This window comes from Marinobacter sp. (assembly GCF_040904845.1).
Classification (GTDB): domain Bacteria; phylum Pseudomonadota; class Gammaproteobacteria; order Pseudomonadales; family Oleiphilaceae; genus Marinobacter.
Map to the genome: position 1 here is coordinate 114,839 of NZ_JBBDSR010000114.1, position 91,012 is coordinate 205,850.

Here is a 91,012-nt window from a genome sequence, read left to right on the forward strand (position 1 = left end):
TGGGTCAGTCCTGGCCGCATGGATTCCAGAAACCGCCGTGCCAGAGGCGTGGGGACCATCTGGTTGCCCTGACGGGTGAACAGTGGGTCGTCAAAATGCTCTCTTAGCCGGGATAGGGAATGGCTGACTGCGGGCTGGGTCAGGTGCAGCGCCTTGGCCGCACGGGTCAGGCTACCCTCCCGGTAGATGGTGTCGAAAACATGCAGAAGATTGAGATCCAGCCGGTTCAGCGCCATGGCAGGGGCCCCTCCGTAAATAAGTATGGTTAATGATAAACGATTAGAATAATTCAGTCGCGTAATAACGTGTTGAGCCATAGACTGGCGGAATAGTGCACAGTCAACATACAAATAACGAGTACAACTAACGCGTACAACCAACGAAGGTGCGGCGATGGATTTCAATATTTCCGAAAAGGGTCAGGACTATCTCAACCGCGTGAAGCAATTCATGAGGGACGAAATTTTCCCGATCGAAGAGCAGTATCATCGGGAACTTGCAGCCCTGGACAACCGCTGGGTTGTGCTTCCGATCATCAAGGAACTGAAGGAAAAGGCCAAAGCCCAGGGCCTGTGGAACCTGTTTTTCCCGGATGAGCAGTACGGTTGTGGCCTGCTCAATTCCGATTACGCCCTGATTGCGGAAGAAACCGGCCGGAGCTTCATCGCCCCGGAAATTTTTAACTGCAACGCGCCAGACACCGGCAACATGGAAGTGCTGATCCACTATGGCTCACAAGCGCAGAAAACCGAATGGCTGCCTCGCCTGCAAAGCGGCGAAATCCGTTCCGCGTTCTGCATGACCGAACCGGATGTGGCGTCCTCCGATGCGACCAATATGGAGGCTACGGCGGTTGTGGAAGGCGACGACGTGGTGCTCAATGGTCGCAAATGGTGGAGCACCGGTATTGGCCACCCCGATTGTAAAGTCGCGATTTTCATGGGCCTGACGGATACGGAGGCTCACAAGCATCGTCGTCACTCCATGGTTCTGGTGCCGCTGGATACGCCGGGTGTGAACATTGAGCGCATGCTGCCGGTATTCGGCGCTTACGATGAGCCTTACGGCCACGGTGTGGTGTCTTTTGACAATGTTCGGCTGCCCAAAAGTGCCTTCATCGCCGGCCCTGGCCGTGGTTTCGAGATTGCCCAGGGGCGATTGGGGCCAGGTCGGGTTCACCATTGCATGCGCGCCATCGGCGCGGCAGAGCGTACGCTGGAGTTGTTGATCAACCGCGCGACCACCCGGGAAGCCTTTGGCCGGCCACTTGCCAAACTGGGTGGCAACCCGGACATCATTGCCAACGCGCGCATGGCCATCGAGCAGGCCCGCCTGTTGACGCTGAAGTGCGCCTGGGCGCTGGACACCAAGGGTATTGCGGGAGCACTGCAGGAGGTGTCCATGATCAAGGCAGTGATTCCCAAGATGCTCCAGCAGATTGTGGACGATGCCATTCAGATTCACGGCGGTGGCGGCGTCAGTGATGACGACTTCCCGCTGACGCAGTTGTTCGCTTATGCTCGTGTATTGCGGTTGGCGGATGGCCCTGATGAAGTGCATCGGGCTATGGTGGCTCGTCTCGAACTTCGCAAGTATAAGTCGTGAACCTGTGGGGTTAGTTCTGGCCCGCAGGTTCTTAAGCTGGCTTGGGTGCGAGGGGCCGGCGGGGCGGTGGTTCTGAAAACCGCTCCTTCGGCACCAGCTCTTGCACCGAACCAAAAGAACGAACGGAGAACAAAATACATGACACAAAGAATATTCATCACCGGCGGGGCCAGCGGCCTGGGCCGGGCTATTGCGTTGCGGTACGCCAAAGAGGGTGCCAGGGTTTGCATCGGCGACATCAGTCCGGAGCAGGGCATCGCCGTTGAAGGCGAAATCAACGCAGCGGGTGGCGAAGGCTACTTCGTGGAATGTGACGTTCGCAGGCTGACCGATTTCGAAAAAGTGCGCGACGACCTGGTCAGGAAGTGGGGCGGGGTCGATGTGGTGGTGAACAACGCCGGCGTTGCGTCTGCAGGCTCCATCGAAGACACCACCATGGCGGATTGGGAATGGATTCTGGACATCAACGTGCTGGGTGTTGTTCGTGGTTGTAAGGCTTTTACGCCGCAGTTCAAGCAGCAGGGTTCTGGCGCATTTGTGAACATTGCGTCCATGGCCGGGCTTATGCTGGCTCCGCTGATGGACAGCTACAACGTTAGTAAAGCGGGCGTCATCGCCTTGTCCGAGACCCTGAGCCAGGAGCTGAGGGATGCCGGTATTCACGTTAGCTGCGTGTGCCCGGCGTTTTTCCAGACCAACCTGACCAACAGCATGCGTTCGAACATTCCCGGTATTCAGCAGAACGTGAACAAGCTGATGAAACGTTCCAATATCACGGCGGAGGATGTGGCCGAGGATATTTTCCGTTCCGTGAAAAACAAAAGTTTCTGGGTGTTGCCCCACGTTAAAGAGCGCCGCATGTGGATGGTTAAACGCCACGCCCCCAAAGCGTTTGACTGGTTGATGCACCAGGAAAGCAAGCGCTGGATGAACAAGATGGGCGGCAAAAAAGCGTAAGTGGCAACATGCCGGCACTGATGAAACAGGAGAGTCCCGAATGACCCAGATCGACCAGGCCGTAGACATTCGCCAAGGCGAAGAGCTGGATGCCAGCGCAGTGGATCGCTTTATGAAGCAGGCCCTCCCAGACCTGCTAGGTGAGCCGGAAATCCGCCAGTATCCCGGTGGGGCCTCCAACCTGACCTATCAGGTGGACTACGGTGACCGTTCCTACGTCTTGCGCCGTCCGCCGCTGGGCAAGATCGCCAAATCTGCCCACGACATGCTGCGGGAAGCGCGGGTGATGGATGCGCTCAAACCGGTGTACCCATACGTGCCGGACATGGTGGCGATCTGTGATGACCACGACCTTCTGGGCTGTGATTTCTACGTCATGGAACGGCTCAAAGGCATTATTCTGCGTCAGGATTTCCCGAAGGATTTTGAGCTCAGCGAGGCCGACACCCGCAAACTGTGCCTTAACGTGATCGACAAACTGGTTGACCTGCACCGGGTGGATGCCAAAGCAACGGGGCTGGACAGGCTGGGCAAGGGCACCGGTTATGTGCAGCGCCAGATTGGCGGCTGGAGCGACCGGTTCCGCAAGGCGCGCACCGAGGATGTGGGGGATTTCGAGCAGGTCATGACCTGGCTCAATGACAAGATGCCGGAGGATCTCGCTCAGGTGGTCATCCATAACGATTTCCGGTTCGATAACGTGGTGCTGAACCCGGATAACCCGTTTGAAGTGATCGGCGTGCTGGATTGGGAAATGGCCACCATCGGCGACCCGCTGATGGATCTGGGCAACAGCCTGGCTTACTGGATTGAGGCGGGCGACGACGGCCCGTTTCAGATGCTGCGCCGACAGCCTACCCACCGACCGGGCATGCTGACCCGCAAAGAAGTGGTGGAATACTACATGGAGAAGTCGGGCTTTAAAGTGGACAACTTTGATTTCTATGAGATTTACGGCCTGTTCCGTCTGGCGGTGATCCTCCAGCAGATTTACTACCGCTTTTACCACGGACAAACCAAGGACGAGCGGTTTGCCGCCTTCGGCCACGCAGCGAATTACCTGGAAAAGCGTTGTCAGCGACTGATCGCGGAGAGCTCCCTGTAATGGCGACGATTTATCTCATTCGCCACGGCCAGGCCAGCTTCGGCAAAGACAACTACGACCAGCTCTCGCCCCGCGGTTGGGAGCAGGGTAGGGTGCTGGGCCGCTGGCTGGCCGGCAAAGTGCAGCCCAATGCCGTGTTTGGCGGCAACATGGAGCGTCACCGGGAAACGGTGGAAGCCATCACCAGCGGTTTCGGTGATGCCTTGCCGGATATGCAGGCGGTGGAAGGGTTGAACGAGTTTGATCACATGCAGGTGGTTGAGCGGCTGCGACCGGAGTGGGCCGACCGACAGCGGATGGCGGCGGATCTGGCGTCTTTCCCGAAACCGACGCGGGCGTTTCAACAGGCATTTGAAAAAGCCATGGCGCGATGGGTCAGTGGCGATTTCAACCATGACTATGCGGAAACCTGGCCGGAGTTTCGTTCGCGGGTGATGACTGCCCTGGATGAGCTGATCAACTTTGCCGATGGCGGGGACACCCTGGTGTCTACCTCCGGCGGCCCGATTGCGGTCATCGCCCAGCACCTGTTAGAGCTGAGTGACCGAAAAGCACTGGAGATGAACAATGTCATCGCTAACACCAGTGTGTCCCGCATGCTGTATTCCGGGTCCCGACGCAGCCTGGCCGTCTTCAATAATTATAGCCACCTGGAAGCGGAAGACTCCGGCCTGGTGACGTTCCGATAACCAACAGAGGTGTATTCATGAGTAACAAAGACCTGTTCGACCTGAGCGGCAGAGTGGCCCTGATCACCGGTGCCAGCCGTGGCATCGGCGAAAGTATCGCCCGCACCCTGGCGGATTACGGGGCCCATGTGATCTGCAGCAGCCGCAAGATCGACGGTTGCGAGGCCGTCGCCAGCAGTATTCGTGACGCTGGCGGCAGCGCGGAAGCTTACGCCTGCCATATCGGTGACATGGAACAGATCGAAGGTATCTGGTCTCATATTGAAAAAACCCACGGCAAGCTGGATATTCTGGTTAACAACGCGGCGGCGAACCCGTATTTCGGTGCGGTGGAAGACACTGACCTGAACGCCTTCCAGAAAACCGTGGATGTAAACATCCGTGGCTACTTCTTCATGTGCGCCCGTGGTGCTCAGCTGATGAAGAAAAACGGCGGTGGTTCGATTGTCAACGTGGCGTCCGTCAATGGCGTGAACCCTGGCCACTTCCAGGGTATTTATTCTGTGACCAAGGCCGCGGTGATCTCCATGACCAAATCCTTCGCCATGGAGCTGGGCCAGCAGAACATTCGCGTCAACGCACTGTTGCCGGGGTTGACGGACACCAAGTTCGCCAGTGCCCTGACCACCAACGACGCCATCAAGAAACAGGCCATGGCTCATATCCCGATGAAGCGTGTGGCGGACCCGAGTGAAATGGCGGGTACGGTGCTGTATCTCGCATCCGATGCGTCCAGCTACACCACTGGCGCATGCATTAACGCTGATGGGGGCTACCTGACGGTTTAAATCGTCTCAGCTATTGGTGGCTTCGGAATCCGGCGCACAAGTCAGGGTTTCGAAGTCGCTGTCCAACTCTTCCGTGCGGCTCGTCTCTCCCCTTGAGTATGTTCAGTAACGCCCGCAGTCAGCAACTGCGGGCTTTTCTGTTCCCCGGAGATTTAATCCCGGGTTTCTATATCGCCATCTTCATCGGAAATGACGATCTCTACACGGCGGTTTTGCTGCCGGCCGGATGAGTCGTCGTTGCTCGCAACGGGATATTCTTCGCCGTAGCCGCGGGTTTCTACCCGGTTACGGCTGACGCCCATGTCGAGCAGGGCATTACGCACGGCATCGGCCCGGCGCTCGGACAACCTCTGGTTATAGGATGCTTCGCCGGTGCTGTCGGTGTAGCCCTCCACGCGAACCCGACGATTTTCATACTCAGACATGAAGTCCGCAAGGCGGGAGACGGTTTGCTCGCCGGCGGCCTTGAGTTCCGCCTGGTTAAGGTCGAACAGGACATCGCCCAGGGTCAATACCATGCCCCGATCCGTTTGCTCCGCTTGCATTTCCTCCATTCGAGCACGGAGGAGCTCGGCTTCACGACGCGCCTGCTCCGCCTGGCTAGAACTCATCTCCAGCTCGAGTTCCTTACGGCGGGCATCGGCAGAGTTGATTTCATCCTGTAGCTCGGCGCGACGCCCCTGCTCTCTGGCAATTTCGCCGTGGCGCTTGGCAAGGTAAGCCGCGTGATCCACCTCGGCAGTTTCCTCGCCTTCCTCAAGCAGGTTTTCAGCGCGGGCCAGTTGATCCCGGGCGTCTCTTAACTGCCGGTCACCGCTACGGGCGACATCGGGATCGTTGCGGATTTCTTCGTAAATCGTGCGGGCTTCGTTAACGTTCTGGTTTTCTGGTGGGGTGCTTGCGCAACCGGCCACGATGGCGGAAAAGCCCACAGCCAAACTCAGAGTCATGTTGCGTTTTTTCATAACAATCTCCTTCTAGGTGCCGGGGCTTTATTGGCGATCTTCGATGCGCTGACGAAGCGATTCGATGTTGCTGTTGATCTCATCAACAGCTTTCTCAGCTTTTGCAGTGTTTGAACGAGCACCAGCAAGTTGGGCGTCTACCGAAGCTTTTTCAAGAAGCCGCTTGGCCTCGAGGTACTCTTCGCGTTCAATCAGCTCTTCTGCATCGGCCACTCTGTTCTGCGCCTGGTTCAGCAATACTGGCTCAAAATTCCGGGCGTCGGATGATACTGCCTGCTGAATGGCTGATTCGGCGGAGCGCAGCTCACCGTCTGGCCGCTCGACCGAACTGGCACAACCCGCCAGGACAGCCACAGCACCGATGATGCCTGCAGCGCCTGTCATCGAAGTATGCTTTTTCATGCACTATCTCCTTCCAGTGAAGGATGGGGAGACAACCCCACCCGAACAATGGCCACCCGCCGGTGAAACGATGATTTGGCACAGCCTGGGAAGCCATTTTGCTTAATAACGAGAATGCGTTACGAGTAAGCCTAGCACCTGGATCTGATTACGACATGAAAGCCAGGCAATGATCGGGGAAGCTTGGGCGGCCCAGGTTGCCGTTTTTAGCGAACGTCGGTATCGCCTTTGGCTTTTGACAGAGTGGTGCCCACGGGCGGTTTGTGGTGCAGGGAATAAAGAATACGATCAAGCACCGCCTGCCCATTCCAGGCGGGGTCAGTATTGACCATGCCGACCACGGCCCAAGTCGTATTACTCTCGTCGCGGGTGAAACCGGCGATAGAACGGACATGTTCCAGATAGCCGGTTTTGATGCGTCCAAGGCCGTCCATGCCGACGTTACGCAGCCGTCGCGCCATGGTGCCATCCATGGCGATCAGCGGCATGGAAGCCATCAGATCCGATGAAAATGGGCTATTCCAGGCACGCTGCAATATTTGTGCGCCCTGCCGGGCAGTGATTCGGCCGTGCCGCGTCAGGCCGGCACCGTTATCGATGACCATACCAGCGGTGTTTATGCCTTTGTTTTCCAGCCAGTCATAGATGACACGAATGCCAGCGGCCCGATCGTCGCCTTCGTCATCCAGGTGGTTTTCCGCGCCTATGGTCAGCAACAATTGGCGGGCCATGACGTTGCTGCTCCATTTGTTGATATCCCGCACCATGGTGACCAGGTCGGGGGAACTCATTCGCACCATCAGCCGGGCCTCGTCCGGCGTATTGCCAGTTAGGCTCTCTCCGGAAATCGCGATACCCATGTCCACCAGCAACGAGCGGATCAAAGACGCCGAGTATTGTTCGTGGGGCAGCAGCGACAGGTAAGCGGTGGTGCGACATCCTTCGGGAAGCTCACCGGTTACCCTGACTGTAACCCGCTGATCGGCATGGAAAACCGGTTCCCAGGTGAAGCCGCGACGGGAAGGACAAGGGCCTTGGGCAATGGCGGTTACCCGGTTATCAATCACGACATCGTCAAGGGCGGGGGCGCTCCAGGCCTGCGTGCCGCGTTCATCGGCACGCACCTGAAAATGAAGCAGGTTCAGGTTGGTGAGGAAGGCAGAAGGTTGCACCAGGAATGGTGCGTAAGGGTTATCGCCGTTATCATCGAAACCGGGCAGGCCACCGGCAATGTCGAAAAAGCTGCCATCAAGAATGAGATCGCCCTGTATGGTGGTCACGCCCATGCCGCGCAGCTCACTCAGGGCGCTCCACAAGCGCTCGATCGTCAGCTTCGGATCACCTCCGAATTTGACGTAGAGGTTACCGTCAAGCGTGTTGCCCGACAGCGTCCCATCTGTGTAGAAATTCGTGTCCCAGTGGTAAGTCGGCCCGAGGATTTCCAGGGCGGCGTAGGTGGTGACCAGTTTCATGATGGAGCCGGGGCTCATTAGCACATCGGCGTTGATGTACTGGTCGATGCCGGGACCGTTCATGGGAATGGCGGCCATGCTCAGTGCGTTGTCATCGTGCAGAGACTGAGCGGCGTAATCCCGGACCTGATTGCTCCAGGTTTTGAGGCTGGCGGACTCTGGCCCACTCTCTTCGGCGGAAAGTGAGGCGCAGGCGAATGACAGCGCTAAGGCACCGGCCAGCGAAAAACGAGAGACTGATTTCCGGAGCAAAAATTTGGCCGAAGGTCGCATGACAGTACCCTGATGAGTTCTCAATTAACCATAGCCCAAATTGGCGACACGTACTATGTGGAAAAGCTCTACATGACGTTAAAAAATGCCAGTAGTGTCATTGTTTATACGATAGTTTTGTCGTCAGTTGTAAGGCCTCTTTGGAATCAGTGAGTTAAGTGAATAAATTGTAACCAGTTGGGCGCAGATGGTGCTGTGTTCATGGGGCGTAGCCGCTCGTAAGCCAATGGAAAAATGTGGATTTGCGTGATAATGGTCGCTTTCATTCACCCTCAGTAAGGTTTTTCCATGCCCAACCCGTTGGTTCACAATCTAAACGTCTTTGGTTCCGTGGCGACGTCTTCGTTATCAGCATGGCGTGGGTGCCTTGTCGTCAGACAGGCCGCCCAGCCGGCCAAGCCGCTGGTGCTCTATGACATGGAAGCCTGCCCTTATTGCCGGCGTGTCCGTGAGGCGCTGACAGCCCTGAACCTGGACGCGGAGATTCGCCCCTGCCCGAAGGGCGGGCGACGTTTCCGGCTTGAGGCGGCGGCTGTCGGTGGCAAACAGCAATTCCCCCTGTTGGTGGACAAGAACTCAGGCACGGTGCTGTACGAGTCCGAAGCAATTGTGGAATACCTGTTCCGGGAATACGGTGGCCGGTCGGTGCCGAAATTCTATCGAGCCAAAGGCTACCAGCCAGCGCTTGGTTCGGTGGCCTCCGCCGTCAGTGGGTTGCGAGGGCTGAGAGCGGTCTCGGCGAAAACGCCGGAGCAACCCCTGCACTTGTGGAGCTTTGAAGGTAGCCCCTTCTCACGGTTGGTCAGGGAGCGGCTGTGTGAGCTGGAGATTTCCTACACACTGCATAACCTGGGTAAAGAGCACTGGACGGAAATCGGCCCTGCAAAGCAGCGGATCAAGCCGGGCCCCTACAAGCCTGTTCCCGGTGGCAAGCGGGACGCGTTCTTCCAGGCTTACCACCGGGTTCAGGTGCCGTATCTGGAAGACCCGAATACCGGTAAGGGGCTTTTTGAATCGTCGCGTATTCTGCGGTATCTGCACGCCACTTACGCGGGCTGAGCCCTTCAGTCCCACTGAGGCGCGAACCCGGGGTTGGCGATGCGCTCCCCCCGGTCGAGCGCATCGATGGCGGCGATTTCCTCATTACTGAGTCTGATTTCCAGAGCATCGAGATTGGCCTTCTGGTGGTTCGGCCGAGTCGATGAAGGAGTGGGAACAACACCTCTGGCGACCACCCAGGCGATGGCAATCTGTGCCGGTGACGCGTTGTGCTGTTTGCTGATGCGATTCAGGGTGTCATCCCCCATTACCTTGCCCACCGCCAGTGGCATATAACCGGTAACCTTGATGCCGAGTGCCTGTGCGTACTCCACCACCGTGCGGTTGTTCAGGAACGGGTGCACCTCAACCTGATTGGTAAAGATGGTGGCATCTCCGAGAATGTCCCTGGCCTGATCCATTTGCGCGCAGGTGAAGTTGGAAATGCCGATGTGGTCGGCCAGCCCTTCACGCTGGGCATCCCTGAGCGCACCAAGGTATTCTGCCATGGGCACGTCGTCTCCCGGAGATGGCCAGTGGATCAAAGCAAGATCCACATGGTCGGTTTTCAGGCGGGCCAGGCTGTCATGGAGACTGTTGATCAGGTCACTGGCGTGCAGTTGATCGTGCCAGATCTTGGTGGTCAGGAATATTTCGCGGCGAGGGATACCGCTGGACACGATACCATCGCCCACTTCCGCCTCGTTGTCGTACATCTGGGCGGTGTCGATATGGCGGTACCCAAGAGATAGGGCGCTCTTGACGGCCTCTCTGGCGTCATCGCCTTTCAGTCGAAAGGTGCCCATACCGATTCTGGGAAGTACGCTGAATGACATGGTGTCCTCCTATGCGAATTCGATGTTTTTAATGTGGAGGCCGCAGGCTGGTTCTTCAAGTGGCCCGGCGGTATCATGGCGGCCTTGTAACCACTGCAGAGCGATAGCCAGGGGCTCATTATGCTGACAGGCGAGTGCCTATGCGGCGACATCACGTTTGAATACGAAGGCCCTCTGGGGCCGGTAGCCCTGTGCCATTGCAGCCAGTGCCGTCGGGCTCATGGCAGTGCTTTTTCTGCCAGTGCGCCGGTTCAGAAACTTCGCTTGCGCTTCCTCAGTGGCGAAGATCAGGTGCGGGAATTCGAATCCCGCCCGGGCAAATATCGGGCATTCTGTGGCCGTTGCGGCAGCCATTTATACAGCCGCCTGGATGCCATCCCCGGCATTCTCCGTTTGCGCGTTGGGGTCATCAACGAGCCCCTGGGCAAGGGGCCGGCACAACATGTTTTCGTGGGCTCGAAGTCGGACTGGTTTCAAATCACCGATGATATTCCCCAGTTCGACAAGACCGACCGGACCAACGACCCCCACTGACCCATGCGGGCCGGCCGCTACACCGCAATCAGGTTACTGGGCCGGTACCAATCGATAGACCTTTCCGTCAGACGAGTCGTCGGTCAGCAGCCACAGTGCGCCATCGGGTCCCATGCGCAGATCGCGGATACGCTCACCGAGATCCTCCAGCAGGTCTTCCTCTTCCACCACTTTCTCATCCTCAATGCTCAGGCGCACCAGTTTCTGCATTTTGAGTGCTCCGACAAACAGATCGCCCTGCCAGTCCGGAAACGCCTCGCCGGTGTAGAACGCCATGCCGGACGGCGCGATCGACGGGTCCCAGTAGTGCAGGGGGGCGGTGATGCCATCCAGGGTGGTTTTGTCAGAAATGGTGGCCCCCGAGTAATCGATGCCGTACGTCACCTTCGGCCAGCCATAATTATTGCCTGCGCGAATGATGTTGATCTCGTCGCCGCCCCGGGGGCCGTGTTCGTGGCTCCAGATTTCACCGGTTTCGGGGTGAGTGGTCATGCCCTGAATGTTGCGATTGCCATAAGTGAAGAACGTATTGTTGACTGCGGAATCGTCCAGGAACGGATTGCCGGGCGCAGGCTCACCCTTGGTGGTGATGCGGTGAACGCCGCCAGCATCGTCATCGGTTTGCTGCGCCCGGTCCATTTCTCCGCGATCACCGACGGCGACGTAGAGGTGGCCATCTCCGTCAAATGCCATGCGACCAGCGAAGTGTCGCCCGGTGTCTCCGCGGGGCATGGCCTCAAAGATAACGTCAACCTCCTCGAGCTGATCACCGTTCAGGGTGGCCCTGGCGACGCGGGTGGTCAGCCCTTCGCGGCTGATCTTATGGGCATAGCTTAGAAAGAGGGTCTGGTTCTGCTCGAAATCAGGATGAAGGATGATGTCCAGCAGGCCGCCCTGGCCGGACACCACCAGTTCAGGCAGGCCCTTAATGGGGTCTTCCTGTAGCTGTCCATTGCGGATTCTGCGCAGTGAGCCATTTCGCTCGGTCACCAACTGGGAGCCATCTGGCATGAAGGCGAGCGCCCAGGGATGCGCCAGGCCCTCCGCCACCATTTTCAGGCGGAAAGTGGCTTTGTCCGTGTCGAACGTTTCTGTGGCGCTGTGGCTGAAGGTGGTAACGCCAGTCAGGAGCAGTGCGGTTGCGATTTGGCCAGTGCGGTTCATCAATCAGTCTCCCTTCGCATGGGCTTGCCGGAGCATCCATTATGAATGCAGTCTAGCACCCGATACGAAGGGCGGGACTGAAGGTATCAGAATTTGTAATTGACCGAGCCGGTCACGGTGCGTTTGGTGCCCACGAAACAGTCACCCCGGGCAAGGCAGGTGCTGAAGTAGGTCTCGTCTTCAATGTTATTGACGTTCAGGCTCAGGTCCCAGTTGCCACGGCCGTAGCCAACCATCGCATCGAACAGGGTGACCGCCGGAGTCTTGAGTTCGTCTGCGCCGTCCCAGCTACTGCCAACGTACCTTACGCCAGCGCCCGCCCGGAAGCCGGGGATGCCGGCGATGCTGAAGTCATGCTGGCTCCAGGCCGAGGCGGTGTGTTTGGGAATGCTGGGCAGATGCGCGCCTTCGTTGGTGCCCTCTTTCACTTCCGTGTCGGTGTAGGCATAGCTGGCAATAAGGTCCCAGCCCGGGTTCACATCAATGTACGCCTCGAGTTCGGCCCCGCGGGCTTCGGTTTTGCCGTTCTGAATCTGGTTGTTGGGGTTCAGTGGGTCAGGAGCCCGGCGGTTCTTTTCCGTCAGGTCATACACCGTTGCGGTGAAGAAACTGCCTGACCCGGGGAGCTCGTACTTGGCCCCCAGTTCGACCTGCTCGCCTTCGAGCGGCTTGAAGGGCTGATTGGAGGCATTGAGCGCATTGATCGGCTGGAACGATTCCGCGTAGCTGATGTAGGGAGACAATCCAAAGCTGGTTTTGTACATCAGGCCCGCACGGGTGGTGATTTCATGATCTTCAAAACTTTCACCGCCCTCGGTTTTGTTGCGAGCGTTGTCATATCGCAGACCGAGAACGGCGATCCAGCGGTCGTTGATGGTCATCTGGTCCTGCAGGTAGACCCCGGTCTGACGCACGACGTTCTCGGGAATGTCGCTGTAATCCGCGTCAGTAATGCGGGTGTAGTTGCCGTACACCGGGTTGTAGACATTCAGGTCACCGATATCCGTTAGAAATGCGGTACGGCCGTCGCTTTCCGCGCGCTGATAGTCAACGCCGGCAATCACCGTGTGGGTAAAGTCATTCGTGCCGAACACCGCCTCCGCCTGGTTGTCCACGGTCAGCGATGTCAGGTTCGGCTCGTTCGCATAGGCTACCCGGGGAACGGTGCCGTCGTTCTGAAGCGTGGGCGGGAATGCCGTATAGATCGACTGATAAGTCACCTCGCTCTCGGAATACCGCAGGTTCTGGCGAAGGGTCCAGACATCGTTAATACGGTGACTGAACAGCGACGTCACTGCGTTCTCTTCGGTATCGTAGGCGTCGAAATCGGGCTCGCTCATGAAGACATCAATAGGGATGTCAGGTAAGCCGTTGGGCGCGGGTTTGATGGTGCCTGCGTGCGGCAGGAATTGGGTCGTGGAGCCGCCACGATCTTTCTGGTGCAGGGCCATGACGGTCCAGTCGGTGCGGTCACTCGGACGCCAGGTGATAGATGGCGCAATGACCACGCGATTATCTTCCACCTGCTTGACCTGTGTATCGCTGTCGCGACCGACCGCTACCAGTCGGTAGAGCAGGGTGCCGTCGGCATTGAGCGGGCCGGTGGTGTCAATGGCGGCCTGTTTTCGAGCATGGCTGCCAACCTGCAGGTTCAGCTCGGTTTGTTGTTCTTCGAGCGGTCGCTTTGACGCCAGGTTGATAACGCCACCCACGTTGCCCTGGCCGTACATGACCGAAGACGGGCCTCGAACAATTTCGATCCGTTCAAGTGTGTAAGGCTCGGTGCGGGGTCGGTTATAAAACCCAAATCCTTTCTGCAGACCGTCCAGAAAAATCACCGGGTCACCACCGCGAATGGATTGCCAGTCACCCCGGCTGTCGACACCATACTGCTCCGCACCCACGCCTGCGGAATACCGAAGCGCTTCCTGAACGTTGGTTACACCCTGGTCTTCCATCTGGTCTCTGGTGACCACGGAGATGGCTTGCGGGGTTTCGGCAATGGGTGTGGAGGTTTTGGTGGCGCTCAGAGCAGAGTTTGCGCGATATCCATCCACCGGGGCCCGCGGGTTTTCGACCCGGTCGCCGGTGACTTCAATGGCGTCGAGAGTTGAGGTCTCGGCGTGTACCAAAGGAGAAAAAAGCGGCGTTAACAGTAGGCCCGAGGCGAGCCAGGCAGAGGTGGTGAATGAGCGTAACTGGCGTGATGGGCGAGGTATGGCTGACGGCATGGACTGCTTACCTTTTGTCTGATTTTCGGCCTTTCTGGCACGTTAGGAAGCGAGCCGGCCGGTCTGAAAGTTGCGGGTCATTAATCGCTAGGCAATATTAATGATAACAATTAACATTTGCAATTTTGTCGTGTAAGTTAGTACTGAGATACCCGCAGGGAATGGTTGAAAATAAGGAGGGGCATCTGATGACACCTGAAAAAGAGGCAATAGAGGGATTGAAGCTGGCAGCCGGTTCCGGGCTGGTCATTCTGGTGCTGGTCAGCCTTCTTGTTGTGGGGGCTGTATCTGGTGGACAGTGACCGCTGCCATACGTTCTTTGCGATAAATACCGCAGGTCCCGCAGTAGTCACCGTTTGGTAAAAGGTACTTCAGGCAGCAGCCTTTGCGCTGGGGAACGGCGCAGGACTGGCCACCGAACTGCCCGTTGAACTCCGCCGGTATCCAGTCGATGAACCGGTTGGCATCGCATTCAAACTGTTTCAGCCACGCTTGCGCCAACTGACAGGTCGCCATCGGCTCCCCTCGGTCCCAGATCACTGAAAAAGGTGCTCCAAGACCCAGGCCGATACTGCTCCAGTAAGCCCCAGGGCTGACTCCGAGAGCGCGCCTGAACACCGTGTACCAATGATTCGCCAGCTTTGCCACGCCATCGACGAACTCGGCTACGGCTACGGGCTCCGCCGTTGTTGCGAAAAACCAGCGTGACAGGTTGTCGCTTCCCGGGGGTACGTGTCCAAGAAATATTCGGTTGGGGTCTGGCAGGCTGGCCCTACCATTCAGGAAAAGCCGGAGCGTCAAAGGCGCAATAACACTCAGCGCGAGATCCTGTTGGAGCACTGAAAGCCGCGCAGTTACGGCCTGGGCGGTCGTTGCCTGAGGGTAATCGGCTTGAACCTGCTCACGGAACAGGTCAGGGTTCTCCAGGCCTTGAGCCAGGGAGAACAGGGCGGTTCGGTTGGTGTCCTGAGGCTGCAGGGCACCGGTCAGTTCTGTGCTCTGGTCGAGGCCGGATGCCGCCAGCAATCGGCGATATTGCTCTGGCCAGGACGGGGTGCTTGAATCAGGCCCGGCCATGACGGCTCAACCCCCACAGGAAATAGACACCGCCAACCAGCGCCGCGAGAAGCCCGGCGGGCAGTTGCCCCGGGAAGACCACAATACGAGACAGGTAATCTGCCACCGCAAGCAGCAGGCCGCCGACCAGGGCGGCCACGATCATCTGCCGACCGACCGTTTGCTGTCCCAGCACCCGGGCCAGGTGTGGCGCGATCAGCCCGACAAAGCTCAACGGCCCGATAACCACCGTTGCCGCCGCAGTCAGCACCGCCGCGACCAGCAACAGCAACAAGCGTGCTTTGGCAACCGGCAGGCCCAGGGATGACGCCGACGTGTCGCCCAGGGGGAGCAGGGTCAGTGGGCGCACCACCAGGCACAGTATGCTGCAAACCAGCGTGATAAAGGCCATCAGGCCCAGGGCTTCGTTTTCTGAAATCAGCCAGGTGGAGCCGTACATCCAGTTCAGTAATTGCGATGCCACTGTGCCACCGGATGCCATCACCAGGCGCAGGCCCGCGTCCATGAACACATAGAGGGCGAGGCCGCCCAGCAGTAACTGATTGCCGGCAAAGCTGTGCTTTCGTGCCAGCAGGATCAGCAGGCCAAGTGCGGCAGCGGCGCCCGCGGTTGCCGCGCCAATCTGGCCGACACGCCCGACTTCAACACCCGTTAACACCATCAACACCATCACCAGCGCAGCGCCGCCGCTGATTCCCAGCATTTCCGGGCTGCCCATGGGATTGCCCGTCATGCGTTGAATCAGTGTGCCGGCCAGACCCAGGGCAATCCCGGCAAGTGTTGCGGCAAGTAACCTTGGGCCGCGCCAGACCCAGGCTTCATGCCACTGGCTGATGGCGGTCCAGTTCCAGCCGTCCAGCCCCGGAGACCAGCCCATGGAGATCACGATGGTGAGCAGTAACAGGGCCAGAACAACGCCACTGACCATAACAGGCGAGCGCCGTTTTGGGAGAAAACCGGCCGGGGTGGATTCCTGGCCGGGCATGTGGTGAGTATTTCTGAAGCCCTGCAGCGCCAGCAGAATCACCGGCCCACCAATCAGTGCCGTGGTGGTACCGGTTGGTACCAGCGAGCCGTCGCCCCAAGTGGAGGCCCAGTGTGCCAGGGTATCCGCCAGCAACAATAGACCACCGCCCATCAGCGTGCTCCAAAGCAGCCGGCTGCCCAGGGTGCGAGCGCCCAGGAGTCGGGCCAGCACGGGCGCTGCCAGCCCGATGAACGCGACCACGCCAACCCGGGCAACCACCATGGTGCTCATCAACACCACCAGAAACAGCGCCAACATGCGAATCAGGCCCACCCGCGCACCCAGTGCGCCGGCAGAGGCCTGCCCCAGTTGCAGCAGTTGCAGGGGGCGCATCAGCAACAGCATCAGCACTGACAGCACCAACACCCGTGGCCAGAGATCCATGAACGGGCCCCAGTTGCTCTGGACCAGTGAGCCGGCCCCCCAGATAAACAGATTGCCAAGCCATTCACCTTTCAGAAGCAGGAACGCCATGTTCATGGCACCGAGGAAAAAGGTAATGACCAGGCCAGCAAGTATGACCGTCACCGGTGAAAAACCCAGCCGCCAGGTCAGCGCGATCACCAGCCCGATGGCGAGCAACCCACCTCCGATTGCCGCCAGGTCCGGGCTGAATGCCAGCAGGCCGGGGGCGAACAGGGTGGCTAGTGTGACCCCGAACTGACCGCCAGCCTCGACGCCCAGCGTTGTCGGGGACGCCAGCGGATTACCAAGCACCTGTTGGGTAACGGCACCTGCCAGGCCCAGCCCGCAACCAATCAGGACCGCAATAGACACCCGGGGGGCCCAGCTGTAATGCGCCAGTACCGAGGCGTATTGGTCAGGATCGAAGGTCCAGAATGCCCAGAGCAGGGCCGCCGGGTCCAATTGGTCCAGCCAGGGTGAGGCACTGGCGATCAGCGCGCCCAGCCAGAGGACAATCGCTGCAATTGGCAGGGAAATGGGAAGGGGCGGGCGTGCCGCCGGCAGGGGGGATGTGTCAGCGTACATTGGCTGCTCCGCCTTCCAGCAGGCTGTCAGTTAACTGGATGGCCAGTCGCTTGATCTGAAACAGGCCGCCAAATGGCCAGGTGGTGTCTACCTGGTAAATCCGTTCCTGTTCCACAGGCGGCAGATAGGTCCAGAACGGGCTGCTGGCGAGGTTGTCTTTGAGCCCGGGCGGAAGCGGTGAAATCACCACAACCCGGCTGTCCTCTTTGGGTGCAATTGCCTCAAGCCCGACCACGGAAAAGCCCCAGAAATTACCAGAACGGGACCAGGCGTTGGTGAGCCCCAGGCGGTCAAGGACCGTTTGGTAAAGGCCATTGGGCGCGTATATCCGCACATGTCGGTCGTCCAGGAAGTTCACCAGCGCGATGGGCCTGTCGGTCATGCCCGCTTGCTCCAGCCGTCGGCGCTGGGTCTTGAGGGTGCCTTCTATGTCGGCTATAACGTCGTTCGCCCGATCTTCCTGGTCGAGCATTTCCCCCAGGGTCAGTAGCATTTCCTGCGATTTTTTCTGCGGCTGGCTGCCTTCCCGGTAAATACTGATCACGTAAGTGGGGGCGATTCGCTCCAGCAGCCGGCCCGCCGGTGCCATTTCGGAACTGGTGACGATCAGGTCCGGTTTTAATTCGGCAATGGCCTCCAGGCTGGGTGCCACCCGGGTACCGACATCGTGCACGCCCTCCGGCAGTTCTGGCTCCTTGACCCAGACCGAATAGCCATCCCGGTCAGCCACGCCCACGGGCGTCACGCCAAGAAGTAACAGGGCCTCGGTCGCGGCCCAGTTCAGCGTGACCACCCGTTTCGGCGTGTCGTCGAGCGTGAGGGTGCCGTATTCGTGCTGCCAGCTGGCGGCGCTGGCGAGTACGGGTGAGAGGCTCAGAAGCACCGTGGCCATCAGCACCGCCAGTTTTTGGTCAGTGAACATAGGAGACCCACTGCCCGGGTGCCCGTTCCATAACCCCCATGGGGACCCCATAAATGGATTCCAGAATGCCGGAGTCCATGATCTCCCGGGGGCTGCCGTCGGCCACCAGTGCGCCGGTTTTCAGGGCGACCAGGCGATCGCAGAAACGGGCCGCGAGGTCCACGTCGTGCAATACCACGACGACCGTCAATTCCCGCTCTTCGGCCAGGCGATGGACCAGTCGCAGGGTTTCGACCTGATGTTTTACATCCAGTGCAGAGATGGGTTCGTCGAGTAACAGGCAGCGGGTTTGCTGAGCCAGCAGCATGGCAATCCAGGCGCGCTGACGCTCACCGCCCGACAGCGTATCCACGGACCGGTGCTGGAAGGCGTTGAGCCCGGTATCGGCGATGGCCTGATCGATCAGGCGGTAGTCTTCCTCATTATAGCGCCCCAACGGCCCGCGCCAGGGATAACGGCCGAGCGCCACGAGTTCCCTTACCGTCAGCCCGTCGGTTCCCGGGGGGTGCTGGGGCAAGTAGCCCACCGTGCGCGCAAATTCGCGGGCACCGGTACTCGCGAAGGACGAATCCAGAACGCTGACCTCCCCGTGCGACGGCGACATCTGGCGGGCGAGAATCTTCAGCAAAGTCGACTTGCCGGAGCCGTTGTGTCCGAGCAGGGCGGTCACCTCGCCTTCGCGAAATTCGAGATCAATGTCGCGAAGAATGGCGGCGTCAGCGATGGTTACGCCCAGATTGGATACTTTGAAGAACGCAGACATACAGGCTCCCCTGATGAAGTGGGACAGGTTCTGAGGAACCGGTTACGACGGCCTGCAGAATAATCTAAATGCGAATTACTATCAATACATACTGACTGCAAGTTCTTGCGTCTGGCCCGTCTGTACTCGCCACTGGGCAGCATAGGCTCCGCTCTTTTCAATGAGCTCCCGGTGCGTGCCACGTTCAGTGACCTGGCCATCTTCCACAACGGCGATGGTGTCCGCGTCAACAATGGTCGACAGGCGGTGGGCAATCATGATCACCGTGCGGTTATGGCCAATGCGCTTGAGGGAGCGCTGGATGGCGGCTTCGGTCTCGTTGTCCACCGCACTGGTGGCCTCGTCCAGAATCAGGATTGGCGGGTCTTTCAGCAGTGCGCGGGCCAGGGACAGGCGCTGGCGCTGGCCCCCGGAAAGGCGGACGCCCCTCTCACCCACAGCGGTATCCAGGCCTTCAGGCAGGGCGGCGATGAAGGACCAGGCTTCGGCGGTTTTCGCGGCGTCTGTAATTTCTGCATCGGTCGCATCGGGTTTGCCGTACGCGAGATTTTCGCGAATGCTGCCCTCAAACAGGTAGACATCCTGGCTCACCAGGCCGATAGCGCTGCGCAGGGACTGCAGGCTGATGCCCTGAACCGGCTGGCCATCGATGCGAATCTCACCATTCGCCGGATCATAAAAACGCAACAGCAGCTTGATCAACGTGGACTTGCCAGAGCCAGTCGCGCCGACCAGAGCAAGCGTGTTGCCCGCTGGCACATGCAGGCTTATATCGCGGATTCCCGCGCCGCTGGATGCATAGTGAAAGCTCACGTTGTCCAGTTCCACGGACCCTTTTACTGGCTGCTCCAGAGCTTTGTCGGCTTCATCCCGCACATGCACGGGCTCCGCCAGCAGGTCAAGAATCCGCCGCGTGCTGGCCATGGCGCGCTCAAACAGGTCAATTACCTCGGCAAGACCGGTCAACGGCCATAGCAGCCGTTGAGTCAGGAACACCAGTACTCCATAGGCACCGACGTTCAGGGTGCCATTCAGGGCCATCATGCCGCCGACCGTAAAGGTGGCGAGGAAACCGGCCAGAATGGCCATGCGAATCACCGGTATAAACGCCGAGCTGATGCGAATAGCCTTGCGGTTCGCTTCCACATAGGCTTCGCTGGTCTCTTTCAGGCGCTGGGCTTCGCGCTGCTCCGCGGTAAAGCTCTTGATGGTGGCGATGCCGCCCAGATTATTGGCCAGGCGGCTGGACAGGTCACCGACTTTTTCGCGCACATCGGCGTAAAGCGGGCCGGCTTTGCGTTGAAAGTAAAAAGCGCCCCAGATAATCAGCGGAATCGGCGTGAACGCCAGCAGGGCAATCAGCGGTGACAGCACAAAGAAGACCGCGCCCACCGCGATGACCGTCACCACTACCTGGATCATGGCGTTGGCCCCGCCGTCCAGGAAGCGCTCCAGTTGGTTCACATCGTCGTTCATAGTGGCCACCAACTGACCGGAGCTGCGAGCCTCAAAGAAGCTCATGTCCAGCCGCTGGGCGTGTTCGTAAGCATCCTGGCGCAGGTCGGACTGCAGCCTTTGGGCCAGGTTGCGCCAGAGGATCTGGAACAGGTACTCGAACAGAGATTCCCCCGCCCAGATAAAGAAGGTGAGGATGGCGAGAATCGTAATCTGCTCCTGAGCCGTCTCAAAGCCGAGACCAGCCACAAAGCTTTCTTCCTTGTTGACGACCACATCAATCGCCACACCGATCAGGATCTCCGGCGCGATATCAAACAGCTTATTGATGATGGAGCAGGTGGTTGCCGCGATAATCTGACGGCGATAGCCCCGCGCGTATTTCAGCAGACGACCCAGGGCGGCAAAGCTACTGGTGGTTTTGTGGCTCTGTGAAGACATGCTCCGCTTCTCTCCGTTGCAACGTGCAGGTATGACAAGCGGGTATAAAAAGGGCCCCGCAAGTACAAAGGCGGCAAGGGTAGCGGATTTGCAGCTGTTTTAAAACAGAATCATTATCAACTGCGGGTGTGGCGTTGCAGCCAGCGGTCCAGCTTGTTGGCGAATTCCTTGCGGTCGGTCTGGCTGAACGGGGCCGGGCCGCCGGTCACCTGGCCGGCATCGCGCATTTCTTCCATAAAATTGCGCATGGCCAGGCGCTGGCGAATGTTTTCGCGAGTGAATGCCTGCCCCCGGGGGTTGAAGACATCCGCCCCTTTTTCAATGGCCTCTGCAGCCAGCGGGATGTCCTGGGTGATCACCAGATCGCCAGCGGTCATTTGCTCCATAATGTCATTGTCAGCAACGTCAAAGCCTTGGGGCACCTGCCGGCGTTTGATATACGGGCTTGGTGGCAGGCTGATGGCATGATTGGCGATGAAGGTGGTGTCTACCTGCCAGCGGGTGGCGGCACGGCAGAGGATTTCCCGGATGGGTACGGGGCAGGCGTCGGCGTCGACCCAGATCGGCATGGCTTGGCGTCCTGAAATATAAGGTGAGTATGGTGATAGGTGTAAGACTGAGAGTTTAAATCATGACGGGTTCTTGCGTCGCCGCCGTTGTCAGAGAATCCGACCGTGCTGGCACGGGTTTCATCTGATTAATGCCGGCCTCGAGTGGAAGCGTTGGCAAAACCCTGACAGAATCGTCCAGACTTCAAATCACAAAACCGCGAGATAGCATGAACCGAGTCAATCTCTTTGCCGCCAGTGTCGTGCTGGCGTGTACTGCCCTTGTATCCGCCCCGACCGTGGCACAGGATCACGCACACGATACGGCTCACAATAAAGTCAGTATCGAGCATCCCTGGAGTCGACCTACGCCTCCCGGTACGCCGATGGGCGTCGGCTATATGGCGATCACCAACAGCAGTGACCGTGATATTACGCTGATCAGCGTCACCACTCCGCGAGCCGGAAAGGTGACGATTCACGAAAGTCTTATGACCGATGGGATAATGAGAATGAAGCCCCTGACGGCTGGCCTGCCGATTCCTGCAGGCGAAACCGTGGAGTTGAAGCCACACGGCTACCACATGATGCTGGAAAAATTGACCGCACCGCTGGAAGAGGGCGAACGCGTGCCCCTGACATTGGACTTTGACGGCGCTGACGATCTGGATGTCGAGCTCAATGTCGAGCCGTTGGACGGCACCGCCGGGCATTCAGCGAATCATGAAGAGGAAGCAGAAAGCCACAGCCACTGATGGGCCTGCTGGATGCTGCTCGCCGAGGGCTGGGTCAATTCTCCCGGTCCTCGGCGCTTTCTTCGGCTTCCAGTTCCGCTTTGCGTTCCTGGATCTTTTTCATCTTCTCGTCAGAGATATGAAACTTGCTGGCGCTATCTCGCAACATAAACAGGCTGCCAAGCACCAGGCCAACCGCCAATAGTATGAATATCCATCCGATGAGCGGCATACAGGAGCCTCCCCGGGCTGTTGGGTTTCTTTAATAATAGTGGACCACACTCGCCGATAACCACAAATCAGAAGTGTAAAAGCCGGCATTCTGGCATTACCGGCTCGCCCGGGATTCCACTTGGGTGATTCTGCCATTGCGGAGTGTCACCACCTGCCGGAACTGAGTGTTTGAAAAGCCGTAAAGCCACTCCTGGACCAGCACAGGCTGGCTGGATTGCCAGTGGCGGGTACGCTGCCCAGGCGGGAACTGCCATTCCACGTTTTTCGACATGGGCTCGCCGCAACGGGCAATCAGCTCATACTCACTGTCAGCCTGTCGCAACGTGCGTGAACTGCAATCGCCGTTCTGCGGGGTGTGAAAGCCGTAGCCCTGAGTTTCTGCGCTCGTCAGCTTGCCATTGCGGAATATCAGCCGCTGTATAAACCGTTGCGGCCCACGGTTGTAGTACCAGTGCTCTTCCGTCTGAACCACGCCGAGCCCGGGGATGGTGGCCGTGGGGTATTCCGCGACATAGTCCGGTTCGCCGCAGCTTTCTGCTACTTCGATCGGCCAGGCACCCTCGTTCACCAGTGAAGAGCCGCAGCGCATCGCTCCGTGAGAATGTTGGGCGATCATGCCCAGCACGAGCAGTAAGCCTCCGAGCCGGTATCTGGTCATAGTGCTGCTCCGATCGACGTTTGCCTTATGATAACTGTACCCCCCACTCAGGCGGCGGTCGTCTGTTTACACGATTTTTACGATGGTGTCCGGGGTCGGAGCGTTGTCCAGTTGCAGCGGATCGAGGCGATAAAAGCTGTAAAGGGCCTTGTAGACTTCCGGTTGTTCGTCCTTCAGATGGCGCGGCTGCTGGTAGAAGGCTTCGGTCAGTACCGCGAAGAATTCGGCGGGCTCGCTTGCACCGTACGGGTCCAACCAGGAAGCGTGGTGATGCCGCAGAGAATGTCGCAGGTGCTCATAGGCTTCCGTCATGGTGTGTTGCCAGTGCTTTGCCTCGTCACCGCTAAGTGGTGGGGCACCGTCGGCGCTGCCGTCGAGGTAGTCCAGCTGGTGGGCAAACTCATGGAGGATAACGTTATGTTTGCCGTGCGGGTTGACTGCGCCTTCCTCGCATTCCGCCCAGGCCAACACCACCTGGCCATACCCCGAAGCCTCGCCCGCGCGGATCTCGCGGCTTACGCTGACCACCGTGCCGTCGTCCTCGACCTGTTCCGCCTGGTAATGGTCTGGATACACCAGAATACTGCGCACTTCGTCATAGTCGGAATAAGGGCGGCCCAGAATCAGCAGGCAGGCGTGACCGGCCACCGTCAGCCGTACGGTGTCATCCACGTTAAAGCCGTCGCAGCCATAAAACAGTTTCTCAGCGAGGAACAGCTGAACCTGTTGTTCCAGCTGTTTACGGTCGTTCAGCGGCAAACGGGCGTACAGAGGCACCTGGGCTTTAAGAAGCGCCCGCCATTGATCTGGAAAGGCATTGCTCAGTAGGCGGTTACGCCGCCACTGACGGTAGAAAAACAGGCGGAAAACGGTCAGCCCTATGAGGATCAGGGCGAAAAGGGTAAACAGCAGCGCGGTGGACATGGGTGGGCTCAATCGAGTAGTGACGACTGCACCAGTGTACCCAAAACGGACGGGTAAGGAGTGCGGACAAGGTGGCGGGCCGATGACAGCATGGTAATTGGTTGCCTGTGGTGAGTGTTGTTAACCTGAGCTTGTAGTCAAACATTGGATTGATCACGCAACCAAGGAGGTCGTCATGAAAGATTCAAATCATGACAAAGCGGAAGGTACACTGGATAAGGCGAAGGGTAAGGTCAAGGAAGGCTTCGGTAAGTTGACCGGAGATGAAGAGGCCGAAGCCGAAGGCAAAAACCAGAACACCAAGGGACACCTGAAGGAAACGAAAGGCAAGGTCAAGGACACGGTCAAGTCCGGTACCAAGTAATCGTTTGTCCCGAAGCAGCAATAAAGCAGCCCGGCGGGCTGCTTTATTGCGTTATTAAATGGCGTTTTTGAGTACCTCGATCAACTGTTCTGCACTCCAGGACAGAGGCTCATGTTCGCGTTGATGAACCAGCTCCACCAGTTTGCGATTAATCGGTGCCGTTGAGCCCAGTCGCGCTGCCAGCGCCACCACCTCTCCATTTATCCAGTCGATTTCGGTCGGCCGTCCGGCTTGCAGGTCTTCCCACATGGACGATCTCGCCACTGGGTCGATGGTCAGCATCTTCTGCGCCAGCCGTTTAAACAGCCAGTCCGGCGCTGTCATCAATGGTGGAATCAGTGCCATTGGTACGCCGGTCAGGTTGACGGTGGGTATGCTGGCCGCCTTGAGCAGTTGCAGGGTTTCCCGTTGGGCCATGGCAAGGCAGCGACGATAGTTCCGCTGCGACAATTCTTCGAGTAATGGTACCCCTGAAAGCGCATTAATCGGGTTGTTCAGATTCAGCAACAATTTTGACCACATCACCGATTCCATGTCGGGCCTCGGTTCAAGTGGCAGGCCCGCTTTATCAAACCAGGGCAGGGCGTTTTCAAGTGCCGGATGCTGTTCCGCCATCAGGTGGCCTTCGGTGCCCTGATGGAAATGCCCGGGCTGCTGCTGCAATACGTTGAAGGGCACCATGCCGGCCAGCACGGTAGCATTCGGCAGGGCGCGCTTGAGCGTCAGCGCGTTGGAAAGGCCATTTTGCAGGCTGACCACGGGGGTGCCCGCCGATACCCAGGGTGCGAGTTGAGTGCCAGCTTCACCGGTGGCAGCGGATTTCACGGTGACCAGAATCAGGTCAGCCCCTGCAACTGCTTTCGCAGAGTCGGCATACTGGGTCTTATCAAGCTGGGAATGGAACCGGTAGCCCTCGTAGTCAGTCACTACCAGGGGATTCGCCTCGAGCACCGCCTGCATCCGCGGCCGACCGACCATGACGACGTCTGCACCGGCTGATAACAACCGGCCACCCAGGTAACAGCCGACACTGCCGGCACCAAAGATGACAATTCGGAAAGTGGTTTTCGACACAGGGTTTGCCTTATTCTGGTGGCTTCTATTGTTTTGCGATCAGAGGGGCCATTTTGGCCTGCTTATCACGTTGATGCCATAGGCCTGATCTCGCAGTTTCATGAACGCCTCTGAACTAACAGGATGACATTTTATATGGCCCGCTTTGAACTGTTGGGTACGGCAACCATTCCCGGTAAAGGCACGCAGTTACGATTGCTGCAACGCAACGATGAATTCTCCATCAAAATTGCCGGAACAACCGGGGAATTGATGAACAGCCGTCTGCATGGTTCCGAGGACGCACTTGCCACCCTGGCTTGCGAACGTCTCGCGGACCATCCGGCCCCCAAGGTGCTTATTGGAGGGCTCGGCATGGGGTTTACGCTGGCAGCAGCTCTGGGGGCCCTGGGTGAGAATGCAGAGGTGACGGTAGCGGAACTGGTTCCGGAAGTGGAGGCCTGGAACCGGGGCCCGCTGGGGGCTGCCGCCGGTTACCCCGTGCTGGATCCGAGAACCCGAGTGCAGGTGGGAGACGTGGTGCAACTGATCAAAGATTCTCCCAATAGTTATGACGCAATACTTCTGGATATTGATAACGGGCCCGAGGGGCTTACCCGCAAGGAAAACGACTGGCTTTACACCGCGCCGGGAATCGCCACGGCACAAGCCGCATTAAAGCAGGATGGGGTGCTTGCCTACTGGTCAGCTGGCCTGGACCCGGCCTTTACGGAGCGACTCAGGCGCGCGGGCTTTTCAGTCGATCCGATAACAGTGCGCGCCCATCGTCCGGGCAAGGGCGCACGGCACGTTATCTGGCTGGCCTGGTAGGCCGACCCTACGAATCTGTCCGGTCTAAGCTACTATTAAGTGGCGGGATGTAAGCAGTGGGATAAAATCAGGGAACTCATTCGACGACGGGCGCGACATAGGATCAATCCATGGACGAGGATAAAAACCACAAGTCATCCGCGCCAGAGCGGCGGACCATGAGGGAAGCGATCAATATCAAGGATGCCGCACTGGTCGTCCTTGGTGTCGTTGCTGCGGTGTATTTTATCGACTGGGCCCAAGCAATTCTGTTGCCTTTGGTGGTGGCTGTGCTCGTCTCCTACGCGCTTGACCCCTTGGTATCGGCCCTCGGGCGGCTGGGAATTCCCCGCGCGCTGGGCGCTGGGTTAGTCCTTTTGACACTCATGGCGATGACGGTGGCGGCCAGTATCCCTTTGCAGCGGGAAGCCATGGCGATGCTGGACAAAATCCCTCTCGCTGCCAAGGAACTCCAGGACATTCGTGCCCGCTCGCCGGTGGGCAGTGAAGAGGACATGCTTGAAAAAGCGGAGAAAGCTGTCAAGGAAATCGAATCCACCGCAAAAGAGGATGATGAGGAAGAGTCCAGGCCAGGGGTGACGCCGGTTCGTATCGTGGACGATTCGTTCAGTTTGCGGGATTACCTGATGCAGGGGTCATCAGCGGCGTTGCTGCTGGTTTCACAGCTGTTTTCAGTGTTGTTTCTGGTGTACTTCCTGCTCGCTATCGGCAAGCTTTATCGCCGCAAGATCATACGATTGTCAGGGCCGTCGTTTCAGAGTATGCGCAATGCAGCGCGGATGATGAATGACTTCCATCACCAGGTAAGGCAGTTTCTGTTTGTCATGTTGGTGGGTGCGCTGGGGGTCGGCCTAGTGACCTGGCTGGCTTTCCTTGCTCTGGGTGTCGAAGAGGCAGGCCTGTGGGGGGTAGCTGCGGGTGTAGCTAGCGCCATTCCTTATCTGGGTCCGTTTCTCGTGTTCATCGGCTGCGGTCTGGCCGCCTTTCTCCAATTCGGAACGCCGGACATGGCCATCATCGTGGCACTGATTTCACTGGGTATTACCAGCATTCAGGGGTATCTGATAACGCCCTGGATGACCAGCCAGGTCTCGAGCCTCAATACAGTCTCGATTTTTATCGGCCTGCTGTTCTGGGGCTGGATCTGGGGGCCCGTCGGGTTGATCATTGCCACCCCAATTCTGATGATCACCAAATCCCTGTGCGATCACGTCGTCAATTTAAGGCCGGTGGGGGAGTTGCTGGGCAAGTAGTTCTGAAAGGCTTCAGTTCAGAGTAGAGCGCCCACAAAAAAAGGCAGCCGAAGCTGCCTTTTTCATGCGTTGGCTGCTATTTACAGCGCAACTACATTTTCCGCCTGAGGACCTTTCTGGCCTTCAGTTACGGTGAAATCAACCTGTTGGCCTTCAGCCAGAGTCTTGAAGCCGCCGCCTTGGATGGCGCTGTAGTGAACAAAAACGTCCGGGCCGCCTTCACGAGTGATAAAACCAAAACCTTTGGACTCGTTGAAGAACTTAACAGTACCGGTAACAGTAGACATAGTTTAACTATCCTGAAATCAAATATTTTATGTGCCGCCCGACCATCGATGTGATGTCAGATCAGCGTTGTGCGGGAAACAAAAAACTGGCGTGGTCAAAAACAGGACGTTGCACTACGAATTAACTACAGAGAAGCGTCTTATTGATGAAATGCTTTGCTAAATCTTTCCAACGGCAGACACTCTACTCTTGCCGGCTCGAAATGCAAAGCAATTTTTTATAAGCATTACCCGGTAGGTTCCGACAGGTGATTCATAAAGGAGGGATTATGAAGTTTATTTTCGAGGTTGCTATTAAGGAAGGTCACACCGCAGAGGAGTATGCGCAAGCGTGGGTAAAGGCCAGTGAGTTGATACAGAGAGCTCCTGGTGCGAGGGGCACCGAATTACATCGAAAAATCGGCGACCCTGACACATTGATTGCCATTGCCTCTTGGGAAAGCAAAGAGGCACGGGACGCCATGGAATCTGACAAAGACCCGCGGATTGCCGAGATCATTCGCCGCGCGGCCCCATTTGTCGATATTCGCCCCCTCGGAGAGTTTGAGGACCCTGAATGGGTGGTTCCGCCGTCAGGGCCGTCATAGCCGGCTATGACGGTGACTTTCCAAGTGCTTGAATTTCCTCGGGCGGTCAAGGTGGGCGACGCCAGCGCGAACATGGTTTAATCTGCCACTGATCTGAATTCGATCCACGTAAACGAACTGAATGAAAAGGACCGCCGCGTGCCAGAACTTGCAACCTATCAGAGTTTTTCCGTTGAGGTTTCCAATCACATCGCCCATGTAACGTTTAACCGCCCTGAGGCGCTGAACACCATGAACAAGGCGTTCTGGCTGGAATTGCCTCGCTGCATGCAGGATATTGAAGCCAACACCGATGCCCGGGTCATTGTGATTTCCTCTACCGGGAAACATTTTTCGGCGGGTATGGATCTGGGGGTGTTCAGCGATCCCAAAGCCGTACCGATGAGTGGTGATCCTGGCCGTATGGCGGAGAATTTGCGCCGGGTGGTGTTGCAGCTTCAGGGCACACTGACCTCTTTGGAGCAGATTCGCCTGCCGGTGCTGGCAGCAATTCACGGCGGGTGTATTGGTGGTGCGCTGGATCTGGTCTGCGCCGCCGACAGCCGTTACTGTACCGACGACGCCTACTTCACCATCAAGGAAACCGAACTGGGCATGACCGCCGACGTGGGTACCCTGCAGCGCCTGCCCAAACTGATGCCGGAGGGCGTGGTTCGCGAACTGGCTTACACCGGTCGCAAGTTCTCGGCGGAAGAGGCGCGCGGGCTGGGTTTCGTCAATTCGGTGTATGCCGATCAGGAAACCATGCTGGCGGCGGTCATGGAGATTGCGGGTCAGATCGCGGCGAACTCACCGCTGGCGGTCACCGGCTGCAAGGAAATGCTCAACTACAGCCGTGATCACAGCGTGGATGACAGCCTGAAGTACATGGCCACGTGGCAGGCCGGTATGTTCCGCCCCACCGATATGATGAAAACCTTCCAGGCCAAGGCGCAAAAGCAGGCTCCGCAATACGATGCGCTGTTCCCGATAAAGCCACTGTTTGACCGGTAACCACCCTTGAGGAACCGGCGCACAACCGGAATCTCGCCTGTGGCGGCCCTGGCGTTCCAGGGTGCCATTGGTGTCCTCGGGTTGATGGTCATCCTGGTTTTCGATATTGCCGTGCCATGGTTCGGATCAGGCCTCTGGCACAGCGTGTTGTGCGGAATGATCGGTGCCTTCGCGACCTATGCCGCACTGCTGTTATTCACCCAGATTCCGGGATTGCTTCCGGATAATCTGGAACGGCAGATGCAGGGGCTGTATGACTTCGCGAAAAGCTATTCGTGGCCGGTTTTGCTTCTGCTGTCGATATTGGCGGGCATCGGCGAGGAACTGCTGTTTCGCGGTGCCGTGCAAGGTTGGCTGCTGGAACACAGCGGCGCTCCCATTGCGGTGCTGGTGGCGTCGGTTATCTTCGGGTTGGTGCACTATGTGTCGTTCACCTATTTTCTGGTGGCGAGTGCCCTGGGGCTGATCCTTGGGACGGCCTATGTTCTTTCCGAGAGTTTGGTGCTGGTGATGGTATGGCACGCCGTTTACGACGTGATTGCCCTGTTCTGTCTGCTTCGCTTCCCCCACTGGTTCGGTGTCAGGAAAACGACCTCCGGTCCTGCAGGGCATCAGGAATAATCGATGTCCTCTTTCCCCGTGCTTTTCCTGGCTTCAAAGCTGGCAAGTTCAACATTGATGGCGTTGGTGGAAATCTGTATCTCGTACAAGGAATACAGCAGCGACAACGACAGCAACACCAGACTGATACCAAACGCCACTACGCCGGCTAACTCCGCGCCCAGGAAAAGCAGAAACATGGAGACCGTGCACAGGAAGAAACTGAGCACACCATAAGCCTGCATTCGCTTGGTCAGTACAATCCGTTTGCGCAGCATGCCAATCTGGCGGGCGATCAGCGCGTGGTCTTCTTCCGTATCCATCTGTCGGAGCTGACGGATCAACTGCGCCAGCACCAGAAATCGGTTGGTGTACGCAAGCAAGAGCAGTGAGATAGCGGGGAACAGTAAAGCGGGTGTTGTCAGATCCAATTCGTTGTCCTTTTAGTCATCAGTTCGCTGGTCGGTAACGCCAAGCCAAACTCATCTTCAGTATAAAGGCAAACCGGTAGCCTTGCGTCTCCGAGGTGTAACAACGAGCCTGCAGGGGTGTCACTTGGCCGCGTCGGTATCCTCTGTAGGAATGAGTCCGAGGTGCCGGGCTTCCTCCCGGCGGCGAAGTGTCAGATCGCGGATGACGGCCCACAGCAGCACCATGAAGCCGGCCAGCTCCACGACCCCCCAGTAGGATATGAACAGGGAGAAAAATACCAGGCAAGCGCCCGCCACAGCGATCACGGTGGGCATGCTCTGGTGGTGGCGTCGTTTCCCCGCCGCAACTGCGAACACGGTCAGCGCCGTAAAGGTCCCGATGGCACCCGCCCAGAGTTGCAGATCCAGTGTCAGCTGAATCCCCATGAGTGCCAGCAGGAGGGTTGCAGCAAGCAGGCCATAACACGTCAGCAGTGCCAGCATCAGAGCGCTCACGCCGAGAAATCCTCGCTGCTTTATGAAGCTCAGCCATCGCCTGGGGTCGCTCCTACGCAGCCATTGTCGCAGTAACCCGGGCGCTTGATCGCCTCTGCGGGCCGCGATTTCTACCGAGCAGGCGCCAAAACTTCTCGCTACCTCGCGGGTCTGGATGCTCGGGCTGTGCGCAAAGTAATCGATGTGACGGATGACTCTGATACTCTCGAAACCGGCGTCTCCCAGCATGGCCAGAAGATTCTCCTCGACTGTGGCACCGACCACACATTCCACCCACAGCCTGGGGTCAGAATCGCAGTCCACCGTAACCGGCTGGCTGATCACCACGTCGGCTAGCTGCACGCGGCCGCCGGGTTTGAGAACCCGAAACATCTCCGCAATAGCCCTGCGTTTGTCGGGCACCAGATTGAGAGCCCCATTGCTGGTAATGCTGTCGATACTATTACTGGTAAAGGGGAGACGTTCGGCCGTTGCCTGAATGACATCAATACAGGCCCCCTGTGCGTCAGCACGCTGCTTCAGTTTGCGGGTCATGGCCGAGGTCAGGTCCAGCGACAGGACGTGTCCATCAGGGCCTGTAAGATCCAGTGCAAGAATGCTGTCGGTGCCCGCTCCTGCTCCCAGATCCAGGGTTGTATCCCCGGCCCGGATGGCGTTGCCGTTAAACGGATACCCGACCCCCGCAAACGAGTCCGCGATCTCCGTCGGCAGTAGACTGATCCGTTGCGGTGGGTAATCAAGTGCGCGGAGGGCCTGGTACCCCACAGGAAAGTGAAATGAAGAATGCGGCATTTCCGCTACCCGGGTGTACATATCCTGAACGGCTGAGGTTATCTGGTGCTTTGAGTACCCGAGTATCGCGACCATGATTCATCCTCCTTTGAAGCGGCTTCAGCGTGGAGCCAGCAGCGCCTCCACTCGTCGCCTCAAATGGTCCGGTGCTTTTTCGGTGCTACTAGCCATCACTTTTTCTCGCAGACGTGTTTCGAATTCCTTGCGGCTAAAACAATCATGGCAACGATGAAGGTGACGATCGATTTCTGCCCGGGTGGATTCATCCAGCTCGCGGTCGAGGTAAGCGAAGAGCCGCTCAATGACAACCTCACAGGGGATAAGGTTCTCGCTCATTTTGCACCTCCATTTAGGGGGCCGGTATGTTCAGGCACGGTTGACGTGAGGCCGGCGTCCAGCCCCTGCGTCCACAAAGTTTGCTGGAGCAAGGCGCGGGCCCGGCTGAGTCGGGAACGTACGGTGCCCATAGGAATGTCGAGAAGCTCAGCTGCCTCGTGATAGCTATTACCCTCGATTTCCACCAGAACCATGACCACCCGAAAATCATCGGGCAACTGGTCCATTGCCTGCTGGATGTCCTCCTTCAGAAGCTGATTCAGGAACGCTTGCTCAGGTGCACCCCACCACAGCAGGAATGGTTGGTGCAGTTTTTCGAACAGTGAAAAAGCGGGCTCATTCTCATCAGTCTGCAAGGCCACTTCTTTGTCCTGACGGCACTGGCGGCGTCGCCACTGATCGATGAAGGTACGGTTGAGGATTCGGAACAGCCATCCCTCAATGTGGGCGACATCCGTCAATTGCTCAAGCTTGCTCCAGGCGGTAGCCACCGTTTCGGCAACGATATCCTCAGCATCATCCGGATTTCGTGACAGACGCAATGCCGTGCCGTACAGCCGGTCCATCAGCCGGTGGGTTTCCTGTTCGAATACTTTCCGGCGGACCGCCCCTGTGCGGTTTCGTGTCTGTGTTGACGTTACCATAACGTTCTCCCTCCGGAGCGGTTACAGGGACGCGCGGAGGGTCTGTAAAGTTCCCTTCCGCAACTGACGGCGACCAGGGAACAAACAGGCGTGCCGGTGCGTCCTTGTGACCAGCCGGGAGTTTTCCCGGTTGGTAACCCTTACATGGAGGATAGATGCGATGACTGTCAATACAATGATCACTGCAACCTCCCTTGCTCTGTGCATGGGAATAAGTTCCGCCGTGTTGGCGGAAACACCCTACCTGGGGGAGGGGCATACCATGATGACACCGGATGAACTCGAGTGGGGACCAGTGGGGTCCATGGCACCGGGTGCCCAGATTGCAGTACTCGAAGGCGACCTGGCAACAGGGGAACCCTTCACCATGCGGTTGAAACTGCCCGCCGACTATGTGATTGCGCCCCACATCCATCCGGCTTATGAGCGAGTCACGGTCTTGTCCGGGACTTTCTACTTTGCTCACGGTGAGGAGTTTGATCGCGATAGCGCCATGGCGTTGCCTGAGGGTAGTCTGGCCATTATGGCCCCGGGCGATCCGATGTACGGCTATACCGAGGGAGACGTGGTTATCCAGTTGCACGGTACCGGCCCCTGGGGCATTGAGTACCTGAACCCCGAAGACGATCCTCGTCAATGAGCAGTAGCAGCAATAACGCGGGGAGGGGCGCAGCGGCTATCGGCTGAGCGGGCTGGCGGACTGGATGGCGGTGGTCAGGCGGTCGATGACGCCGCCGCCATGGCACCAGAAATGCCAGTAGAGCGGTACTTCCAGAGATTGGCCAGGGGCGATGTTGACCAGCTCTCCTGTTGTCAGTTCGTGTGATACCTGGGCCCGGGGGATCATGCCGTACCCCATTCCCGCGAGCGCCAGCTTCACAAAGCCCTCCGAGGACGGGCACAGATGATGGGGAGCCGGGCCAGCGTAGCCGCATTGGGCAAGGAACCGGTGCTGTAACTGATCGTTGGGACCGAACACAATGGCCGGGGCGGATTCAAGATTGGCGGCGGTGAAGCCGCTGGCAAAATACCGCTGAACGTACGCCGGCGTTGCCAGTGGCAGGTAGGTCATCGTGCCGACTGGCACGCAACGGGCACCGGCGACGGGTTGTGGGCTGCTGCACAGGCAGGCGGCGACATCGCCTTCGCGCATACGGCGCAGGCCAATGTCCTGGTCTTCAATCACCATATCGAGCAACAGGGCCTCCTCCGCGCAGAAAATCCCGACGGCGGATGCCCACCAGGTTGCGAGGCTGTCCGCGTTCAGGGCAATGCGGAGCCTGGCCGTAGGCTCGGACAGGGCCGGAATGGACCCGGCCAGATCCCGTTCCAGCAGTTGTACTTGCTGGACATGGTTCAGCAACCTCTGACCCGCCGGTGTGGCCTTGATCACCGGGCTGCGAACCAGAACCGGCTGGCCCAGCCGGATTTCCAGTGTACGCAGGCGCTGGGAGACCGCCGACTGGCTGAGTCCCAAGGCTGCTCCGGCACGTTCAAAACCACCGCATTCGACCACAGTTGCGAGGGCTTCCAGCAGTTTGTAATCAATCATAAGAAAAACTGATGCAGCATTATTAATATGAATTTCCAGTATAGCGTTAGCCCGGTACTCTTGCGCCATTGAATGAGGAGGTTTAAACGTGCTGGAAAGTTATCTGACTGGTTTGCTCGTGTGTGGCGGAATCATTGTTGCGATCGGTGCCCAGAATGCTTATGTCTTGGGCCAGGCGATCCGCCGCGAGCATCACTGGTGGTCCGCTGGGCTGTGCATGGTTGCGGATGTCACCCTGTTTACGCTGGGTATGTTCGGGGTCAGTGCGGCACTGATGGCCATGCCGCAAGCGCTGGAAATTCTGCGTTGGCTGGGGGTGGTGTTCCTGGGCTGGCTGGCACTGCAGGCATTTGTTCGTGCCGCTCGGGGCAGGGCGGCGCTGGCAACCGGAGAAGTCACCCGGCGCAGCCTGAAAGGGGTGCTGTTCACCACGTTGGCCGTTACCCTGCTGAATCCACAGGTCTATCTCGATACCCTGCTGCTGATTCCGGCGGTGGGTGCTCAGCAGGATAACGCCCCCACCTTTGTGGCGGGTGCCAGCAGTGCCTCCGTTCTCTGGTTCGGCCTGCTGGCGTGGGGCGGGTCTGCGCTGGCACCGGTGCTGTCGCGCCCTGTTGCCTGGCGGATCATCGATGGCGTTATCGGGCTGATGATGGCGGGCATTGCGCTGCATCTTGCCCTTGGCGATGGGCTTTGACTTTAAAACAGCCGTATGAATTTATTGCGAAGAAATGATCAGAAGCGTACAGCGAGCCCGGCCGAAGCCTCTACCTGCAAAAACCCGTTACTCTCGAAGCGGACGTCACAGCCCCCGGAACAGAAAATCGCTCCGCCGCTGTCGAGCACGGTGTAAATGCCCCGCAGGTCTAACCGCAGGCGCAGGTGCTCGGTCAGCGGGAACTTGTAACCACCGCCCAGCGAGATCGAGGCCCGGTGATGTGCATTCAGGCCTGACGGTTTGGGGTCCAGCCGGGCAACGCCCGCGACGCCGGAAACAAACCCACCCGTTGTGTTACCTCCAGGAAAATACAGCCCGCCGAACTGCACCTGCAGGATCGTGACACCCACGCTGTCGCGTGTTTCTGTCAGCAGTCCGTCGGAGAGGTTGGCGGTGGTGTCCTGCAGGCCAACATACAGTTCAACCTGCTTGCCAGGTTCTTGCAGATCGGCGTTCAGGATGAAGCCGTGACTCAGGGAATCTTTCAGGTCCACCCGGCTTTCGGAATCGTCGGTGTCGTTCCGCACATCAAAATCCCCGCCCATGCGAAAGCCGGCAAACGGCGTGAGCTCCACGTCTGCCAGTGCCGGCATGCTGAGTGGCAAGGCTGCTATCAGGCTAACTGGGAACCGGAACGCGTTCATCACGACGATGCCCGGGCGTCAGTCAAAACGCCGCGCCTGGGTTAGGCGGCCGCGCCAGTAATACCCGCTCATGGAGGACTGGGTCACGCCGGCCGAGGTGGAGGCGTGGATAAACCGGCCACCGCCCATGTAGATGCCAGCGTGCTGCTCCTTGCCACCAATGCGAAAAAACACAATGTCGCCGGGTTCAATATCCCCCGGGTGAACGAAATCACCGTGGGCGAGCATTTTGGAGGTGGTGCGAGGCAGTTGTTTGCCCAGGCCTTCCTGATAGGCAGTGAGGATGAAGCCGGAACAGTCAAAGCCGCTGGCAGAGATGCCGCCATACTGGTAGGGCGCGCCCTGGTAGCGCTCGAACACCTGCCACAGCTTTTCGGCTTTGGGCGACGTTTGCGAGGGCTCCACGGAGGAGTAGCCGTGTTCGTCAGGTAGGTTTTTCGGCAAATGCTGGCTGGTGGCACACCCGGCCAGTGTCAGAGCTGACAGTGAAAGAATAAAGATGTATCGGAACGACTTACGCATAATGAGACCCTGACGATCTATTCATCGAATTACATTATTACGGATTGACCGGGATGTCAGGTTACGGTTTATGAGGGTCTGTCCACACCTAATGCCGGGTCCTTTCGCCGCGTGATGGTGTGCTCTTCGCAGAGGGGGATTTCTCCAGAATGTGATCCGCATCGAGAGAGGCGATGGGTACACGGGTATCTCTGGGCACATCGCCGGTCAGCTGCAGCTCGAGATACCTCAGCGCACACACCCGCAAAAAGGACGTGAAGTTGCCCAAGTCGTGGCCGGCATCGATGGACTCGTGATAAAGCCTGGTGATCATCTGCGGCAGGTTCATACCATCCCGCTGCGCCAGTTCGGCAGGGTGAGCCGGCCATGCAGGTGCTGTTACAAGATTAGCATCGGTTACGGCCTGATCAACCTCGATGCTGGCAAAAGTGCCTCCGGCCAATTCCACTTCGGGCTGGCAGGCTGGGTAAGCAGAGCATTTCCGGCCCTTCAACACGCCCGCTGCCGCCAGTATTTGGGCACCATGGCAAATTGCCGCCACAGGCTTTTCGGTGTCGAAGAAGTGACGCACAAGTTTCAGTACATCCTTATTAAGCCGAAGGTATTCCGGCGCGCGGCCACCGGGAACCACCAGGGCGTCGTAACTGGCAGGATCGAGACCTTCGAAATCGGCATTCAGGGCAAACCGGTGGCCGGGCTTTTCGGTGTAAGTCTGGTCGCCCTCGAAGTCATGAATGGCCGTGGCAACCGAGTCCCCTGACTTCTTGTCGGGGCAAACAGCGTGAACGGTATGCCCGACTGCCTGCAGCGCCTGGAAGGGCACCATGGTTTCGTAGTCTTCGGTGAAGTCGCCGGTAATCATTAGAATCTTTTTCCCGCTCATCGCAGTCTCCTTGTGATTGTGTTGCGGTGTCAGGGAACAGTAGCAGCGACGATCCGGCAGCGGGTATTAGCGGGATACTACCGCTCAAATCTCGTGGGCATTGCCGGGTGGCCCCGCCACTCGAGGCGGACTATGCTTTAGGAGCCGTGCTTTAGGAACTGTGCTTGCGACAGTAGCTACACGCATGATGTGGCAAGTGCCCATCTGAACACTTAAGAGAAGGAGCAGGGCGTTGCAGATAGCTTATCGCGCCCGGGATATTACCGAGGCACACATTGTGGCCGGCCTGCTTGAGGCCCATGGTATTGAGACCTACGTTGGTGGTCATTACCTGCAAGGGGCGATGGGCGAAATCGGCGCTGCCGGCTTCAGTAATGTTCACGTGGCGGATGAGGACCTCTCCCGCGCGAGGCAGCTCGTATCCGAATACGAATCGTCACGGCCGGCAACCGTCGTGTCTGGTAGCGACGAAGATCGACCGGATTTTTACGCGCGCTGGTTCTTGCTGGTGCTTGCGGTTGTCGGTCTGGTCCTGCTGCAGCTGTATTGAGTGATCGGCCGCCCAGGCCGCCCCGTACCCCTAAAAGCATTCAAACATAGGAGTTCAATGCGATGGCAGACAACCCCGTCTTGCTGATAACCGGTGCCTCCTCGGGCATCGGCGCTGAAACAGCCCGTGCGGCAGCAAAAAAAGGCTACCGACTGGTACTGGCGGCGCGCTCCGAGGACAAACTGAAAGACCTGCAGCACGAGTTAGGTGGTGAAAAGCAAGTGCTGACGGTTCAGTGCGATGTGCAGAGCGGAGAGGACCAGAAGCGCATGGTCGAGCAGGCCCTGCAGACCTTTGGCCAGTTGGATGCGGTGTTCGCCAACGCCGGCCGCGGCGGTGAACCAGGTGGCTTCAGCGGAGCCGATCCGGACGTCTGGAAAGATATGATCCTGACCAATATCTACGGGGTGGGGCTGACCCTACAGCACTGCCTTCCTGCTCTGAGGAAGAGTAAAGGCCATTTGCTGCTGACCGGTTCGGCCGCTGGCCGGGCCACTATTCCAGGCTCCATGTACAGCGCCACAAAATGGGCGGTGACCGCCATCGGGTATGGTGTTCGTGAGGAACTCCGTGGGTCGGGAATCCGGGTAACGCTGATTGAGCCCGGCATGGTGGATACCCCCTTCTTTGAAGAGCAGCCGGACCATGCCCTCAAGCCTGAGGATATTGCCAACGCTGTTATCTTCGCACTGTCACAGCCGGCTCATGTCGACGTCAACGAGATCCTGGTAAGGCCGACGCCCGCATGAGCTGGGCCTGTGACTTACCCCCCCCCCCAGTATTTTCTGAGTCCCATCCACAGCAAGAAGGAGAGCATCATGTCTATAGAAAAAGTTGTTTACCGCGCCTCTGCAGAAGCCACCGGTGGCCGTGATGGCCGTGCCATTTCCTCCGACGGCGTGCTGGACGTTGAATTGACCACCCCAAAAGAAATGGGTGGAGCCGGCGGCAAGGGTACCAATCCAGAGCAGTTGTTTGCCGCGGGTTACTCCGCGTGTTTTATCGGGGCCATGAAGTTTGTCGCAGGCCGTGACAAGCTCAAGATGCCAGAGGATGCCTCTATTGAAGGCGTTGTGGGTATTGGGCAGATCCCGGGTGGTTTTGGTATTGAAGTCGAGTTGCGTATCAGCCTGCATGGCATGGACGATGCCGAGGCCAAACAGCTGATCGATGAAGCTCACAAAGTGTGCCCCTACTCGAACGCGACGCGCGGTAATATCGACGTAACCCTCAATCGGGTTGCCTGAACCGAGCCCATGCGCAGGCTGTTTTTTGGGCTGGAGGTGCCAGCCGACATCAAGCAGCGTTTGCTCCGGGTGAACGCGCCAGTGCCTGGCGCGAGATGGCAAAGCCCGGAGCAGCTGCACATCACCCTTCTGTTCCTCGGAAATGTGGAGCCCGAGCGGGTTTCGCAGGCGTGTGAGGTTGTCAGAACCCTCCCAGCCGAGCCGTTTGACTTGAATGTCGCCGGCCTCGGCTGTTTCGGGCAGCCGCACAACCCAAGGCACTTGTGGGCAGGGGTGCAGCCCTTGGAGTCCATTGCAGCACTGCATGAAACACTGAAGTCCAGTTTGATAACGCTCGGATTCAGTCCGGACAATCACCCGTTTTGCCCCCACATTACTTTGGCCCGATTTGGAAAACAGCGCGGTTCGGTCCGGGCCCTTCTGGATAGTCATCACGATTCCGTGTTCGGCCACAGTGCGGTGACCGACTTCGTTCTGTTTGAAAGTCATCGTGGATCGAAAGGGTCCGTTTACTCCGTGGTCGAACGCTTTCCATTGCAGCCTGTAAGCTGGCGTGGAGAATAGCCCGGATCGACAGGAGTGTTGTTCTACCATGACTAGCTGGATGCTGCGGAAACGCCCATTTTGCCTGATAGCGCTTGCATGGCTTGCCGTGGCTTCACCGTCGGTTGTTGCCGCTGCCTGGTCGCTGGTGCTGCAGCAGGGCCAGATAGGCCTGACGCTGCCGGATGTTCGTGAGGGGCTTTGGGAAGTTGCCGGAAACCGGGCGGATGTCGACACCGCTGTCAGCGTCAAGGACGGCATCGCAACTGTATGGTTCAGGCCCGCGTCGCAACTGCGGTCATCGCGGGTGATCCATACCGATCCAGTCAACCCTGTGCTGCTGAAGAATGTCCGGGCCGAGCTGAACAATGTGACGGTCAAAATTGATCTCTACGGCAAAGGGACATTGCCAGAGCGCAGCTCTGTGGCCGGGCAGGTAATGGTAGAAGTCGAATCGCTTGAGCACCCACGCCTGAAAACCCAGGGCTGGACATTTGAAGGGAGCCTGGATGGCGCGCTGGCGGACCTCACTGTCGAAGGTCAGCTTCGCTCTGAGTCCGGGCTGGTTGCGAGCGTCACGGCCCGCAACGTAGCGGGCGAATTTCTCGCGGTTCGGGGGTCGATGGTGGTGGACGGTGAGCAGGGCGGCAAGGGGATGGCCTCAACCTTCACAGACTGGCCGGGGCTTCTGGAACTGACCAGGGGGCAGATACAGGCCCAGGCAACAGTACGGGTTGAGCCGAACACACCGATGTCACTTCACAGCCAGCTGGATTTCGAAAACGTCGACGGGGTGATGGATCGCACAGCGGTGTCTGGCCTGAACGGTCGATTGCTAGTGACGGTGGACGGTGACGACCTGGCCGCCCATTTTCGAGACCTGCATGTCGGCCAGATCAGCTCCGGCATTGGTTTTGGCCCCATCCGCTTTCTGGCGGACTACAACGCGCCGCTGGAAGATCCCGGTGCCGGCGTTCTGGATATCCAGCAGGCGACGGCCGGATTTCTGGACGGCCATCTGAGGGTGGCACCCGGCGCGATTGATCCGTCGGGGCCTGCCTGGCAGTTTCCGGTCGAAGTGTACGATGTCTCCCTAGCGGCGTTGCTGCAGGTGTATCCCGCTGAAGGCATTGAGGGCACGGGTCAGCTCAGTGGTCGTATTCCGGTCGGCGTCAGCGATGCCGGTATAGAAGTGGACGGGGGGAAGGTTTCCGCCAAAGCACCGGGCGGGGTGCTGAGGTTGCCCGCCGAGCGCCTTCAGGCAATGCTTGGTGGCAGCCAGGCGATGGAACTGGTGCTGAAAGCTTTGCAAAACTTTCACTATTCAGTGCTGGATAGCACGATAGACTACGATGAAAAGGGCAAGCTGATGCTTGATCTGACCCTGGAAGGGGAAAACCCTGAGGTCCGAGGTGGACAACCGGTGGTGCTCAACATCAACCTTGAAGAAGACATTCCAGCCCTGTTAACCAGCCTTCAGCTGAGTGGCAGGGTGAACGAAGCGGTGACCGAGCGGGTGCGGGAGCGGCTGGAACAATCCGGGCAGGAGGCAATGCCATGATGAATGTACTGCGGTCGCGCCGACCGCTCGCGGCAAAAGCATGGATACTATTAATGCTACCGCTGGCGTTATACGCCTGTACGCCAACCGTGCAGATGGCTGCACCAAAAGAGCCGATCACAGTGAACCTGAACGTAAAAATCCAGCACGAGATCTACGTCAAGGTGGACAAAGAGGTGGATGAACTGTTCAGCGATCAGGGCCTGTTCTGAGCGAAGCTGAATATTGCAAGGGGTTGATAATGAAACGATTGATGCAACTGGGTGCCTTCATTCTGGCGATCGCTATAAGCCTGCCGACGCTCGCCATGGATCTGGGTGACGCCAAGCAAAAACTGGAAACGGTGAAACAGCAGGGGCTGGTGGGTGAGACACCGACCGGTTACCTCGATGTGGTCCGTGCCAGCGGCGATGCCCGCGGCGATGCCCGCGGCGATGCCCGCGGCGATGCCCGCGGCGTGGTGGAAGCCATCAATAGCGCACGCCGGGATGAATACACCCGCATTGCCGAGAAGCACGACATTCCCGTTACCCAAGTGGAAACCGTTGCGGGTAAAAAGGCCATAGAGAAAACGCCCTCTGGTCAGTTTGTGCTGATTGAGGGGCAGTGGGTCAGAAAATAGACGGAAAATGGATAATGGGAGGTGTGACATGAAACCTGCAGTGTCGGTTACCGGAGAATCCGCCGACCACAAAGTCGCTGCGGTGTTTTCAAGCGAAACGGAAGCGCACAGCGCGGCTGAGGCACTGGCCGGCGTAGCAGGACTGGAGGCAGCTCAGATCAAGTGCCTGGCCCCGGGCGATGCGCACCTTGAGCGACAAATAGAGCCCGAAGCCGGCGGCATCTGGCGCACGTTGGTTCGTTCCCATGTCGGAATTGGCGTGTTAGGTGCCATTGCGGGTGCTTTTCTGTTCTTCGCGCTGTTTACCTCGGGCATCGAATTCATCCGTCAAAGTGCCGTAATGGCGGCTATTGTGCTTACGGTCATCGGTGGAGCGATCGGTCTGATGCTCGGGGGGCTGGTTACGATTCGCCCGGATCATGCCCGCTACGTACAGGCGGCGCAGTCAGCGCTTAAAAAAGGGCAACACGTGGTTACCGTTCATGCTCATTCGGGCGACCAGCTCAAAGCCGCGATTGCTGAGCTTGAACGCCACCATGCCAGGATTGTGCGCACTCTCTAGTAGTAGTGTCCTGGCTAGCATCCCAAGGTCGGGCTAGCGTTTGGTGCTTCGTTGTCTGGGCTTTGATGGTTTGCGCCGCTTTCCCCCGGGGCCGGTGCTGTTTTTAACGGGCTTATGTCGCGCTGGCGGCTGTCCTCGATCGCCTGCGACGTTGTCACTTTTGGGCTTGCGGCTTGCGGTGCGAGCAGGTTTTTTTGAGGCTGGTGGGACCTCCGACGAGGAACCGCGAATGGCGTCAAACAACTCAGCCAGTTCCCCCTTGGTCAGATCCCGCCATTGCCCGACAGCCAGCCCTTTCACGCTGACGTTCATGATACGCACGCGTTCAAGCTTGGTGACCCCATAGCCGAAATGCTCACACATTCTTCGGATCTGGCGGTTCAATCCCTGAACCAGGGTGATGCGAAAGACAAAGCGGGATTCCTGGCTGACCTTGCAGGGCCTGGTCACGGTCCCGAGAATCGGAACGCCGCTCCCCATGCCCTGAACAAACGCTTTGGTGATCGGCTTGTCAACGGTGACCAGGTATTCTTTCTCATGGTTGTTTCCGGCCCTCAGAATCTTGTTGACCAGGTCCCCGTTGCTGGTCATGAAGATCAGCCCCTGGGAGTCCTTGTCCAGACGTCCGATGGGGAAGATACGCGCACCGTGGCCGACAAACCGCTGGATATTGTGCTTTTCCGCAGTGTCTGTGGTGCTGACGACCCCCACGGGTTTGTTGAGCACGATAAACACCAGTTCCTCTTCTGCACGCGGCTCGACAACCTGACCATTCACCTTGACGGCATCGCCGGGCAGCACCTGGTCACCGACGATGGCTCGTTTGCCGTTGATCGTGACGTTTCCCTGCTCAATATAGCGGTCTGCTTCCCGCCGCGAGCAGATACCACTCTCGCTGATGTATTTGTTGAGACGGGTGGAGTTTCCGGCGGTCATGAGTTTCCTGTGATGAGTCAACGGGGTGAAACGGGGAGCGCAATGGGGCGCACTTGAAAAGGGAATGATAACAGGGTCACCGGAAGGCGTCAGTGAATGGCGAGAATGCCTCAGGGTCGAATTGTGTTATCCACCAGGATTCTTTAAGTTAGCCCCCATACGGATCGTTAACGGATCCTTCAAACCTGCTTTTAACTGGAGTGACAGACCCGCTCATGGATACCCCACAAACTGGCCGAATGACCCTGATTGCGGTCAGCTGCATTGTGCTTTTTTTCCTGACCAATTATTTGCTGCGGTACCTGGTGGGTATGTCTGGATTGCTGGCGTCGCTGATTCTGGCGGTCGCGATTGCCGTATATATGGGCTGGTCGGTGGCGCGTTCGTTGGGGCGGCAGCCTGTCCAAAGTGAGCGCGCGCGCGTGCTTTGGCTGTACGGCGGGTTTCTTGGGGCATTGTATCTGGCGTTTGCGGGGTACGTGTTCCTGTCGTCGGGGGTGGACGCCGTAGCCTTGGCCACGCTGTTTTTACACTACCTGCCGTATCCCGCGTTGGCTCACGTGTTTCTTTCTGACCGGCTCCAGCAGGTTTTCATGAAATCCGATGAGCCCCCACGATGATTCCGACAAACCTGATCCTCGGCTTTCTGGGCGTTGGCAAAACCACGGCAATACTGGATCTGCTCAAACAGCGCCCGGAGGGTGAGGTGTGGGCGGTTCTGGTTAACGAATTTGGTGAGGTCGGCATTGACGGTGCCCTGCTGGAAACCGAGGGCGCGTTCGTGCGGGAGGTGCCAGGCGGCTGCATGTGTTGTGTTGCAGGGCTGCCCATGCAAATCGGCCTGAACCAGCTCATCCACAAAGCCCGGCCAGACCGCCTGTTGATCGAACCCACGGGGCTGGGGCATCCGTCGCAGATTATCGACACCCTCACTGGCGAGTATTATCAAGACGTGTTGTCTCTCGGCCCGGTCATCTGCCTGGTGGATCCCCGCCGGCTGGAAGATCCCCGAGTCCTGGAAAACGTGCAGTTCCGTGATCAGGTGGCGGCGAGCGATATCCTCGTGGCCAACAAAACAGACGCCTGTACACCGGCCCAAATCGCTGAATTTGACCGTTGGGCCGGATCGCTGGCACCCGCGAAGCGCGCGGTATTTCACACCCGTTTCGGGCGACTGGCCCCGCAGTGGCTGGACGGCAAGACCGATTTGCCAGAGGTCACCACGCCTGATGCCCATCACCACCATGATCATCATCCGCAGCCGGATGCGGAGCTGGATATTGACGCGCACCCCTGGCAACAGGTGACCAATCAGGGGCAGGGGCATTTCAGTGTGGGGTGGAAGGTGCACCCGGAGCTGGTACTGGATGAGAACGGTCTGATGGCCATGGCGATGGACCACCGGTTGGTGCGTTTCAAGGCCGTGGTGCATTGCCGGGAAGGCTGGCGGGCCGTAAACCTTGCGGATGGCGCGCTGTCGGTAGTGGCAACCGAACCCCGGCCGCTGTCACGGATTGAGGTGATCGCCGCGCAAGCTCTGGACGCAGCGGCGCTGGATCACGACCTTCGGGCTGCCGCCGGTATTGCGGATTAATCCGAACCCCGGCGGCAGATTGTTTTTGAGGGGTGATCACGCCTTGGACGACATGGCCGGAAATGACAATGAAAGTTTATTCAGGTTGCCCGGTCTGTGAGGCCGGATCACTAGACGCATTCCAGCGGGTGCGGGGAACACAGTACCACCGTTGCACAGTGTGTGAAGCCACGGTGATGGACCCCGATCATTGGCTGACAGAGCCGCAGGAGCGTGAGATTTACGATCTGCACGACAACCATCCGGACGACCCCGGATACCGCCGCTTCCTGTCGAAAGTGACCGGGCCACTGTTGCAGCGACTCGCTCAAGGTGCCCGGGGGCTGGATTTTGGTTGTGGCCCCGGCCCGGCGCTGGCTCGGATCATGGAGGAAGCGGGCATGGGCATGTGCCTGTACGATCCGTTCTTCTACCCGGATACCACCGTGCTGGAGCAGCCCTACGATTTTGTGACCTGTACCGAAGTGGTTGAGCACCTGCATAACCCGGCGGCCGTCTTCCGGCAACTGGATGCGTTGGTGAAGCCCGGAGGCTGGCTCGCGGTGATGACGTGTTTTCAGACCGATGACCACCAGTTTGCTAACTGGCATTACCGCCGCGATCCCACGCATGTGGTTTTTTATCGCGAGGCTACCCTGGCGCGTATTGCCAAGATCCGGGGTTGGACCCTGGAAGTGCCCGCCAAGGATGTCGCGCTGTTCCGCAAACCCTGAGCATTCACCGGCCAGCCGGGCCAGGGCAGCTCACCACAGGGCACTGCAGTTCGTCAGCTGCTGATGTGTTCGCAGCGTTGCCAGCGGGTGGTTCAAAACGCTCAGGCGACAGCTGTGCGGCACAGGTGGCGGCCTCGCCGGCGCTGATGCCACAGCCGGTTTTCTCCAACGCATGAGCCAGGTTGTTCCAGCCTGCGGCCACGCCGGGAAATCGCGTCGTCATCCGCAGGTAATGACCCGTGGCCTCGGGCCAGTCTGCGCGGGCATAGGCAATGTTACCTTGCCCCATAATCGCTGCAGGTTGGTCTGGCCATTGCGCTTCAGCCGTCTGATAGGCCGTCATGGCGGCAAATGTTCGCCCGGTGGATTCAAGATCGTTGGCCGCCATAAGGTAATCCAGCGCGGTGGCGGTGGCAGGGAGCTGATCGGGCCTGACCATGACGGCCGCCCAGTTCTCCGCCCGGTTCCAGGTGGCCGAGAACACCTCCAGGCTTTCCTCGTGGTTTTCCCGGGTATCCGTATGGAGGATGATGTTGCGCGCTTCCTGGTCAAAGCCGGTCACCACCGCGAAATGCCATTGTGGCCACCAGCTCAGCCCCAGGTTCTGCATCACCAGCACCGGGTTTCCCGCTGCTACCTCTGAGAGCAAGCTGGCCAGGGTACCGTCGAGTTCGTAAACCAGAACGCCGTGGCTGCGGGCACCGGCCACCAGTTCAACCCGAAGGCTGCCTTTCCTCTCGGGGAGGTACACCAGCTCTTTGAGCACGTCGGGGTTGGTCTGGAAGCCTCGAGTATTCAGCATCATCGCCAGGGAGGCTGGGCCGCACTGATACGCTTGCTGAGGGTAGAAGGGGACTGAGTCGAGTACCACGCGCTGGTGGATGTCGACATTGCTGCCGTCAACACTTTGCTCAGGCCATTGCGGCCGGCTGGCACACCCGGCCAGGATCGTCACCAGCGTCACGCTGATAACGACCCTGACCAGGCTGGATAAAACGGAAGTGCTCACAGGGTAACGCTATACCCTACCGAATGCAGTTGATGAAGGGGAAGATATTGGTCGCACAGAGCATGTCTGTGACGATGAATACCAGCAGGAAGAGCACGATGATACCAACCACGCCTTCACCCACTTCCGCCTGGGCGAGTTGTTGCTCAAACTCTGCCAGCTCGGACGGCGTCAGGTTCTGGATGCGTTCCTCGACCACGTCCTGACTGACGCCCATGGCCGCCAGTTTGTCTTTCACCTCCTGTTGCTCAAGCATCGACATCAGCGATTCGCGGTCAATATCGGCGCGCTGTTCCGTCAGCAGTTCTCCGGTACCGATCACATCAGCGGTTGCAGCAGAGGACCATACGGTTGTCAGGGCCATCAGAATGGCGAGAAAGAATGACACATGCCTCAGGCTCTTGCGGATCGTCTCCATCTCTATCTCCTGTTCTTTTTGGCTATCGTAAGCCAGTACGATAGCACACGGAACGGGTGAATGGTCCCAAATGGCGTCTGGTTACGTATGGAAGGTAAATTCGCCCATCCATGCATTACATCGCCACCCGTGACCCGGGTCCCAGGCGAACAAACTCTTACAAAAAACTGGTGCTTTGCCCCTACCCTCGTATTTCAGGTGTTCTAAACTCGTGACATCCATTAATCATGACAATAACGCCTGTGAACGCAATTACTTACCTGGGTTCCCGTTGTTTCAGCTTGCGAGTGCTCCTGGTCATGCTGGCGCTGGCGCTCGCTGTGGCTGGCGATCAGGCCCCGATATTAGCCTGGGCAGACCGGATGTTGTTCGGGCTGCTTGGGAATTCAACCGCCACCCTTGAGGGTAGGGGGCTTACGGAACCATTCTGGTCAGCAATGGTGGTGCGGGCCGGTTTGATGGCCAGTGCGCTTTATCTGGTTCTGGCCGTGCCGGCAATGGGCGCAGCGGCCGCACTGCCGGTTACCCTTCTGATCGCCGGCGCACTGGTGGTTGTACAGGCCGCCTTCATGTTTTATCGCACCACCTGGGTACCTATGGGGCAGGTGATGGCTCTTCTGCTTGGTGGCTATCTGGTCATGCTGTTCTGGCTGCAGCCTCACCGGGAATTGCGAGCACTGACCACCAATGTCCAGGGGGCCCGAATCCGGCTCGGACAACTCCTGCTGCAACAGGGCAATACGGACGAGGCACTGACGGCCCTGGAAGCGTGTCCGGTATCCGTTGAGCGGCTGGAGTTGCAGTACGAGATCGCGCTGCAACAGGAGCGTAAGCGCCATTACGACAAAGCGGCGGCCTCCTATCGGGACATATTGCAATACAAAAAAGCCTTTCGGGATGTGCGCAAACGTTTGCTGGCCCTCGACAACCTGCAGGGCGACGGGGGCGGTTTTGCCTCTGGTCAGTTCGACAGCACCCGTACGTTAGTGGTGCCCGAGAGTGCTGTCAGCCGGCCCGCACTGGGGCGTTATGAAATCGAGCGGGAAATCGGCCGCGGTGCCATGGGTGTGGTCTATCTCGGGCAGGACCCCCGTATCGCTCGCACTGTTGCGATCAAGACCCTCAGTTACCAGGCGTTCGAGGATAAGGAACTGGCCGATCTGAAAGCCCGCTTCTTCCGTGAGGCGGAAGCAGCCGGACGGTTGAACCACCCCGCGATTGTCACAGTGTATGACGTGGGTGAGGAGGCCGACCTTGCCTACATCGCCATGGATTACGCCAGGGGCCGGCCCTTGAGCGATTTTGGTCGGGCGGACCGATTATTGCCGCTGGCGACGGTGCTGAATCTGCTGGCCCGGGTGGCGGATGCCCTTGAGTATGCCCATGCCCGGAAGGTCGTCCACCGGGATATCAAACCTGGCAACCTCATTTACAACCCGGACAGCGGCGAGGTAAAGATCACCGATTTTGGCATTGCGAAAATTGCGGACGACTCCCGAACCAGAGCCGGCAGCGTCATGGGCAGTCCTTTGTACATGTCGCCCGAGCAGTTGAAAGGGCAAAAGGTAACCGGCGCATCCGATATCTACAGTCTGGGCGTAACCCTGTACCGTTTGGTGACCGGTGAAACACCCTATCAGGGCGATACCCTGGCCAACCTGACCTACCAGATTCTCAACAAGCGTCCCCGCAGTGTCCGTGAGTTCTGCCCGGACGCCCCCAACGGCGTGGTGCGTCTTATCAACAAGGCCATCCAGCGCGAGCCGGACAAGCGGTTTGCCAGTGCCGCCATGATGGCCGAAGCGATGCGCCGGTTGGCGCTCCGCGAAGTCAGGGAGGACATTTCCTGATGCGCTATGACATCTCGGGGTTGACCGATATGGGCGCTGTGCGAAGCTCCAATCAGGATGTGGTGGCCTGGCGCCTGAGCGAGGACGGCCGCCAGGCCCTGTTAATCGTTGCCGATGGCATGGGCGGCTATCAAGGTGGCGAGATCGCCAGCAGCGTGGCGGTGAAGTCGGTTCTGGAGGCGATGGTGCCGCGGCTTGAGGATCCCTCCTGGCACTGTGTGGACGTTGAGGCTATTCGCGAGGCCCTGCAGGACAGCGTAGGTCTTGCCAACGACCGCGTTATTGCCCGCAGGCAGGGCGATCCGGCGCTCGACAAAATGGGCACGACCCTGGTGGTGGCCTGGGTCATCGATGGCTGTGCCCACATCACCCATGTGGGCGACTCCCGGTGTTACCTCATTCGGGAGGGGGAATCTGTCTGCCTGACCCGCGATGATACGGTAGTCCAGAACATGCTGGACGATGGCAGCATCACAGCGGCCGATGCCCCTAACGTACCGTTTCGCAATGTGCTGACAAAGGCCCTCGGAGCCAGTGCGTCAGTGGACGCCAGTTACCACCTGATGCCGCTGTCCGCCGGTGACCGCCTCCTGTTGTGTAGCGACGGTCTGACCAACGCCCTGCCAGCAGCGCACTGGCCAACGATTTTCGATGACAGCGAATGCATGGAAAGCGCAGCCGAGGCGCTGGTTAGCGCCTGCCTGGATCGTCAGGCCGCTGATAACGTGTCCGTTGTTCTAATGACCCTGTTTTAGCTGAGGAATCTGATATGGCATCGCTTTCACAACTGGTCGACAACGTTGTGGTGAACACGTTCGAGCTGAATGGGCCCGACACCCGAATTGGCCGCAAGGCCGACAACGATCTGCGCATTGACGAAATCTCCGTCAGCGGATTTCACGCGGCTATCGAGGCGGTTCCCAACGCCTACCTCGAAGGTACCGTTGATTACTACATCACCGATTGCGACAGCACGAACGGGACGTTTGTGAACGAGATCCGGGTTGAAGGCCGCCAACGGCTCAATAGTCAGGACATGGTGCGGATCGGCTGGAACGAATTCCGCTTCGTGGATGAAGAAGAGAACGCGCTCGAGAAAACAGCCTATATTCTTGGCTGATCCAGCTGTTGCAGTCGAAGCAGCTCAGCAAAACGCGCCAGCAGGCCCGATGCTTCCGGCGCGGGCGTGACGGCTGACATCAGCGCACGGGCATCCAGATGTTCCTGCTCCAGATCCGGTGCCTGTACTTCCAGATACGCGGTCATCACCTCGTCGGTAAACTCGGGGTGGAACTGCACACCCCATGCGTTTGGGCCGATGCGAAACGCCTGGTGAGGCTCAAAGCTATTGCATGCCAGCAACACGGCCTGCTCTGGCAGCTTCAATACGGACTGGCGGTGCGTTAACTGTGCCTTGAACTGTCGCGGTATGTGACCGAGTAAAGGATCGCTCTGCGCAGCGTCCAGTCGGTCGACGGTGAAGGTCCCGCTTTCCCGGCCCTTGGGATGGTAGCCAACCTCACCACCGAGCGCGTGAGCGAGCAGTTGATGGCCATAGCAGACGCCAAGCAGGGGTACCTGGAGATCGACCGCGCGCGCCAGCCAGGTGGCGGTCAGTTCGCTCCACTCTTCACGGCTCGTCACCATGGCGGGGGAGCCGGTCACGACGATGCCATCCCATTGTTCCGGGTGTCCTGGTGACTCTCCGGCGGCCACGTTAACCACCGTGATGTCCAGTCCAGGCCCCAGACCCCGGATAAACCAGTGGTCGAAGTCGCCAAAGCGCGCCTTGAGGGACGGGTAAGTGGAGCCGGTTTTGAGAATTGCCAGCCTGGGTTTTCGGCTTGCTTCGTGGTTATTGCCCATGGTCACGCTCCTGACGCGTCACGAAAAGTCTCGATCATACTGGACAACGTCGTTTGGCAACACTGGCCCCCTCGAAACCCCTTGTCTTAAAGTGCCATGTGTAAGCAGAGTATGCGTAAATATGTCGCCCCAGTAAGTCTTTGTAATGTCTTGTAGTTTCAGCGAATTAGTCACAACAGGAGCCCCGTTTATGCCGTAGACTGGCTATAAAATGACGCCATTTGCGGTGAAATATGAACGGTAAATTGACGATTTCGATCCTGACACGCTCTGCTCTGCTACTGTCTGCTCTGCTGCTGGGTGGCTGTGGTGGCAGTGGCAGTACTGACAACGGCCGGGCATCCGCCGTGTCAGACAGCTCAGAAACATCACCGGCAGGCAGCGGTGCCGAGTCAGAAACGATCGTCATCGCTGGCTGCGAGGTTGATCAATATCAGGCCGCCATGCTGGAGCAGGTCAACGCTGCCAGGGCTAGTGCGCGCAGCTGTGGGTCGGAATCGTTTGCGGCTGCAGAGCCGTTGACCTACAACTGTCCGATTGAGGGCGCAGCGCAGTCTCACAGTAATGACATGGCCACCCATAACTTCTTCGACCACATCGGTTCTGATGGCTTGCGGGTGGGGGCTCGAGTAACAGCAACGGCCTATGAGTGGTCGGTCGTAGGTGAGAACATCGCGGCGGGTTATGACGAGGTGAGCACCGTCATGGATGCCTGGCTGGACAGCCCGGGACACTGTGAAAATATTATGGACCCGCGTTTTAGCGAGTTCGCGGTCGCCCGGGTGGATGCAACGGGCGCTGATTATGCCAATTACTGGACTCAGGTTTTCGCGAAACCACACTGATCCTGAGGTCTGAAATAAAAAAGCCCCGCCGTTCCGATGAATGGCGGGGCTTTTTCGTGACAGGCCTCACTCTTCCTGAGGCAGCTCGGCGTTGTGGAACACGTTCTGAACGTCGTCGAGTTCATTGAGCATATCGAGAAATTTCTCGAACAGGGGAATGTCGTCCCCTTCGACCGGCGTCGATGTTTTTGGCAGAAACTGGATTTCATCCACGTCGAAATCGAGGCCCTCAATGGCATCAATCAGTGCCTGTCTGGCTTTCGCGTACTCGGTGTTCGGAGTGAATACGGTGATCAGGCCGTCTTCATTTTCGATGTCTGTGACGTCAACGTCGGCGTCCATGAGGGCTTCCAGAGCCGCTTCCTCGTCCTCACCTCTGAACGCAAAAATGGCGCAGTGATCAAACATGTGGGCGACTGCACCGGGTGTGCCGATTTTGCATTTGGTTTTGGTGAATGCCAGGCGCACGTCGCCGAAGGTGCGGTTGGGGTTGTCGGTCAGGCAGTCCACAATCACCATGCAGTTGCCCGGGCCGTAACCTTCGTAACGGGCTGTTGAGTAGTCTTCACCCGCGCCGCCCTTGGCCTTGTCGATGGCTTTTTCGATGACGTGAGAGGGCACCTGGTCTTTCTTCGCCCGCTCGATCAGGCCGCGCAGGGAGAGGTTGCCATCGGGATCGGTGCCGCCGGCCTTGGCGGCCATGTAGATCTCGCGACCGTACTTGCTGTACACCTTGGTTTTTGCTGCGGCCGTTTTGGCCATGGATTCTTTACGATTCTGATAGGCTCTGCCCATTGCGATGCCTCATAACTCATTCTGAAAGAGCCGGATTTTACTCAACAAAGCGGTTGGGTGACAGGCCTTATTTCCCAAAAGCCGCAAACGTGGGGTGTCAGGCGTGAACATCAGTCGGGCGCTGACTGGCGTCAACACCGCGAGTCAGTAGCTGAGTTTCAACAGCGTGCGTCAGGGCCTCGGTATCCACCAGAAAGTCGGGATCGTCAGTGAGGCCAAGCACTCGTCGGATCCAGGGTGTTTCGGTAACGTTCACCCGGAACGCCAGACGAGGGACGCACTGGTAAGTCACGCCTTCCCGTTTCCAGGTGACCACCGGAGCCTGATGGTTGTGTCCGGACGGGTCCTTCTGTTGTTGCTGCGCGTATTCGTACTGCCAGCCAATGTGCAGGTCCGTGACGCCGGTTTTTTCTTCCATTGCCCGTTCCTGGGTCAAACCAATCAAACGATGTGTATTCATGCTCATCTGAGCCTCCTTTACAGAGAAAGAAACAAAAACAAAACCCTATGGCTGCTTTTTGTTACGGGTCTTCCTGACCGCGCTCTATTATGTGTACAACTGTACACACCGTTGATGTGGAATGAACAGGGCCGGATGGCGCGAAGGCCTGATATGACAACGCGAAAACTACGTATGTCGGCCTGACGCTGAAACCCGGCTCAGGCTAGCTTCGGTACCCGCTTGATGCACTTGCGAATTCCCTGTTCAAGGGCAGCGCTGACGACCTTTCCGGTCAATGGCACGATGTCTTCGAAGGTGATGGTGTAGTTCACCCGGGTCTGGCCCTTGCCGGAGTCTTCAAAGCGGATGCGCCCCAGATGGTTGCGGATCGGGCTGATGCTGGTGATGGTGTACTCGATCAGGGTATTGGGTTCGAAGCCGATCACGGTTTCTTTCAGCCCGATCGGTCCAACCCCAATCTTGCGGATTGAGCCCAGGCCATTGGGGTCGGCCTGATCGCTGTCGCGGATGCGCTTTACGGGCGCTCCAAGCAATTGTCCGAACCGCTTGTGGTCCGCGAACAAGGCAAAAACCCGGCTGCGTGGTACGTCAAAGGTTTCGTCGATTTCGATCGTGTATGTGGCCATGATGTTGCTCTCTGTGAAGTTGGGGTTAGCGGTAGAGTATCGTTACCGGCGCTGCAACAAAAGCCGTTGGTTCAGGTGGCCCAAACCTTGGCCCAAACCGCATGAAATGGCGGATTGTCAGTGCTGGCTGGTGTGCCGGTAATCCCGCGGTGACTGCCCCATGACTTTCTTGAACAGCCTCGAGAAGTAATAAGAATCGTCATACCCCATGCGCCGGCTGATGTCGGCGAAGCTCAGGCTGGTGGTGTCCAGCATCTGGCAGGCCCGTTCCACTTTTAAATGCAGGAAATGTTGTATGGGGGAAGTGCCGGTCTGTTCCCGGTAGCGGGTGGCGAAATGGGCCGGCGACAGCCCCGCCAGGTCCGCCAGTTGCTCCAACGACACCCGTTCATCCAGATGCTCCTTCATGTAGTTGTGAAGAGTGTCCAGTTCGGCCTGTCTCTTATGGCTGGTTTCATCAGCACTCAGAGGCACCGCCGCCAGTAGTTGTCGCAAGCGGTTGGCGGCGTGAATCAGGCCCCGTGTGCGAAATCCGGTTTGCTGTACTGACAGCAGACCGTTGAAGTCCACAAGTAGCCGCGGCTGGCGGCCCAGGTGGCGAACCCAGGTATGGTCAAAACCCATGTAATGTCGAAAGTCCTCCGCCAGGGGGCCGGTGTAGTGAACCCAGTGAATGGTCCAGGGATTGTCCGGGTCGGCGGTGTAACGATGAGAGACTCCGGAAGGCAGCAGCAGCAGATCGCCGGCTTCGACGGTGTGGGGCTCCCCCTCGATATTGAGAAAGGCTCTGCCTTCGGTGCAGTAGATCAAAAGAGAGTCTTTATGGTGCTCCCGGTGCATGTGGTGCCCGGTCGCGCGGCGATAGTGGCCAAACGCCACCGGATACAGGTCGCGGGTCAGGGGGTAGGTCGACAATAGTCGTATGATAGGGGCGGGCACCACGTAGCGAATGCTGTCTGCCGGCACCGGCCATTGGGAAGTTTGGGTCATTTGCGCGCCTGAAGATGGTGTTGATATCGAAAGATAGTCCATCATGAACGAAATTTAGTCAATCGGTGGGGGCGGAATTCCTGTGCTAGGATCAAGCCAACGATGACAACAAATAAGGAAAACACGATGAAAAACGTTCCCCTGTTTCTTGCCGGTGAATTTGTCCAGAGCCAGACCAGCGAGTGGATTGATGTCACCAATCCTGCCACCAACGAAGTAATCGCCAAGGCTCCTTGCACCACTGCTGACGAAATGCGTAAAGCCATCGATAACGCCGGTGAGGTTTATCAGAGCTGGAAAGAAACCCCGGTCTCCGAGCGTGCCCGGGTCATGCTGCGCTACCAGGCGCTGCTGAAAGAACACCATGACGAGATTGCCGAAATCCTTTCCCAGGAGACCGGCAAAACCTTTGACGACGCCAAGGGCGATGTCTGGCGTGGTATTGAAGTGGTTGAGCACGCTGCCAACGTGGCCTCCATGATGATGGGTGAAACGGTCGGAAACGTGGCACGGGATGTGGATACCCACTCCTGGATTCAGCCGCTGGGTGTGTGCGCGGGTATTACCCCGTTCAACTTCCCCGCGATGATCCCGCTGTGGATGTTCCCCATGGCCATTGCCTGCGGCAACACCTTCATTCTGAAACCATCTGAGCAGGACCCGCTGACGCCGACACGGCTGGCGGAACTGTTTGAAGAAGCCGGTGCGCCCAAGGGCGTTCTACAAGTGGTTCACGGTGGCAAAGAACAGGTTGACGTACTGCTGACCGATCCGGCCATCAAGGCGGTGTCTTTTGTTGGGTCCGTGCCGGTGGGTCGTTACATCTACGAGACCGGTACCCGCAACATGAAGCGTGTGCAGAGCTTTGCCGGTGCCAAGAACCACATGGTGATCCTGCCAGATGCCGACAAGCAACAGGTGATTAACGCCCTGGTAGGCGCATCCGTCGGCGCTGCCGGCCAACGCTGCATGGCGATTTCCGTCGCAGTGTTCGTGGGTGAGGCGCAGGAGTGGATTCCCGAAGTCAAAGACGCCATGGCCAAGGTTCGCCCGGGGGCCTGGAACGATTCCGGTGCCAGCTACGGCCCGGTCATCAGCGGCAAGGCCAAAGATCGTATCGAATCCCTGATCGCCACCGGCGAAGCCCAAGGCGCTAAACTGCTGCTGGATGGTCGTGGTTGCAACGTTGATGGTTTGCCTGATGGCCATTGGGTTGGCCCGACGTTGTTCGCCGGTGTGAAGCCGGAGATGGATATTTATAAAGAGGAAATTTTCGGTCCGGTGCTGACCTGTGTTGAGCTCGACAGCCTGGGTGAGGCGATCGAACTGATCAACAACAGCCCCTACGGCAACGGCGTTTCCATCTTTACCGGTTCTGGTGGTTGCGCGCGTCGCTTCCAGCACGAGATCGATGTGGGCCAGGTGGGTGTGAACATTCCCATTCCGGTGCCCCTGCCGTTCTTCTCGTTCACCGGTTGGAAAGGCTCGTTCTACGGTGACCAGCATGCTTACGGCAAGCAGGCGGTGCGTTTCTACACCGAGACCAAGACCGTGACCTCCCGCTGGTTTTCCAGTGAGGCCACCACGTCGGAAGCCAACTTCTCTATCCAGTTGCGGTAATAGTGTGGCGGGCCCATCCACAGCGATGGGCTCCTCTCAGACTGGACAGTGGAGAGTAGCAATGGACTTTAATCTGACTGAAGATCAACTGGCGTTTCGCGAGGCGGCCAGGGCGTTTGCGGAGAAATCCATGGCGCCTCACGCTGCCCAGTGGGACGACGAGCACATCTTCCCGAAAGATGTGCTCAAAGAAGCCGGCGACATGGGCTTTATGGGTATTTATACCCCTGAAGCCCTGGGCGGCATGGGCCTTTCACGCCTGGACACCTCAGTGATTGTGGAAGAACTGGCTGCGGCCTGTCCTTCCACCGCTGCGTTTATCACCATTCACAACATGGCCACCTGGATGGTCGCCAGCTTTGCGTCCGACGATCTGAAGCAGGAAGTCGTGCCGAAACTGGCCAGCGGCGAATGGCTGGCCTCCTATTGTCTGACCGAGCCCGGTGCCGGGTCCGATGCGGCCAGCCTGCGTACCAAAGCGGTTCGCGACGGTGACGACTATGTCCTCAACGGCAGCAAGGTGTTTATTTCCGGTGCCGGTAGCACAGAGATTCTGGTGCTGATGGCACGCACGGGCGAGCCGGATTCGGGTTCAAAAGGGATTTCCACCTTCGTCATTCCCGCCGATGCCGACGGTGTCTCCTACGGCAAGAACGAAGAGAAAATGGGCTGGCGCAGTCAGCCGACCCGCATGATTAGTCTCGAAAATGTTCGTGTCCCTGCCAGTAACCGGGTTGGTAACGAAGGTGACGGCTTCGCCATCGCCATGAAAGGGCTGGACGGCGGCCGACTGAACATCGCCACCTGTTCACTGGGCGGGGCTCAGGCAGCCTTGTTGCGGGCCCGGAATTACATGCATGAGCGTGCGCAGTTCGGCAAGCCCCTGGCGGCATTCCAGGCCCTGCAGTTCAAGTTGGCGGATATGGGCACCAACCTGGTGGCGGCGCGGCAGATGGTTCGTTTGGGGGCCTTTAAGCTGGACAGCGGTGACCCCGAAGCCACGCTGCATTGCGCCATGGCCAAGCGGTTCGCGACCGATGCCTGTTTTGATGTGGTTAACGACGCCCTGCAATTGCACGGCGGCTACGGCTACATTCGTGAATACCCGCTGGAGCGCTACCTGCGAGACTTGCGCGTTCACCAGATTCTGGAAGGCACCAACGAAATCATGCGTCTGATAATCGCCCGCCGCCTGCTTGATGACGGCGTGGCTGAAGCGATTCAATAAGGAGAGATCGATGAGCGACCTGATCCAGCTCGAAAAACGTGGACACATCGCCGTAATCACCATCAATAACCCGCCGGCCAACACCTGGACGGCGGAGTCCCTGCCGGCGCTGGCGGCCACCGTACAGGCGCTGAACGAAGACCGGAACATCTTTGCTTTGATCGTCACCGGCCAGGGCGAGAAGTTCTTCTCCGCCGGTGCGGATCTGAAAACCTTTGCCGATGGCGACAAGGCCCGGGCGAGTGACATGGGGAAAGCGTTTGGTGAAGCCTTTGCCGCGCTGACCGCGTTTCGTGGCGTGTCCATCGCCGCGATCAACGGTTATGCCATGGGCGGCGGCCTGGAGTGCGCCATGGCCTGTGACATCCGCATTGCCGAGGAGCAGGCTCAGATGGCGCTGCCGGAAGCGGGTGTGGGTTTGTTGCCCTGCGCCGGTGGCACCCAGAACCTGCCGTGGCTGGTGGGCGAAGGCTGGGCCAAGCGGATGATCCTGTGTGGTGAGCGGATCAAGGCGGACAAAGCCCTGCAGATTGGGCTGGTCGAAGAAGTCGTACCAACGGGCCAGGGCCTGGAGAAAGCGTTGGAACTGGCAGAAATGGCTTGCAAACAGAGCCCGTCCTCGGTTGCCCGTTGCAAAACCCTGGTGATGAGCGCCCGCGATGGTCGCAGCCATGAAGACGGCTGGCGTATGGAGCGGGAGCTGTTCGTGGAGCTGTTCTCCACCGAAGACCAGAAAGAAGGCGTGAACGCCTTTCTGGACAAGCGTAAACCAGAATGGAAGAACCGCTGATATGACTGGTCAACCAATGGTGTTTGAGGAGTGGTCCACGGCCGACGGCAGCCACATTGCAGTGGCCCGTCTGAGCATGCCAAAAACGCTCAATTCCCTGTCTCTGGAAATGATCCGGTTGCTGACGCCGCAGCTCAAGCGATGGGCCGAAGACAGCAGCATCTGTGCGGTCTGGCTGGAAGCGGAAGGCGACAAGGCATTCTGCGCCGGCGGTGACATTGTCGCCCTGTACCGCAGCATGACTGAGCCGGGTGCCGCGAGTGAAGGCGCGACCTTCTTTGAAGAAGAATATGAAATGGATTACCTCATCCACACCTTCCCCAAGCCGGTGGTGTGCTGGGGTCATGGCATCGTCATGGGCGGTGGCATGGGCATCATGGCGGGCGCGTCCCATCGGGTGGTAACCGAAGGCTCAAAACTGGCCATGCCAGAGAGCAGCATCGGCCTGTACCCGGACGTTGCTGCGGGCTGGTTTCTGAACCGCACTCCGGGCCGAACCGGCCTGTTCCTGGGGTTAACCGGTGCCCGTATGAACGGCGCGGATGCGTTGTTTGTGGGGCTGGCGGACCGGTTCGTCCGTCACGATTTAAAGGCTGACGTTGTCGATGCGCTGAAACAGCGCAACTGGCAGGGGCAGGAGGGCCACGCCGTGGTCAGCGGTGTGTTGCGGCAGTTCGAGCAACAAAGCGCCGATGCACGCCCGGAATCGCCGGTGCGCAATCACTTTGATGACATCAATCGGGTAACCGATGCCGACACCCTCGACGAGATCGTCGCGCAACTGAAGGAACTGTCCGGTGGTGACGACTGGCTGGCCAAGGCCACCCGCTCGCTGGCAGCGGCATCGCCGACGTCGCTGGCATTGTGCTGGCGACATCTGAATAACGTGCGGCACGATGGCCTGAAGGATGTTCTGGATAAAGAGCTGACACTCTCCCGCAATTGTCTGACCAAGGGCGAATTTGCCGAAGGCATCCGCGCGCTGCTGATCGACAAGGATCAGCAGCCACGCTGGCGTTATGCCTCGCTGGCGGACATGGAAAGTGCCTGGGTTGATGACTTTTTTACCAGTTGAGCGTTGTCGGATTACGCTGTGCTAATCCGACCTACCAGTTGACCGTTGTCGGATTACGCTACGCTAATCCGACCTACAAAGAGTCGGCGCAGGTAGGTCGGATTAGGCGAAGCCGTAATCCGACAAGTTCCGGCTAATGATCTTCAGGGCTGTCCAATAAGGCCGGCCCGTTCAATCGAATACAACAAGAAAGGGGAAGCAATATGGCTACAATTACCTTCATCGGTCTGGGTAACATGGGTGGCCCGATGGCCAGCAATCTGGTCAAAGCGGGGCACGCCGTTACCGTGTTCGATCTGTCAAAAGACGCCGTTGCAGCGCTGGTATCCGAAGGTGCGAAGTCGGCGGAAACTGCCCACGAGGCGGCCAAGGGCGCGGAGTGTGTAATTACCATGCTGCCCGCCGGCCACCATGTGGAAACGGTGTACCTGGGTGATGATGGCCTGCTGGCCAGCCTGCCCGCCGGCACTCTGGTTATCGATTCCTCCACCATTGCACCGGAAACGGCCCGTGGTGTGGCGGAAGAAGCCAAAGCCCGCGATATTCCGTTCATTGATGCCCCGGTGTCCGGCGGCGTGGGCGGCGCGAAGGCGGGTACTCTGACGTTCATCTGTGGTGGTGCGGAAGACACGTTCAACCGGGCCAAGCCAATTCTCGAAGGCATGGGCAAGAACATCTTCCTCGCCGGCGAGCATGGCTCGGGTCAGGTTGCCAAGATCTGCAACAACATGATGCTGGCCATTCTGATGGCGGGCACCAGTGAAGCGCTGGCGCTCGGGGTCAAGAACGGCCTCGATCCGGCTGTGTTATCGGAAATCATGAAGCAGAGCTCTGGCGGAAACTGGGCGCTGAATGTTTACAACCCCTGGCCGGGCGTGATGGAAGGTGTGCCTGCCTCCCGCGGCTATGAGGGCGGCTTCCTGGTCAACCTGATGAATAAGGATCTGGGGCTGGCGTTCGACAACGCGGTGAAAAACCATGCCGCCATCCCCATGGGCTCGCTGGCCCGCAACCTGTTTGAGCTTCACGCCGGGCAGGGCAACGGAACCCTGGATTTTTCCAGCATTCAGCGGCTGTACAAGCCGGAGTAAGGGTGTACCCGGTTTCCTCACGCTGATGCACTCCGCCGCCCGGGCGGGTAGACTGATGCGTTTGGTGCCGGGCGGAACACCAGTGGCAGCAGAGCCCCGGCGAGACAATAATGTGCCTCAGGCCGAGATTTCATAATTTGGCCAGCGGCCCCGTGAGGAATGCCTGCGTGCCATGGACGATCAGCCTGATCAGACGAACAGCGAAGCCGAGCCCAAACGTCCTTTGATCTCATCGGACCTCTCCACGCCCATTTATGGGTTGTTTGCGCTCGGGGTGCTCTACACTCTCTACGTCGCCCATCAGATCGTACTGCCGATCATCCTGGCGGTTCTGACCAGTTTGTTGTTGGCACCGTTGGTCAAGAAGGCCTACGTCAAATGGCACATACCACGTATGGTCAGCTCACTGTTGCTGGTTTTGGTGGTTCTGGCTGGCATTGCCGGGGTAGGGGTTGCGGTCGCCATGCCGGCAATCGAATGGGCCGAAAAAGCGCCCCAGGGGATATCCCGCCTGCTGGTCGGTGAAAGCAGTTTCAGGCAGAAGATCGAGAAGGTGACGGAATCGGCCAAGGAAGTGGAAAAATCGGTCGAGGACATTTCCAAAGAAGACGAAGCGGAAAAGCCCACCACCGTGGTCATGCAAACCGAGTCCTGGCGCAGTAAATTGATGACCAAGGCCCGCAATGGCATAGCCGGGCTGGCCCTGGCTCTGGCGCTGACCTATTTCCTGCTCGTGGGGGGAGATCGCCTGATTCGCAACCTGGTAAAACAGTTGCCTCGCACCGAGCGTAAAACCGCACTGCGGATCACCCACGACTCTCAACGTGAGATTGCCCAATACCTCGGGGTGCTCGGGTTAAGCAACTTCGCGGTTGGTTTGACCACCGGCCTGATGTGTTGGGCCGTCGGCCTGCCGGACCCGGCGGTATGGGGCATCGTGGCGGCCCTGGCCCGCTTTATTCCGTACCTGGGGGTCATTCTGACCATTGCGCTGTTAGCGGTGGTATCGGCCATCAGCCTTGAAACGCTGTGGATGATGGCGATTGCTCCGTTGGGCTATCTGGCATTGACCACGGTGGTTGGTTTTTTCATCGAACCCTGGATTCACGGTTTCCGCATGGCGATCAATCCGGTGGTGATCTTTGTCTCCATCTTCTTCTGGGGGTGGTTGTGGGGGCCGGTGGGTGTTCTACTGGCGGTACCGTTGATGACGGTTATCCAGGTGGTCCTGAAGCAGATCCCAAAGCTGCGGCCGATCTACCGGGTCATTGCACGCTAACGCATTGCGGATATCCGTAACGCGCCCTGACACTGGCGGGAATCTTTCCTATGCTTGACGGGATACCCACCCTCAGCATAGACGGAGGATCACCCGCTCATGATCCCAACGACCATGAAAGCCATGGTGCTTACCGGCCACGGTGATATAGACCAACTGGACTACCGAGACGTCACCACGCCAAAGCCCGCCGCGGGCGAAGTGCTGGTGCAGGTGACGGCTACGGCCAAGAACAACACCGACCGCAAAGCCCGCGAAGGGCTTTATCCCACGAAAAAAGGCGAGATGACCTCGTTCCAGATGGGCGGTGAGCCCACGCTGCTGTTTCCACGAGTTCAGGGTGCTGATATCGCAGGCAGTGTGGTTGCAGTCGGCGAGGGTGTCAGCGAGAGCCGCATTGGCGAGCGTGGGCTGCTGGATTTCAATCTTTACGCCAATGACCGTCGCGATATCAACCTCACCCCCGACTATTACGGACACGGTGCCGATGGCGGCTACGCAGAGTACGTGGCGGTACCTTCCGGGCAGTTTCATCACATTCCCAACCCCGAACTGACGGATGCCGAGGTGGCAGCGATGGGCATGTGTTCCTATCAGACCGCCCTGCACATGCTGACCTCCGCCAATGTGAAGGCCGGGGAGCGTGTGTTGGTAACCGGTGCCAGTGGCGGCGTTGGCACGGCGCTGATCCAGCTGTGCCGCGTTATGGGTGCCATACCTTACGCCCTGAGCCAGCAGGATAAAGCCGACGCTCTGCTCAGACTGGGTGCGGAAGCGGTTGTTGATCGCTCGGACATGACGTCGTTTGTGGATCGGATCAAAGCAGAAACCGGTGGAAGGCCCCTGGACGCGGTGATGGATCTGGTGGGCGGTGACATGACGGATATCTTCATCGACGCCATGATTTTTGACATGAACGCCCGCGACACCTATCCCAGGCTGAGTATCGCCGGAGCCAGTGGAGGGAATATCAGCGAAATTCTGTGGACTCGCATTTACCTGTACCAGGTGCAGATCTTTGGGGTATCCCACGGCACCCGGGAAGAAGCCGAGCAATTGGTGGCCTGGATTCGGGGTGGGCAGCTCAAACCCGTGCTTCACGGTGCCTTTCAGTTGTCGGACCTGCATCAGGCTGAACGCTATTTCATGAACCGCAGCAGCAACTATTTGGGGAAAATCGTCATCGTGCCCGATTCACAGTGGGATGTGCACGGAAAGCCCTTTGCCGTGGAGAGCGCCCGATGAAGCCAGAATTGACCCTGCAGTTGATGGACACCCACGCCGGCGGCGACGTCAGCCGGATTGTGACCGGAGGCATTGATCCATTGCCGGGCGACACCGTGCGTGCCCAGATGGAATACCTCAGGGATGATGCCGACGGGCTGCGGCGTCTCCTGCTGGAAGAACCCTACGGCATTCCAGAAATGTCCGTGGATCTGCTGGTGCCGGCCACGGACCCAAGGGCTGCGGCTGGCTACATCATTATGGAAGTCATGGGCTATCCGATCTATTCGGGTTCCAACACCATTTGCACGGCCACGGCGGTACTTGAGGCCGGTATTGTTCCCAAGCAGGAGGGGAAACAGAGCTTCATGCTGGAGTCACCGGCCGGGCTGGTGCAGATTGAAGCCACGGTGCATGACGGTGTGGTTGAAGCTATTACCTGTGAGGGGCTGCCCAGCTACATCGACACTTACGAGGCATCCATTGAGGTGCCATCGGTGGGCCACGTGATCTACAGCGTGGCGTACAGCGGCGGGTTCTATGCCCTGGTGGATGCCAGAAGCCTGGGGTTTGACCTGACCATCGATGAAGAACGCCGGCTCGCGGAAACCGCTCACGACATCGTTGAAGCCATCAAGGCGGAACGAGGGTTTTCCCACTACACCCTGGGAGACGTGGGCCCGCTGCCATTCCTCCATTTTATGGGGCCGGTCGAACATGTGGCTGAGGGTTACTACCGTTCCCGTTCGGCCACATACGTTCATCCGGGCGTGATCTGCCGCAGCACAACCGGTACCGGCACATCGGCCCGGCTGGCGTTGATGCATCATCAGGGTCTGATCAACCCCGGTGACAAGCTGGAAACCGTCTCACTGCGGCAAACCGGATTCATCGGGGAATTGACGTCAGTGGGGCGGCAGGGTGAGCATCAGGTGGTGAGCAATAACATCACCGGCAAAGGCTATGTGATCGCGCGTTCGGACATTGTCATCAACAGTGACGATCCGATGGTGGACTGCGATTCATTGCATCACATTCTGTCCAGCCGCCATGACTGAAAGCCCTGCGGGGCCTATGGTGCCGGCCCCGTATAAGCAGCCCCCATAACCTGGGTCTTTGGCCTAAAGTTTACCTTTACGTAAACATTAACCTATGCTAAATCTAGTGACAGCATTCAATGATAACAACAACAGGAGTTGAGAATGAGCCTCCCGGAATACGCAACTGTTTATAACAACTTCGACGTCGCTGCATTGGAAGCGGAGATTCTGGATGGAAGCCTGGAGTCCGGGCTCAATGTCTGCCACGAAATCTGCGACAAGTGGGCGAGCGACCCTCAGCGGGTTGCGCTCTATTACGAGAAAGCCGATGGCGGCGATGGTGTGCTCACGTTCGCGGAACTCAAAGATCAGGCTGCCCGCTTTGCCAATTACCTGAAATCCAGAGGTATCGGCAAGGGGGATCGGGTAGCTGGCCTGTTGCCTCGCAGTCCGGAACTTCTGGTGGTGATTGCCGGCACCCTGCGGGCCGGGGCGGTGTACCAGCCATTGTTCACCGCATTCGGCTCTGGCGCGATTGAGTACCGCATGGAACGAGCCGGTACCAAACTGGTGGTCACCGATCCGGAAAACTACCCCAAGCTGAAAGACGTAAAGAACTGCCCGCCCGCGATCTGCGTTGATGCGGCGGAAGCCGGCACCGAAATTCCCGATTTTGCCGGTACTTTGGCAGAGCAGTCGGCGGAATTTGAACCGGTCATGGTCAAGGGCGGCGATCCATTCCTGCAGATGTTCACCTCAGGCACCGTCGGTAAGGCCAAGGGTGTTGCCGTGCCCGCAAACGCGCTGATGGCATTTTATGTGTACATGAAATACGCCATTGATCTGCGGGACGACGATGTGTTCTGGAACGTCGCTGACCCGGGCTGGGCCTATGGGCTTTATTACGCCGTGGTCGGACCACTGCTGATGGGGCACGCGAGCCACTTCAACCCGGGCGCGTTCACGCCTGAGTCCACTTACGACATGATCCGTAAGTACAAAATCACCAACCTGGCCGCGGCCCCCACCGCTTATCGGTTGCTCAAAGCCAATGACCACGTATTGCCAGAAGGTGAGAACCTGGGCCTGCGGGTTGCCAGTAGCGCCGGCGAGCCGTTGAATCCCGAGGTGGTTAACTGGATCAGAAATCGTCACTTTTGCCCGGTCAAAGATCATTACGGCCAGACGGAAACCGGCATGACCTGCTGCAACTTCCACGGCCTTAACCATCCGGTGCGAGAGGGTGCCATGGGTTACTCGTCGCCTGGCCACAAAGTAGTGGCACTGAATGAGAAGAACGAGGAAGTGGGTGAGGGCGAAATCGGCCAGCTGGCGGTGGATGTGGAAGCCTCTCCGCTGTTCCACTTTGATGGTTACACCTGGGGCGAAAAAGACCCCTTCGTGAAAGGTTATTACCTCACCGGAGATATGGTGGTTTGCAACGGCGACGGCAGCTTTTCATTCAGTGGCCGTGATGACGACATTATCAGCACTGCGGGTTATCGCGTGGGGCCGGCGGATGTGGAAAGCACCCTGCTGGAGCACGCGGCAGTAGCGGAATCGGGCGTAGTGGGCAAGCCGGACGACAAGCGTGGGGCGATCATCAAAGCCTACGTGGTCATCAAGAGCGGGCAGGAGCCCGCTGACGATCAGGCTCTGAAAGACGAACTTCAGGAACTGGTGCGCCGCAGGTTGTCCACCCACGCCTATCCTCGTGAAATCGAATTTGTGGATGAACTGCCGAAAACGCCCAGTGGCAAAATCCAGCGCTTTGTCCTGCGTAACCGGGCAAAGGATGAAACCGGCGCATGATCATTACTTTTGAGGAACTGAAAGCCTTCCTCGACGAGCAGTTTCCTCAGGGTGCCGCCTACGGCACCCTGCAAAAGCTCGGGGATGGTTGGGCAGAGATGAAGCTGGACGTCGACGAAGAACACCTGCGCCCGGGCGGAACCGTAGCTGGGCCGGCCATGATGGGGCTGGCGGATGTCACTCTCTATGCCGCGCTGTTGAGCCGGATTGGTCTGGTGCCGCTGGCTGTCACCACCAACCTGAACATCAATTTTCTGCGCAAGCCGGTGGCCCACAGCCCGATCTGGGCCCGGGCCACCATGCTGAAAGTTGGCCGCACCATGGGTGTTGGCGAAGTCTTTGTCTATTCTGAAGGTATCGAGGACCCGGTGGCGCACTCCACCATGACCTACTCTATTCCTCCGAAACGGTAACCCGATGCAGCATTGTGATCGAAAAAACCACAGATTATTGTTGACGTTTACGTAGACGTTAACTTAATCTTTGAAATAGTTCTGATGTACAACAATAACAAAGGTGGGATGGCACGATGAGTGACCAGTTCGTTCTCGAGACCCGCGGCCTTGTCAAAGAGTTCAAGGGTTTTGTCGCAGTAGACGACGTAAACCTCAAGGTTCAGCGCGGCCACATTCATGCCCTGATCGGGCCCAATGGTGCTGGCAAGACCACCGTCTTTAACCTGTTGACCAAATTTCTTCCCCCGACCCGCGGTAAGATCCTGTTCAATGGCAAAGACATCACCGCCCTGAAATCCGCTGCGATCGCCCGCAAGGGGGTGGTTCGCTCGTTCCAGATCTCCGCAGTTTTCCCCCACATGACCGCGCTGGAGAACATTCGTGTGGCGCTGCAAAGCTTCGAGGGCAATACGTTCCAGTTCTGGAAGTCCGGTGCCAGCCTGAACCGCCTGAATGAACGCTGCATGGAGCTTCTGGACAGCGTCGGGCTGACCGAGTTCGCAAACACCACCACCGTTGAGCTGGCATACGGCCGCAAGCGTGCGCTTGAACTGGCGACCACGCTGGCCATGGAGCCGCAGCTGTTACTGCTCGATGAGCCCACTCAAGGCATGGGTCGCGAAGATGTGGACCAGGTAGTTGAACTGGTGCGCAAGGCGGCGGAAGGCCGCACGGTGCTGATGGTAGAACACAACTTAAGCGTGGTGAGCAAACTCTGTGACCGCGTCACCGTACTGGCTCAGGGCTCGGTGCTGACCGAAGGCGATTATCAGGAAGTTTCCGACGACCCACGAGTACGAGAGGTATACATGGGTGGCGTCGCGGCCACCAGGAAGCAGGAGGCCGCGGAATGAGTCAGGCACCTCGCAAGGAATATGAGCAGCTCCGAATTTCCGGCCTTCACGCTTTTTACGGTGAATCCCACATTCTTCATGGCATCGACCTGGAGGTTAAGCGGGGCGAACTGGTCACCCTGCTGGGTCGTAACGGCGCTGGCCGCAGCACCACCCTGAAAGCCATTATGAATATGGTGGGCCGCCGTACCGGCTCGATCATGATTAACGGTGAGGAAACCATGTCGTGCGCGCCTCACCACATAGCAAGGTTGGGAGTAGGGTATTGCCCCGAACACCGGGGCATTTTTTCCGGGCTTAATGTCATGGAAAACCTGACCCTTCCGCCCATCGTTAGAAGCGGCGGCATGGAGCTGGAAGAAATTTTCTCCATGTTTCCGAATCTCTACGAACGCCGCAACAGCCAGGGCTCAAAACTCTCTGGTGGTGAGCAGCAGATGCTGGCCATGGCCCGCATTCTGAGAACCGGTGCCAATATGCTGTTGCTGGATGAAATCACCGAAGGCCTGGCACCGGTGATTGTCGAAAAACTGGGTGAAGTGCTGGTGAGGCTGAAGGATAAGGGCCTTACCATCGTCCTGGTTGAACAGAATTTCCATTTCGCAGCACCCCTGGCGGACCGTCACTACGTGATGGAGCACGGCCAGATTGTGGAGGAAATCAGTGCAGACGAGCTTGAGAGCAAGCAGTCAGTGCTGGACAGCTATCTGGGTGTGTAACGCCCACTAACCAACGCAACGACAGTAGCGGAGAAACAACAATGACAATTATGAAAAAGCTCCTTACAACAGCGATTGCCTCAACCATGATGGTGGGCGGCGCACAGGCGGACATTTCCAACGACACCGTCAAGATTGGCTATCTGGCTGATATGTCGGGTACCTACCGGGATCTCGCCGGCCCCAACGGTGAAACGGCCCTGAGAATGGCCATCGAAGATTTTGGCGGCAAAGTCAATGGCGCGAAGATCGAAGTCCTCAGCGCCGATGACCGCAACAATCCGGACGCTTCCTCCAGTACCGTGCGCCGCTGGCTGGAAGACGATGAAGTCGATATGGTGGCCGGCCTGGTGGCCTCCTCAGTGACCATCGCTGTCACCAAGCTTCTCGACGGCAGTGACAGCCTGGGCATTGTGTCTGGCTCGGCGGCGTCCAGCATCACCAACGAGCACTGCACGCCCAACCACATCCACTACGTGTATGACACCTACCCGCTGGCTAACGGCACCGCCAAGGCGGTGGTTCAGGAAGGTGGTAAAAGCTGGTATATCCTGACCGCAGACTACGCCTTCGGTCATGCTCTGGAAGGGGATGTAACCCGTGTGGTTGAGGAGAATGGCGGTGAAGTGATCGATTCCATCCGTCACCCGTTCCCTACCTCGGATTTCTCCTCCTATATCCTCCAGGCGCAATCCTCGGGGGCGGACGTGGTTGCCCTCGCCAACGCGGGTGCCGACACCACCAACGCCATTACCACGGCGGGTGAATTCGGCCTGACCCAGAGTGGCCAGACCCTTGCGGCTCTGTTGCTGTTCCTCACCGACGTTCACGCATTGGGAGCGGAGTCGGCGCAGGGTATCCAGCTCACCACCGGCTGGTACTGGGACCTGAACGACGAGACCCGCGAGTGGTCCGACCGCTTCATGGAAAAGACCGGCGTGCGTCCGACCATGGTCCATGCGGGCATCTATTCCAGCGCCATTCAGTACCTGAACGCTGTCAAGGAAACTGGTTCCGACAAAGCGGATGTTGTGCGCAAGCAGATGATGGCCACGCCCATCAACGACATGTTTGCGACCAACGGCAAAATCCGTGAAGACGGCCGCATGGTGCACGACATGTACCTCGCAGAAGTGAAAACTCCGGAAGAATCCGAAAGCGAGTGGGATCTGTACGACATCCTTCGCACCATCCCGGGAGACGAGGCATATCGCCCGCTTTCCGAGAGCAAGTGCCCGCTCGTTTCCGGTAGCTGATGTACTGACCAAGGTGTCGCCCCGCAATCCCGGCGGGGCGGCCACTGGAACCTGCAGAAACGCAAACCTGCCCTGACGTTTGCGCTGCTTTTGGAGTTTGTAACATGACCGAGATTCTGGGAGTCCCCTTGGCTGTGCTGGCTGGCCAGTTGTTGCTCGGGATTATCAATGGCTCGTTCTACGCGTTGTTGAGCCTTGGGCTGGCGGTTATCTTCGGCCTGCTCAAAATCATAAATTTTGCCCACGGTGCCATGTACATGCTTGGCGCCATGGTGACGGTCATCATGTTCGACCTGATGGGCGTCAACTACTGGGTGGCTTTATTCCTCGCCCCCCTTGTTGTTGGCTGCTTCGGCGTGCTGATCGAGTATTTCCTGTTGCGGCGGATTGCCGGACAGGACCATATCTACAGCCTGTTGCTGACATTTGGTGTCGCCCTGATGTTGCAGGGCATTCTGACCAACATCTTCGGGGTGTCGGGCATGCGTTACTCCATGCCGGAGATCTTTCAGGGTGGGTTCCGGCTCGATTTCATGTACCTGCCTTATTATCGCGCCTGGGTCATTGCCGTTGCCCTGGTGGTCTGTTTCGCGACCTGGTTTGTGATCGAAAAGACCAAACTCGGTGCCTATCTGCGCGCCGGCACGGAAGATTCCCAACTGATGCAGGGATTTGGTATCAACGTACCGCTGCTGATCAGCCTCACTTACGGTTTTGGGGTGATGCTGGCGGCCTTCGCCGGCGTGCTGGCGGCACCGATCTATTCGGTTAACCCGGTGATGGGCTCCAACATATTGATTGTCGTATTCGCCGTGGTGGTCATCGGCGGTATGGGTTCCATAGCCGGCGCGATCATTACCGGCTTGCTGATGGGGGTGATCGAGGGCTTTACCAAAGTCTTTTACCCCGAGTTCTCATCTGCCGTTATCTTCCTGGTCATGGTTGTCGTGCTGTTGATTCGCCCTTCGGGCCTGTTTGGAAAGGAGGCGTAACCATGAGCAATTCCCAGAATCAGACCGAACTGCAGAAGACCATGATGGGATACCTGAAGGCGAGCAAGCGCAAAAAACTGATCCTTAACCTGGTCATACTTGGGCTGCTTATTCTCGCGCCAGCGGTCATCTACGCCACCTTCCTGATGAAAATCCTGTGTTTCGCCCTGTTCGCGGTCGCGTTCAACCTGCTGCTGGGCTTCACGGGGCTGTTGTCATTTGGCCATGCCGCGTTCCTCGCGGCGGGTGGATACACCACGGGTTACCTGCTGTCGAGTTACTCCGGTCTGCCGACGGAAGTGGGCATTCTGGCTGGTACCGGTGCGGGAATGTTATTGGGCGTATTGTTTTCACTGGTTGCCATTCGCAGGCAGGGTATCTACTTCGCGATGATCACCCTGGCGCTGGCCCAACTGGTGTATTTCGTCTTGGTTCAGGCACCGTTCACCGGCGGTGAAGACGGTATGCACGGCGTTCCCCGTGGCTATCTGTTTGGCGTTATCAACCTGGAGAACAACGTCGCCATGTACTACTTCGTGCTGGCGGTGTTTCTGGGCGGATACCTGCTGGTGCAACGCATCGTCAATTCCCCGTACGGCCAGGTGCTGAAAGCCATCAAACAGAACGAGCCCCGGGCCGTTTCGCTGGGCTACAACGTAGACCGTTACAAAGTGATTGCCTTCGTCATCTCGGCCGGCCTCGCTGGCCTGGCGGGCTCCATGAAAACCGTGGTGTTCCAGTTGGCGTCTCTGAATGACGCCCACTGGCACATGTCTGGCGAAGTCATCCTGATGACCCTGCTGGGCGGCACCGGTACCCTGCTGGGTCCAGTGGTGGGTGCCACCTTCGTGGTGAACCTGGAATACCAGCTATCGCAGGGCCCACTGGGTGATTGGGTGGATCCGATTCTGGGCGGCATCTTTGTGCTGGCGGTGATTGCGTTTCAGTCGGGGATTGTGGGTGAGGTTCAGAAGTTTGTAAGAAAAAATCTCGGATGAATCACAGTGGCCGCGCGCCTTGACGGGATAACAAAAGGGCCATTCTCAGGAGTGGCCCTTATGCGTTTAAATTTCAAACATAGCTAAATGTTGTGTCGGCATTCTTGACATGCCTATGCGCATTGCCTATCTATGAGAGTTGTGTCACAAAAAATATTAACCAACGTACATGTTTTTCCCGGATCTGAAAGGAACTGGTGATTCAACAGGGAAGCCAACCCAAAACAAACAGGAAGAAGGGGTTGCAGGGATGGAAAAAGCCACCATTGTGCTGGTGGATGCCACGCAGTATGGGGCAGACCCAGCGGTAGTCAGGGTTATCGAGCGGCATTTCCCGCTTGTGTGTGTGAAGAAGCAGGATGATCTGGGAACAGTCTATGAGTCCCACCGACGGGTGATCAGCTGTTTCGAGTTTGATTTCCCGGATATCTCCAGCCTTTCGATGCTCAGCGAGGCGAAGCGGCATTTTGCTTCGGTGCCCATGGTCATGTTCACCGAGCAGCATTCCGAAGCGCTTGCCGTCTGGGCCTTGCGGACCAGAATATGGGACTATTTCGTAAAACCGGCCAGCGAAGACACGGTGGCGGAGTCACTGAATCGCCTGAACCGGCTGTTGGAAAAGTCCCCGGCTTATCAACGCCGCAGTACTATCCACCAAAAACATCCCCTGCCTGACGACGCCCGTTTTCAGAAACACCGTGGGGAGGGCAAAACCGTCGAGTGTGCCGCAGCCTATATCGATCAACACTTATCCGACAAATTAATGCAATCCGACATTGCGGAACGTTTTGGAACAAACAGCTATCAGCTCAGCCGTGCGTTCAAACATGCGTATGGCATTACCTTTCAGGATTATATTGTGCGGCGCCGTATCGAAAAGGCGATTGAACTGCTGCGCAACCACAGTGCCTCCGTCATCGACGTCTGTTGGGCAGTGGGATTCCACGATGCATCCCACTTCTGCAAAATGTTCCAGCGCCATACCGGCATGACACCCACCCAGTATCGCCACCAGTGGATCACCTCCCGGTGCGAGGCGACGATCCCCTTCCAGCTGTCTGCCAGCGGTCCGGTCAAACTCTGAGACCGCCTGCAAGATTCTCCTAGTTTCCGCAGGAATACTCCTAACGCCTTTTCAGTTGGCTTCCTATGATCACTCATACAGCGCACGGAATGGTGGCTGTATAACCAAGGAAGCTCGTCTAACGACTGCAGGAGTGACGAAATGAAAAACTTCAAGGAAAAAGTGGTTCAGTTTATTCGTGATGAGGAAGGTCTGGAGCTGTCGGAGTATGCGGTGGCTGGGTCTTTGATTGTGCTGGCTGTTGTATTGGCTTTCACCACATTGGGCACCGAGATAGGGCTGGCAATTGATAGGATTACAGCTGCTATTAAGGGTGAAGCCCCTGCCGGCTGATAAGCCAGCAGGCTAAGCCGCTTCTTACCGAAAGGGGGAGTGCGTCTCCCCTTTTTGGCTGGATCATCGATTGAGTGGTACGAGGTGTTTATGGAGTTGAGCGGATGGGCAATTATAACCCTCGTTATTGGGTTGGTGATCGCTGTTTTCAGTGATCTGTCAGTACGCAAAATTCCCAATGCGGTTACTCTCGGCATGGTAATTGTGTCTGTGGTCTTTCATACCTGGTTCGGGCACTGGGAGGGACTTGTGTTCTCTCTGGCTGGATTGCTCACAGGACTGATCTGCTTCATACCGCTCTACCTTTTTGCAGCGATGGGCGCTGGTGATGTGAAACTTTTGAGCGCTGTCGGAGCCGTGGTTGGTGCAAAGATGGTTTTCCTTGCTGCTCTGATGACCGTTATCGCTGGTGGAGGCCTGGCTCTTGTCTACATCACCGTGAGGGGAGGGTTGCCCGCGATGATCAAGCGCTACCTCTCCATGTTCTGGCTGTTGGCTGCCCGCCAACCCCAATATATTCCTCCAGCCCCGGGGGAGGCTGCCGGTTTACGTTTCCCTTATGCACTGGCAATTGCCTGCGGAACAGCCTTGGCCGTTATTTAAGGGTCGGGGCCTCGAGACATTTTTAGCAAGGAGTGAGCAATGGAAGCCGAACTCATATCCTCCGAAGACAGGGGCGTCGATTACCTGGCCACCAGAATGATTTCCAGGCCGCACACCCTTGAGGATACCGGGCTGGATCACTTCTTCGTGGCGGATCTCCTGCTCAAGCATCTTAACCTGGTCAGCAATCAGACCCTGCAGCAATTGTCTCGCCATATAGCGCTGCCGGGCGCCGTGCTGGAGCCGGTGATCAATCTGTTGCGGCAGGAGGCCAAGGTGGAAAGCCGCAGTGAAAACCTTTCCGGTAAAGGCCTGCGCTATGTCCTGACGGACCGTGGGCGTGCTGTCGCACTCGATGCGCTGTCACGGGATGGCTACTGCGGCCCGGCCCCGGTTTTACTCTCGGATTATGAGGCGCTGGTGCGGCGCCAGTCGGTGTCCAGATGCGTGGTCACCGAAGAGGATATTCACCGGCTGTTCCGCAATACCGTGGTGGAGGAGCGACTGTTGGCGCAACTCGGCCCGGCGGTTCATTCCGGTCGCGCCATGTTTATCTACGGCCCGGCGGGTAGTGGCAAGAGCTACATTTCCCGCCAGCTGGTCCGGTTGCTTGCCGGGCCGGTTTATGTGCCTTACGCCATCCTGGTGGGCGATACCGTTATCAGCCTGTTTGACCCGGAGTTTCACCATCCGGTTCATGGCGAGGAGCAGGACCCTGTTCACCTCACCAGTGGCCACGATCCGCGATATGTCCTGTGCCACCGCCCGGAGGTAATCACCGGCGGTGAACTGACTCTGGACATGCTGGATCTGAAATTCGACGAACAGCGCAAACAGTACCAGGCACCCATTCACCTCAAGGCCAGCAACGGCATGTTGCTGATTGACGACCTGGGCAGGCAGCGGGTCTCGCATATGGACCTGCTCAACCGCTGGATCGTGCCGATGGAGGAGAAACGGGACTTCCTGAATCTCCGGGCGGGTCAGCATTTTGCCGTGCCCTTCGACATGCTGTTGATCTTCTCAACCAACCTGAACCCGCTGGAGCTGGCGGACGAAGCCTTCCTGCGCCGGATCGGGCACAAGATCGGTTTCAGAACCATGAATCCAGAGGCGTTCCTGCGGTTATGGCAGCAGGTCTGCCAGGAGATGGGGATTGAAAACGACGCTGACGTCACCCGCTACATGATGTCAGAGCTGTACCCGACTCAGGGCAGCGTGCTGTTGCCGTGCCACCCCCGGGATCTGCTGGGGCTGGTCAGTGATTATTGCCGGTATCGCGGGTTACCGGCCAGGCTCAGCCGGGAATCCATGCACTGGGCCTGGCAAAACTACTTCGTACACATGGATAACGTGGGGTGATCGCTATGTTCAAATCAAGAACCGTTTTCATGCTCTTTTTCGCGCTTCTGATGGGACTTGGCGCCGCCTACCTTGCACGGGGCTGGGCCATCGACCGTTTCGCGTCGCCAACGACGAATGAGGGCGTGCCCGTTGTCGTCGCAGCGGTGCAGATACCGTTTGGCAAGAAAGTGGAGCCCGGCGATGTGAAAGTCGCCAACCTGCCGAAATCCATGGTGCCCTCCGGTGCCTATGAGAATGCCGCTGCCATCGAGAGCACCGTGGCCATAACCACCATCTATCCCGGCGAGGTGATTCTCAAGGAAAAAGTGGTCGCCTATGGTGGGGGCAGTGCGTTGTCAGCCGTTATTGAGCCCAACAAACGGGCGGTCACCGTGCGGGTGAACGATGTGATTGGCGTGGCGGGCTTCCTGATGCCGGGTAACCGGGTGGATGTGGTCTCTGCCATTCCCAATGGCAACCGTCGCTATCAGTCCCGGACGCTGCTGGAAAACGTCAAGGTACTGGCAGTGGACCAGACGGCATCCCCGGAGAAAGACAAGCCGGTGATTGTGCGGGCGGTCACCCTGGAACTGAGCTCGGACGAGGCGGAAGAGCTGATCAAAGCGACTCAGGAAGGGGTGGTACAACTGGCCCTGCGGAACCCGCTGGATGACACCCTACGCCCAGCGCTCGAACCGGAGCCGGTAAAAGAAGAAATCGTGGCAGAAGCGCCCCCACCGAAACCGGCGCGGCGGCGGGTCGTTGTCACTTCTTCCAATGTCACCATCATCCGGGGCACGGAAGTCAGCACATCCAGGGTATCCATGTAATTGAACGCGTGGTGTGGCGGCTGCCTGCGGATTCGGGCAGCCGGACAGGAAGTAAAACAGGGGAGAGTGACCATGATTATAAAGGCGCGGAATTTATCGCTGGAAGGCTATCTGATCAGCCTGGCTTTGATGTGCATACTGGTGTTTCCGATAGGGGCCCGCGCTCAGGTCATGCTCGCGAGCGGGATGGACAGGGAGGTGGTGGAGGTTGCCCTGCACCAGTCCCAGATTCTCTACCTGGAGCAGCCGGTGGCGAAGATCTCCGTTGGCAACCCGGATATCGCTGATATCCTGATTCTGCGCTCGCGGCAACTCTATGTGGTTGGTAAAAAGCTGGGCACCACCAACGTGACCCTGTGGGATAACGACAATCAGGTGGTCAGTGCCGTTGGTATCGAGGTAAACCATGACCTGGAAAGCCTGAAATCCAAGCTACACCAGATCCTGCCAGGGGAGGAGATCGAGGTCCGATCCTCGCAGGATGCCATCATCCTGAGTGGCGAGGTCAGCAGTACATCCCGTATGACGGCCGCCCTGGACCTTGCCCGCAGTTATCAGGGCGGTGAAGAGGGCAAGGTGCTCAATATGATGCAGGTGGGTGGTGCGCAGCAGGTCATGCTGGAGGTTCAGGTGGCCGAGGTGTCCCGGGATTTCCTCAAACGCATTGGCGCCAAGTTCGAAGCTATCAACGCCAATTCCCTGTTGACCATTGGTGCCGGTAATAACGGCACCGCACTGGCTCCGTCCGGCGCGTTTATTCCCGGTGGCGGGTTTAACACCGTAACGGGTGGATTGCCAGCCACCCAGATCCTGCGCGAACCCATGACGTTTGAGAGCACCGGCCTGTTCGCCAGCTTCCTGGATGGTGACACCCTGTTTGACCTGGTGATCGACGCCGCACAGGAGAATAACCTGGCGAAGGTGCTGGCCGAGCCCACATTGACCACGCTCACCGGTCAGGAGGCCACCTTCCATGCAGGCGGTGAATTCCCGATCCCGGTCGGCAGCGGGCAGGATGACGGCATTAAAATCGAGTTCAAGGAATTCGGCGTCAGCCTGGGTTTCCTGCCTACGGTGCTGGACTCCAACATGATCAGCCTCAAGCTCAACATCAAGGTCAGTGAGCTGAGCAATCAGAACTCCATTACCCTGGGCGTGCCCGACACCTCGGCCACCTTTTTTATTAACGCACTGACCAGTCGCAGCGCCTCGTCCACGGTGGAGCTGGCCAATGGCCAGACCATCGGTGTTGCGGGTCTGATCAATGAGACCCTGAGGGAGCGGGTGAACAAATTCCCCGGCCTGGGTGACCTGCCGGTGCTTGGCAACCTGTTTCGCAGCCAGGAATTCATCAAGGGTAAAACCGAACTGGTGATTCTGGTCACGCCGCACTTCGCCCGGCCAGTGGAGCGGGATCGGTTTACCTTACCGACGGATTATTTTGTCGAGCCGTCAGATCTTGAGTTTTACCTGCTGGGGTACACCGAGGGCCAGCATGAGCCGGGTACCGGTGCCAAGTCGCCCCAGCAGGGCAGTGTAAAGGGACAATTCGGTCATGAACTCTGAGGTGAAAGCCATGGATGCTTACAAACGCAATTGGAAAACAGTAATAGCGGGACTGGCGGCTGGTTTGCTGATGGTGGGGTGTGCGTCACCCAGTTCCGAGGATCAGTTCGGAAACTCGGTGCGCCAGATGATTGCCGCGCAGAAGTATGTGTCGCCGGATCAGGAAGTGCGAGAGCTTCCTGTCCTTGATGGGCGCAAGGCGGAAGCCGGCTACAACAGCTATCGCAAGGACACCGGCAACCCCGCGCGGATGAATCCGGATATGAGCGGCGGTGTTGGTCTTGGGCTCCAGCGCTGATTCCAGCGCTGATTCCAGTGCTGAACGGGAGGACGAGCCATGGTACTGGTCAATGGATCAAAGCATGAACATCAAGGCGCTATCCTGCCAATGGCCGCCATTTCCCTGATAGCCATTCTCGGCATGGCCGCCCTCGCGCTGGATATCAGCAATGCCCACCTGGAAAAGACGCGGCTTCAGAATGCCCTGGATGCCGCCGCGCTCAGCGCGGCCAAGGTGCTGGATCAGACCGGCAATACGGCCCTGGCGGAAAGCGCTGGTCATACGACGTTTGCCGGCAACCTGGCGGCACCAGGTAACGCTGGTCTCGGTGCAGCTGCCGGTGACGGTAGCCTGACCCTGGTCTTTGAATTCTCGGCCACTCTGAATCCCTTCGTGTCAGCCACTTCGCCTCCTCAATATGTGAGGGCAAGCGTCGCCGGTTACGACGTTGCTGAATGGTTTACCCCGGTATTCGGGTTTGACGATCTTTCCGTACCTGGCACTGCGGTTGCTGGTCCAAGTCCGACCCTTGAGGAAGTTTGCGACATGGTGCCGATGATGGCCTGTGGTACGCCGGATGAGGACAATTATGGTTACTCCAGGGGTGAGGTGGAGCAGTTGAAAATCGGTTCTGGCACCACTTCCGAGGTAGGTAACGGGAACTACTATCTGATCCGGCTTGACGGCAGTCAGGGTGGTGCCGATGTGCGGGACGCGGCGGCCGGAAAATATGATGCCTGTCTTGCCACAGATGGTGACGAAGATATTGAGACAGAACCCGGTAACACCGTTGGTCCGTTTGTTCAGGGGATCAACACGCGTTTAGGTATCTATAAGGGCGGGATGAAGGAGTCTGATTATCCCCCCGACTGGTTTCCGCAGCATGAAGACTATACAGAAACCCATTACGAAAATCAGGAAATGCCAGCCTATGACCTGGACTGGTACGAGGCGCAATATCAGACCGTCAGCCCGGATCAGCCGCCTGAGGGGGCACCCGGACGACGCATCCTGACCATGCCGGTTGGCGATTGTGACGGCCTGGCCAACGGTCAGGATTCGGTGGAATTGCTCGGGTTCAGTTGCTTCTACATGGTGGATGAGATGGATCAACACGGCCAGGCAGTGCTCTACGGTCAGTTCAGGGACGATTGTGGCAGCAGTGGGACGCCCGGGCCAAATCCGGAAGGCGGGTTTGGCCCCCACATTATCCAGCTCTATAAGGATCCGGATACCTTCGATAGCTGAGCAGTATCGGCGCAACAGGGAGTGAAGTGATGAACGCATACCCCGGGACCGGAAAACGACAACAGGGCATCGCCGTACTGGAATTCATGCTGACAGCACCGCTGCTGATATTGGTGGTGTTCGCGGTCAGTGAGTTGGGCTGGGCATTTCACCAGTACCACACCATGACCCGGGCGACACAGGACGGAGCGAGGCACGCCGCTTCCAACGCCATGGTCGGAAGTGTGGAGGTGATCTTCCTGGACGGCGACCTGGTACAGGAAGTCAGCAACCTGGTGGTATTCGGCAATACGCTGGGCGCGGGTGAGCCCCTGCTGCCGGGTTGGTCGACGGGTGAAATCAGCGTGACGAGCCCGGATGCTGCCCACGTCGAAGTGCACGCCCGCTACAACTACGTACCCATTGTTGGTCGGATTCCCGCGTTCTACGGCGGAGAGCCAATCAACGTGGCCTTCGAAATGAACGGCGCCGTGCAGATGAGGGCGCTATGAATATCCGATATCAGTCCGGATTGCATACCGTAGAGTTCGCCCTGGTCGGGGCGATGTTTTTCATCCTGTTGTTTGCCGCCATTGAATTCGGCCGTCTGCTGTTTGTCTGGAACACGCTGGATGAAACCAGTCGGCGCGCGGCCCGGGTCGCCGTTGTTTGCCCTGTTGAACACAGTGCGATCCGGCGGGTGGCCATGTTTGATGAACCGACGTCTTCGGGGAACAGTCCGATTCTCAGAGATTTACACGAAGAATTGATCGACCTTCACTACCTGACAGCGACGGGCAGCGTGGTGTCCGACCCGGTCGAAGACTATCTGGATATTGCCTTTGTGCGGAGCGAGGTCACCGGTTTTCGGCACCAGTTGATCATCCCGTTCTTTTTCCAGGAATTCGAATTGCCGCCGTTCATCACGGTATTGCCCCGGGAAAGCCTTGGGGTATCGCCGGAAGGCACCGGCTGTTTTGGGACTACCAGTTAAGCGAGCAGGGAAGGGCAAAGCCATGAAAGCACCAATGACGGTTTTGATTGCGGGACGCAATGCCCGAGAAGTAGAAGAGCTGGAGCAGATGCTGATTGGGCAGTCTGGCCTGCGCTTGAGTAAGCGGCTGATTACCAACGGCCACTCCGACCCCCTGCACAATCTGACGGAATTGCCGGAGGCGCTGGTTTTCTGCACCACGGATGCCTGGGATCTCGAATTGAAGTCACTGGACGAACGGCCGGTTTCCGGTCGCGTACCCACTGTGGTTACCGGCCCGGAAGATACCGTGGCCATGCGCACGGCCATGCGGGTGGGTGCCCGGGACTACTTTGTGTTTCCGGTGCAAAAACAGGAGTTGCTGGACGCGTTATGGCGTATTGCCCGAGAGCTTAAGCCAGCCAGCGAGAAAGCCGGCGGTCTGTTTGCCGTGGTGAACGCCAAGGGCGGGTCCGGTGCCAGTACCATTGCCTCTGCGCTTGCCCACAGCCTGGCCGAACGGATCGAAGATCGGGTCGCGCTGGTGGATATGGACCTGCAGTTCGGTCACCTGGCTTCGGCGTTTGATCTGCAGGAGAAGGGTGGCCTGGTCGACGCCATTGCCAGATCGGACAGCATGGATCTGATGGCCCTGGAAGGCCATATGCTGAAGCACAAAAGCGGTCTGCACCTGTTGGGCAACGGCTCGGAACAACTGGTGGTGTCCGGCGATATCGATGAAGGCCAGCTTCAGAAACTGCTGGCGTTGCTGCGTTCGGGCTATGACCACACGGTGGTCGATCTGCCCCGGCATATCGATGGCATCACTGGCATATTGCTGGAATCCGCGGACCGGGTTCTGCTGGTGGTGCAACAGACCATCTCCCACATTCAGGACGCACGCCGTTTACTCCATTACCTGACCCGCTACATGGGCGTGCCCGCGGATCGCATCTGCCTGGTGGTGAACCGCTGGGACAAGCGCCTTGAACTGACCACGGCGGATATCGAAAAAGCGCTGGGAATCGCGGAGATGATCTGCATACCCAATGACTACGCCAAGGTGGCGGAGAGTTCCAATCTCGGCGTGCCGCTGCTGGAGGCGGCACCGTCCTCACCAGTCAGTCGCAGCATGGTCCGGATGGCAGAGGCGCTGAGTGGCAAGAAAGTGGTGCCGCAAACCGGCTTGGGCCGAGTGTGGCGGAAGCTGGCAGGAAACTGAGGAGAGAATGCTATGGAACCTGGCAGACTGAATGAGGCTGGTAAGGGCGATGTGGAGCCGCCACTGGTACAACCCGTAAACGGCAAGGACTCCGCAAGGCGTGCGGAGGAAGAGCAGGAGAGAGCCTGGAAGCAGAAAATTCATCAGAAACTGATGAAAGTCCTGGACCTGACTCTGCTCGGAACACTGGGCCGGGAAGAGGCCGAGCGGCAGTTGCAGGACATCAGCCAACGCCTGATGGCGGAGGAGTCGATACCGCTTTCGATGCTGGCACGCCAGCGGGTTATTCGTCAGATCCAGGACGACATCCTAGGGTTGGGCCCTCTGGAGCCGCTGCTGGCTGACAAGTCGATCTCGGATATTCTGGTCAACGGCGGCAACTGCATCTACGTAGAGCGCAACGGTAAACTGGAACGAATGGATGCCACATTCCATAGTGACACCCATTTGCTGAACATCATTGATCGCATCGTTTCCAGCGTTGGCCGTCGCATTGATGAGTCCTCGCCCATGGTGGACGCCCGTCTCAAGGATGGCTCCCGGGTTAACGCCATCATTCCGCCCCTGGCGGTGGATGGGCCGTTGCTGTCCATTCGCCGCTTCACCATCGGCCAGTTGTCGATGGATGCCCTGATGGAAAAGGGCACCCTGACCCCGGCCATTGCCAGCCTGCTGGGAGGCATTGTCCGAGGTCGGCTCAATGTGTTGATCTCCGGCGGCACCGGCTCCGGCAAGACCACCCTGCTGAACGTGATGTCCGGGTTCGTGCCTCACGATGAGCGCATCGTCACCATTGAGGACTCTGCTGAACTGCAGTTGCAGCAACCCCATGTGGCGAGACTGGAAACCCGCCCGCCAAACATTGAAAACAAGGGTGAAGTGACCCAGCGCGATCTGGTGCGCAACAGCCTGCGGATGCGACCGGACCGCATCATCGTGGGCGAGGTGCGCGGCCCCGAGGCGCTGGACATGTTGCAGGCCATGAACACCGGGCACGATGGCTCAATGACCACCTTGCACGCCAATGCGCCCCGGGATGCGCTGACGCGGATCGAAAACATGGTGTCGATGACCGGCACGTCCATGCCGGTCAAGGCGATTCGTTCCCAGGTTGCCTCGGCCATTGATGTGGTTCTGCAGGTCGAGCGGCAGGAGGACGGCACGCGCCGGTTGGTCAGCGTGCAGGAAATCAACGGCATGGAAGGCGATGTGATCACCATGTCCGAGATTTTCACATTCCGCCGCACGGGCAGGGATGAGCATGGCAATGTCGAAGGCAGATACCGGGCTACCGGCATAGTTCCACGTTTTCAGGAACACCTGCAGCAGCGGGGCATTCATGTGCCGTTGTCACTCTATGATCCGGATTCCGAGGGCTGAGCCATGGACGTTTTGGGAGACAAACTGTGGATCTTCCTGGCACTCGTTTTTGTGGCGGTATTCTTGCTGTCGCAGGGGCTGGTGATTCCGGTATTCGGGGAGAGCCGTGGTGCCAGGAAGCGCATGAACCAGCGGATGAAAATACTAACCAAAGGCGATGGCGGTGCGGAGCGGGTTTCACTGATGCGCGAGCAGTTCATGCGGGGTTTGTCACCGCTTGAAAAGCGCCTGGAGTCCCTGTCGCTATTGCAACCTCTGGTGACCCTGATTGCCCAGAGCGGTTATCGCACCCGGGCCTATCGGGTATTGCTTTTGGCTGCGTTGCTGGCAGGGGTGACGGGCTTTGTGGGCTACGCCCTGAGCCAGGCCTGGTGGTCGATACCCGTGGCGGCTCCGATCGGCGCCATCATCCCGTTTGTATATCTGCGCAATAAACGTCGTCAGCGAATTGCGAAAATCGAGGAACAACTGCCGGATGTGGTGGATGTCATTATCCGCGCGCTGAAAGCGGGCCACCCGTTTATCGAGGCGATCCGGCTGGTGTCAACGGAAATGCCAAGCCCGGTCAAGGAAGAATTCCAGACCACCTTCAACGAGATCAATTACGGCGGCGATGTTCGCTCGGCTCTGTTCGGATTGCTGCAACGGGTACCCAGTGTACTGATCATGGCCCTGATTACCGCCGTACTCGTGCAGCGGGAGTCTGGCGGCAACCTCGCCGAAGTGCTGGAGAAGATTGCAGCGGTGATCCGGGGCCGGTTCCGGTTTCAGCGCCGGGTTCGGACCCTGTCGGCGGAAGGGCGGATTTCCGCCTGGGTACTCACCATGACGCCGTTCGTGCTGTTTGTCCTCATCTCCCTGGTGAATCCGGATTACATGCCCATGCTGACCGAGAGCCCCCGTGGGGGCGACATCGTTCTGCTGGCCCTGGTGTTAGTCGTGATCGGGGTTTTCTGGAACAAGAAGATCCTGAACCTCAAGGTGTAGGAGGAAGACCCTATGGATTATCTGATGGGATTGATTGACAGCGTCATCCGGGACCGGCAACTGGCACAGCTGGCTTTCGTCGCGCTGATGGCAATAACGGTGTTCTGTCTCGCTCTGGCCGGCATGTATTTGATGTCCACGATGTTCAGCCCGGTGCGAAGCCGTCTCCACACGGTCATTGCACCAGATGCCGAAGACAAACCCCGGCGAGGTCCTCTGACCCCTCTGTTCCGGGCGATGTCTCCCTATGTTCTACCCAAGAAGGAGAAAGAGCGCAGCCGGACCCATCAGCGATTGATCCATGCCGGTTTTCGCAATGACAACGCCCTGTCCAACTTTTACGCCATCAAAACACTACTGATTCTCGGCTTGCCACTGATGGTGTTTTTTGGTCTGCGCTGGATACCCGGGTTAACCACCATGCAGGTGGTGCAAGCGGTGGCAGCGGCAGTCCTGGTGGGCGCAATCGGCCCCAATTACGTGCTGGGCAAGATGATCGAGCGTCGCAAGCGCAGATTGTACAACGGCTTTCCGGATGCGTTGGACCTGCTGGTGGTGTGTACCGAGGCAGGCTATGGCCTGAAGCCGGCGTTGCAGCGGGTGGCGGACGAACTGGTGGTTGGCCACCCGGAGCTGTCCGATGAGCTGGCACTGGTCAACACTGAAATACGCGCCGGCGTGGATAAGGTCGACGCCCTGAAGAACCTGGCGGACCGCACCGGCCTGGAGGAAATCAGCGGGTTGGTGACGTTGCTCAGTCAGAGCCTGCGGTTTGGTACCAGCACTGCCGAATCCTTGAGGATTTATTCCGAGGAATTTCGCGACAAGCGGATGCAGCGCGCGGAGGAAGCGGCGGGCACCATTTCCACCAAGATGGTCTTCCCGCTGGTGCTGTGCATGTTCCCGGCATTTTTCGTGGTGGCCATTGGCCCGGCCATTGTCGGCTTGCTGGACCATTTTAAGGTTTACTGACATCCCAACATTAATCCGAGGTTTCACCATGGCTGGACAACAAAACATCCAAAGTATGCACGGAAGCCCGCGGAAAACAGGCGGGCACGGCATGACAAAACTGGCCGGTGTGGGCGTCCTCATCGCCACGTTGTTCCTTGCCGGCTGCGCAAGCAGCCCTGCGGTCAAATCCGGTAACAGTTACAAGCAACTCTATGAGGGCACGTCGGAGCTGACGTTCTCCACACTGATGCCCGTGGAATCGGCGGAGGAAGCCATCGCGAGGGGAGACGCCGCATACCGGCGGGGCAAAGTGGATGAAGCGGTGTTCGAATACATCCGCTCGCTGGAACTGGACCCGGACAATGCCGATACCTTCTACAAAATCGGTGCCATCAACCTGCACAAGGAAGCCCTTGGCAAGGCGGCTTCCGCGTTTCGCCTTGCTCTCGAAAAGGACGCTGTCCATCCCGGAGCTCTCGAGGGGTTGGGGCTGATGCTGATGAAACAGCGAGAGTACGGTCAGGCCCGTACGATGTTGGGAAAGGCAGTGGAAACCGATAGCAATCGCTGGCAGGCGCTTAATGGACTGGGCATCATGGCTGACTTGAGGGGGGATTTTGCCGCTGCCAGGAGTCATTACGACAGGGCTCTGGTGATTTCTCCCCGTAACGCCAAACTTCACAATAACCTGGGCTACTCCTACTACCTGATCGGTCATTGGAGCCGGGCGGAGAACCAGTACCAGGCCGCGCTGAACCTGGAGCCCGGACACGAGCGCACGTGGCGAAATCTGGGGCAGTTGTACACACGGCTACAGCGTTACGACGAAGCCCTGGAGGCTCTCGCCAAAGTCATGGACGAGGCCGATGCCTGGAATGCCATGGGATATATCCGCATGGCAGAGGGCGACTACCCACAGGCCGAGACGTTCTTTCAGAAAGCTGCCAAGGCGTCACCCAGTTACCACGTTACGTCCAATGAAAACCTGGCGCAGGTGCGGCGTTTGATCGCAAGGGACGGGGATTGACTGCAGCGAGTAACAGTCAGAGCCGTTGCAAGGCCCTGCCTGTGAAGCCACTGAAATTACTTCGCGGTGGTGCTCTGGTGCCGGAGCTGGGTGCCTGGTATTAAGCTTTAAGGGATCGGTTGGGCGTGTGATGCGGGGATGCTATGATCACTGCCTAAAATGATGTGGCTGAACCGGTTTTATGAAAGTACCCAAGAGATTACAACCGCTTGTCGACGACGGCATGGTGGACGAAGTGCTCTATCAACTGATGAGCGGGAAAGAAGCACAGGTTTATGTGGTGCGCTGCGGCGACCAGGTGCGTTGTGCGAAGGTGTTTAAAGAAGCCCAGAAAAGGAGCTTCAAGCAGGCCGTTGAATACCAGGAAGGCCGCAAAGTGCGCAACAGCCGGCGGGCCCGGGCCATGGGGAAGAAAACCCGGTACGGGCAGAAAGAGCAAGAAGACGCCTGGCTGAACGCTGAGGTCGATGCCCTGTATCGGCTCTCGGATGTTGGTGTGCGAGTGCCACAGCCTCTCGGGTTCGTCGACGGTGTTCTGTTGATGGAGCTGGTGGCCGATGATGACGGCAAGGCAGCGCCTCGACTGGATGAACTGACCCTATCGCCGGAACAGGCACTCGATTATCACGCGCAGGTGGTCGCCGAAGTGGTGCGGATGCTGTGTGCCGGGCTTATCCATGGTGACCTCTCAGAGTTCAACGTGCTCGTAGACCGCAATGGCCCGGTCATTATCGATCTGCCACAGGCGGTGAACGCCTCCGGCAACAATAACGCAGAGCGCATGCTGGAACGCGACGTGGATAACATGCGCCGTTACTTTGGCCGCTTCGCGCAGGAACTGCTTAAAACCGACTACGGCAAGGAAATCTGGGCGTTGTACGAAGCCGGCCAGCTGTACCCGGAGAGCAAACTGACCGGCCGCTTCGAACACGACGATGTGGCAGCCAACGTGGATGAGCTGATGGAAGTCATCGACGCCGCCAAAGAGGAAGAGTGGGAGCGCCAGGAACGGCTACGGGACGCCGACGAGGACCAGGGCTAGGAGTACATTCGCAATCCGCACCCCGGTCACTGCGAGGTTATTTATTTCGCGGTAATGGTGGTCATCACCAGATTGCCATCCTTGCGGATCGGGCCGTCTTCCTTGGCACCGAGGGTGTATTCGAAAATGCCTGTTTCCATGCCGCCATCTTCACTGTGGACCATCAGCATCAGCATATCACCGGATTCAACTTCCTCGGTCAGAATGGCCGCTACGTCCATGTTCTTGCCCATTTTGATGGGCGCGTGACCAACCACCGGGCCTGGCTTCATGGCTTCGTCGGTGCGGTGCACCACCAGCCAGCCGTTCTTCTCGGCCATCACTTTCTTGGCGGTGACGGTGCCCTCGGAGACGGACTGGTCATCGCCCCATACGCCGGCTTTGTCCTTATCCATGGCCAGTGCTGCGCCGGAGGTCAGGGCAGTAGATACCAGGGCGGCGGTCAGGAATGCGGTTGTCTTGAAGTGCTTGCTCATTGCGTTCTCCTCATTATCGGTTATTGCCCATCCATTCCATTGTTTTTCAGATGGGTGTACCGAGAGGTACGCCTGTGCACTTCCGAAAGTTTCAGCCGCCGCTGCTTTTCACAGCGGCTGGCCTGAAACGCCTTCTTTGGTGGGGTAGAGGAAACCGTGAATGGCCGGGCCCGTCGGTTTGCCAGTGGGTGAGCCGCCTTCCGGCTCAACACTGATGCCGAAGGTGGCTTCTTTGAGCAGATCCGGGTTGTATTGACGCAGTGCGGATTCGTCGATGTCCATATCGGCTGTCAGCACGCCCACGGAGCGGGGATCAGGGCCCAGTTCATCCGCTTTGATCCACAACTGATAGGACTTCCCCTGAACCGGCTCAGCGGTTACCGGGCGAATGTTAAGCTCCCGGTTGTCCAGATCCACCGTCAGCATGAACGCTGGCTGTTGGTCGTCGTGCTGGAAAACGGCGACGAAGGACTGCGGTTCCTGAGCCGGCTGGAAAGCGAGTACCGCCACCAGAACCAGAGCGGCGGCAGACGCCACGGCCGTACTCCATTGCCAGCGCCGGACCCGTTGGTGCAACGCGGTCACTGTGGCCTTATTCGCCGCAGCGCCGGGCTGCAGCTGCATGGCATCGAGGCGTTGTTCGATGCGACGGAACAGCGAAGGGTCGGGCTCGACCGGTGCCACGTCGCCGTTCAGTGGCAGCAGGTGTTCTTCCCACGCCAGAATCAACGCTTCGAGTTCGGCGTCCTGGCTTCGACGAGCGGCAACGTAGTCCCGCTCATCAGGGGGCAGCGTTCCCAGAACGAACTCTGCCGCCAGCGTATCGAGATCGTTATGGTCGGTCATGGTGCCAGGCACCTTTTCAGTTGTTTCAAAGCGCGATGTAGCCAGGTTTTGACGGTATTTATCGGTTGATCGTACTGGGCGGCGAGCTGTTCCCGGGACCACCCGTTCAGATACGCCAGCCGCACCATGTCCTGCCGGTCTTTTTCCAGTGTATCAATACACCGGTTGAGACTGGTAACGGCCTGGCTGTTTTCAAGCGCCGTATGGGCTTCGGGTTGGGTGCTGGCAATCTGGTCGATCTCGTCGGTGTCCGCAGAGCGCCTCGCGGGATGCTTGCGCAATTCGTCGATGGCACTGTGACGGGCGATGGCCACCATCCAGGCAATGGGCGACGCTTTGCTCTCATCGAATTGATCGGCTTTCTGCCACACTTTGATGTACACGTCCTGAATCACATCCTCTGCCCACGACCTTTCTCTAAGAATACGCAGAACGGTACCCAAGAGTTTCGGGGCAGTGGCCTTATAAAGCCGGGCAAAGGCGGCGCGATCGTGGTGCGCCACCTCGCGGATCAGCTCGTTGATTTCCTCGCTGGACTGGTGAGACTCAGAATCCATACTTCGCCTGGGTGGTCGCTGGCACGCTGGCCTGGAACCTGAAGATTGCCGTTATTGGCGCACCCAGGTCAAGCCACTTTGCGGCGCAGCTCCAGAATCGCATCCACCCACAGGAACACCAGCAGGCTGACCCCCATTACCGGCGCGAACAGCCCCAGGCCAATAGCGACGACGGCCATCGCTGCCAGTGCCAGCGGCGGTGCTTTTCTGAGTTTGGTGAATACCCGGCGCCTGGTTGGCCCGTTCTGACCAGTGCGGGTGGGTCGGCGTAGCCACCACATGCGATACCCCAGCACGATCAGCACGCACAAACCCAGTGCACAGGCCGCTACAAACAGTTGATTGGGCAGTCCGAACAGAATGCCCATATGGGCATCAATGCCCCAGCGGGTGAGTTTCGCGGCCAGGGGAAAGGTTTCGAATTTAACCTGGTCGGTCACCGCCATGGATTGGGGGGCAACGGCCACCCTATCCACCTGGGTGGGCCAGCTACGATCAATTTCCGCGACCACCCAGGCCCGTTCCGGGTCTGCAGCGGGCCGTATCTCGAGAATACTGGCATCAATACCCGCTTCCAGCGCACGCGCCAGCACAGCGTCGTAAGTGGCGGCATTGTCGCCGTTGGCGGACATCGGCCCCGACATGTCGTGCCCAGCGTGTTCACCGTGTGAATGGCTGGTGGTCGCGGACGAGGGTGCCAGCCGGGTATCCAGCCCCGGGGTGCCCCAATCCAGTTGAGCGCGCAGCTCCGCAATGTTAGCTCCGGCCCATTTCGACCACGTCAGCCCGGTGACGGAAAAGAACAGGAACGCCAGTAACAACACCACCCCGATGCGGCTGTGCCATTTTCGAAGTGTGCCGTGATTCGTGCCCTGCCCGGCATTGCGGCCAGAACGCCTGCGCCACCACAGCACCAGGCCACCGAGCGCCACTAGCCATAGCCAGGAGGCCGCCAGCTCACTGTAATACCGGCCGGGTTCCCCGAGGTGTAAGTGACGGTGTACGTAATCTATCCAGATGCGGAAGGGCAGCGTGCCACTGGTGCCATAGGCCACCAGTTCGCCGCGAATGCCAAGGCTTACCGGGTCCACAAACACGGCTTTGTGTTCAAAGGGCTGAAGGCCGTCAACCAGGAACATCACCCGGGTGGTCTGGCCATTGGATGGGGCAGGGCGAACCGCCGACAGGGTGGCGTCGTCCCCCATGTGCGCCCTCGCCGCCTGAATCTGATCGGCCAGGGGCTGTGGGTCACCGGTGGTTTCGGTGGTCAGTTCGGTCTGATAGAGCCAGTTTTCTATCTGCGGCGTCATCGCAAACAACGCGCCAGAAAACGCGGCCACAAAAATAAACGGGCCAACAAGGAGGCCTGCGTAGAAATGCAGGCGTAAAAGCAAGGCATAACCCCAGCGCGGCGCGCCGGTGGAGGGGGAATCGTTCATGGTCTTCCTCAGTACTGAATCAAAGGGAATGTGTGAGGGTCAGACCATGACGGGTGGCGCGCGCACCGGCATCTGAGTCAGCAGCGGCCCCAAATAGATCAGCACCATGGACAACAAACCTATCCATGCGGGCCATCGAATGTGCTGTTGTGCTGTCAAATGTCACCTGCTCCCTGGGAGAGTAGCCGCGCATTCTAGCAGCGGACTACCCGCCAGGGCCATTTTAAAGCCATTTTCCAACGCTGGTTTGCCGTTCTCCGACTATTCGTCGATCAGAACAGAAAATCCTCCGTATATAAGCCGCTTTCCATCAAACGGCATCGGGTTTACGTCTGGCTTCAGGCGGGGGTCTTCCATGATTTTCGGCATGGCCTGGTTTCTCACTTCGCGGGATGGCCAGACCAGCCACGAGAACACCACGGTTTCATCCGGCTGGCATTGGACGGCGATGGGGAAGGACGTGACTTTCCCATCGGGCACATCATCACCCCAGCATTCGACCATTTTCAGAACGCCGTGGTCTTTGAACACCGCAGCGGCATCGCGGGCGTGCTGGATATACTTCTCTTTATTGGCGGTTGGTACGGCGGCAACGAAGCCATCGACATAGCTCATGATGATTCTCCTTATTCAGTTTTTCGGGGTCTGTTCAGTCCCTGGGGGGTAACTCCCGCACCGGTCTCACCTCGATGCTGCCGAAGCGGGCGGGGGGAATCCGGCTGGCCAGGTGCAGGGCCTCGTTCAGGTCCCGGGCTTCCAGCAGGTAAAAACCCGCCAGTTGCTCCTTGGTCTCCGCAAAGGGGCCGTCTGAAATCAGCACTTCGTCATCGCGCACCCGAACGGTGGTTGCGGTGTCTATCGGCTGCAGCGCCTGGCCCGTCACGTAATTGCCCTGATTGGTCAGCCGTTCCACGCCCGCCACGCATTCCTGGTTGAGGTCATGCCATTCTTGCTCGGTCATGGCGTTGATGATGCTCTCCTGGTAGTAGACCAAGGCCACGTATTTCAAGGGTGTTCCTCCATTGGTTAATCGGTGCGTTCAGTAGTAAGTCGCGCGGCATCGCTGGAAATCGACACCGGGCGAAAAAAATTCACGAAGAATCTTTCAGTTCATTCAGCCGACGCTCAAGAAACCGGTGCTCCGGCCCCTGAGACACCAGGGTCAGAGCGAGCTGGTAACACTCTTGGGCTTCGTCCCGGTTACCGGCCCGACGGTGCAAGTCAGCGCGGGCCGCGTGAAACAGGTGATAACGGGCGAATGCCTTGTGGCTGACCAGTGCATCCAGCAATCGCAACCCATCGGCCGGGGTGTCACGCATGGCCAGGGCCACTGCCCGGTTAAGCGCGATCACGGGCGAGGGCTGTTGCCGGTACAGTGCTTCGTAGAGACGAACGATACGCCCCCAGTCGGTTACCCCTGCGCTCGGTGCCTGGGCATGAACGGCGGCGATGGATGCCTGCAGGGTATAAGGGCCGGTGGGCGTGAGGGCAAGGGCCGCTTCCAGCCATCCCAGGCCTGACTGAATCATCGGCTGATCCCAAAGGGCACGGCTCTGGTCTTCCAGGGTCACCAACTCCCCGGCAATGTCCTGACGGGCATGGCGTCGGGAGTGGTGGAGCTGCATCAATGCCAGCAAGCCATACACTTCGCCTTCCGGCAGTAATCCAGCCAGCACCTCGGCCAATCGAATTGCCTCGGCGGACAGGCTGACATCCACCACCTGCTCACCATCGCTGCGGGAGTAGCCTTCGTTGAACACCAGATAGATCACCCGAAGAACGCCAGGCAGTCGTTCTGGAAGCTCACTGGCTTCGGGTATCTCGTAGGGTATGCCTGCAAGACGGATCTTCTTTTTCGCGCGCACGATCCATTGGGCCAGGGTGGCCGGCTTTTGTAACAGGCCACTGGCCACCTGCTCGGTGGTCAGACCGCACATTTCACGCAAAGTAAGGGCGACGCGAGCTTCCAGAGGCAGCGCGGGGTGGCAGCAGGTGAATAACAGCCGGAGTTGGTCGTCTTCAATGGTCTGTTCGCTGGGCTCTGAAAACGCCTCTTCCAGGGACGGCAGAAGGTGTGAGTAACGATGGGCAGTCTGCTTGCGGCGAATCTGGTCAACGCCCCGGCGATGGCCGGTGCGGATCAGCCAGCCCGTGGGGTTATCGGGCCTGCCTTTATCCGGCCATTGGCGAAGAGCAGCGGCAAACGCCTCCTGCATGGCTTCCTCCGCCAGGGCAAAATCCCCCAGCAAACGAATCAGTGTCGACAGAACAAGGCGGGATTGCTGCCGGTAGATTTGGCCAATCCGTTGGTCATCGGTGATCATCGCGTTCCGTTACCCTTTTCGTTGGATGCATCACACGTTCATTGTAGTTCGCCATTGCCCAGTGATTATTCGGACAGC

General features: G+C 58.3%; 103 protein-coding genes and 1 pseudogene (1 of these 104 only partly in view). 62 read left to right on the top strand and 42 right to left on the bottom strand.

Features of this window, described 5'->3' with window-relative positions; genetic code table 11:
- On the bottom strand, positions 1-236 hold the 5' end (the start) of the coding sequence (locus WD429_RS15820) for a LysR family transcriptional regulator (protein ID WP_368423149.1). It extends 658 nt beyond the left edge of the window; the window shows 236 of its 894 coding nt (coding positions 1-236); it begins with the start codon at positions 234-236; the stop codon falls past the left edge of the window.
- 157 nt (positions 237-393) lie between these two features.
- Here WD429_RS15820 and WD429_RS15825 point away from each other — a divergent pair, with 157 nt between their 5' ends.
- From WD429_RS15825 to WD429_RS15845, 5 genes are all read left to right on the top strand, one after another.
- A complete protein-coding gene (locus WD429_RS15825) occupies positions 394-1,605 on the top strand; it encodes an acyl-CoA dehydrogenase family protein (protein WP_368423150.1) in 1,212 nt (403 codons plus the stop codon).
- 138 nt (positions 1,606-1,743) lie between these two features.
- Entirely contained in the window at positions 1,744-2,562 is an 819-nt protein-coding gene (locus tag WD429_RS15830) for an SDR family oxidoreductase (protein WP_368423151.1), read from the top strand.
- A 40-nt stretch (positions 2,563-2,602) separates the two neighbouring features.
- Positions 2,603-3,667: a phosphotransferase family protein gene (locus WD429_RS15835; RefSeq protein ID WP_368423152.1), complete on the top strand. Its 1,065-nt coding sequence runs from the start codon at positions 2,603-2,605 to the stop codon at positions 3,665-3,667.
- Positions 3,667-4,356 (top strand): histidine phosphatase family protein, encoded by a 690-nt coding sequence (locus tag WD429_RS15840; RefSeq protein WP_368423153.1) that lies wholly within the window; start codon positions 3,667-3,669, stop codon positions 4,354-4,356. The genes WD429_RS15835 and WD429_RS15840 overlap by 1 nt, the downstream gene beginning before the upstream one ends.
- Before the next feature lie 17 nt (positions 4,357-4,373).
- Positions 4,374-5,144 (top strand): SDR family oxidoreductase, encoded by a 771-nt coding sequence (locus WD429_RS15845; protein ID WP_368423154.1) that lies wholly within the window; start codon positions 4,374-4,376, stop codon positions 5,142-5,144.
- A 152-nt stretch (positions 5,145-5,296) separates the two neighbouring features.
- On the opposite strand, the gene WD429_RS15850 is transcribed toward WD429_RS15845, so the two are convergent.
- The 3 genes from WD429_RS15850 to dacB all read right to left on the bottom strand — a co-directional run bounded on the left by WD429_RS15850 (position 5,297) and on the right by dacB (position 8,235).
- Complete coding sequence (locus WD429_RS15850; protein WP_368423155.1) at positions 5,297-6,109, bottom strand: OmpA family protein; 813 nt, start codon at positions 6,107-6,109, stop codon at positions 5,297-5,299.
- A gap of 27 nt (positions 6,110-6,136) precedes the next feature.
- Complete coding sequence (locus tag WD429_RS15855) at positions 6,137-6,511, bottom strand: DUF4398 domain-containing protein (RefSeq protein ID WP_368423156.1); 375 nt, start codon at positions 6,509-6,511, stop codon at positions 6,137-6,139.
- 206 nt (positions 6,512-6,717) lie between these two features.
- The gene (gene dacB, locus WD429_RS15860; RefSeq protein WP_368423157.1) at positions 6,718-8,235 is read right to left on the bottom strand and encodes a D-alanyl-D-alanine carboxypeptidase/D-alanyl-D-alanine-endopeptidase; all 1,518 of its coding nucleotides are present in this window, start codon (positions 8,233-8,235) and stop codon (positions 6,718-6,720) included.
- A gap of 309 nt (positions 8,236-8,544) precedes the next feature.
- Here dacB and WD429_RS15865 point away from each other — a divergent pair, with 309 nt between their 5' ends.
- On the top strand, positions 8,545-9,315 hold the full coding sequence (locus WD429_RS15865; protein WP_368423158.1) for a glutathione S-transferase N-terminal domain-containing protein: 771 nt from the start codon (positions 8,545-8,547) through the stop codon (positions 9,313-9,315).
- A 5-nt stretch (positions 9,316-9,320) separates the two neighbouring features.
- Here WD429_RS15865 and dkgB read toward each other — a convergent pair whose 3' ends face one another.
- Positions 9,321-10,130 carry a 2,5-didehydrogluconate reductase DkgB gene (gene dkgB / locus WD429_RS15870; protein WP_368423159.1) on the bottom strand — a complete coding sequence of 270 codons (810 nt, stop codon included), beginning with the start codon at positions 10,128-10,130 and terminating at the stop codon, positions 9,321-9,323.
- A gap of 120 nt (positions 10,131-10,250) precedes the next feature.
- Between dkgB and WD429_RS15875 the strand changes: the two genes are divergently transcribed.
- Positions 10,251-10,664: a GFA family protein gene (locus WD429_RS15875; protein ID WP_368423160.1), complete on the top strand. Its 414-nt coding sequence runs from the start codon at positions 10,251-10,253 to the stop codon at positions 10,662-10,664.
- A 33-nt stretch (positions 10,665-10,697) separates the two neighbouring features.
- Here WD429_RS15875 and WD429_RS15880 read toward each other — a convergent pair whose 3' ends face one another.
- The 8 genes from WD429_RS15880 to WD429_RS15915 form a co-directional block, all read right to left on the bottom strand.
- Complete coding sequence (locus WD429_RS15880) at positions 10,698-11,828, bottom strand: PQQ-dependent sugar dehydrogenase (protein ID WP_368423161.1); 1,131 nt, start codon at positions 11,826-11,828, stop codon at positions 10,698-10,700.
- Positions 11,829-11,914: 86 nt separating this feature from the next.
- The gene (locus WD429_RS15885) at positions 11,915-14,059 is read right to left on the bottom strand and encodes a TonB-dependent siderophore receptor (RefSeq protein WP_368423162.1); all 2,145 of its coding nucleotides are present in this window, start codon (positions 14,057-14,059) and stop codon (positions 11,915-11,917) included.
- Positions 14,060-14,320: 261 nt separating this feature from the next.
- Complete coding sequence (locus WD429_RS15890; RefSeq protein ID WP_368423163.1) at positions 14,321-15,136, bottom strand: (2Fe-2S)-binding protein; 816 nt, start codon at positions 15,134-15,136, stop codon at positions 14,321-14,323.
- Positions 15,123-17,153, bottom strand: a complete 2,031-nt coding sequence (gene fhuB / locus WD429_RS15895; RefSeq protein ID WP_368423164.1) for a Fe(3+)-hydroxamate ABC transporter permease FhuB — start codon at positions 17,151-17,153, stop codon at positions 15,123-15,125. Before fhuB ends, WD429_RS15890 begins: the two co-directional genes overlap by 14 nt.
- Positions 17,143-18,075 (bottom strand): ABC transporter substrate-binding protein, encoded by a 933-nt coding sequence (locus tag WD429_RS15900; protein ID WP_368423165.1) that lies wholly within the window; start codon positions 18,073-18,075, stop codon positions 17,143-17,145. Before WD429_RS15900 ends, fhuB begins: the two co-directional genes overlap by 11 nt.
- Positions 18,065-18,838, bottom strand: coding sequence for an ABC transporter ATP-binding protein (locus WD429_RS15905; protein WP_368423166.1), 774 nt, complete (start codon positions 18,836-18,838; stop codon positions 18,065-18,067). Before WD429_RS15905 ends, WD429_RS15900 begins: the two co-directional genes overlap by 11 nt.
- 81 nt (positions 18,839-18,919) lie before the next feature.
- The gene (locus WD429_RS15910; RefSeq protein ID WP_368423167.1) at positions 18,920-20,734 is read right to left on the bottom strand and encodes an ABC transporter ATP-binding protein; all 1,815 of its coding nucleotides are present in this window, start codon (positions 20,732-20,734) and stop codon (positions 18,920-18,922) included.
- 116 nt (positions 20,735-20,850) lie between these two features.
- Positions 20,851-21,303 carry a YaiI/YqxD family protein gene (locus tag WD429_RS15915; RefSeq protein ID WP_368423168.1) on the bottom strand — a complete coding sequence of 151 codons (453 nt, stop codon included), beginning with the start codon at positions 21,301-21,303 and terminating at the stop codon, positions 20,851-20,853.
- 209 nt (positions 21,304-21,512) lie between these two features.
- Between WD429_RS15915 and WD429_RS15920 the strand changes: the two genes are divergently transcribed.
- Complete coding sequence (locus WD429_RS15920) at positions 21,513-22,037, top strand: copper chaperone PCu(A)C (protein WP_368423169.1); 525 nt, start codon at positions 21,513-21,515, stop codon at positions 22,035-22,037.
- Positions 22,038-22,071: 34 nt separating this feature from the next.
- On the opposite strand, the gene WD429_RS15925 is transcribed toward WD429_RS15920, so the two are convergent.
- From WD429_RS15925 to WD429_RS15935, 3 genes are all read right to left on the bottom strand, one after another.
- On the bottom strand, positions 22,072-22,248 hold the full coding sequence (locus WD429_RS15925) for a DUF2897 family protein (protein ID WP_368423170.1): 177 nt from the start codon (positions 22,246-22,248) through the stop codon (positions 22,072-22,074).
- Positions 22,249-22,344: 96 nt separating this feature from the next.
- Positions 22,345-22,908 carry a DUF2845 domain-containing protein gene (locus WD429_RS15930; protein WP_368423171.1) on the bottom strand — a complete coding sequence of 188 codons (564 nt, stop codon included), beginning with the start codon at positions 22,906-22,908 and terminating at the stop codon, positions 22,345-22,347.
- A gap of 66 nt (positions 22,909-22,974) precedes the next feature.
- Complete coding sequence (locus WD429_RS15935; protein ID WP_368423172.1) at positions 22,975-23,832, bottom strand: zinc-dependent peptidase; 858 nt, start codon at positions 23,830-23,832, stop codon at positions 22,975-22,977.
- A 175-nt stretch (positions 23,833-24,007) separates the two neighbouring features.
- Here WD429_RS15935 and WD429_RS15940 point away from each other — a divergent pair, with 175 nt between their 5' ends.
- Positions 24,008-24,196, top strand: coding sequence for a CsbD family protein (locus tag WD429_RS15940; protein ID WP_368423173.1), 189 nt, complete (start codon positions 24,008-24,010; stop codon positions 24,194-24,196).
- A 54-nt stretch (positions 24,197-24,250) separates the two neighbouring features.
- On the opposite strand, the gene WD429_RS15945 is transcribed toward WD429_RS15940, so the two are convergent.
- Positions 24,251-25,270, bottom strand: coding sequence for a 2-dehydropantoate 2-reductase (locus WD429_RS15945; protein WP_368423174.1), 1,020 nt, complete (start codon positions 25,268-25,270; stop codon positions 24,251-24,253).
- Positions 25,271-25,405: 135 nt separating this feature from the next.
- On the opposite strand from WD429_RS15945, the gene WD429_RS15950 reads away from it, so the two are divergent.
- Together WD429_RS15950 and WD429_RS15955 are read left to right on the top strand one after the other, a co-directional pair.
- Positions 25,406-26,080 (top strand): spermidine synthase, encoded by a 675-nt coding sequence (locus tag WD429_RS15950; RefSeq protein ID WP_368423175.1) that lies wholly within the window; start codon positions 25,406-25,408, stop codon positions 26,078-26,080.
- Between the two features lie 110 nt (positions 26,081-26,190).
- On the top strand, positions 26,191-27,333 hold the full coding sequence (locus WD429_RS15955; protein ID WP_368423176.1) for an AI-2E family transporter: 1,143 nt from the start codon (positions 26,191-26,193) through the stop codon (positions 27,331-27,333).
- Positions 27,334-27,413: 80 nt separating this feature from the next.
- Here WD429_RS15955 and WD429_RS15960 read toward each other — a convergent pair whose 3' ends face one another.
- On the bottom strand, positions 27,414-27,620 hold the full coding sequence (locus tag WD429_RS15960) for a cold-shock protein (protein ID WP_368423177.1): 207 nt from the start codon (positions 27,618-27,620) through the stop codon (positions 27,414-27,416).
- A 269-nt stretch (positions 27,621-27,889) separates the two neighbouring features.
- Here WD429_RS15960 and WD429_RS15965 point away from each other — a divergent pair, with 269 nt between their 5' ends.
- The 3 genes from WD429_RS15965 (at position 27,890) to WD429_RS15975 (ending at position 29,821) form a co-directional block, all read left to right on the top strand.
- Positions 27,890-28,207 carry an antibiotic biosynthesis monooxygenase gene (locus tag WD429_RS15965; protein WP_368423178.1) on the top strand — a complete coding sequence of 106 codons (318 nt, stop codon included), beginning with the start codon at positions 27,890-27,892 and terminating at the stop codon, positions 28,205-28,207.
- A gap of 138 nt (positions 28,208-28,345) precedes the next feature.
- Positions 28,346-29,200, top strand: a complete 855-nt coding sequence (locus WD429_RS15970) for a crotonase/enoyl-CoA hydratase family protein (RefSeq protein ID WP_368423179.1) — start codon at positions 28,346-28,348, stop codon at positions 29,198-29,200.
- 39 nt (positions 29,201-29,239) lie between these two features.
- The gene (locus WD429_RS15975) at positions 29,240-29,821 is read left to right on the top strand and encodes a lysostaphin resistance A-like protein (protein ID WP_368423180.1); all 582 of its coding nucleotides are present in this window, start codon (positions 29,240-29,242) and stop codon (positions 29,819-29,821) included.
- Here WD429_RS15975 and WD429_RS15980 read toward each other — a convergent pair.
- The 4 genes from WD429_RS15980 to WD429_RS15995 form a co-directional block, all read right to left on the bottom strand.
- The gene (locus WD429_RS15980; RefSeq protein ID WP_368423181.1) at positions 29,812-30,231 is read right to left on the bottom strand and encodes a DUF2721 domain-containing protein; all 420 of its coding nucleotides are present in this window, start codon (positions 30,229-30,231) and stop codon (positions 29,812-29,814) included. The genes WD429_RS15975 and WD429_RS15980 overlap by 10 nt on opposite strands.
- Positions 30,232-30,351: 120 nt before the next feature.
- Positions 30,352-31,593, bottom strand: coding sequence for a methyltransferase domain-containing protein (locus tag WD429_RS15985; RefSeq protein ID WP_368423182.1), 1,242 nt, complete (start codon positions 31,591-31,593; stop codon positions 30,352-30,354).
- 24 nt (positions 31,594-31,617) lie between these two features.
- Entirely contained in the window at positions 31,618-31,854 is a 237-nt protein-coding gene (locus WD429_RS15990) for an anti-sigma factor (protein WP_368423183.1), read from the bottom strand.
- A complete protein-coding gene (locus WD429_RS15995; RefSeq protein ID WP_368423184.1) occupies positions 31,851-32,498 on the bottom strand; it encodes a sigma-70 family RNA polymerase sigma factor in 648 nt (215 codons plus the stop codon). Before WD429_RS15995 ends, WD429_RS15990 begins: the two co-directional genes overlap by 4 nt.
- A gap of 160 nt (positions 32,499-32,658) precedes the next feature.
- Between WD429_RS15995 and WD429_RS16000 the strand changes: the two genes are divergently transcribed.
- Complete coding sequence (locus WD429_RS16000; RefSeq protein WP_368423185.1) at positions 32,659-33,138, top strand: cupin domain-containing protein; 480 nt, start codon at positions 32,659-32,661, stop codon at positions 33,136-33,138.
- Positions 33,139-33,174: 36 nt separating this feature from the next.
- Here WD429_RS16000 and WD429_RS16005 read toward each other — a convergent pair whose 3' ends face one another.
- Entirely contained in the window at positions 33,175-34,050 is an 876-nt protein-coding gene (locus tag WD429_RS16005; protein WP_368423186.1) for a LysR family transcriptional regulator ArgP, read from the bottom strand.
- Positions 34,051-34,138: 88 nt separating this feature from the next.
- On the opposite strand from WD429_RS16005, the gene WD429_RS16010 reads away from it, so the two are divergent.
- Entirely contained in the window at positions 34,139-34,747 is a 609-nt protein-coding gene (locus WD429_RS16010; RefSeq protein ID WP_368423187.1) for a LysE/ArgO family amino acid transporter, read from the top strand.
- 38 nt (positions 34,748-34,785) lie between these two features.
- Here WD429_RS16010 and WD429_RS16015 read toward each other — a convergent pair whose 3' ends face one another.
- The 4 genes and pseudogenes from WD429_RS16015 to WD429_RS16030 all read right to left on the bottom strand — a co-directional run.
- On the bottom strand, positions 34,786-35,412 hold the full coding sequence (locus WD429_RS16015; RefSeq protein WP_368423261.1) for a hypothetical protein: 627 nt from the start codon (positions 35,410-35,412) through the stop codon (positions 34,786-34,788).
- Positions 35,413-35,430: 18 nt separating this feature from the next.
- Positions 35,431-35,934 carry an NlpC/P60 family protein gene (locus WD429_RS16020; RefSeq protein ID WP_368423188.1) on the bottom strand — a complete coding sequence of 168 codons (504 nt, stop codon included), beginning with the start codon at positions 35,932-35,934 and terminating at the stop codon, positions 35,431-35,433.
- Between the two features lie 88 nt (positions 35,935-36,022).
- Positions 36,023-36,280, bottom strand: coding sequence for a ribbon-helix-helix domain-containing protein (locus WD429_RS16025; protein ID WP_368423262.1), 258 nt, complete (start codon positions 36,278-36,280; stop codon positions 36,023-36,025).
- Positions 36,275-36,817: pseudogene (locus WD429_RS16030) on the bottom strand (DJ-1/PfpI family protein); the annotation flags it as partial. The gene WD429_RS16025 and the pseudogene WD429_RS16030, both read right to left, overlap by 6 nt.
- A 232-nt stretch (positions 36,818-37,049) precedes the next feature.
- On the opposite strand from WD429_RS16030, the gene WD429_RS16035 reads away from it, so the two are divergent.
- From WD429_RS16035 to WD429_RS16070, 8 genes are all read left to right on the top strand, one after another.
- Entirely contained in the window at positions 37,050-37,367 is a 318-nt protein-coding gene (locus WD429_RS16035; protein WP_368423189.1) for a DUF2007 domain-containing protein, read from the top strand.
- Between the two features lie 62 nt (positions 37,368-37,429).
- Positions 37,430-38,116 carry an SDR family oxidoreductase gene (locus WD429_RS16040; RefSeq protein ID WP_368423190.1) on the top strand — a complete coding sequence of 229 codons (687 nt, stop codon included), beginning with the start codon at positions 37,430-37,432 and terminating at the stop codon, positions 38,114-38,116.
- Between the two features lie 69 nt (positions 38,117-38,185).
- Complete coding sequence (locus WD429_RS16045; RefSeq protein ID WP_368423191.1) at positions 38,186-38,614, top strand: organic hydroperoxide resistance protein; 429 nt, start codon at positions 38,186-38,188, stop codon at positions 38,612-38,614.
- A 9-nt stretch (positions 38,615-38,623) separates the two neighbouring features.
- Positions 38,624-39,178, top strand: coding sequence for an RNA 2',3'-cyclic phosphodiesterase (gene thpR / locus WD429_RS16050; protein WP_368423192.1), 555 nt, complete (start codon positions 38,624-38,626; stop codon positions 39,176-39,178).
- Between the two features lie 28 nt (positions 39,179-39,206).
- Positions 39,207-40,718 (top strand): YdbH domain-containing protein, encoded by a 1,512-nt coding sequence (locus tag WD429_RS16055; protein ID WP_368423193.1) that lies wholly within the window; start codon positions 39,207-39,209, stop codon positions 40,716-40,718.
- A gap of 53 nt (positions 40,719-40,771) precedes the next feature.
- Positions 40,772-40,930 carry a YnbE family lipoprotein gene (locus WD429_RS16060; protein ID WP_368423263.1) on the top strand — a complete coding sequence of 53 codons (159 nt, stop codon included), beginning with the start codon at positions 40,772-40,774 and terminating at the stop codon, positions 40,928-40,930.
- Between the two features lie 29 nt (positions 40,931-40,959).
- Positions 40,960-41,340: a YdbL family protein gene (locus tag WD429_RS16065; protein ID WP_368423194.1), complete on the top strand. Its 381-nt coding sequence runs from the start codon at positions 40,960-40,962 to the stop codon at positions 41,338-41,340.
- A gap of 28 nt (positions 41,341-41,368) precedes the next feature.
- Positions 41,369-41,902, top strand: a complete 534-nt coding sequence (locus tag WD429_RS16070; RefSeq protein WP_368423195.1) for a hypothetical protein — start codon at positions 41,369-41,371, stop codon at positions 41,900-41,902.
- Positions 41,903-41,935: 33 nt separating this feature from the next.
- Here the strand turns inward: WD429_RS16070 and rluF are convergent, their stop codons facing one another.
- Entirely contained in the window at positions 41,936-42,838 is a 903-nt protein-coding gene (rluF, locus tag WD429_RS16075; RefSeq protein ID WP_368423196.1) for a 23S rRNA pseudouridine(2604) synthase RluF, read from the bottom strand.
- Between the two features lie 215 nt (positions 42,839-43,053).
- On the opposite strand from rluF, the gene WD429_RS16080 reads away from it, so the two are divergent.
- From WD429_RS16080 to WD429_RS16090, 3 genes are all read left to right on the top strand, one after another.
- The gene (locus WD429_RS16080) at positions 43,054-43,458 is read left to right on the top strand and encodes a hypothetical protein (protein WP_368423197.1); all 405 of its coding nucleotides are present in this window, start codon (positions 43,054-43,056) and stop codon (positions 43,456-43,458) included.
- On the top strand, positions 43,455-44,432 hold the full coding sequence (locus WD429_RS16085; RefSeq protein ID WP_368423198.1) for a GTP-binding protein: 978 nt from the start codon (positions 43,455-43,457) through the stop codon (positions 44,430-44,432). The genes WD429_RS16080 and WD429_RS16085 overlap by 4 nt, the downstream gene beginning before the upstream one ends.
- Before the next feature lie 68 nt (positions 44,433-44,500).
- On the top strand, positions 44,501-45,145 hold the full coding sequence (locus WD429_RS16090; RefSeq protein ID WP_368423199.1) for a class I SAM-dependent methyltransferase: 645 nt from the start codon (positions 44,501-44,503) through the stop codon (positions 45,143-45,145).
- A 4-nt stretch (positions 45,146-45,149) separates the two neighbouring features.
- Here the strand turns inward: WD429_RS16090 and WD429_RS16095 are convergent, their stop codons facing one another.
- Positions 45,150-46,154 (bottom strand): PA2778 family cysteine peptidase, encoded by a 1,005-nt coding sequence (locus WD429_RS16095; protein WP_368423200.1) that lies wholly within the window; start codon positions 46,152-46,154, stop codon positions 45,150-45,152.
- A gap of 16 nt (positions 46,155-46,170) precedes the next feature.
- A complete protein-coding gene (locus WD429_RS16100; protein WP_368423201.1) occupies positions 46,171-46,572 on the bottom strand; it encodes a PA2779 family protein in 402 nt (133 codons plus the stop codon).
- Between the two features lie 242 nt (positions 46,573-46,814).
- Here WD429_RS16100 and WD429_RS16105 point away from each other — a divergent pair, with 242 nt between their 5' ends.
- Genes WD429_RS16105 through WD429_RS16115 form a run of 3 tightly spaced genes read left to right on the top strand, consistent with a single transcriptional unit; the run spans position 46,815 to position 49,542 of the window.
- Positions 46,815-48,422, top strand: coding sequence for a protein kinase (locus tag WD429_RS16105; RefSeq protein ID WP_368423202.1), 1,608 nt, complete (start codon positions 46,815-46,817; stop codon positions 48,420-48,422).
- Positions 48,422-49,177 (top strand): PP2C family serine/threonine-protein phosphatase, encoded by a 756-nt coding sequence (locus tag WD429_RS16110; RefSeq protein ID WP_368423203.1) that lies wholly within the window; start codon positions 48,422-48,424, stop codon positions 49,175-49,177. The genes WD429_RS16105 and WD429_RS16110 overlap by 1 nt, the downstream gene beginning before the upstream one ends.
- Positions 49,178-49,191: 14 nt before the next feature.
- Positions 49,192-49,542, top strand: a complete 351-nt coding sequence (locus tag WD429_RS16115) for an FHA domain-containing protein (protein WP_368423204.1) — start codon at positions 49,192-49,194, stop codon at positions 49,540-49,542.
- Here WD429_RS16115 and WD429_RS16120 read toward each other — a convergent pair.
- Positions 49,527-50,288: a glutamine amidotransferase gene (locus tag WD429_RS16120; protein ID WP_368423205.1), complete on the bottom strand. Its 762-nt coding sequence runs from the start codon at positions 50,286-50,288 to the stop codon at positions 49,527-49,529. The two genes, WD429_RS16115 and WD429_RS16120, sit on opposite strands and share 16 nt — an antisense overlap.
- A gap of 233 nt (positions 50,289-50,521) precedes the next feature.
- Between WD429_RS16120 and WD429_RS16125 the strand changes: the two genes are divergently transcribed.
- Positions 50,522-51,133, top strand: coding sequence for a CAP domain-containing protein (locus WD429_RS16125; protein ID WP_368423206.1), 612 nt, complete (start codon positions 50,522-50,524; stop codon positions 51,131-51,133).
- A gap of 66 nt (positions 51,134-51,199) precedes the next feature.
- Here WD429_RS16125 and WD429_RS16130 read toward each other — a convergent pair whose 3' ends face one another.
- The 4 genes from WD429_RS16130 to WD429_RS16145 all read right to left on the bottom strand — a co-directional run bounded on the left by WD429_RS16130 (position 51,200) and on the right by WD429_RS16145 (position 54,007).
- Positions 51,200-51,928 (bottom strand): YebC/PmpR family DNA-binding transcriptional regulator, encoded by a 729-nt coding sequence (locus WD429_RS16130; protein WP_368423207.1) that lies wholly within the window; start codon positions 51,926-51,928, stop codon positions 51,200-51,202.
- Between the two features lie 97 nt (positions 51,929-52,025).
- Positions 52,026-52,394, bottom strand: coding sequence for a hypothetical protein (locus WD429_RS16135; protein WP_368423208.1), 369 nt, complete (start codon positions 52,392-52,394; stop codon positions 52,026-52,028).
- A gap of 194 nt (positions 52,395-52,588) precedes the next feature.
- On the bottom strand, positions 52,589-53,017 hold the full coding sequence (locus WD429_RS16140; RefSeq protein WP_368423209.1) for an SRPBCC family protein: 429 nt from the start codon (positions 53,015-53,017) through the stop codon (positions 52,589-52,591).
- A gap of 117 nt (positions 53,018-53,134) precedes the next feature.
- Positions 53,135-54,007 (bottom strand): AraC family transcriptional regulator, encoded by an 873-nt coding sequence (locus WD429_RS16145; protein ID WP_368423210.1) that lies wholly within the window; start codon positions 54,005-54,007, stop codon positions 53,135-53,137.
- 126 nt (positions 54,008-54,133) lie between these two features.
- On the opposite strand from WD429_RS16145, the gene WD429_RS16150 reads away from it, so the two are divergent.
- The 31 genes from WD429_RS16150 to WD429_RS16300 all read left to right on the top strand — a co-directional run bounded on the left by WD429_RS16150 (position 54,134) and on the right by WD429_RS16300 (position 85,292).
- Positions 54,134-55,627, top strand: coding sequence for a CoA-acylating methylmalonate-semialdehyde dehydrogenase (locus tag WD429_RS16150; RefSeq protein ID WP_368423211.1), 1,494 nt, complete (start codon positions 54,134-54,136; stop codon positions 55,625-55,627).
- Positions 55,628-55,688: 61 nt separating this feature from the next.
- Positions 55,689-56,855 (top strand): acyl-CoA dehydrogenase family protein, encoded by a 1,167-nt coding sequence (locus WD429_RS16155; protein WP_368423212.1) that lies wholly within the window; start codon positions 55,689-55,691, stop codon positions 56,853-56,855.
- 10 nt (positions 56,856-56,865) lie between these two features.
- Positions 56,866-57,645 (top strand): enoyl-CoA hydratase, encoded by a 780-nt coding sequence (locus WD429_RS16160; protein ID WP_368423213.1) that lies wholly within the window; start codon positions 56,866-56,868, stop codon positions 57,643-57,645.
- Between the two features lies 1 nt (position 57,646).
- Entirely contained in the window at positions 57,647-58,720 is a 1,074-nt protein-coding gene (locus WD429_RS16165; protein WP_368423214.1) for an enoyl-CoA hydratase/isomerase family protein, read from the top strand.
- 203 nt (positions 58,721-58,923) lie between these two features.
- On the top strand, positions 58,924-59,811 hold the full coding sequence (mmsB, locus tag WD429_RS16170; RefSeq protein WP_368423215.1) for a 3-hydroxyisobutyrate dehydrogenase: 888 nt from the start codon (positions 58,924-58,926) through the stop codon (positions 59,809-59,811).
- A gap of 172 nt (positions 59,812-59,983) precedes the next feature.
- Positions 59,984-61,090, top strand: coding sequence for an AI-2E family transporter (locus tag WD429_RS16175; protein ID WP_368423216.1), 1,107 nt, complete (start codon positions 59,984-59,986; stop codon positions 61,088-61,090).
- Between the two features lie 99 nt (positions 61,091-61,189).
- Positions 61,190-62,335, top strand: a complete 1,146-nt coding sequence (locus tag WD429_RS16180) for a zinc-binding dehydrogenase (protein ID WP_368423217.1) — start codon at positions 61,190-61,192, stop codon at positions 62,333-62,335.
- A complete protein-coding gene (locus WD429_RS16185) occupies positions 62,332-63,372 on the top strand; it encodes a proline racemase family protein (RefSeq protein ID WP_368423218.1) in 1,041 nt (346 codons plus the stop codon). The genes WD429_RS16180 and WD429_RS16185 overlap by 4 nt, the downstream gene beginning before the upstream one ends.
- A 144-nt stretch (positions 63,373-63,516) precedes the next feature.
- Complete coding sequence (locus tag WD429_RS16190; RefSeq protein WP_368423219.1) at positions 63,517-65,166, top strand: AMP-binding protein; 1,650 nt, start codon at positions 63,517-63,519, stop codon at positions 65,164-65,166.
- Positions 65,163-65,579, top strand: a complete 417-nt coding sequence (locus WD429_RS16195) for a PaaI family thioesterase (protein WP_368423220.1) — start codon at positions 65,163-65,165, stop codon at positions 65,577-65,579. Before WD429_RS16190 ends, WD429_RS16195 begins: the two co-directional genes overlap by 4 nt.
- 116 nt (positions 65,580-65,695) lie before the next feature.
- Entirely contained in the window at positions 65,696-66,475 is a 780-nt protein-coding gene (locus tag WD429_RS16200) for an ABC transporter ATP-binding protein (protein ID WP_368423221.1), read from the top strand.
- Positions 66,472-67,194: an ABC transporter ATP-binding protein gene (locus tag WD429_RS16205; protein WP_368423222.1), complete on the top strand. Its 723-nt coding sequence runs from the start codon at positions 66,472-66,474 to the stop codon at positions 67,192-67,194. Before WD429_RS16200 ends, WD429_RS16205 begins: the two co-directional genes overlap by 4 nt.
- A 41-nt stretch (positions 67,195-67,235) precedes the next feature.
- Positions 67,236-68,450, top strand: coding sequence for an ABC transporter substrate-binding protein (locus tag WD429_RS16210; protein ID WP_368423223.1), 1,215 nt, complete (start codon positions 67,236-67,238; stop codon positions 68,448-68,450).
- A gap of 104 nt (positions 68,451-68,554) precedes the next feature.
- Complete coding sequence (locus tag WD429_RS16215; RefSeq protein WP_368423224.1) at positions 68,555-69,442, top strand: branched-chain amino acid ABC transporter permease; 888 nt, start codon at positions 68,555-68,557, stop codon at positions 69,440-69,442.
- Positions 69,443-69,444: 2 nt separating this feature from the next.
- The gene (locus tag WD429_RS16220; RefSeq protein ID WP_368423225.1) at positions 69,445-70,440 is read left to right on the top strand and encodes a branched-chain amino acid ABC transporter permease; all 996 of its coding nucleotides are present in this window, start codon (positions 69,445-69,447) and stop codon (positions 70,438-70,440) included.
- Between the two features lie 250 nt (positions 70,441-70,690).
- Positions 70,691-71,524, top strand: a complete 834-nt coding sequence (locus WD429_RS16225; RefSeq protein ID WP_368423226.1) for a helix-turn-helix domain-containing protein — start codon at positions 70,691-70,693, stop codon at positions 71,522-71,524.
- Between the two features lie 141 nt (positions 71,525-71,665).
- Complete coding sequence (locus tag WD429_RS16230; protein WP_368423227.1) at positions 71,666-71,857, top strand: Flp family type IVb pilin; 192 nt, start codon at positions 71,666-71,668, stop codon at positions 71,855-71,857.
- A gap of 90 nt (positions 71,858-71,947) precedes the next feature.
- Positions 71,948-72,460 carry a prepilin peptidase gene (locus tag WD429_RS16235; RefSeq protein ID WP_368423228.1) on the top strand — a complete coding sequence of 171 codons (513 nt, stop codon included), beginning with the start codon at positions 71,948-71,950 and terminating at the stop codon, positions 72,458-72,460.
- 39 nt (positions 72,461-72,499) lie between these two features.
- Positions 72,500-73,822: an AAA family ATPase gene (locus WD429_RS16240; protein ID WP_368423229.1), complete on the top strand. Its 1,323-nt coding sequence runs from the start codon at positions 72,500-72,502 to the stop codon at positions 73,820-73,822.
- A gap of 5 nt (positions 73,823-73,827) precedes the next feature.
- Positions 73,828-74,634, top strand: a complete 807-nt coding sequence (cpaB, locus tag WD429_RS16245) for a Flp pilus assembly protein CpaB (protein ID WP_368423230.1) — start codon at positions 73,828-73,830, stop codon at positions 74,632-74,634.
- Between the two features lie 72 nt (positions 74,635-74,706).
- A complete protein-coding gene (locus tag WD429_RS16250) occupies positions 74,707-76,200 on the top strand; it encodes a type II and III secretion system protein family protein (RefSeq protein WP_368423231.1) in 1,494 nt (497 codons plus the stop codon).
- Between the two features lie 10 nt (positions 76,201-76,210).
- Positions 76,211-76,498, top strand: coding sequence for a hypothetical protein (locus WD429_RS16255; protein WP_368423232.1), 288 nt, complete (start codon positions 76,211-76,213; stop codon positions 76,496-76,498).
- Positions 76,499-76,537: 39 nt separating this feature from the next.
- Positions 76,538-77,728, top strand: coding sequence for a Tad domain-containing protein (locus WD429_RS16260; protein WP_368423233.1), 1,191 nt, complete (start codon positions 76,538-76,540; stop codon positions 77,726-77,728).
- Between the two features lie 29 nt (positions 77,729-77,757).
- The gene (locus tag WD429_RS16265; protein WP_368423234.1) at positions 77,758-78,219 is read left to right on the top strand and encodes a TadE family protein; all 462 of its coding nucleotides are present in this window, start codon (positions 77,758-77,760) and stop codon (positions 78,217-78,219) included.
- Positions 78,216-78,701 (top strand): TadE/TadG family type IV pilus assembly protein, encoded by a 486-nt coding sequence (locus tag WD429_RS16270; protein ID WP_368423235.1) that lies wholly within the window; start codon positions 78,216-78,218, stop codon positions 78,699-78,701. The genes WD429_RS16265 and WD429_RS16270 overlap by 4 nt, the downstream gene beginning before the upstream one ends.
- A 22-nt stretch (positions 78,702-78,723) precedes the next feature.
- The gene (locus WD429_RS16275) at positions 78,724-79,902 is read left to right on the top strand and encodes an AAA family ATPase (RefSeq protein WP_368423236.1); all 1,179 of its coding nucleotides are present in this window, start codon (positions 78,724-78,726) and stop codon (positions 79,900-79,902) included.
- A gap of 12 nt (positions 79,903-79,914) precedes the next feature.
- Positions 79,915-81,282 carry a CpaF family protein gene (locus WD429_RS16280; RefSeq protein WP_368423237.1) on the top strand — a complete coding sequence of 456 codons (1,368 nt, stop codon included), beginning with the start codon at positions 79,915-79,917 and terminating at the stop codon, positions 81,280-81,282.
- Positions 81,283-81,285: 3 nt separating this feature from the next.
- Positions 81,286-82,269, top strand: coding sequence for a type II secretion system F family protein (locus tag WD429_RS16285; RefSeq protein WP_368423238.1), 984 nt, complete (start codon positions 81,286-81,288; stop codon positions 82,267-82,269).
- Positions 82,270-82,281: 12 nt separating this feature from the next.
- Complete coding sequence (locus WD429_RS16290; protein WP_368423239.1) at positions 82,282-83,241, top strand: type II secretion system F family protein; 960 nt, start codon at positions 82,282-82,284, stop codon at positions 83,239-83,241.
- 91 nt (positions 83,242-83,332) lie between these two features.
- Complete coding sequence (locus WD429_RS16295; protein WP_368423240.1) at positions 83,333-84,250, top strand: tetratricopeptide repeat protein; 918 nt, start codon at positions 83,333-83,335, stop codon at positions 84,248-84,250.
- Positions 84,251-84,431: 181 nt separating this feature from the next.
- Positions 84,432-85,292 (top strand): PA4780 family RIO1-like protein kinase, encoded by an 861-nt coding sequence (locus WD429_RS16300; protein WP_368423241.1) that lies wholly within the window; start codon positions 84,432-84,434, stop codon positions 85,290-85,292.
- 41 nt (positions 85,293-85,333) lie between these two features.
- On the opposite strand, the gene WD429_RS16305 is transcribed toward WD429_RS16300, so the two are convergent.
- From WD429_RS16305 to WD429_RS16335, 7 genes are all read right to left on the bottom strand, one after another.
- Entirely contained in the window at positions 85,334-85,768 is a 435-nt protein-coding gene (locus WD429_RS16305; protein WP_368423242.1) for a hypothetical protein, read from the bottom strand.
- 108 nt (positions 85,769-85,876) lie between these two features.
- A complete protein-coding gene (locus WD429_RS16310) occupies positions 85,877-86,614 on the bottom strand; it encodes an anti-sigma factor (RefSeq protein ID WP_368423243.1) in 738 nt (245 codons plus the stop codon).
- Positions 86,611-87,171 carry a sigma-70 family RNA polymerase sigma factor gene (locus tag WD429_RS16315; protein WP_368423244.1) on the bottom strand — a complete coding sequence of 187 codons (561 nt, stop codon included), beginning with the start codon at positions 87,169-87,171 and terminating at the stop codon, positions 86,611-86,613. Before WD429_RS16315 ends, WD429_RS16310 begins: the two co-directional genes overlap by 4 nt.
- Positions 87,172-87,239: 68 nt before the next feature.
- Positions 87,240-88,610 carry a PepSY-associated TM helix domain-containing protein gene (locus tag WD429_RS16320; RefSeq protein WP_368423245.1) on the bottom strand — a complete coding sequence of 457 codons (1,371 nt, stop codon included), beginning with the start codon at positions 88,608-88,610 and terminating at the stop codon, positions 87,240-87,242.
- 261 nt (positions 88,611-88,871) lie between these two features.
- Entirely contained in the window at positions 88,872-89,225 is a 354-nt protein-coding gene (locus tag WD429_RS16325; RefSeq protein ID WP_368423246.1) for a DUF1428 domain-containing protein, read from the bottom strand.
- A 34-nt stretch (positions 89,226-89,259) separates the two neighbouring features.
- On the bottom strand, positions 89,260-89,619 hold the full coding sequence (locus WD429_RS16330) for a YciI family protein (protein WP_368423247.1): 360 nt from the start codon (positions 89,617-89,619) through the stop codon (positions 89,260-89,262).
- A gap of 82 nt (positions 89,620-89,701) precedes the next feature.
- On the bottom strand, positions 89,702-90,934 hold the full coding sequence (locus WD429_RS16335) for an RNA polymerase sigma factor (RefSeq protein WP_368423248.1): 1,233 nt from the start codon (positions 90,932-90,934) through the stop codon (positions 89,702-89,704).
- Positions 90,935-91,012 lie beyond the last annotated feature (78 nt).

Excerpts from the sequence above, each read along its gene's own strand:
- WD429_RS15825 (WP_368423150.1), top strand. The coding sequence starts at position 394 with ATGGATTTCAATATTTCCGAAAAGGGTCAGGACTATCTCAACCGCGTG.
- WD429_RS15830 (WP_368423151.1), top strand. The coding sequence starts at position 1,744 with ATGACACAAAGAATATTCATCACCGGCGGGGCCAGCGGCCTGGGCCGG.
- WD429_RS15835 (WP_368423152.1), top strand. The coding sequence starts at position 2,603 with ATGACCCAGATCGACCAGGCCGTAGACATTCGCCAAGGCGAAGAGCTG.
- WD429_RS15840 (WP_368423153.1), top strand. The coding sequence starts at position 3,667 with ATGGCGACGATTTATCTCATTCGCCACGGCCAGGCCAGCTTCGGCAAA.
- WD429_RS15845 (WP_368423154.1), top strand. The coding sequence starts at position 4,374 with ATGAGTAACAAAGACCTGTTCGACCTGAGCGGCAGAGTGGCCCTGATC.
- WD429_RS15850 (WP_368423155.1), bottom strand. The coding sequence starts at position 6,109 with ATGAAAAAACGCAACATGACTCTGAGTTTGGCTGTGGGCTTTTCCGCC.
- WD429_RS15855 (WP_368423156.1), bottom strand. The coding sequence starts at position 6,511 with ATGAAAAAGCATACTTCGATGACAGGCGCTGCAGGCATCATCGGTGCT.
- WD429_RS15865 (WP_368423158.1), top strand. The coding sequence starts at position 8,545 with ATGCCCAACCCGTTGGTTCACAATCTAAACGTCTTTGGTTCCGTGGCG.
- dkgB (WP_368423159.1), bottom strand. The coding sequence starts at position 10,130 with ATGTCATTCAGCGTACTTCCCAGAATCGGTATGGGCACCTTTCGACTG.
- WD429_RS15875 (WP_368423160.1), top strand. The coding sequence starts at position 10,251 with ATGCTGACAGGCGAGTGCCTATGCGGCGACATCACGTTTGAATACGAA.
- WD429_RS15880 (WP_368423161.1), bottom strand. The coding sequence starts at position 11,828 with ATGAACCGCACTGGCCAAATCGCAACCGCACTGCTCCTGACTGGCGTT.
- WD429_RS15885 (WP_368423162.1), bottom strand. The coding sequence starts at position 14,059 with ATGCCGTCAGCCATACCTCGCCCATCACGCCAGTTACGCTCATTCACC.
- WD429_RS15890 (WP_368423163.1), bottom strand. The coding sequence starts at position 15,136 with ATGGCCGGGCCTGATTCAAGCACCCCGTCCTGGCCAGAGCAATATCGC.
- fhuB (WP_368423164.1), bottom strand. The coding sequence starts at position 17,153 with ATGTACGCTGACACATCCCCCCTGCCGGCGGCACGCCCGCCCCTTCCC.
- WD429_RS15900 (WP_368423165.1), bottom strand. The coding sequence starts at position 18,075 with ATGTTCACTGACCAAAAACTGGCGGTGCTGATGGCCACGGTGCTTCTG.
- WD429_RS15905 (WP_368423166.1), bottom strand. The coding sequence starts at position 18,838 with ATGTCTGCGTTCTTCAAAGTATCCAATCTGGGCGTAACCATCGCTGAC.
- WD429_RS15910 (WP_368423167.1), bottom strand. The coding sequence starts at position 20,734 with ATGTCTTCACAGAGCCACAAAACCACCAGTAGCTTTGCCGCCCTGGGT.
- WD429_RS15915 (WP_368423168.1), bottom strand. The coding sequence starts at position 21,303 with ATGCCGATCTGGGTCGACGCCGACGCCTGCCCCGTACCCATCCGGGAA.
- WD429_RS15920 (WP_368423169.1), top strand. The coding sequence starts at position 21,513 with ATGAACCGAGTCAATCTCTTTGCCGCCAGTGTCGTGCTGGCGTGTACT.
- WD429_RS15925 (WP_368423170.1), bottom strand. The coding sequence starts at position 22,248 with ATGCCGCTCATCGGATGGATATTCATACTATTGGCGGTTGGCCTGGTG.
- WD429_RS15930 (WP_368423171.1), bottom strand. The coding sequence starts at position 22,908 with ATGACCAGATACCGGCTCGGAGGCTTACTGCTCGTGCTGGGCATGATC.
- WD429_RS15935 (WP_368423172.1), bottom strand. The coding sequence starts at position 23,832 with ATGTCCACCGCGCTGCTGTTTACCCTTTTCGCCCTGATCCTCATAGGG.
- WD429_RS15940 (WP_368423173.1), top strand. The coding sequence starts at position 24,008 with ATGAAAGATTCAAATCATGACAAAGCGGAAGGTACACTGGATAAGGCG.
- WD429_RS15950 (WP_368423175.1), top strand. The coding sequence starts at position 25,406 with ATGGCCCGCTTTGAACTGTTGGGTACGGCAACCATTCCCGGTAAAGGC.
- WD429_RS15955 (WP_368423176.1), top strand. The coding sequence starts at position 26,191 with ATGGACGAGGATAAAAACCACAAGTCATCCGCGCCAGAGCGGCGGACC.
- WD429_RS15960 (WP_368423177.1), bottom strand. The coding sequence starts at position 27,620 with ATGTCTACTGTTACCGGTACTGTTAAGTTCTTCAACGAGTCCAAAGGT.
- WD429_RS15965 (WP_368423178.1), top strand. The coding sequence starts at position 27,890 with ATGAAGTTTATTTTCGAGGTTGCTATTAAGGAAGGTCACACCGCAGAG.
- WD429_RS15985 (WP_368423182.1), bottom strand. The coding sequence starts at position 31,593 with ATGGTCGCGATACTCGGGTACTCAAAGCACCAGATAACCTCAGCCGTT.
- WD429_RS15990 (WP_368423183.1), bottom strand. The coding sequence starts at position 31,854 with ATGAGCGAGAACCTTATCCCCTGTGAGGTTGTCATTGAGCGGCTCTTC.
- WD429_RS15995 (WP_368423184.1), bottom strand. The coding sequence starts at position 32,498 with ATGGTAACGTCAACACAGACACGAAACCGCACAGGGGCGGTCCGCCGG.
- WD429_RS16000 (WP_368423185.1), top strand. The coding sequence starts at position 32,659 with ATGACTGTCAATACAATGATCACTGCAACCTCCCTTGCTCTGTGCATG.
- WD429_RS16005 (WP_368423186.1), bottom strand. The coding sequence starts at position 34,050 with ATGATTGATTACAAACTGCTGGAAGCCCTCGCAACTGTGGTCGAATGC.
- WD429_RS16015 (WP_368423261.1), bottom strand. The coding sequence starts at position 35,412 with ATGAACGCGTTCCGGTTCCCAGTTAGCCTGATAGCAGCCTTGCCACTC.
- WD429_RS16020 (WP_368423188.1), bottom strand. The coding sequence starts at position 35,934 with ATGCGTAAGTCGTTCCGATACATCTTTATTCTTTCACTGTCAGCTCTG.
- WD429_RS16040 (WP_368423190.1), top strand. The coding sequence starts at position 37,430 with ATGGCAGACAACCCCGTCTTGCTGATAACCGGTGCCTCCTCGGGCATC.
- WD429_RS16045 (WP_368423191.1), top strand. The coding sequence starts at position 38,186 with ATGTCTATAGAAAAAGTTGTTTACCGCGCCTCTGCAGAAGCCACCGGT.
- thpR (WP_368423192.1), top strand. The coding sequence starts at position 38,624 with ATGCGCAGGCTGTTTTTTGGGCTGGAGGTGCCAGCCGACATCAAGCAG.
- WD429_RS16055 (WP_368423193.1), top strand. The coding sequence starts at position 39,207 with ATGACTAGCTGGATGCTGCGGAAACGCCCATTTTGCCTGATAGCGCTT.
- WD429_RS16060 (WP_368423263.1), top strand. The coding sequence starts at position 40,772 with ATGCTACCGCTGGCGTTATACGCCTGTACGCCAACCGTGCAGATGGCT.
- WD429_RS16065 (WP_368423194.1), top strand. The coding sequence starts at position 40,960 with ATGAAACGATTGATGCAACTGGGTGCCTTCATTCTGGCGATCGCTATA.
- WD429_RS16070 (WP_368423195.1), top strand. The coding sequence starts at position 41,369 with ATGAAACCTGCAGTGTCGGTTACCGGAGAATCCGCCGACCACAAAGTC.
- rluF (WP_368423196.1), bottom strand. The coding sequence starts at position 42,838 with ATGACCGCCGGAAACTCCACCCGTCTCAACAAATACATCAGCGAGAGT.
- WD429_RS16080 (WP_368423197.1), top strand. The coding sequence starts at position 43,054 with ATGGATACCCCACAAACTGGCCGAATGACCCTGATTGCGGTCAGCTGC.
- WD429_RS16085 (WP_368423198.1), top strand. The coding sequence starts at position 43,455 with ATGATTCCGACAAACCTGATCCTCGGCTTTCTGGGCGTTGGCAAAACC.
- WD429_RS16090 (WP_368423199.1), top strand. The coding sequence starts at position 44,501 with ATGAAAGTTTATTCAGGTTGCCCGGTCTGTGAGGCCGGATCACTAGAC.
- WD429_RS16100 (WP_368423201.1), bottom strand. The coding sequence starts at position 46,572 with ATGGAGACGATCCGCAAGAGCCTGAGGCATGTGTCATTCTTTCTCGCC.
- WD429_RS16110 (WP_368423203.1), top strand. The coding sequence starts at position 48,422 with ATGCGCTATGACATCTCGGGGTTGACCGATATGGGCGCTGTGCGAAGC.
- WD429_RS16115 (WP_368423204.1), top strand. The coding sequence starts at position 49,192 with ATGGCATCGCTTTCACAACTGGTCGACAACGTTGTGGTGAACACGTTC.
- WD429_RS16120 (WP_368423205.1), bottom strand. The coding sequence starts at position 50,288 with ATGGGCAATAACCACGAAGCAAGCCGAAAACCCAGGCTGGCAATTCTC.
- WD429_RS16125 (WP_368423206.1), top strand. The coding sequence starts at position 50,522 with ATGAACGGTAAATTGACGATTTCGATCCTGACACGCTCTGCTCTGCTA.
- WD429_RS16130 (WP_368423207.1), bottom strand. The coding sequence starts at position 51,928 with ATGGGCAGAGCCTATCAGAATCGTAAAGAATCCATGGCCAAAACGGCC.
- WD429_RS16135 (WP_368423208.1), bottom strand. The coding sequence starts at position 52,394 with ATGAGCATGAATACACATCGTTTGATTGGTTTGACCCAGGAACGGGCA.
- WD429_RS16140 (WP_368423209.1), bottom strand. The coding sequence starts at position 53,017 with ATGGCCACATACACGATCGAAATCGACGAAACCTTTGACGTACCACGC.
- WD429_RS16145 (WP_368423210.1), bottom strand. The coding sequence starts at position 54,007 with ATGACCCAAACTTCCCAATGGCCGGTGCCGGCAGACAGCATTCGCTAC.
- WD429_RS16150 (WP_368423211.1), top strand. The coding sequence starts at position 54,134 with ATGAAAAACGTTCCCCTGTTTCTTGCCGGTGAATTTGTCCAGAGCCAG.
- WD429_RS16155 (WP_368423212.1), top strand. The coding sequence starts at position 55,689 with ATGGACTTTAATCTGACTGAAGATCAACTGGCGTTTCGCGAGGCGGCC.
- WD429_RS16160 (WP_368423213.1), top strand. The coding sequence starts at position 56,866 with ATGAGCGACCTGATCCAGCTCGAAAAACGTGGACACATCGCCGTAATC.
- WD429_RS16165 (WP_368423214.1), top strand. The coding sequence starts at position 57,647 with ATGACTGGTCAACCAATGGTGTTTGAGGAGTGGTCCACGGCCGACGGC.
- mmsB (WP_368423215.1), top strand. The coding sequence starts at position 58,924 with ATGGCTACAATTACCTTCATCGGTCTGGGTAACATGGGTGGCCCGATG.
- WD429_RS16175 (WP_368423216.1), top strand. The coding sequence starts at position 59,984 with ATGGACGATCAGCCTGATCAGACGAACAGCGAAGCCGAGCCCAAACGT.
- WD429_RS16180 (WP_368423217.1), top strand. The coding sequence starts at position 61,190 with ATGATCCCAACGACCATGAAAGCCATGGTGCTTACCGGCCACGGTGAT.
- WD429_RS16185 (WP_368423218.1), top strand. The coding sequence starts at position 62,332 with ATGAAGCCAGAATTGACCCTGCAGTTGATGGACACCCACGCCGGCGGC.
- WD429_RS16190 (WP_368423219.1), top strand. The coding sequence starts at position 63,517 with ATGAGCCTCCCGGAATACGCAACTGTTTATAACAACTTCGACGTCGCT.
- WD429_RS16195 (WP_368423220.1), top strand. The coding sequence starts at position 65,163 with ATGATCATTACTTTTGAGGAACTGAAAGCCTTCCTCGACGAGCAGTTT.
- WD429_RS16200 (WP_368423221.1), top strand. The coding sequence starts at position 65,696 with ATGAGTGACCAGTTCGTTCTCGAGACCCGCGGCCTTGTCAAAGAGTTC.
- WD429_RS16205 (WP_368423222.1), top strand. The coding sequence starts at position 66,472 with ATGAGTCAGGCACCTCGCAAGGAATATGAGCAGCTCCGAATTTCCGGC.
- WD429_RS16210 (WP_368423223.1), top strand. The coding sequence starts at position 67,236 with ATGACAATTATGAAAAAGCTCCTTACAACAGCGATTGCCTCAACCATG.
- WD429_RS16215 (WP_368423224.1), top strand. The coding sequence starts at position 68,555 with ATGACCGAGATTCTGGGAGTCCCCTTGGCTGTGCTGGCTGGCCAGTTG.
- WD429_RS16220 (WP_368423225.1), top strand. The coding sequence starts at position 69,445 with ATGAGCAATTCCCAGAATCAGACCGAACTGCAGAAGACCATGATGGGA.
- WD429_RS16225 (WP_368423226.1), top strand. The coding sequence starts at position 70,691 with ATGGAAAAAGCCACCATTGTGCTGGTGGATGCCACGCAGTATGGGGCA.
- WD429_RS16230 (WP_368423227.1), top strand. The coding sequence starts at position 71,666 with ATGAAAAACTTCAAGGAAAAAGTGGTTCAGTTTATTCGTGATGAGGAA.
- WD429_RS16235 (WP_368423228.1), top strand. The coding sequence starts at position 71,948 with ATGGAGTTGAGCGGATGGGCAATTATAACCCTCGTTATTGGGTTGGTG.
- WD429_RS16240 (WP_368423229.1), top strand. The coding sequence starts at position 72,500 with ATGGAAGCCGAACTCATATCCTCCGAAGACAGGGGCGTCGATTACCTG.
- cpaB (WP_368423230.1), top strand. The coding sequence starts at position 73,828 with ATGTTCAAATCAAGAACCGTTTTCATGCTCTTTTTCGCGCTTCTGATG.
- WD429_RS16250 (WP_368423231.1), top strand. The coding sequence starts at position 74,707 with ATGATTATAAAGGCGCGGAATTTATCGCTGGAAGGCTATCTGATCAGC.
- WD429_RS16255 (WP_368423232.1), top strand. The coding sequence starts at position 76,211 with ATGGATGCTTACAAACGCAATTGGAAAACAGTAATAGCGGGACTGGCG.
- WD429_RS16260 (WP_368423233.1), top strand. The coding sequence starts at position 76,538 with ATGGTACTGGTCAATGGATCAAAGCATGAACATCAAGGCGCTATCCTG.
- WD429_RS16265 (WP_368423234.1), top strand. The coding sequence starts at position 77,758 with ATGAACGCATACCCCGGGACCGGAAAACGACAACAGGGCATCGCCGTA.
- WD429_RS16270 (WP_368423235.1), top strand. The coding sequence starts at position 78,216 with ATGAATATCCGATATCAGTCCGGATTGCATACCGTAGAGTTCGCCCTG.
- WD429_RS16275 (WP_368423236.1), top strand. The coding sequence starts at position 78,724 with ATGAAAGCACCAATGACGGTTTTGATTGCGGGACGCAATGCCCGAGAA.
- WD429_RS16280 (WP_368423237.1), top strand. The coding sequence starts at position 79,915 with ATGGAACCTGGCAGACTGAATGAGGCTGGTAAGGGCGATGTGGAGCCG.
- WD429_RS16285 (WP_368423238.1), top strand. The coding sequence starts at position 81,286 with ATGGACGTTTTGGGAGACAAACTGTGGATCTTCCTGGCACTCGTTTTT.
- WD429_RS16290 (WP_368423239.1), top strand. The coding sequence starts at position 82,282 with ATGGATTATCTGATGGGATTGATTGACAGCGTCATCCGGGACCGGCAA.
- WD429_RS16295 (WP_368423240.1), top strand. The coding sequence starts at position 83,333 with ATGACAAAACTGGCCGGTGTGGGCGTCCTCATCGCCACGTTGTTCCTT.
- WD429_RS16300 (WP_368423241.1), top strand. The coding sequence starts at position 84,432 with ATGAAAGTACCCAAGAGATTACAACCGCTTGTCGACGACGGCATGGTG.
- WD429_RS16305 (WP_368423242.1), bottom strand. The coding sequence starts at position 85,768 with ATGAGCAAGCACTTCAAGACAACCGCATTCCTGACCGCCGCCCTGGTA.
- WD429_RS16310 (WP_368423243.1), bottom strand. The coding sequence starts at position 86,614 with ATGACCGACCATAACGATCTCGATACGCTGGCGGCAGAGTTCGTTCTG.
- WD429_RS16315 (WP_368423244.1), bottom strand. The coding sequence starts at position 87,171 with ATGGATTCTGAGTCTCACCAGTCCAGCGAGGAAATCAACGAGCTGATC.
- WD429_RS16320 (WP_368423245.1), bottom strand. The coding sequence starts at position 88,610 with ATGAACGATTCCCCCTCCACCGGCGCGCCGCGCTGGGGTTATGCCTTG.
- WD429_RS16325 (WP_368423246.1), bottom strand. The coding sequence starts at position 89,225 with ATGAGCTATGTCGATGGCTTCGTTGCCGCCGTACCAACCGCCAATAAA.
- WD429_RS16335 (WP_368423248.1), bottom strand. The coding sequence starts at position 90,934 with ATGATCACCGATGACCAACGGATTGGCCAAATCTACCGGCAGCAATCC.